The sequence below is a fragment of the Novosphingobium sp. DS6-6 genome (genome assembly GCF_057784975.1).
The window spans coordinates 54,797-168,841 of sequence record NZ_JBYNTS010000001.1 but is presented as its reverse complement, the minus strand read 5'-3'; the positions used below and the strand labels follow the sequence as shown (position 1 = coordinate 168,841).

The window sequence follows — 114,045 nt, the reverse complement described above, 5'->3', positions numbered from 1 at the left end:
AAGCGCTGCTGGCGCAGTTCCTGGCTTATGACGAGGAAGAATTCATCGGCCGGTGGCCGCGCGATGCCGCGAGCGTGGAGGTTGCGGCATGACGACACTTTCCACCCATGTGCTTGATACCACCACCGGCCGCCCGGCGCAGGGCCTGCGCATCATGCTGTGGTCTGCCGACAGTCTTCTGGCCGAAGGCGAAACCGATGCCGATGGCCGCCTGCGGGAATTTCCCCTTCTCTCTGCCGGCGCCTATACCTTGGCATTCCATGTCGCGGGCTATTTTCGCGAGCAAGGCCTGATCCTGCCCGATCCGCCATTCCTCGACGTGGTGCCGATCCATTTCGGAGTCGGGGCAGAAGGGCACTATCATGTGCCGCTGCTGGCCTCGCCCTATGCCTATTCCACCTATCGGGGCAGCTGACATGGCGCTGCGATTTGTCTGCGATGGCAGCTGGGTGGAACTGCACGATGTGGCACCAGGCGATACCGTGCTCGATTTTTTGCGCACCCGCGCAGGCAAGACAGGCACCAAGGAGGGCTGCGGCGAGGGGGATTGCGGTGCCTGCACCGTCCTGGTCGGCACGCCCGAGGCGGCCGGAGCGGGGCTGACGTGGCGGGCGGTCAATGCCTGCATCCAGTTCCTGCCGATGCTGCATGGCAAGGCTTTGCTGACCGTCGACGGCCTCGGCAACGCTCTCACGCCCTTGCAGCAGACCATGGCCTCAAACGGTTCCTCGCAATGCGGGTTCTGCACGCCCGGCTTCGTAATGTCGTTGCATGGGCGCACGATCGGCGCGGTCGGTTGCGATCTGCCGGTGGGTGAAGTGCTGGCCGGGAACCTTTGCCGCTGCACCGGTTATGGACCGATTCTGGAAGCGGGCACTCGCCCTGCCGCGCATGGCCATGACGATGGCGCGCTTGCCGCCATGCTGCGCGAAGGCATGGCTACAATGCCGGCATGCGGCAGTGCCGCTCTGCCAAATGGCACGACCGCGCGGTGGTTCATTCCCGACAATGCCGATGCCCTGGCAACCCTGCTGGCGCAGTATCCGGGCGCCCGGATCGTCGCGGGCGCGACCGACGTGGGACTGTGGACGACCAAGAAGCTGGTCGATCTGGATACCGTGATTTTCTTGGGCGACGTGCCCGAACTCGGCACGATCGCCGAAACGGATGGCGGCCTGCGGCTGGGCGGGGCAGCGCGCTATGCCGATGCCCATGCGGCGTTGAGCCGGCTGACCCCCGAACTGGGTGAACTGGTGCGCCGGCTGGGCGGGCTGCAGGTGCGCAACGCCGGCACGATCGGCGGGAACATCGCCAACGGATCGCCCATCGGCGATGGCCCGCCGGCGCTCATCGCGCTGGGGGCGCAGCTGACGCTCCGCTCGGTGCGCGGGCGGCGCACCATGCCCCTGGAGGATTTCTTCGTCGCTTATGGCCGGCAGGACCGCGCGCCCGACGAATTCGTGGAAAGTGTATTCGTGCCGCGCCCGGCGCTGCATGCCGTGGTGCATATCTCGAAGCTTTCGAAACGCTTCGACAGCGATATTTCCGCCGTTTGCGGCGCTTTCTGCCTGACGGTGGAGCAAGGACGGATCACGGCGGCGCGCGTGGCGTTCGGCGGCATGGCGGCAACCCCGCGCCGCGCGTCGCGCACCGAAGCCACGCTGACGGACGCGCCTTTCACCGCCGATACGATGGCGGCCGCGGCCGAAGCGATCCGTGCCGACTTCACCCCGCTCAGCGACGTGCGCGGCAGTGCTGCCTATCGCCTCGAAGCGGCAGGAAACCTGGTCTGGCGGATGTGGCACCAGGCGCAGGGCACGCCGGTGCGCGTGCAGGAGGTGGCCCATGAATGAAACCATCGCGCTCACCGCAAGCCGGCCGGCAGAGCCGGTGGTTGGTATCGGCCACCGGCACGAAAGCGCGCATCTGCACGTCACCGGCAGAGCGCGCTATATCGATGACGAGGCCGAGCCGCCGCACCTGCTGCACCTCGCCTTCGGCGTTTCGAGCAAGGCCCGCGCCCGCATCGTGGCGATGGACCTGGATGCCGTGCGCGCGGCGCCCGGCGTCGTGGGCGTCTATACCGCGGCCGACATTCCCGGCGCCAACGACGTTTCGCCCGTTGCCGGAGACGACAGACTGCTGGCCGAAGACGAGGTGGTCTGGCTGGGGCAGCCGGTGTTTCTGGTAGCCGCGACAAGCCGCCGCGCCGCTCGCCAGGCCGCGCGCCTTGGCCGCATCGATTATGCGGCGCAGGAACCGATCCTGACCATCGACCAGGCCCGCGCCGCGCAGAGCCTGATCGAGCCGGCGCAGCGCATGGCACGCGGCGATGCACTTGCCGCACTGGCCGCGGCCCCGCACCGGCTGTCGGGCCGGCTGGCCATGGGCGGGCAGGATCACTTCTATCTCGAAGGGCAGGTCGCGCTCGCCCGCCCGATGGAAGACGGGCAGATCCATGTGCTTTCGTCGACGCAGCACCCCAGCGAGGTGCAGCATCTGGTAGCGCACATGCTCAATCTTTCATCGGCCGACGTGACCGTGGAAGTGCGGCGCATGGGGGGCGCCTTTGGCGGCAAGGAAAGCCAGGCCGCGCTTTATGCCGCAGCCGCAGCGCTGGTGGCGCATCATACCGGCCGCCCTGCCAAGTTCCGGGCCGACCGGGACGACGACATGGTGCAGACCGGCAAGCGCCACGATTTCGAAGTGGATTACGACGTCGGCTTCGACGGGGAAGGCCGGGTCACGGGCCTGCGCCTGCGCCTTGCCTCGCGCTGCGGCGCGACAGTCGATCTCTCGCCGGCAATCAACGACCGGGCGATGTTCCATGCCGACAACAGCTATTTTCTGCCGGCGGTCGAGATCGTGTCGGAACGGCTGAAGACCAACACGGTATCGGCCACGGCTTTTCGCGGGTTCGGCGGGCCGCAGGGCATGCTCGCGATCGAGCGGGTGATGGATGCCATCGCCGGGCATCTGGGCCGTGATCCGCTGAGCGTGCGCGAGATCAACCTCTATGGCCCGGGGCGCGACGTCACGCCTTATGGCATGATCGTGGCCGACAACATCGCCCCCGATCTGGTTGCCCGGCTGCGCGCCGACGCCCGCTATGACGCGCGGCAGCAGGCCGTCGCGCGGTTCAATGCGAACAGCCCGATCCTGAAAAAAGGGCTGGCGCTCACCCCGGTGAAATTCGGCATCAGCTTTACCACCACGCATCTCAACCAGGCCGGTGCGCTGCTGCACGTCTATGCCGATGGATCGATCCAGATCAACCACGGCGGCACCGAGATGGGGCAGGGCCTCTATACCAAAGTGGCGCAAGTGGTGGCGCAGGCTTTCGGCGTGGCGCTGGGGCAGGTGCGGATCACCGCGACGCGTACCGACAAAGTGCCTAACACCTCGGCCACGGCGGCCTCTTCGGGAGCCGATCTGAACGGCATGGCCGCGCTGAACGCGGCGCAGACGATCCGCGCGCGCCTGGCTGATTTCTGCGCGCGCACCTTTGGCTGCAAGGCGCAGGACGTGGTGTTCGAAGGCGGCATGGTGCGCGCCGGGGAACAGGCCCTGCCCTGGCCGACGCTGTGCCGCCGCGCCCACATGGCGCGCATTTCGCTTTCGTCCACCGGATACTATGCCACGCCCGATCTGCATTACGACCGCGCGGCGCATCAGGGGCAGCCGTTCTATTACTTTGCCTATGGCGCGGCGCTGGCCGAAGTGGTGATCGATACGCTGACGGGCGAACATCGCGTCCTGGCGGCAGACATCCTGCACGATTGCGGCCGTTCGCTGAACCCGGCGATCGACAAGGGGCAGATCGAAGGCGGTTTTATCCAGGGGCAGGGCTGGCTGACCGGCGAGGAACTGGTGTGGGACGATGACGGCCGCCTGCTGACGCACGCGCCCTCGACCTACAAGATACCGACCGCCAACGATCGGCCCGCGCGTTTCAGCATCACTTTGTGGGACGGGCAGAACCACCGGCCCACGATCCATCGCTCCAAGGCGGTGGGAGAGCCTCCGTTCATGCTGGCGAATGCCGTGTTTTCGGCGCTTGGCGCGGCCATTGCCGCATGCAACCCGGCGGCAGGCTGGCCCAGGCTCGATGCCCCGGCCACGCCCGAACGGGTCATGGCCGCGCTGGCGCGGCAAACGGGCAAAGCGGCATGAGGTGGTGGGACGTGGCGCGCCGATGGGCGGGCGAGGAACCCCTGGCGATGCTATCGGTGCTGGCGTGCGAAGGGTCTGCGCCCCGCGGCCCGGGCACGCGCATGCTGGTGGGCGCCACGCGCACCTGGGGCACGATCGGCGGCGGCGCGCTGGAATTCCGTGCGGTGGAGCAGGCGCGTCGCGCGCTCGATCTGCCGCCCGGGGCCTGGCGCATCCAGGACTATCCGCTTGGTCCGCTGCTGGGCCAGTGCTGCGGCGGGCGGGTGCGCCTGCTGGTGGAGCATCTCGATCCGCAGAGCCTGGGCCCGTTGCAGGGTATGGACGACGATGCCCTGCTCGTCAGCCATCTTTCGCCCGCGCGGATCGACCGCCACTGGACGATGGAAGGGCAGCCCACCCCGCTTTCGGCCCGCGCCGCAAAGCCGGTGAGCGGCACCCGCATTGTCGAGGCAGTGGGGCAATGGTGCCGCCCGGTCTATCTGTTCGGCGCGGGGCACGTGGGCCAGGCCATTGCCCGGCACATGACGGGCCTGCCGCTGCGGCTGTGCTGGTTCGATACCCGGCCGATGTTCGCCAGCGTCGACGGGGTTACGATCGTTCCCGAGGATACCGTCACCGCTTGCGTCGCCGAAGCGCCGGCCGAAGCGGCGATCGTGATCCTTACTCACGATCACGCGCTGGACTACCGCCTGACGCACGCGGCGCTGCAACGACCAGAGAGTGGTTTCGTCGGCCTGATCGGATCGGCCACCAAGCGCGGGCGGTTCGTGTCGCGCCTGCGCGCAGAGGGCATCGATGCCGCGGTGCCAGGCCGTTTGACCTGCCCGATCGGCATGGCGGGCATCCCCGGCAAGGAACCCGATGTGATCGCCATTGCCGTGCTTGCCCAATTGCTCCAATTGCCGGTCGAAGTGGCTGGAAAGGAACAGAAAGTGGCGACCGTTGCCTGAGCTTCGCGCGTTTCGCGGGGAAATCCTGTCGGTTGGCGCAGATCCGCTGCACGCGGCAGATGCGGTTGCCTATCAGGCTGACGGGTTGCTTGTGGTGGAAAACGGGATCGTGGTTGCGCGCGGCGACTATGGCGCCCTGGCGCCGCTTTTCGCCGGTGTGCCGGTCGTCCCGCTCGCCGGGCTTGTCGTGCCCGGCTTCGTCGATGCCCATGTCCACTATCCGCAGATGGACCGTATCGCCTCGCATGGCGCGCAATTGCTCGACTGGCTGGAGCGGCACATCTTTCCGGCCGAAAAGGCCTTTGCCGATCGCCGCCATGCCGATGCCATCGCGCAGGCCTTCCTTGCCGAACTGCTGCGCCATGGCACCACGTCGGCACTCGTCTTTCCCACCGTGCACGACGTTTCGGTCGATGCGCTGTTCGACGCGGCACTGGCGCGGGGGATGCGCGTGGCGACCGGCAAAGTGCTGATGGACCTGGGGCCGGAGGGCCTGCGCGATACGGTTCATGCCGCACGCGCGGAAACCGAAGCGCTGATCGCGCGGTGGGCCGGGCGGGGGCGCCTGTCCTATGCCATCACCCCACGCTTCGCGCTGACCTCGTCCGACGCCCAGCTTGCGCTGGCCGGGGAATTGCTGGCGGCGCATCCCGATGTCTTGCTGCATACGCATCTGGCGGAAAACCGTCACGAATGCGACGCGGTCGCCGCCCGGTTTACCGATGCGACCGACTATCTCGATGTCTATGACCGTTTCGGGCTGGTCGGCGATCGCGCCGTCTTCGCTCATGGCATCCATCTGTCAGACCGCATGTGCGCGCGCTTGGGGCAAAGCGGGGCGGGGATCGCGGTCTGCCCGTCTTCGAACCTGTTTCTGGGTTCGGGGTTCTTCCATTTCGGCCAGGCGGATCGCCACGGCGTGAAACTGGGCCTTGGCACCGATATCGGCGCGGGTACCAGCTTTTCGATGCTGTTCACCCAGGGCCAGGCCTATCAGGCGGCGCTGGCACGGGAGGAGCGGCTCGATCCGTTTCGGGCGCTTTACTTCGCCACGGCAGGCAGTGCACGGCTTTTGCACATCGATGGCAAGGTGGGAGGGCTCGCGGTGGGGCAGGAGGCCGATTTCGCCGTTCTGAACGACGCCGCCACGCCTTTGCTGGCACGGCGCACCGCCGGGGCGAGCCTTGCCGAACGGCTGTTCGCCATGCAGATCCTGGGCGATGACAGAGTGGTTGCGCAAACCTGGGTCATGGGCGAATGCGCCTGGGACCGGCGATGGGAAGGAATGACAGGTGACTGATATCGAAGCCTTCGTGCGCGGCCTGCCCAAGGCGGAACTGCACCTGCATATCGAAGGCAGCCTCGAGCCGGAAATGATGTTTGCGCTTGCCCGGCGCAACGGCATTGCCCTCCCCTATCCCGGCGTCGAGGCGGTGCGGGCGGCCTATGCCTTTTCCAATCTTCAGGATTTCCTGGACATCTATTACGCCGGTGCCAGCGTGCTGCTGACGCGACAGGATTTTCACGATCTGGCCAGGGCCTATTTCGATCGCGCGGCCGCCGATGGCGTGCGCCATGCCGAAATCATGTTCGATCCGCAGACGCACACCGACCGGGGCGTGCCGTTTGCCGAGGTGATCGAAGGCCTGCTTTCGGCCATGGCCGAGGCAAAGGCACGCCATGGCATGACGAGCGCCCTGATCATGAGCTTCCTGCGCCACCTTTCGCAGGACGCGGCCTTTGCCACGCTGGCCATGGCCGAACCCTGGCTCGACCGCATTGCCGCGGTGGGCCTCGACTCATCGGAAGTGGGGCATCCGCCCGAAAAGTTTGCGCAGGTCTTCGCGGCCGCGGCAGCCAGGGGCCTGAAACGCGTGGCCCATGCCGGCGAGGAAGGCCCGCCCGCCTATGTCCACCAGGCGCTCGATCTCTTGCAGGTCGATCGCATCGACCATGGCAACCGCGCGCTTGAAGACGATGCGCTGGTGGCGCGCCTGGTGGCGCAGGGCATGACATTGACCGTGTGCCCGCTGTCGAATCACAAGCTCTGCGTGGTGGGCGACCTTGCCGACCATCCGATCGACCGCATGCTGGCACTGGGCCTTGCGGCAACGGTGAACTCCGACGATCCGGCCTATTTCGGTGGCTATATCGGCGACAACTATCTTGCGGTGGCGCAGGCGCGCGGGCTTTCGCGCGACATGCTGGCCCGGCTTGCCCGCAACAGCTTCACCGGATCGTTCCTGCCGGCGCCCGACATCGCCCGTCATCTGAAAGAAATCGAGGCCTTCGTCGCGGCGCGTTGAAAGCGCGCAAAACGCGCGAAATCAGCCCAGTCGCTCGGGCACTTCGTGGGCCTGGCCGGTCAGCACCTCGACCGTGGCGACCGCTTCCCAGGGGAACACGAACCAGCGCTTGTCGGTGGTGCGGTCGATCGTCTGCACGGCATAATCGACGCTTTCCTGCGAAACCGTGTTGTTGATCATGACGGCAAAGCGCAGATTGTCCTCGATGCTTTCGTGCGCGCGCAGCAGGCGGCGCACGGCAGCGATGGTGCGGCCGGAATCATTGATGTCGTCGATAATGAGGATACGCTGGCCCGCCTTGCTCATCGTTGCCAGCTTGACCAGCAGCTCGTCGGCAAAGCCGGGCACTTTGGCCGACTGATCGATGGACAGCATCGGCACATCGAGAATCTGGCTCATGTAGACCGCCGGCACCAGCCCGCCGCGCCCGATGCCCACTACGAAATCGGGCCGCCAGTCGCCGGTTCCGACGGTTTGCGACAAAGTGCGCACGATCGCCAGGAAATCGTCATAGGCGATGTAATCGAAAACCGGCTGGGTCATGGCGAAGATCCCCTCGAGGCCGTGCGAACCGGCTCTCCCTGATTCAGGAAAGCCGCCCTTACAGCCTTGCTCAGCCAGGGTCCATATAGTCGAGCGAGGCAAAACTCGTCTGGATTTCCTGAAGCACGACATCGGCGGCATAGGATGTGGCGCGCGAGGTGGCGGTACACAGGGCCAGGGTCATCGGCTTGAGCACGGGATCGGTAAGCGGCACGAACGCGAGCTGGCCCCCGCGCACCTCGTTGGCCACGTCGAGCGAGGTCAGAAGCCCGATCCCCACCCCTTCTAGCACGAGGGACGTGATCATCTGGATGTTGTCGGACGATGCCCTGCGCTCCAGCGGCATTTTCGACGTACCGGCCAGGACGTTGACCTGCTGCGCCACCGCGAGGGGGGCGGCAGGCAGGATCATCGGCATGCCCGCGCAGGCGGAAAACCGGGCAGAGCCGCGCGCGGCGAACGGATGGTCGGCCGGCACCACGAAACCCAGGCGGATGTTGGCATAGGCCAGAACGGTCAGATCGCGGAAAGTCTGCGGATCGAAGCAAATGCCGAAATCGACTTCGCCGCTGGCGATCGCGCCGCGGATATGCTCGTTCGCCATGACCCGTACATCGACGGAAATGCCCGGATAGCGGTTGTGGATCGCGCTGATCCTGGCGGGAATGTAACCCTTGGTCAGCGCGTCCATGATCGCCAGGGTTACATGCCCGCGTTTCAGTCCGCGCAAGTCCTCGATCTGGGCACGAACTTCGGCCAGCCCCTTCTGCCAGCGGGTGCCGGCGGCCATCACGATTTCTCCCGCCGCCGTCAGTCGCAGGCCGGTGGGCAGACGCTCGAACAGTTGCATGCCCAGTTCCGCCTCGGCATTCAGGATCTGACGATCGATCGCCGATGCCGACACGTTGAGCTCGTCGGCGGCTTTGCGGATCGAGCCCAATCGGCCCACGGTCATGAAATAGCGAAGGAAGCGGGAAAAGGCCGGCATGTGGGAGCTCTATTTTTTGCAACGCGCTGTCACATTCATTGTGATTGATTGCAACGCAGCAAGTCTTTTAGCAAGCGTCGGACACAGAATATCGACCAGGGACGCATTTTGGGGCGCATGACAGTGGCAGGGCCGGGCAATCAGCAAGAGGCCGTCGAACGGCTCTTTGCCATGCGCATCGCGCCCGGTTCGGCGTGTGCACATTTCGCGCGTGCACATGTCGCGCGGGCGGTTGCCGGCGCTTTTCCGGCGCGCGAACTGGCCTGCGCGCGCCGGTGATGAAGCATGCCGGCATCCTGTCAATCGTATGCGGGGCGGCTGTCGTCCTGGGCGCTGGCCCGGGCTTCAGCACGGCCCCAGCACAGGCCGCCACGGCCGATCCGGCGGCCGCACGCCAATCGGCAGTGGCGGCCATCATGGCAAAAGCGGCCCGCAATCCGGGCGAACTGCGCCTGTTCCTGCAGCGCATGCCGAAAGGCGCAGACCTTCACAACCACCTTGGCGGCGGGATTTATGCCGAAGACATGATCGGCTGGGCACGGGAGAAAGGCTTGTGCCTGGCGGCGGACGGTGACGGCTTTGCCAAGCCGCCGTGCCCGCCGGGGACCGATCTCGCCAGCATATCCCATGCGCAGCCGCATGCGTATGGCAAGCTGGTCGATAGCTTGTCGACACGGGGATGGCAGGCCGGGGTGGGGGCTGATGCTGTCAGCGGCCACGACCAGTTCTTTGCCACGTTCGAACGTTTCGGCCCGGCGCTCGATGGCCGCGAAGCCGATGCGATGATCGCGGCACGGCGTCTGGCCGCGGCAGACGGGCTGCTGTACCTGGAACTGGATCACAATCCGCCCGGCCTGCTGGAAGCGGCGCTTGCGGCGCCGGCGCTGCCGCTCGACATTGCCGGATTGCCCGGGTTCTTCACGCAGGAGGTGCCGCGTCTGCATGCCCTCGTGCCGACGCTGCGCGCGCAGATTGACAAGCAGGAGGCCGCCGCCGCCGCCGGCATGGCCTGCGGTACGGCCAAGGCCGAGCCGGCCTGCAGCGTGTCGGTACGCTATCTGGCCATGGCCCTGCGTGCCGTGCCGCCAGCCGCGGTGTTTCGCGCCCTGATCCTTGCATTCGCGTTGGCGGAGCAGGACCCGCGCTTTGTCGGCGTCAATATCGCCCAGCCCGAAGACTGGCCGGTCGCGCGGGCCGATTACGATCTGCACATGGCGATGTTCCGCTTTCTCGCCGGGCGCCATCCCAAGGTCGCCATGGCGATGCATGCGGGCGAACTGGCGTTCGGCCTCGTCCCGCCGGCTGATCTGCGCAATCATATCGCCAAGGCCGTGGATGCCGGCGCGCGGCGCATCGGCCATGGCGTCGATATCGCTTACGAAGACAATGGCCGGCAGACCATGGCACGCATGGCTCGCGATGGCATCGCCGTGGAAATCAACCTTACCAGCAACGCGGTGATCCTGGGCGTGAAAGGCGCGGATCACCCCCTGGCGCTCTATCGGCGCCATGGCGTGCCGGTGGTGCTCGCCACCGACGATCAGGGCGTGCTGCGCACCGACATGACCAACGAATTCCAGCGCGCGGTGCGGGAGCAGGGGCTCGGCTATGCCGATCTCAAGGCGATGGCCCGGGCCAGCCTGGAATACAGCTTCTTGCCGGATCGCAGCCTGTGGCGCGGCGGCCGGCCGGGAAACCCGGTGGCCCCCTGCGCACAGACGATCGACGCGGCATCGTGCCGCGCGTTCGTGGCCACCAGCGAAAAGGCGCGTCTGCAGGCGGAACTGGAACGGCGGCTGGCGCTGTTCGAGGAGGAAGAGATTGCCGCCGATCAACGGATGCAACGCAAGTCATAAAAACAAGGCCATGCCCGGGAGGGGCGCAAAGACAGGATCATCAGCAACGGACGGCACGCCTGGAAATAGGGTGGCCGATCATGGGGGTTACCGAAATGAACGATTTGGAAATCACGCCGCACCTGCCGCTTTCCCGGCGCGGCACCCGGCGCGCCATCATGGCGCTGGCGCTTCTGGCCGGCACCGCGCTTGCCCGTCCGGCGCTGGCCGATCAGGCCGAAACCGCACCCGCGCCTGAAAAGACCGACGATAAGGAAATCGTGGTCAGCGGTTCGCTCGGCGCCCTGCCGCTGAAGAACGTCGGCTCGATCTTCGGTTTCGACAAGACTCTTGTCGAAACGCCGCGCGCGGCCTCGACGGTCAGTTCCGAACAGCTCGAACGGTTCGGCATCACGCAGATCTACGATCTCGTCAGCCAGGTGCCCGGCACGTTCACCAACTCGTTCTTCGGCACCGGCGGCTCGCTCGACATTCGCGGGACGACCGGCGAAGTCTATTTCCGCGGCATGCTGCGCCTCGAAAACTCGGGCAACTATCCCACGCCGATCGCCGCGGCCGACCGCATCGACATCGTGCGCGGGCCGTCCTCGCCAATCTATGGCCCGTCGAAATCCGGCGGTTACATGAACTTCGTGCCGCGGACGGCGCGTGCGGCCAACGGCACTTATGCCGCCAGCCCGACCGGCTCAATCAGCTATGATACCGGCAGCTGGGCGCGCAGCGTGATCCGCGCCAACATCACCGGCCCCGGCAAGATCGGCGATCACGAATTCGGCTACAGCTTCTATGCCGAAAACGAGGATTCGGGCAGCTATTACCGCAACATCAACCCGCGCAACCTGATACTTTCGGCCGCATTCGACACCGACATCACCTCGAACCTGCGCACCGAATTCGGCGGCATGTATCAGAAGTTCCGCGGCCAGCAGAACAGCGGCTGGAACCGCGTGACGCAGGACCTGATCGACAACGGCACCTACATCACCGGCAGCGCCAGCAATTTCATCACGCAAGCCGATGGCAGCCGGGTCGATGTCACCACCGACGGCGTGCTCAGCCGCGAGGAAGCCCGCGCCGCGAACCGTGGCAACGGCCTTGCCAACTTCGGTTCCTTTGCCTGCGGCGGCGGCGTTGGCGCCGGGGGCTGGACGGACGCCTGCCTCCAGACCAACTATCCCGATTCGGCGCTGGTCAATCCCGGCACCACCAAGCTCAGCATGCGCGACACGCTGACCGGCCCCAACGACAAGCTGCACAACGATCAGAAAACGTTCTACTTCGACCTGATCTGGCAGGGCCCGGGCAAGCTGCAGGTCAAGAACCAGGTTTTCTACGACGGTACAAAGAACCTCAACGAAAACTATTACGGCTTCTCGCAGAAAATCGATTCGTACGTTCTGGAAGACAAGCTGACCGTTTCCGATACTTTCACCATGTCGGGCGTAAAACTGTCGTACCAGGGTGCCGCGTCGCTGCGTTACACGCACTTCGAGCATGGCGATGACTATGACGTTGAGCTTTGGAGCCGCCCCGACATCACCGTGGGCTATACGCCGGCATCCACGCGCCTGCTTTCGACCGACTGCGACTGCAATTATTCCAACTATACCGTCGGTCATTACTACGATTTCGGTCTGGCTGGCCTGGTCGATGCCGATTTTGACTTCGGCCTGAACATCGTTGCCGGCCTGCGCTGGGACAATGTTCGCGTCAAATCCACGCCCATCATCGAAAAGATGGACCCTCTGAACACCGCGGGTCTGACCGAACAGACGGGCACCGACAGTGGTCTCTCGTGGAACGGCAGCATCTCGTTCCGCACGCCGATCGGTCTCGTCCCGTATTTCACCGCATCGCGGCAGACCAACCTGGTAATCGGCCAAGGCGCGCAGATCCTGCCATCAGCGGTAGCCTCGCGCAGTTTCATGGCCGCCACGCGCCTTTACGAAGCGGGGATCAAGGGCGAGTTCCTCGACAAGCGGCTTTATACCGCCCTTTCGGTCTATCAGCAGGAACGGACCGATCTGCTGGTATCCGAAAGCGCGCTGACCAACCAGTCGATCCGCACCAAGGGCGTGGAAGCCGAGTTGCGCTGGGCGATCGATCGCCATGCGCTGGTCACTGCCAGCTATACCTATATCGACGTCGTCAATATTTCCGCGCTTGGCAGCGGCGGCTATTTCAACTTCTTCGGCATTGGCGACATGACCAATGTCAGCGATCCGTCGCTCTATCTGGGCGGTGCACAGTATGGCCTGCTGTTCCCCAGCAACAATGCGCAGGCACGCCGCCCCGGCATTCCGCACAACGTCGTTTCGGCCACCGGTACCTATGCGTTCGATAACGGCCTGGCGGTGAACGCCGACATCAGCCACGTCGATTCGGTCTATTCGGGCTACAGCCAAAAGGTGCGCCTGCCGGCCTATTGGCTGCTCAATGTCGGCGCTTCGTTCACCACCGGCCCGTGGGTGATCCGCGCGGTGGTCAAGAACGCCAACAACGCGCGCTACTTCCGCGCGGTGGGCCAGGATCTGTTCGGGGCAAACGTGGTTCTGCCGCAGCAGCCGCGCAGCCTGCAGGCCACGATCCAGTACCGGTTCTGATCTCTCCCTCCCCGGCAGGGCGGTGTTCGCCGCCCTGCCAAATTCCTGCCGATCGACAGTTTGACGGAAAACACCGATGCTCCACGTAAAGTTGGTGCGCGCCGCGGCGCTGGCGCTGGCCATGGTTCTGGGCGCAAGCGCGGCCTGCGCCAGTCCTGCACCGGCTCTTTCCCGCGGCGTGGCGCAGGCCCTGCGCTGCAAGCCCGGGGCGCCCTGCGCCGCGCGCATTCCGGTCAAAGTGGTGATCGTCACCATGTTCGAGATCGGCAATGACACGGACGACGTGCCGGGCGAATTCCAGTTCTGGCGCGAGCGGCGCAGGCTCGACCTGCGGATCCCGTTCCCGCAATCGCATCACGATCTCTATTATGATCCGCAAAGCCAGATCCTGGGCATGGTCACGGGCATGGGTTCGATCCGCTCGGCCACGGCCACGCTGGCTCTGGGGCTCGACCCGCGGTTCGACCTCAGCCGCGCCTATTGGCTGGTGGCGGGGATCGCCGGGGTCGATCCCCATCAGGCGACGATCGGGTCCGCCGTCTGGGCGCGCTATCTGGTCGATGGCGATCTGGCGCATGAAATCGATGCGCGCGAAATGCCGGCAGACTGGAAAACCGGCTATTTTCCGCTTCATGCCAATGGCCCGCACGACAAGCGCCCGCAACCGGGCGACGAGGGCGAGGTCTATGCGCTCAACCCCGCGCTGGCCGATTGGGCCTATCGCCTGACCCGGGACGTCCGGCTGCCCGACAGCCCCGATCTTGCCGCCGCGCGCGCGCCTTATGCCGGCATGGCCGAAGCGCAGAAGCCCCCGCGCGTGATGACCGGAGACAACCTTGCCGCCATGACGTTCTGGCATGGCGCCCTGCTTACCGACTGGGCACATGACTGGGTCGATTACTGGACGGGAGGAAAAGGCGTATTCGTCACCTCGGCCATGGAGGAAACCGGCACGTTCCAGTCGATCGAATATCTCGCGCGCATCGGCCGGGCCGATCGCAACCGGGTGATGGTGCTGCGCGGCGCATCGAACTTCACCATGCCTCCGCCTGGCGAGAAGGCGGCCGATTACCTGCTCAAGGAAAACCAGAATTATTCGGGCATGCGCGCCTCGCTCGAAGCGCTCTATGCCGTGGGATCGCGCGTGGTCGATGCGCTGCTCGCCGATTGGCCGCGCTATGCCAAGGCGCCGCCCCGGGCAGATCCGGCCAGATGAGCCCCACCGCATGAACGCCGGCGCCATCGTCCATGCCGATGTTCTGGCGACGATGGACGATGCGGGCACGGAAATTGCCGATGGCGCCCTGCTGTGGCGCAACGGGGTGATCGTTGCCTGCGGGACGACGGCCGATCTGGCCCCGCTGCTCGGCGGCATCGCAACGATCGATGCGCGGGGCTGCGTGGTCACGCCCGGCCTCGTCAACACGCATCACCATCTTTACCAATCGCTTACCCGGGCCGTGCCCGGCTGTCAGGACGCTTCGCTGTTCGGCTGGCTCAAGACGCTTTATCCGATCTGGGCGCGCTATACGCCCGATGATGTGTTTGCCGCCACGCAGCTCGGCCTTGCCGAACTCGCCCTTTCGGGCTGCACGCTGTCTTCCGACCATCTCTATCTCTTTCCCAACGGGGTGCGGCTGGAAGACACCATCGCCGCCGCGCAGGCCATCGGCATCCGCTTTCACCCCACGCGCGGGGCGATGAGCGTGGGCGAAAGCCTGGGCGGCCTGCCGCCCGACAGCGTTGTCGAAGCGGAAGACGTGATCCTGGATGACATGATCCGCGTGATCGACGCCTTTCACGACGGGGCCGAAGGCGCCATGGTGCGCGTCGGCGTCGCGCCATGTTCGCCCTTTTCCGTCAGCCGCGAACTGATGCGCGATGCCGCGCTCCTGGCGCGTGACAAGGGGGTGATGATGCACACCCACCTCGCCGAAGATGCCGACGACGTGCGCTACAGCCTGGCAAAATTCGGCTGCCGGCCCGGCGCATATGCGGAAAGCCTGGGATGGACCGGGCCGGATGTCTGGCATGCGCACTGCGTGCAGCTCGATGCGGCGGAAATCGCCCTGTTCGCGCGGACCCGCACCGGCGTTGCCCATTGCCCCTGTTCCAACTGCCGGCTGGGATCGGGCATAGCGCCGGTGCGCGCGATGCTCGATGCGGCCGTGCCGCTGGGCCTGGGCGTCGACGGTTCGGCATCGAGCGACAGTGGCCACCTCCTGGCCGAAGCACGACAGGCCATGCTGCTGCAACGCGTCAGCCATGGCGCCGGGGCGCTCAGCGCGCGCGAGGCCCTGCGCATGGCCACGCGCGGCGGCGCAGACGTTCTCGGCCGCCGCGATTGCGGCCGGCTGGAAGCGGGCAAGCGCGCGGACTTTGCCGTCTGGCCGGTAAGCGACGTGGCATCGACCGGCGCGTGGGACAAGCTCGCCGCCCTGGTGCTGGCCCCGCCGGCGGCCCCGCGCGACGTTTTCGTGGAAGGGCGTGCCGTGGTGCGCGATGGCGATCTGGCGCGGGTGGCGCGGCACGATGTGGTGGCCCGGGCGCAAGCGGCGCTCGCCCGCCTTATGGCATGAGCGAAAGGGCGGAAAGATTGGCAATGGCACCGGCGGCACTACCCGAACCCACTGAAACGTCGGCGGCCGGCAATGGCCCTACGGCCGCGCAACGCCGCGATCCGGCCTATGTGCCGCCGCTGCCCATGGCCGTGGCGCTGGGGCTTCAGCACGTGCTGGCGATGTTCGTGTCGAACATCACGCCGCCGATCATCGTGGCGGGCGCGGCCGGTTTCGGCTTCGGATCGGCCGATCCTTCGGCGCTGATCTACATGATCCAGGCGGCCATGCTGTTTGCCGGGGTCGCCACGCTGCTCCAGACCGTGGGCCTCGGCCCGATTGGCGCACGCTTGCCGCTGGTCCAGGGCACCAGCTTTGCTTTCATTTCCGTGATGGTTCCCATCGTCGCGGGCCGGGGTGTGGAAGGCATGGCCGCGCTCACCACCGCCGCTTTCCTCGCCGGGCTGCTGCATGCCGGGCTCAGCCGTCTGGTCGGGCCGATCCGCTTTGCCCTGCCGCCGCTGGTGACGGGCCTGGTCGTGCTGATGATCGGGCTCTCGCTGGTGCGCGTCGGCGTGGAATATGCCGCAGGCGGCGTCGTGCTGCGCGGCCAGCCGGCCTATGGCGCGCCGGCCAGCTGGTTTCTGGCGGGCGTGGTGGTCTGCGTCACGCTGGGCCTCAAGTTCTTCGGCCGCGGCGTTTTCTCCACGGCGGCGGTGCTGCTCGGCCTGCTTGCCGGCTATGGCGCGGCGCTCGCCATGGGCCGCGTTGATTTCGCCCCGGTGGGCCAGGCGGATTGGATCATGCTGCCGCGTTTCCTCGCGTTCGGCTGGGCGCTGTCCCCGTCCGCGATCCTCGGTTTCTGCCTGATCGGCTTCGTCTCCTCGATCGAATCGATCGGTGATGTGGAAGCGATCTGCGAAAACGGCGCCGGCCGCCGCGCCACCGATGGCGAAGTGATGGGCGCGGTCGCGGCCGATGGCGTAGGCACCGCGCTGGCGGCGCTGTTCGGCGCCATGCCCAATACCACGTTCAGCCAGAACGTGGGCCTCATTGCCATGTCCGGGCTGATGAGCCGCTTCGTCGTGAGCCTGGGCGCGGCATTCCTCGTCGTCTGCGGCCTTTTGCCCAAGATCGGCGCGGTGATCACCACCGTGCCCATCGAAGTGCTGGGCGGCGGTGTGATCGTAATGTTCGGCATGGTCGCCGCCTCGGCCCTGGCGATGCTGTCGGCCGTGGTATGGAACCAGCGCAACATGCTGATCGCCGGCACCGCGCTTTCGGTGGCCCTCGGCCTCCAGCTCGAACCCGAAGCGCTGAGCCACCTGCCGGAAACCGCCCGCATCCTGCTGTCGTCCGGCGTCATGCCCGTGGCGGTGATCGCGGTGGTGCTCAACCTGGTGCTGCCGGAGGAGGGGCGGGGTTGAGTGGGTGAGGCAGCGTGCCGCGCCGGCGGCAACTCACACTCACGGTGCGGCAGGTTAAGCTCGAAGCCTCTGGATCGTTAAAGGCATTGTCACCGTAATTCCTAACACGGCCAGCGCCTCGCGCCTACAGGTGCGGGGCGCTGCATAAACCATCATTGCCACACAGCGGAACCGATGGCATGTCGGCTGAATGGGGACGGCACACTTCCAAGCTAATCAGAGCGATGTTATCGCAGCCTACAAGCTAAACTTCCGTGCCACGTTAAAGTCTAAGCGGATCGCGCGGTCGTATATCGGAGGCTGTGCAGCACTTTCCGGTATTGCAGCTTTGGCTGCATGGGCTTGGAATCTGATGTCTGTGCCTCTCGCTGCGGCGGCAGGCGCTGCATATTGGATCGTTTTTCTATCTGCGATCCTGTTCTCGGCTTACTTGCGCCTGCCGCGTCAGGTAAAGCGCATCTTTCTTCAGCAAAAATCCTTGCATGAAGATACTACTATCGAATGGTCCGAAAGTGGCATATCTTTTCGCTCAGCCCGAGGATATTCCTCTTTCGAATGGTCCGATTTTGTTTTGGTGGTCATTGGGCGCGATGCGATAATTTTTCGTCAGAGCGATGCCCTTATGAACTTCGTTCCTGTTCGCGCTCTCACGCCCCAGCAAGTTTCTGACATATCCCACTATCACGCGAATTCGTAATGGGCTGGCGGAAGCGGTGGGATTCGAACCCACGGAGAGCTTGCACCCTCGCTGGTTTTCAAGACCAGTGCCTTAAACCACTCGGCCACACTTCCTTGTCACAGGGGCAGCCGATAGCGGGTGCGGGGCGGGGCGGGAAGGGGGTTTGCGCGCGGCGTGGCGTTAAAATGCGCGGCGCTGCGCTTTTTGCGGGGACGGGGCTTCGACTGGGCGCGGGGGTGTTCCATTGTTCGGCAAGGCGTGCAAGACAGCCTGCGATGCTGGCTTTGCTGAACCTTTTCCTCTCGCTTGTTAACCATCGCCGCCCAAGGACCGGGTCCCGGGTGGCCATGGCCGCGGCCCTTGTCCTTTGCGGCATGGCCGGGCCGGCCGTGGCACAGGGCGGCGAGGAAGCGGGATTTCAGGCCTATCTGCAATTGCTGGCGGCCAAGGCGCGTGGGCGCGGGGTGCGTGAGCAGACCATTGCCGGAGTGCTGCCCGGCCTGACGTTCAATTCCCGCGTCATTGCGCTCGATCGCAGCCAGCCGGGCGGCGGCCCTTCGGCCGGCCCGTCGACCGGGGTCATGGCATTCGAGCCCTATCGCCGCCGCCATGTCGATGCCGGGCGCATTGCCAGGGGGCGGCGGCTCTATGCCGAGTCCATGGACCAGATCGCCGCCGTTTCGCGCCGTTATGGCGTGCCCGGGCCGATCATTCTGGCCATCTGGGGCCACGAAAGCAATTTCGGCGCCTATACCGGCGATTTCGATCTGCCGCGCGCGCTGGCCTCGCTGGCATACGAGGGGCGGCGGCGCGATCTGTTCGCCGACGAGTTCATCGCCGTGCTCAAGATGATCGATCGCGGCGTGCCCCGGCAAAAGCTGGTGGGCAGCTGGGCCGGCGCCTTCGGCAATCCGCAGTTCCTGCCCAGCGTCTACCTGCGCGTGGCGCAGGATGCCGATGGCGATGGCCTGGCCGATATCTGGGCCAGCCGGGCCGATACGCTGGCCTCGATCGCCAACTATTTCCGCGATGCCGGCTGGCGCCCCGGCGAGCCCTGGGGCTTTGCCGTAACCACCCCGGCCGGGCTCGATCGCGCGGGGCTGGGCACCGCGTTGATTAGCCCGCGCTGCCCGCCGGTTTTTACCCGCCACAGCCGCTGGCGCACGGTGCGCGAATGGCGGGCCATGGGCCTTGTGCCGCAGGCCGGGTTCTGGCCCGCCGGCGACGACACGCTGGCAACGCTGCTCGAACCCGACGGGCCGGGGCGAACCGCTTATTTGCTAACCGGAAATTATAGGGTCATCCTCGATTACAACTGCTCCAACTTCTATGCCCTGTCCGTGGGATTGCTCGCCGATGAAATCAGCCGTTAGCCGCCTCTGCCTGGTCGCCGCATTTCCGGCGATGATGATGGCGCCCGCAACGCTGGCCGCGCGGGCCGTGCTGCCGCCGGTGGCGAGCGGGCCTGCGCAGGACTATCCGATGGTCCTGGGCGCGCCGTTCGCCGTCGATGGCGTCACCTATACGCCGGTCGACACGCTGAATTACGATGCGGTCGGCTATGCCGTTGCCGATGGCGATGGCGGCGGCGCGATCAGCGGATCGCATCGCACGCTGCCCTTGCCCAGCTATGCCGAAGTGACCGCGCTCGACAGCGGCCGCACCGTTCTCGTGCGGGTGGAGCGCCGTGGGCCGATGCAGGGCGACGGGCTGATCGCGCTCTCGGCCGGCGCCCTGGCGCAACTGGGGATTGCCGAGGGCCGCGCGGCTGTGCGCGTGCGCCGGGTCAACCCGCCCGAGGCAGAGCGCGCCTTGCTGCGTGGCGGCCAGCCGGCGCCCGCCCGCATGGATACGCCGCCGGGCCTGCTTATCGCGCTCAAGCGCAAGCTGGGCATCCTGCCGCCGGTCGATCCCAAGCCTGAAACCCTGTCGGCCGCGCTTGCCGGGACGAAGACGCCGGCGGCGGCGGCCATACCGCGGCCGATCGTGCGCAATACCACGCCAATGCCGGCGCCCACTCCACCGCCGCCCACCTTGGCACCTCCGCCTGCGCCTGTTTCGACGGCAACGCCGCCGCCGCCGCAGCCAAAGGCGGCCAGCTATGTTGTGCAGGTGGGTGCGTTTTCCACGCGTGCCAATGCCGAGAAGGCAGCACGCGCGGTAAACGGAACGGTGGCGCCCTCGGGCAAGTTCTTCCGCGTGCGCATCGCGGCCGGCTCGCAGGATGAAGCCAAGGCGGCGCTGGGCAAGGCCAGGCAGGCGGGCTATGCCGATGCCAGGGTCCAGCGTGCGCCTTAGGCGTGGGTCCGGTCCATTGCTGAAATCGGGGTTTTGCTTGCGCCGTCTGTTATCCGTTGCCCTTGCCGCCGCGGCGTTCGTGGCCGTGCCCGCCCAGGCTATCCGGTCTCCGCATGTCGTGGTTTCGGCCGATCCGGCCCGGCCGCCGGACGTGGTGGCGCCTATCGCACTGCTCATCGACGTCAATTCCGGCCGCGTCCTGTTCGAGCGACAGTCGCACCGCCGCTTCGTCCCGGCCTCGCTCACCAAGATCATGACCAGCTATGTCGCATTCGAACTGGCCGCGCAGGGCCGGCTGAAGCTTGACGCCAGCTTTCCCATGCGGCCCGAAACGTTCCGGCAATGGCACGGCGTGGGCAGCACGATGTTTCTGGAAAACAACAGCCAGACGCGCGTTGCCGATCTGCTGGAAGGGATCGTGACGGTATCGGCCAACGATGCCTGCGTCGTTCTGGCAGAAGGCGTGGCGGGCAGCGTTGCGGGCTTTACCGCGCTGATGAATGCCAAGGCCCGCAGCCTGGGCATGCGCGATACGCATTACAACACGCCCAACGGCTGGATGGACGAAGGCCGGACCTATGTTTCGGCGGCGGATCTCGCCACGCTCAGTACCGCCTTGATCACGCGCCATCCCGCATTCTACCGGCGCTTTTATGGCCACGAGACCATGATCTGGAACGGGATCGAACAGCGCAACCACAACCCCCTTTATGGCGCCGTGGCGGGCGCCGACGGGGTGAAGACCGGCTTTACCAACGAGGCAGGCTATGGCCTGGTCGGCTCGGCCCAGCGCGGTGGCCGGCGGCTCATGATGGTGATCGGGGGTTACGACAAGCCGCAGGATCGCGCCCGGGATGGTGCGGCGCTGATGGAATGGGGCTTTGCCGCCTTTGCCGAAACGCCGCTTTTCGCGGCTGGCGCCCCTGTCGGCAGCGCCCGCGTGCAGGGCGGCACGATGCCCAGTGTCGGCCTTGTCGCGCCGCGCGCGCTCGCCATGCTGCTGCCCCGTGGGCCGACCGTGCGGCCCGCGCTTTCCGTCCGTTACAAGGGCCCGCTGCGCGCGCCGATCGCCAAGGGGCAGGACGTGGCCGTGCTGATAGTGCGGGCGCCGGGCCAGCCCGAGGCGCGCCTGCCGCTTGCCGCGGCAGAGGCTGTCCCTGCCGGCGGAATGCTGGATCGCCTGGGCGACGGCTTTGCCGCGATGGTGGGGAAATGAGCGGGACTGTCACGCCTGGGCGCTTCGTGGTTTTCGAAGGGGGCGAAGGCGCCGGCAAATCGACGCAGGCGCGGCTGCTGGCAGAGGCACTGGCCACGCGCGGGATCGAGACGGTGCTGACGCGGGAACCTGGCGGAACGCCGGGCGCCGAGGCCATCCGCGCCCTGTTGCTGAGCACGCAAGGGGAAGGGTGGGGCGCCCGCGCCGAAGCGCTGCTGTTTGCCGCCGCGCGTGCCGATCACGTGGAGCGGCTGATCCGCCCGGCCCTGGCACGCGGTGCCTGGGTCGTGTGCGACCGTTTTCTCGATAGCAGCCGCGCCTATCAGGGTGGCGGAAACGGCTTGTCAGACAATGACGTGATCACCTTGCATCGCATCGGCAGCGAGGGGCTGCTGCCCGATTGCACGATCCTGCTCGATCTCCCCGCCGAGGCGGCAACGGCGCGTTGCGTCTTGCGCGATCAAGGTGTTGCCGATCGGATCGGCGGGCGCGATGCGGCCTATCATGCCCGCGTGGCGGCCGCTTTCGATGGGTTCGCTGCGGCCGAGCCGGACCGGTTCGTCCGTGTTTCCGCGCTGGGCACGCCCGAAGCGGTCGCCACCCGCATTCTTGCCGTGCTCGATCAACTGTTTCCCGCCGGATGCTGATCGGGCACGAACAGCCCTGGGCCACGTGGCGCGCGGCGATGGCCGGGCAGCGCATGCACCATGGCTGGCTGCTGGCGGGGCGGGAAGGGGTCGGCAAGGCCAGCTTTGCGCTGCAGGCCGCCGCCGAACTGGTGGCCCAAGCCGGCGTTCCTCAGCCGCCGGCCCGCCAGCATCCCGATATCCTGATGCTCGAACCGCTGCCGGTGAACGACGATGAAGCCAAGAAGCGCGACGAAGGGCGCCCCTATGCCCGCAAGCGCAATATCAACGTCGACCAGATCCGCGCGATGCTGCATCGCCTGCATACGCGGCCGACCTTGGGCGCCCGGCGCGCGGTGATCGTGAATGCAGCCGATCATCTGGAAAAAGGCGCAGTGAACGCTCTGCTCAAGGGGCTGGAAGAGCCGCCACAGGGCACGTTCTTCCTGCTGGTCGTGCATCAACCCGGTCGCTTGCTACCCACGGTCCGCTCGCGCTGCCAGGTCTTGCGGTTCCGCGCGCTGGAGGCGGAAGAAATGAACGAGGCCGTCTCATTATCCGCACCGGAACTTGATGCCGCGACGCGCGCTGCGGCCATTGCCGTGGCCCATGGCTCCCCAGGCGCGGCGCTGGCCTTTGCCGTGCACGATCTGGCGCGCCCACTGGCGCTGCTGCGGCGAATCCTGGGCGAAGGAGACCCCGATCTGTCCCTGCGCGCGGAACTCGCCGCCGCGCTGGGCGCTCGCCCCGATCGCGAGCGGCTGCTGGCCGCAATCGAGGCAGCGCGCACTGTGCTGGCCCAGGCCCTTCCCCAGGCCGGGCCGGACAACCGCCTGGGCCTGATCGTCGCACATCAGCGACTGGTGGAACTGGGGCGCGAGGTGCCGACTCACAACTTCGAGCCAGCCTTGCTGGTTATGGAAATCGGCGGGTTGCTGGCGCGCGCCGCGCGCTCTAGAGCGGGGGCGACCTCCCGCTGAAGGAAGCGAGCCTCGCCATGGGCGAACCCTATTATATTACCACGGCCATTTCCTATCCGAATGGCAAGCCGCATATCGGCCACGCTTATGAAGCGATTGCCGCCGACGTGATCGCCCGGTTCCACAAGGCAATGGGGCGCGATGTGCGGTTTCAGACCGGGACAGACGAACACGGCCTGAAAATGGCGCAGAAAGCGCGTGAACTGGGTCTGTCGCCGGCCGAGCTGAGCGAGCAGATGTCTCAACATTTCATTGATATGTGCGATGTGCTTAACGTCAACTATGATGTTTTTCTGCGCACGACCGAGCCGCGCCACCATGTCGCCAGCCAGGCGATCTGGCAACGGATGGAGGCCAATGGCGATCTCTATCTCGATCGCTACGAAGGCTGGTATTCGGTGCGGGACGAAGCCTATTACGACGAAAGCGAATTGATCGAGGGGGAAGGGGGCGCCAAGCTTTCGCCCCAGGGTACTCCGGTGGAATGGACAGTCGAGGAAAGCTGGTTCTTCCGCTTGTCGAAGTATCACGACAAGCTGCTTGCCCTCTATACCGCAAATCCCGATTTCATCCGGCCGGAAACGCGCCGCAACGAGATGATCGCGTTCGTGTCGCAAGGGTTGCGCGATCTTTCGGTCTCGCGCACCAGTTTCGACTGGGGCGTGAAAGTGCCGGGCAGCGACGATCACGTCATGTACGTGTGGGTCGATGCGCTGACCAACTATCTGACCGGGCTCGGCTGGCCAGAAGAAACCGATGCGTTTTCAAAATACTGGCCGGCAAACCTGCACTTGATCGGCAAGGACATCGTACGGTTTCACACTGTCTACTGGCCCGCCTTCCTGATGAGCGCCAACCTGCCGGTGCCGCACCAGGTCTTCGGCCATGGCTTCCTGCTGAACCGCGGACAGAAAGAGTCGAAGTCGCTCGGCAACGTGACTGATCCGGTAGCCCTGGCAGAACGTTTCGGCGTTGACGCGTTGCGCTATTTCCTCATGCGCGAAGTTGCGTTCGGCCAGGATGGTTCATGGTCACCCGAAGCGATCGTCATGCGTTGCAACGCTGAACTGGCCAATAGCTACGGCAATCTGGTGCAGCGGGTTTTGTCCATGATTTTTAAGAATATGGATGGAAAAATTGAAGCGTTTTCGACGGTAAAGGCCGATGACGAGTTGCTTGCCCTGGTGCGCGATGCCGCGTCGGTCGAATTGCCGCGCGCGTTTGCCGCGCTCAACTTCTCGGCCGGGATCGACGCCTGGATGCGCGCGGTCTTTGCCTGCAATGCCTATATCGACGAACAGGCGCCATGGACCTTGCGCAAGACCGATCCGGAACGCATGTGTGCCGTGCTGCTTACCTTGTTCATGGCCGTTCGCGATCTCACGATCGCCATTGCCCCGGTGGTCCCCTCCGCCGCCGGCAAGGTTCTCGATCAACTGGGCATTCCGGCAAACGAGCGTGGATATGCCGCGCTGAACCATGCGGACTGGTATCTGGAACGAGTCGCCATGGGAGAGGCGCTGGCCCAGCCCACGGGTGCGTTCCCGCGGCTGGAACTGCCTGCAGAGGAAAGCGCGGACGCCTGATGCTGATCGATTCCCACTGCCATCTGGTCTACGAGGGGCTTGTCGATCGCCAGGCCGAAGCCCTTCGTGCCGCGCGCGCAAGGGGGGTGGGAGGGTTCCTCAACATTTCGACCCGCCAGCGCGAATGGGACGCCGTGATCGCCGTGGCTCGTCGCGAGCCCGACGTATGGGCCAGCGTCGGCATCCATCCGCACGAGGCCGATGGCCATGCCGATCTGGGCGCCGCCGTTCTGGCCGGCGCTACGGGCGATCCGCGGGTTATCGGCATCGGTGAAACCGGGCTCGACTATTATTATGACCATTCCGATCGCCAGGTGCAGCAGAACCTGTTCCGCATGCACATCGGCGTGGCGCGCGAAACCGGATTGCCGGTGATCATCCATACGCGCGATGCCGAGGACGATACGCTGCGCATCCTGACAGAGGAAATGGAGAAGGGCGCTTTCCCCGGGTTGATCCATTGCTTCACCGCCAATGCCGAATTCGGCCGCGCAGTGTTGGATCTGGGCCTGAGCATATCCATTTCAGGCATCGTGACGTTCAGGAATGCCAAGGATTTGCAAGGTTTCGTTGCCACGATACCCGCTGATCGTCTGCTGGTGGAAACCGATGCGCCGTTCCTGGCGCCGGTTCCCCATCGGGGCAAGCCATGCGAGCCGGCGTTCGTTGCCGATACGGCCGCGTTCGTGGCGGCGCTGCGCGGCGTTTCCGCCGCTGATCTGGGCGCAGCGACAACGGACAATTTCTTCCGCCTCTTTGCCAAGGCACAGAGGCCACCGGCGTGAAGCTTGTAGTTCTTGGCTCCGGCACGTCGACCGGGGTCCCCCGCATCGGCAACGACTGGGGCGACTGTGACCCCGCCGAGCCGCGCAACCGCCGCACGCGGGTCGCTATCGTCGTGGAAGGCAGCGATGGCGCGCGTATCCTGGTCGATACGCCAACCGATCTGCGCCATCAGCTGCTGGCGACGGGGATCGACCGCATCGACGGCGTAGTGTGGACGCACGACCATGCCGATCACACCCACGGCATCGATGATCTGCGCCCGTTGCGCATGGGCCGTGGCGCGCCCATTCCCGCCTATGCGGCCGATGAAACCGTGCGCCGCCTGCGTCAGCGGTTCGGCTATGTCTTCGCAGGCCAGCATGGCTATCATACGATCTGCAATCTCGACAATCTCGACCGGGTGCGCATGATGGCCGGTATTGGCATCGATCATTGCCAGATGGCCCACGGGCCGGCGCAATCAACCGCGTTCCGGTTTACGCAGAGTGGTAAATCGATAGGATATGCCACTGATTTTTCAGAAATAAGTTCCGAGATGATCGATCTGTTCCATCGGGTCGACGTGCTGGTGGTGGACGCCTTGCGGCGCCAGCCACATCCGACACATGCTCATCTTGCCATGGCACTGGAACTGGTGGAGGCCTGTCGCGCGAGCCAGGCCGTGCTCACGCATCTCGACAAATCGATGGATTATCGCACGCTTTGCGCCGAAACGCCCGATCACGTCCAGCCGGGCTATGACGGGTTGGAGATCGTGCTGTGACAGGAACCATCGGCAAAAGGATCATCGGGAAAGGGTTCGTGGGATGACACCAGATCGTATCGTAGCACTGATCGCCTTGGCCATGGCGCTCGTTCTGGTTCTCCGCAACGGGGCGTTGCGCCGCACGGCGTGGCCGGCACGCGCACAGATGGCGTTGATATGGGGCGTGATTATCGTGGCAACGGCTGTGGCGTTCACCTGGATCGGCATGCACTGAACGGACATATGGACAGCCCATTTAACATAATACTTATTATCCATCATAAGGAGATCGGCAGGTGACGCAGCTTTCCCGGTCCGGGCCACCGCTTCCCCGCCTGCTGGCGATCATGGCCCGCCTGCGCGATTCCCAGGATGGCTGCGAATGGGATCTGGCGCAGGATTTCGCGTCGATCGCGCCTTACACGATCGAAGAAGCCTATGAAGTTGCCGATGCCATCGCACGTGGCGACATGGCAGCGCTGCGCGAGGAATTGGGCGATCTGCTGCTGCAAGTGGTGTTTCACAGTCGCATGGCGCAGGAAGCCGGTCACTTCGGCTTCGACGACGTGGCGGCCGGCATTGCCGACAAGATGGAAGCGCGCCATCCGCACATCTTCGGCGGCGATGACGAGCAAGGGCAGTCGCGCGAGGAACGCTGGGAAAACCGCAAGGCGGCCGAACGCGCAGCCAAGGGCGAGGAAAGCGCTATGGACGGCGTCGCGCTTGCCCTGCCAGCGCTGATGCGGGCGGAGAAGCTGCAGAAACGGGCCGGACGTGTCGGTTTCGATTGGCCCGATACCGCCGGGCCGCGCGCCAAGGTGATCGAAGAACTGGACGAACTGGCCGCCGCCGTATCCCCGGCGCAAAAGCTGGACGAAGCCGGCGATCTGCTGTTTGCCGCAGTCAATCTGGTGCGCGCGCATGGGGTGGCGCCCGAAGACGCGCTACGCCATGCCAATGCCAAGTTCGAGCGCCGCTTTCGCGCCATGGAAGCACGCGCGGCCGGCACGTTCGCGACGCTCGATCTCGCTGCTCAGGAAGCCTTGTGGCAGGCCGTCAAGGCCTCCGAGCATGGGGCCTCGGAGCATGGGGCCTTAGAGCATGGCGAAGCGGCCGATGTCGGCGGGGCTTAGCCGCACGGTCAGCCGCACGGTGGCATGATCGGCGCTTGGCCGTTCGTCCAGTACCTCGCCATGGGCGTGCAACCAGGCCAGGCGCTGCCCATCTTCGGTCGGTACTGACAATTCAAGCACTTGCGCCCCACCTGTAAGCAATGCGCTCAAGACGTCAAGCAAGGTTGCCGTGCCTTCGCCGGTGATCGCCGACAGTGGCACGATCCGGCGTTCGGGTGCGGCCTGGGCCAAGACCGCCGCGCGCACGTCCCGCTCGGGCGCGGTCAGCAGATCCCATTTGTTCCATGCTTCGACGATCGGGATCGTGCTGCCGCCTTCCCCGATCACGCCAAGATCCCCGAGGATTTCTTCAACTTCGATCTTTTGCTGGGCGCTGGCGGGATTGGCGATGTCGCGCACATGGACGATTACGTCGGCCGCCGTCACTTCCTCCAGCGTGGCGCGAAAAGCGGCGACCAGTTGCGTGGGCAGATCGGAAATGAAGCCGACCGTGTCCGACAGGATCGCCTTTTCCACACCGGGCAGGCGAATGGCGCGCATGGTGGGATCAAGCGTGGCGAACAACAGGTCCTCCGCCATCACCCCGGCCCCGGTCAACCGGTTGAACAGCGTGGATTTTCCCGCGTTTGTATAGCCCACCAGCGCAATAACCGGCCATGGCGCACGCTGGCGCCGTTCGCGGTGCAGGCCGCGCGTGCGGCGCACCTGTTCCAGCTCGCGGCGCAGCCGGGCCATGCGGTTGCGGATCATCCGCCGGTCGGCCTCGATCTGGGTTTCCCCAGGCCCGCCAAGAAACCCGAAGCCACCGCGCTGACGTTCGAGGTGAGTCCACGAACGCACCAGGCGCCCGGCCTGGTAGTCGAGATGAGCCAGTTCGACCTGAAGCCGCCCTTCGACCGTCGCCGCGCGCTCGCCGAAGATTTCGAGGATCAGGCCAGTGCGATCGATCACCTTGCGCTTGAGCTTGTCTTCCAGATTGCGCTGCTGGATCGCGGACAGCGCGCCGTCGACAATGACCAGTTCGGCTTCGTTCTGCGCGGCGCTTACCGCCAAACGTTCGATCTGCCCTTCCCCGAACAGCGTCCCGGGACGCACGGCGCGGATCGGCACGACGAATGCGTCGACCACATCGATGCCGATGGCGCGGGCAAGGCCCTGCCCTTCCTCCAGTCGCGCTTCGGCATCCTCGCCCAGGCCACCGCGCTGGCGAATATCCGGCAGGACGACGATGGCGCGCGCGCCGCGGGCAACCTCGCCTTCGATATCACCCGCATTGCGTCCGAATTCAAACGTGCTCAGTTCGCTTCGCCTTCCCAATCGCCCGTCAGGTCGACATGGCCGGCAGGCTGGATCGTCGAGACGGCATGCTTATAGGCAAGCTGCACATAGCCTTCTCGTTCCAGCAACATGCAGAAAAGATCGTAAGCGGCAACTTTGCCCTGAAGCATGACGCCGTTGACCAGGAACATGGTGACCTGCACGCCGGCGTCCCGCACGCTGGACAGGAAGACTTCCTGCAACAGCCGCTTTTTGGCGCCTTCTTCTCCACCGCTCTGGAAATGGGCCACCGAAAGCTGCTGGCCCGGCATGATCGTCGAAATGGCGTGCTTGTAAACCAGTTGCGATTGCCCGTCCCGACGCAGCAGGATCGAAAAGTTGTCGAACCAGGTGACGATGCCCTGCAGCTTGACCCCTTTTACCAGAAACATCGTCACGGGAATCTTGTTCTTGCGCAGGTGGTTGAGGAAAACGTCCTGCAGGTTCTGGCCCTTCACCGCGGCTGTGGCCGCGACGGGCGCCGGTGTCGGCACATCGGCTTCGGCTGACTCGGCCGCTTCGGCTTTCGTTCGAGGGCGGGCAGACAAGGTTTTTCCGGTCATTCGCGTGACTCCATCGTATTGGCGAGCCCCTTGGCGGAACTGCGCGATCTGGCCGGGAACATTGCGGTGCAAGATGACACCGCAATGGCCGCCGGCCGTATTAGACGCCTAGTTTATGGCGCGACGCGATTCCCGTAAACCGGGTTTTTTCGATTGGTCTTCGCTTATGCGAAAATCGCCCGTACCTGGATTATTCGTCCTCTTCCCCTTCCCGCCGCTCGGCCATGCCAAGCAACTTGAGTTTGCGGTGGAGAGCGGATCGCTCCATGCCGATAAAGCTGGCCGTCTTCGAAATATTGCCGGAAAAGCGCCGGATCTGGACTTTGAGGTACTCCCGCTCGAAATTCTCGCGCGCCTCGCGCAGCGGCACGCCCATCAGTGCCGATGTGCCGGTGTCCACGCCAAGGCGGGTCGATACGATCTCTGCTGGCAGCATGTCGGCCTCGATGCGCGCCAGGCGTTCCCGTGGCGTTAGAATGATCGTCCGCTCCACCACGTTGCGCAACTGGCGCACGTTGCCCGGCCAGTCATAGCTTTGCAGCGCGGCCAGTGCCTCGGGCGCGACGCCGGGGGGCGCAACGCCCTGCTCGCTGGCGTATCGGGCGAAAAAATGATCGACGAGCGCGGGAATGTCGTCGCGCCGGTCAGTCAATGGCGGAATGGCCACGGGCACTACGTTGAGGCGATAGAACAAGTCTTCACGAAAGCGCCGTTCGGCAATTTCACGCTCGAGCGGCCGTGACGAGGACGAGACTACACGCACGTCAACGCGGATCTGGCGATGCCCGCCCACGCGCACGAACGCTTGCTCGGTCAGCACGCGCAGGATTCGAGCCTGGCTCGATGGCGGCATGTCGGCCACTTCATCAAGGAAAAGCGTGCCGCCATCGGCCATTTCCAGCAACCCGGCGCGCACCAGTTTCCCGTCAGCCTCTTCGCCGAACAGCTCCTGTTCGAAGCGTTCGGGGGTAATGCGGGCCGAATTGACGGTGATGAACGCGTTCTGCGCGCGCGGGCTCCAACTGTGCAGCAGGCGCGCGGCGACTTCCTTGCCAGACCCGGCCGGCCCGGTAATCAGCAGGCGGCTGCCGGTGTTGGCCACGCGCTTGAGCGTGGCGCGCACGTGGTTGATCGCAGCGGAATTGCCGGTGAATTCCTCGGAAGCGACAAAGCCGTGGCGCAGGCGCTGGTTTTCGCGGCGGAGGCGTTCGGTTTCCGTGGCACGTTCAACCAGCAGCAGCAGGCGTTCGGCTTCGAACGGCTTTTCGAGGAAATCCATCGCGCCGCGGCTGATAGCGGAAACGGCGGTATCGATGTTGCCGTGTCCCGAAAAGATGATCACGGGCAGTTCGGGCTCGCGCTTCTTGATCTCGTCCAGCACTTCCAGCCCGTCCATCGGGCTGCCATGCAGCCAGACGTCGAGCAGCACGAGGCTGGGCCGCCGTTCGTCGACCGCGGCAAGCGCCGAGGTGCTGTCGGCGGCAAGCCGGCAGCCATAGCCTTCGTCGCTAAGCACACCCGCGACCAGTTCGCGAATGTCGCGTTCGTCGTCGACGATCAGGATATCGAGAGCCATGGAATGTTTGCGTCCTGTGGAAAAGTCTGTTGAAATCCTGTGTGCTGCCGGGGATCACTGCGGCACGGCCAGGGCGTTTTCGCCTGGCGGTGCAATGGCCCCGGTGGTCAGCGGCGGCTGGGCCAGCGGATCACGGGCAAAGCGCATGGTCACCCGCGTGCCCCCATCGGGTTCCGCAGCGAATGCCACGTCACCGCCATGTTCCTCGACGATCTTGTTCACGATCGCCAGGCCCAGTCCCGTGCCTTTTTCACGCGTTGTGACATATGGTTCGAGTATCCGCTCCCGTTCGACCGGCAAGCCGATGCCGTTATCGATCACCGTCACCGTCACGGCCGCCTCGTCGGCTGCCAGCGATACGGCCACGCGGCCGCGATAATCGATGTCGGACAGCCTGGCGCGCTGCTGCTCGATCGCTTCGACCGCGTTCTTGAGCACATTGGTCATCACCTGGCCGAACTGATGACGATCGCACTGAAAGGGCACGGCGGGCGCCGTGGCGGCAAAGCTGAACGTGATGTCGGCATGGGCCACTTCCTGCAGGAACAGCGCCTGGCGCACCAGGTCGCTGGCATCCTCGCTGCGGAAAACCGGTTTGGGCAGACGGGCGAACGACGAGAATTCGTCGACCATCTTGCGCAGGTCGCCCACCTGGCGGATGATCGTGGCCGTCAGTTCCTCGAACAATTCGGGATCGGTCAGGATCTGGCGGCGATAGCGCCGCTTGAGCCGCTCGGTGGCAAGCTGGATGGGCGTGAGCGGGTTCTTGATCTCGTGCGCGATGCGGCGGGCCACGTCGGACCAGGCGGCGCGGCGCTGGGTGATCAGCTGACGCGTGATGTCTTCGAAAGTGATCACATGCCCGTGGCGATCGGCCCGGGTCTTGACCGCCAGTGTCAGGAATTCGCCCTGCCGCGCATATTGGACGATGCCGCCGCTTTCGCCATCGGCCACGAGCTGGGCGATCTGGGGGGCGATCTCGGCCAGCGTGCGCCCGTCGGCCGAATTGCCGGGATCGTCGAGCAGCAACTTCTGCGCCGACGAGTTCATCAGCTGGATCGTGCCGTCCGGGCCGATGGAAATGATGCCGGCCGTGATCGATTCCAGCACCGTTTCGATGAACACGCGGCGCACGTCGAGTTGCGCATTGGCATTGACCAGCGCCTGTGTCTGACCTTCCAGCTGCGCGGTCATGCGGTTGAAAGCCCGGGTCAGCATGCCGACTTCGTCGATGTCCTTGCCCGGCGCCACGCGCATGGCGAAATTGCCGCTGCCCACGCTGCGCGCGGCCTTGACCAGCCCGATCAGCGGCGCCACCTGCCTGTCGGCAAAGCGCAGCGCCACCCACACCGCCAGCCCCACCAATGCCAGGCTGATGATGAACAGCGCGATATTGAAGCGCAACTGGATCGCGCGCGCGCTGCGGGTCAGCACATCGTAGGCACTGAGCACGCTTTTGGCGCGTTCGAACTGGCTGAGCGCCAGCCTGTCGGAATTGCGCGCGACATACAGATAGATGCCGCGCTGATGATCGATCGTGGTGACGGCTTCGATGCGTTCGGCCGAGGCCTTGACGACGACCTGTTCGCCCGCGTCGAGCTTGCGCAGTTCGTCGGGCGTGATGCGTTCGCGATCGTCCTTGACATTGGGATCGACAATGGCGGCGGTGCGCAAGGTGCCGTCGCGCGCGCGTTCGATGATCGCGCTTTCATCCATCTTGCGGCTATAGACTTGCCACGAATAGCCGGCGAGGAAATCCTGGCTGGTGATCGGGGCCTGGTCGAAATAGCCGCGCACGTCGCCGGCCATCGCCACGCTTTCACGGCCCACGTCGCGCAGCTTGTCGGCATAATAGCCCCGCGCCAGGCTGCTGGCATTCTCCAGCATCCCGCGGGAATCATTGGAAAACCAGAATTCGACGCCAGACTGGAACAGCAGCGAGGCAAAGATCACCACCAGCAGCGTCGGAATGGCGGCGATCAGCGAAAACAGCCAGACGAGGCGCACGTGCAGCCGCCCGCTGGTGCCCAGCCCGCTGCGTGCGGCACGGGCCAGGGCCAGGCGGCGGCCGGCAAGCACGATCAGCGCCATGGCCGGAACCAGCGATCCAATAAGCAGCACCGAGGTGAGACGCGCGGGCAACAGCTGGTTGGCGGCGCCATTGGCGCTGACCGTCTGCCACGAAACCGCCAGCATGGTGATCAGCGCGGTGCCGGCCGTCATTTCGAGCAGGAGAAACACGTTTGCGCGCCGCAAGGTCACCAGCAGCCGGCGCCACCAGCGCGGCAGTCGTTTGCTTGAACGTATTGCAGATGCGACCATCGTGGCGCCGTTACAACGCCGCTGTTGCAAGATTGCAAGTGCTTTTATCGTTCATCCTCGCGGCCCAGATCGGTCAACGGCTGCCCAGCGCGTCCTCCGGCGCGATCCCCAGATCGACCAGCCGCTTGCGCAAGGTATTGCGATTGATGCCCAGCATCTGCGCGGCGCGCAGCTGGTTGCCGCCGGTCTGCGCCAGGGCATACAGGAACAGCGGCCGTTCGAACGCAGCCAGCGCCACATCGTACAGCGTGCCGGCTTCGGGCCGGGCGCGCGCCAGGAACGTTTCGAGCGCCGCGGCAAAATCCGCAGGCGCCCCGGGAGCCACGGCATCCTCCGCCACCGCATCTTCCGTGGCGGCTCCACGCGTACCGTTGCCTTCGCTCGCCAGCAGCGGTTCGATCGTCGTCTCGTCAATCACTTCGTCGCGGCCGAGCAGTGCCAGGCGGAAAATGAAATTGCGCAATTCGCGTACGTTGCCGCGCCACGGCTGCTGCGCCAGAAGCGCGGCGCCCCCGGCCGAGAGCTGCCGGCGCGGAAGGCCTTCGGCGGCGGCGCGCGCCAGAAAATGGCGAGACAGCGCTTCCACGTCGCTGGCGCGGTGGCGCAGCGGCGGCAATTCGATCGGCACGACGGCCAGCCGGTAATAAAGATCTTCGCGGAACGTTCCGGCCGCGATCATGGGCACCAGATCGCGGTTGGTAGCGGCGATGATGCGGCAATCGAGCGCGATTTCCTCGGTCCCGCCGACACGGCGGATGCGGCCCGATTGCAAGGCGCGCAGCAGCCTGGTCTGCGCGTCTAGCGGCATGTCGCCGATTTCGTCAAGGAACAGGGTGCCGCGCGCGGCCTGTTCGAACTTGCCGATACGGCGCGCCACGGCGCCGGTGAATGCGCCCTTTTCGTGGCCGAAAAGCTCGCTTTCGATCAGATCATGCGGAATGGCGGCCGTATTGACCGCCACGAACGGCCCGTCGCGCCGGTTGCCGAGCTGGTGGATCGCTTCGGCCACGAGTTCCTTGCCGGTGCCGGATTCGCCCAGGATCAGGACCGTCAGATCGTTGCGCAGCACGCGCGTGATCATTCGATAGACCGCCTGCATGGCCGCGCTACGCCCGACGAGCGGCAGGCCCTGGCCCAGATCGTCTGCCGCATCGGGCAGCCCTGCCCCCTCGTTGGCCCCCAGCGCCTGGCGAACCGCACGCACCAGTTCTTCCAGATCGAACGGCTTGGGAAAATATTCGAACGCGCCGGTATCGCTTGCCCGCACCGCGGTATCGAGCGTGTTCTGGGCCGACAGGATGATGACCTGCATGCGCGGATAAGCCGCGCGGACCGGCGGCAGAGACTCGATCCCGTCACCGTCGGTGAGCATGACGTCGGTGAGCATCAGGTCGTAGGGCCTGGTGGCGAGCAGGCGATCGCGCTCGGCAATGCTGTCGCAGCGATCGACAGCGAGCCCCTCGGCCTCGAGCGCGGCGGTTATGACGATGGCGATCGAGGAATCGTCTTCGACCAGGAGGATGCTGTTCTTCACTGCGTCACCCGTTCTGCGCCGCGGCCGCCACGGGCAGGTGCAGCCGGAAATGGGTCCACCCGCCAAGCTCGTCGCGATCGTGGGTGATGCGCCCATTCATTTCGCGCACCAGTTTCTGCACCAGCGCCAGGCCCAGCCCCTGCCCGTTCTTCTTCGCCGTGACAAAGGGTTCGAAGATATGTTCGCGCAGTGCCGGATCGATGCCGGGGCCATTGTCGCTCACGCGTACTTCGATCGGCAGGCGCAGCGGCTTGCCGGCGCGGGAATGGACCTGGATGCCGCTGGCAAAGCGGGTCCGCACCACGATGCGGCGGTCGGGCTGCCCCTCGCACGCCTCGCGCGCGTTGGTCATCAGGTTGAGCAGCACCTGTACCAGCGCATCGGGGTTGGCCATGATGGAAGGCAATGAAGGATCGAACTCCTCGTGCACCGTCACGGCACCGGGATCGCTGGCAGCGATCACCGCCTCGGCGCGGCGCACCGCCTCGTGCAGATTGCAAGGCACCGCCGGTTCGCGAATGCGGCGCGAAAGCGACTGCATCTGATCGATCAACTTGGCGATGCGATCCACCTCGGCCATGATCAGCCCGGTCAGCGACCGATCGGCCTTGCCCAGCTTGCGATCGAGCAACTGGGCGGCACCGCGAATGCCGGCAAGGGGATTCTTGATTTCGTGTGCCAGGACTTCGGGTGCCCGCAAGGCCCCGTTCTCCCCGGTTCCCGTGCCCGGCACATCGTCGCTCAGGCCCTCGACGCCGCTCATTTCGTGCAGCACCAGCATCTGCCAGCCGGGATGTTGCAGCACAGGCGCGGTCATCACGTCCAGCGGGCGCATGCTTTTGCCGGCAAACCCCACCCGTACCCGCCGCGCGACCAGATGGGTTTCCGCGTCGGTCAGCCGGCTCATGATCAGGGGTTCCTCGAACACCAGCACTTCGGCCAGTGCCCGGCCGACCAGACGCCGCGCGCCCTGCCCCAGCAACTGTTCGGCGGCAGGATTGACGGCCGAGATCGTCATTTCGGGCGCCAGCAGCAGCACGGCCAGCGGAAAGCTGGCGATCATGCGCTTGGGATCGGGCCGCACCACGGCGTCGGCGCGGGCGCGGTCGGCCGCCTGGGTCATGCAGCCTCGGTCATGCCGCTTGGCGGTGATGCAGCGGCGCGTAGAACGCCTCGAGGCTGTCCAGCACCTGGCCCGCATCGTCGATGAAATTCACCCGGTTGCGGAACTCGGCCGATCCCGGCAGGCCCTTGGTGTACCAGCCCAGATGCTTGCGCGCCATGTTGACGCCGGTCACCGGGCCGTAATGGTCGAGCATGGCGCGATAGTGTTCCACGATCAGGCGGTACTGGTCCTCGATCGCCGGATCGGGCCGCATCTGGCCGGTTTGCAGCCAGTGCATCACCTGGCCCAGAAGCCATGGCCGTCCATAGGCGCCGCGCCCGATCATCACCCCGTCGGCCCCGCTCTGTGCCAGGGCCTGCGCCACCTCGTCGATCCCGCAGATGTCCCCGTTGACGATCACGGGGATCGACACCGCGTCCTTGACCTTGCGCACGAAGGCCCAATCCGCGGTCCCCTTGTACATCTGGTTGCGCGTGCGGCCATGAACGGTGATCATCCGCGCGCCGAGATCCTGGGCAATGCGTGCCAGTTCGGGCGCGTTGAGGCTGTCGTGGCACCAGCCCATCCGCATCTTGACAGTGACCGGCACTTTGACCGCCTTGACCGTCGCCTCGATCAGGCTGGCGGCGAGGGGTACGTCGCGCATCAGCGCCGATCCGGCATCGCCGTTGACTACCTTGCGCACCGGGCAGCCCATGTTGATATCGATGATCGCCGCGCCCCGGTCTTCGGAAAGTCTAGCCGCTTCGCCCATCTGTTCAGGGTCGCAGCCGACAAGCTGCATCGAAACGGGTTCTTCGCTGGGGTGCCAGGCCCACTTCTGGATGGACTGGCGGGTTTCGCGGATCGCCGCGGGGCTGGCGATCATTTCCGTCACGTTGAGGCCCGAGCCGAACCGCCGCACCATCAGGCGGAACGGCAGATCGGACACGCCCGTCATCGGCGCCAGAACCACCGGGCACCCGATACGCACGGGGCCCACGTCAAGCGGGGCGAGGACGGGTGGGACAGGAACCTGGGTCATGCGCGATCAAAATGCCTAAAAAACAGGCAGCGCCCTTAATCCAATATGACCCTGCGGGCAAGGCGCTTGCCGCCGCTTGGCTTCCCCTCGCCCTGCTGATAGAGGGCCAGCGCGCATGACCCCTCCCGCTTCCCCTTCCATCGCACCGGCACCAGGCGCCGTGGCCGCCATCGTGGTTGCCGCAGGCAAGGGCCTGCGCGCGGGTGGCACGCTGCCCAAGCAGTTTGCCCCGTGGCACGGCAAACCGCTGGTGCGCCACAGCGTGGAACGCCTGATCTCGGCCGGACTGGCGCCGGTGGTCGTGGCTATCCCGCCGGGGTTGGACGCCATGGCCACTGCGGCATTGGCAAACCTGCCCGGCGTGATCATCGTGCATGGCGGCGCCACCCGCCGGGAATCGGTCCTCCGCGCGCTTGAAGCACTCGATCATGCAACCCCGGCGCAAGTGCTCATCCATGATGCCGCCCGGCCCGATCTCCCCCGTCAGGTGATCGACGCCCTGCTGGCCGCGCTGGCCACCGCGCCGGGTGCCATCCCCGTCCTGCCGGTGGTCGACAGCGTGGTGCGCGGCGCCGGCGGCTGGCGGCAAGGCGCCGTTTCGCGCGAAGACCTTTATCGCGTGCAGACGCCCCAGGCGTTTCATTTTCACGCCATCCTTGCCGCGCACCGCGCCTGGCAGGGCGGCGCAGAAGCCGGCGACGATGCACAGGTGGCCGATGCCGCCGGCCTGCCCGTGGCGCTGGTTCCCGGTGACGAGGCCTTGCGCAAAGTCACGTTCGCCAGCGACCTGGAGACGGCCACGACGCCCGGACGCCTGCCCCGCACCGGCAGCGGTTTCGACGTCCACCGCCTTGTGGCGGGGGAAAACCTTTGGCTGTGTGGCGTGAAAATCGATCATGCCAAAGGGCTTGCCGGCCATAGCGATGCCGACGTGGCGATCCACGCGCTGGTCGATGCCCTGCTGGGCGCCATCGCGGCCGGTGACATCGGCGATCACTTTCCCCCATCCGATCCGCAATGGAAAGGCGCCGCGTCGGACCGGTTCCTGGCTCATGCCGCCGGGCTGGTGGCGCAAAGCGGCCATGCCATCGCAAATGTCGACGTGACGATCATCTGCGAAGCGCCCCGCATCGGCCCGCACAAGGCCGCCATGCGCGCGCGCCTGGCCGAAATCATGGGCATCGCGATCGACAGCGTCAGCGTCAAGGCGACCACGACAGAGCGACTGGGCACCACCGGCCGCGGCGAAGGGATTGCCGCCCAGGCCGTCGCCACCGTGGTGCCGCTGTGATCCGCGCCCTATCCGCCGCGCTCGCGCTGGCGGCGCTGGTGGCAGGGCAAACGGCCGGTGCCGCAGCCCCCGCCCCCTGCCTCGACACCGCCGATGTCGATGCGCTCGTCACGTATTCGCTGCCGTCGGCACTCGACAGCGCGATGGCCTATTGTGCGCCGCATCTTTCCGCCCAGGGCTATTTCGCGCGCGACGGGCAAGGCCTGGTCAAGCGCTATGCTACGGTCAAACCGGCGGCCTGGCCCCGCGCCAAGGCGGCCCTGGTGAAATTTGCGCAGGCCGACAAGGACCCGACCATTGCCCAGATGGCGCGCCTGCCCGACAAGGCGCTGCAACCCTTTGCCGATGGCATGCTGGGGCAGCTGGTCACCGAATCGCTCAAGCCCCGGCATTGCGCTCCGCTCGAACGGATGACGCAGCTTCTGGCGCCCCTGCCGCCCGACAGGACGGCAGGCCTTTTCACGTTCATCATTCGCATGATGGAAACGCCCTCGTCCAGGCCGGGCACCGCTCTGCGCAAGTCGCCCGGCCTGCCGCTATGCCCGGCAACGCCTTAACGAAAGCCCATTTGATGCCTTCCGAAACAGACAGCCTCCTTCCGCGCGACATCGTGGCGCTGGCCCGGCGCGTGATTGAAGAGAACGGCGCCGTGGGGCGGACCGTGGCACTTGCCGAAAGCTGCACCGGCGGGCTGGTGGCGGCCGCCCTTACCGAAATCGCCGGCAGTTCGGCCGTACTCGATCGGGGATTCGTCAGCTATTCGAACGAGGCGAAGCACGAGGTACTGGGCGTTTCGATGGACGTTATCGACGCCGTCGGTGCCGTTTCGGTGGCGACTGCCTGGTCGATGGCGCAAGGCGCGCTTGCCCGTTCGCGTGCCGATGTGGCCGTGGCGATCACCGGCATTGCCGGCCCCGACGGCGGATCGGAGCAAAAGCCGGTCGGCACAGTGATCTTTGCCCGCGCCGAGCGGGGGCAGAACCCGGAAGATATCATGGCCGAGACCCGGCTTTTCGACAATTGCCAGACCCGCAGCGCCGTGCGTCACCAGGCGACGCTGTGCGCGCTGGAATTGCTGCTGCCACCGCCTGTGCCCGATCTGCCCTGATCCGGCGCTAGACCAGGCTTTCCAGCCAGGGCACGATGTCGGCCTTGGCCCGCGCGGTATAGGCTTCCTTGCGGACTTTCTTTCTGATCGTGGGATCGACCGGCGGGAAAAGCCCGAAATTGACATTCATCGGCTGATAGGTCTCAACTTCAGCGTCACCGGTGATATGGCCCAGCAGCGCACCCAGAGCCGTGGTTGCGGGCGGCGCGGTCCAGCTACGCCCGGCCAGTTCGGTAGCCGCCATGAGTCCGGCCAGCAAACCGATCGACGCACTTTCGACATAGCCTTCGCAGCCGGTGATCTGCCCGGCAAAGCGGATGTGGGGCGCGGATCCAAGGCGCAATTGCCGATCGAGCAGCGTGGGCGCATGAATGAAGGTGTTGCGGTGCAGCCCGCCCAGCCGGGCGAATTCCGCCTTTTCGAGGCCGGGGATAGTGCGGAACAGGCGCACCTGTTCGGCATGCTTGAGCTTGGTCTGGAAGCCCACCATGTTCCACAGCGTACCCAGCTTGTTGTCCTGGCGCAGTTGCACCACGGCATAGGGCCAGCGGCCGGTGCGCGGATCGTCAAGGCCGACGGGCTTCATCGGGCCGAAGCGCAGCGTGTCTTCCCCGCGCTCCGCCATCACTTCGATCGGCATGCACCCGTCGAAATAGGGAGTATTGGCTTCCCATTGCTTGAACACGGTCTTTTCGCCGTCGAGCAGCCCCTGGCGAAAGGCCTGGTACTGCGCCTTGTCCATCGGGCAGTTGATGTAGTCCTTGCCAGTGCTTTCCGGGCCGGCGGCCTTGTCCCACCGGCTTGCCATCCAGCACACGTCCATATCGATCGAATCGCGATAGACGATCGGCGCGATGGCATCGAAGAAAGCGAGGCTCTCGGCACCCGTCGCCGCACCGATGCTGCCGGCCAGCGAGGCGGCCGTGAGCGGCCCGGTGGCGACGATCGCCAGGCCGTGGTCCGGCAGGCTGTCCACGCGCTCGCGCACCAGTTCCAGATTGGGCAATGCGCGCAAGGCCGTTTCGACGGCGGCCGAGAAGGCGTCGCGGTCCACCGCCAGTGCCGAACCTGCCGGCACGCGCGCCTTGTCGGCGGCGGCCATGATCAGACTGTCGCAGCGTCGCATTTCGTGATGCAGCAGGCCCACCGCGTTCTTGTCATCGTCGTCGGACCGGAACGAGTTGGAGCATACCAGTTCGGCAAGGCCATCGCCCTGGTGCACCGCCGTGGTTTCGCCGCTGCCGCGCATTTCCGAAAGCCGCACGCGAAAGCCGCGGCGCGCCAGTTGCCACGCGGCTTCGCTGCCGGCCATGCCGCCGCCGATCACATGGACCTGATGCGCCATGGCTCAATCGGCCCGGGGCAGGACCACGCTGCCATCGGGCATGCGCGCCAGCGGCGCCATCGCCACCACGGCCGCCAGCGGCAAGGGGGCATAAAGATGCGGAAACAGCGCACCGCCACGGGACTCTTCCCATTTCAGGTTTTCGCCAAAGCCGGACAGGTCGATCGTGGCGATGTGCAGGTCGCTCTGCCCGGCAAAATGCTTGTCCAGCGTTTCAGCAAGCTGATCGGCGGTGGACATGTGGATATAGCCATCGGCCAGATCCACCGGCGCACCGCCAAATGTCCCGCTTTCCAGCTCGGCCCGCTGCTCGGCGGTCAGCACCTTGTAAGCCAGGGGCGGCCTTTCGCTCATGCCTCGGGGCCGCTTTCGATTACGGCGTCCGCCTCGGTTTCGCCATCGCCGGCATCCGCTTCGGCCAGGCGCACCGCGCCCACCACGTGTTCGTCGGCCGACACGTTGAACAGCCGCACGCCGGCCGATCCGCGCCCGATCACGCGCAGCGAGGAAAGCGGCAGGCGGATCAGCTTGGCCTGGTCGGTCACCAGCATCAGCTGGTCTCCCTGCGTGGCGGGGAAGCTGGCGACGACCGGTCCGTTGCGGGCGATATTGTCGATATTGGTAATGCCCTGCCCGCCGCGGCCGGTGCGCCGGTATTCATAGGCCGAAGACAGCTTGCCATACCCGTTGGCGCAGACCGTCAGCACGAACTGCTCTTTGGCGGCAAGCTCCTGATAGCGATCCGCGCTCATCTGCGGTTCGCCTTCCTTTTCCGCCTTCCACGGGGCGAAGCGCAGGTAATCCTCGCGTTCGTCCTGGTCCCTGACCCCGGCACGGTGCAGGATCGATAGCGATATGACTTCGTCGCCGTCCTTGAGCGCCATGCCGCGCACGCCGGTCGAGGTGCGGCTCTGGAATTCGCGCACGTCGTCGGCCGGGAAACGGATGGCCTTGCCCTGGCGGCTGGCCAGAAGCACGTCATCCCCTTCCGACAGCAAAGCGACGCCGATCAGGCGATCTTCGGCATCGTCCTCGAACTTCATCGCATATTTGCCGTTCGAAGGGATGTTGGCAAAGGCGTCCATGGCATTGCGCCGCACGTTGCCCTTGGCGGTGGCGAACATCACGTTGAGCGCACCCCACGCGGTTTCGTCCTCGGGCAAGGGCAGCACGGCGGCAACGGTCTCGCCCTGGTCCAGCGCCGGCAGCAGGTTGACGACCGGGCGGCCGCGCGTGGCCGCGCCGCCTTCGGGAAGGCGCCAGACTTTCAGGCGATAGACCTTGCCCGCCGTGGAAAAGAACAGCACCGGCGTGTGCGTGCTCGCCACGAACATCGTCGCAACGGCATCCTCTTCCTTAGTAGCCATGCCCGAGCGGCCCTTGCCGCCCCGCGCCTGGGCCCGGAACGTGGAAAGCGGGGTGCGCTTGATGTAACCGTCGAGCGTGACGGTCACGACCATGTCCTCCCGTTCGATCAGGTCCTCATCGTCGATGCCGTCGGCGGCCGGCATGATCTGCGACAGGCGCGGCGTGGCATAGGCGGCTTTAACTTCCACCAGTTCCTCGCGCATCACGGCATAAAGCTTCTGCCGATCCGCCAGTACCGCAAGGTATTCGGTAATGGCCCTGGCAAGCTTCTCCAGCTCGTCCCCGATCTCGTCGCGCCCCAGTGCGGTCAGGCGGTGGAGGCGCAGATCGAGAATGGCGCGCACCTGCACGTCGGACAGGCGATAGCTGTCGCCGCCCGCCAGGGCATCTTCCTCGATCGCTTCGACTAGGCGGATGTAGGGCGCGATTTCCCCTATCGGCCATTCGCGCGCCAGCAGCGCCTCGCGCGCCAGGGCAGGATTGGCAGCGCCGCGGATGATCCGCACCACTTCATCGAGATTGGTGACCGCCACCACCAGGCCGAGCAGGATATGCGCGCGGTCCCGCGCCTTGCCCAGCTCGAACTTGGTGCGCCGGGTGATCACTTCCTCGCGGAAGCGCACGAAGCTCTCGATAATGTCCCTGAGCGTCAGGATTTCAGGCCGGCCACCGCGGATGGCCAGCATATTGGCCGGGAAGTTGGATTGCGCCGGCGTGTTCCGCCAAAGCTGGTTGAGCACCACTTCGGGCGAGGCGTCGCGCTTGAGATCGACCACCACCCGCACGCCTTCGCGGTTGGATTCGTCGCGAATGTCGGCAATGCCCTCGATCCGCTTGTCCTTGGCTGCTTCGGCGATCTTTTCGACCAGGTTGGACTTGCCGACCTGATAGGGGATGGACGTCAGCACGATCGAGCGGCGGCTGGCGTCGCGGCCGCGCCCTTCCTCCACTTCGTGCTGGCAGCGCATCATGATCGACCCGCGCCCTTCGGTATAGGCCTTGCGCGCGCCGGCCGCGCCAAGGATCAGCGGGGCGGTGGGAAAATCGGGGCCGGGAATGATCTGGATCAGTTCGTCGATCGAAATCAGCGGATTGTCCATATAGGCCAAGCATCCGTCGATGACCTCGCCCAGATTGTGCGGTGGGATGTTGGTGGCCATGCCCACCGCGATGCCGCCCGCGCCATTGACCAGAAGATTGGGAAAGCGCGCCGGCAGCACCTGCGGCTCGTGCTCCGCCCCATCGTAGTTGGGCTGGAAATCGACGGTGTCCTTGTCGATATCGGCCAGCAGCGACTCCGCCACTTTGGCAAGGCGCGCTTCGGTATAACGCATCGAGGCCGGCGGATCGGGGTCCATCGAACCGAAGTTGCCCTGCCCGTCGATCAGCGGCAGGCGCATCGACCAGTTCTGGGTCATCCGCGCCAGCGCGTCATAGATGGCCGCATCGCCATGGGGGTGATACTTGCCCATCGTATCGCCCACGATGCGCGCCGACTTGCGATAGGGCTTGCCTGGGGTGAAGCCGTTTTCGTGGCTGGTCCACAGGATGCGCCGGTGAACCGGCTTCAACCCGTCGCGCACATCGGGCAGCGCGCGGGCCACGATCACGCTCATCGCGTAATCGAGGTAGCTGGTCTTCATTTCATCGACGATGTCGATCCGCTGGAATTCGTGTTCCGGCGCGCCGGGAGTGGGATCGAGGGTCGGTGTTTCGTCGCTCACGATGGTGGCTTTGTCATTTCGTTGTCAGTAAAGCAAACGCCCTAGGCGCCTTGGCTGCAAAAGGCCAGCAAGCGGTATCGGTTCGCACCTGTGGCCGGGCAGTTTTCCACACATGCGACAGATTGCCTGCCCGCCGGGACGAACTGTCATTCAATAGTGGTTCACGGCGTGTCACTAACACACATCGAGTTGCCAAGGGCGCCAATCCGCGCCACTAGCGCAAGGGCTGACCAGAACAAGCGACGCGGTTGCGTATCCCGGCGCCAGACCAGCCGGTTCGGGGACGAACGCGTCGGGGTCGAAAGGAGAGAAAAGATGCGCGGTTCTTTGTGGAAATCGAATGTGGGCACGATTGCGCGCGCGGCCATGACCGTGGCGATGGCCGGTGGCCTCGCCCTGGGCGCATCGGTTGCCCCGGCAAGCGCCAAGGAAGCCAAGAAGGAAGAGGGCGGCGGCAATTCCAAGGAATTCGGCGCGGCTGCGGCGCCTTTCCAGAAATCGTTCAACGATTGGCAGGCCACGAAGGGCAAGGTTGCAGATGCCGAATACAAGGCCGGCGCGCAAAAACTCATCGGCGAACTCGGCCCCGTCGAAGCTGCCGTCAAGACCCCGCTGGATCGCCTGGTCCTCGGGCAGTGGCAGCAGATCCTGGGTGGCGCGGTCGGCGATGGCGCGCTTCAGCAGAAGGGCCTGCAGAACATGGCCGACAGCGGCCAGCTCGGCCCCGATAAAACGCCCACGGTTCAGTATTTCCTGGGCGCGGTCGCTTATCAGAACAAGGACTATGCCACCGCTACCAAGGCGCTCAAGGTTGCGGTCGACGCCAACTACAACGAAGACAACGCGGCCGAGGTGCTGGCCGATTCCTATGTGCAGCTCGGCCAGCCGGCACAGGCGCTCGATGCGCTCAAGGCGGCCGTCGCCACCCGCAAGGCGGCTGGCACCGCCGTGCCGGCAAGCTGGTACAAGCGCGGCCAGATCATCGCCTACAATGCCAAGCTCGGCCCCCAGGCGGTCGAATGGGGCATGATGGTGGTGACTGCCGATCCCAGCCCGATCAACTGGCTCGGCTTGGGGCAGTTGGCCCGCGAAGGCGGCCAGTTCGGCCGGGAGGAGTCGGTCGATCTTGGCCGCCTGTTCCAGCGCACCGGCGCGCTGAGCGTGGACAAGCAATATACCAGCCGCGAATATGTCGAATATATCCAGGCCGCCGATCCGCGGCGCCTGCCCGGCGAAGTGCAGAAGATCGCCGAGCAGGGCGTGGCGCAGGGCGCCCTTGCCACGTCCGACCCGTTCGTGGCCGACGCGCTCAGCCAGGCCAAGGCGCGCATTGCCGCCGGGGACAAGGCTTCGCTGACCGGCCTGGAACGCGACGCCGCCAAGACCGCGGACGGGAAGCTTTCGGCGGTGGCGGCCGACGTCTATCTCTCTTACGGAGAAGCGGCAAAGGCCGAGGCGCTCTACAAGACGGCGCTGAGCAAAGGCATCGCTGCCCAGGCCGACAAGGACCGCATCCAGACGCGCCTGGGCATCGCCCTGGTCGATCAGGGCAAGTACGACGAAGCCAAGGCCGCCTTCGCCACCGTCACCACCGGCCCGCGCGCGTCGCTGGCCCAGCTTTGGTCGCTTTACGCGACGACCAAGGGCGCGAAGTAACGCCATTGCGCCTGGCCGCATGAACGAAGGGCCGCTCCCGATCGCCGGGGGTGGCCCTTTCGTCAGCCCCGTTATCCCGCGGGCGAAAACATTCCACTTTCCTCGTCCAGCAAGTGCAAGATGCCGTCGGAAATGGCAAAGAACACGCCGCGCAGCGTGAGCGTGCCGGCGGCTTCCTTTTGCTGGACCCAGGGGAACGTGCGCAAGTTGGCGAGGCTGGCTTTCACGCTGGCCATTTCCATCGCCCGCTCGGCGGCCTGCCCGGTCATGCCGTAAGCTTCGACCACCGGCTTGCGCGCCTCGTCGAGCAAGGCGATCCAGTCGGCCACGAAGCCGCCCTCGCCCAGCCCGGCGCCGACCAGTTCCCGGGTCAGCGCCACCCGGCATCCGCTGCACATGCCGTGGCCCATGACGATCACTTCGCGCACTTTCAGCACCTGGACGGCAAATTCCAGCGCGGCGGAAACGCCATGATGGCCCGGCGCGTTTTCGAACGGCGGCACCATGGCCGCCACGTTGCGCACCACAAACATCTCGCCCGGGTCGGTATCGAAAACCTGGGCCGGATCGACGCGGCTGTCGGAGCAGGCGATGATCATCACCCGGGGCTTTTGCCCCTCGCGCAGATTGTCCCAGCGCGCACGGTGGGGCGTCCAGCTGGTATCCCGGAAACGGCGATAGCCGGCAATGAGCTGATCGAGCTCGGGCGAGGTCGCATGTACCATGGCCAAAGGGCATGCCGCGTTCGATTGCCACTTTCAAGTGCCGCAAGATGTCCCTATCTGCGCAAGGATGACCGACAGCGCCGCCCATCCCGAGCCCGTTCAGCCCCCGCGCACGCGCAAGCCCGACTGGATCCGCGTGAAGGCCCCCACCAGCAAGGGCTATGGCGAAACGCGCCAGTTGATGCGCGATCTCAAGCTCAATACGGTTTGCGAAGAAGCCGCCTGCCCCAACATCGGCGAATGCTGGACCAAAAAGCACGCCACCGTCATGATCCTGGGTGACGTGTGCACGCGCGCCTGCGCTTTCTGCAACGTCAAGACCGGCATGCCGCGGGCCGTCGATGCGGCAGAGCCAGGGCACGTTGCCGAAGCGGCCGCTCGCCTGGGGCTCGAGCACATCGTGATCACCTCGGTCGACCGTGACGATCTTCCCGACGGGGGCGCCAGCCAGTTCGTCAAAGTGATCAAGGCCCTGCGCGAACAGACCCCGCAGACCACAATCGAAATCCTCACGCCCGATTTCCGCAACAAGATGGACAGCGCGGTTGCCGCCATCGTGGAAGCCGGGCCGGACGTCTATAACCACAACCTTGAAACCGTGCCCCGGCTCTATCCCACGATCCGCCCCGGCGCGCGCTATTATGCTTCGCTCCGCCTGCTGGAACAGGTCAAGCGCCTCAATCCACTGATCTTCACCAAATCGGGGATCATGCTGGGCCTGGGCGAAGAACGGCTGGAAGTGCATCAGGTGATGGACGACATGCGTTCCGCCCAGATCGATTTTCTCACCATGGGCCAATACCTTCAGCCCACGCCCAAGCATGCCAGAGTGATGGAGTTCGTCACGCCCAAGGCTTTCGAAGCCTATGGCGCGATTGCCCGGGCCAAGGGTTTCCTCCAGGTGGCATCGAGCCCGCTTACCCGCTCGAGCTATCACGCCGGCGAGGATTTCGCGCAAATGCGCGCCACGCGCGAGGCACAACTGGCCAGGACGGCCGCCCCGCGTGCCACGGGGCGCACCGGGGCCTGAAATGCCGCGCATTGCCGAACAGCGGCGGCTGCAATGGTCGCCGGAACAGATGTACGATCTGGTAGCCGATGTGCGCCGCTACCCCGAGTTTCTGCCGTGGGTCGTGGCAACGCGGATCAAGTCTGACAGCGAGACGGAAATGGTTGCCGACATGCTCGTCGGCTTCAACGCGCTGCGCGAAAAGTTTACGTCCCGCGTGCGGAAAACGCCACCTGGCGGCAGCCGGATCGCACGGATCGAAGTGGATTATCTCGACGGGCCGATGAAAACGCTGGCCAATAGCTGGGCTTTTCGCCCGGGCGATGACGGCAACGGCTGCGTGATCGATTTCTGCGTGGAATTCAGTTTCCGCAACGCGCTGTTCGAAAAGCTGGCTGGCCAATATCTCGACCGCGCGTTCCGCAAGATGGTCAACGCGTTCGAAACCCGCGCGGCCCGGCTCTACGGTGCCGAGCCGGCCTGACCGGCCCGACAGAAATCCCCTTCCGCATTGGCAGAAGGGGATTTTCGATATGGCAACCCGCGATGAACGTCAGAACGCCTCTTCGGCGAAATCCATGACCGCCCCCTTGCCGGCCTTGATCGTCAGGAAGAGCGCGGCCGTTTGCGGCAGCAGCTTTTCATAGAAAAAGCGCGCCGTATCGATCTTGGCCTTATAAAACGCCGCTTCCTCGGTGCCTTCGGACAGGGCACGTGCGGCGATGCGGGCGCTTTTGGCAAAGCAATAGGCCATGGCCACCATGCCCATCAGGCGCAGGTAATCGGTAGCCGCAGCGCCGCCTTCCTCGGGGTCTTTCATCCCGCGCTCCGCAATTATCGCGGTCGCACCCTGCAGCGCTTCGAACGCGCGCTTCAGGCCGGCGACCATCGGGGCGATCGCCGGATCTTCCAGATTGGCTTCGATGAAATCGCTGATCGGATGGAACAGGCTGCGCAGATAGCGGCCGGTTTCCGCCGGCAGCTTGCGGCCGACGAGATCGAGCGCCTGGATGCCGTTGGTGCCTTCATAGAGCATGGCGATACGGGCATCGCGCATGTACTGTTCCACGCCGGATTCGCGGATGAAGCCGTGGCCGCCATAGCACTGCACGGCAAGGCTTGCGCTTTCCAGACCCAGGTCGGTGAACATGGCCTTGACCACCGGCGTCATCAGCGCGACGAAATCGGCCGCACGCTGTCGCTGCTCGGGTTCTGGGCTGTGGCTTGCCGCATCGAGCGCGCGCGCCACCCACACCGAAATGGCCCGGCACCCCTCGTTCCACGCCCGCATGGTCAGCAGCATGCGCCGCACATCGGGATGCACGATGATCGGGTCGGCCGCTTTGTCGGGATGCTTAGGCCCCGAAAGGGAGCGGCCCTGCAGGCGATCCTTGGCATACCAGACGGCTGACTGATAGGCCGCTTCGCCGATCCCCAGGCCCTGGATGCCCACGCCCACGCGCTCGGCGTTCATCATGGTGAACATCGCTTCCAGGCCGCGATGGGGTTTGCCCACCAGCCAGCCCTTGGCATTTTCGAACAGCATCTGGCAGGTGGCCGATGCCTTGATGCCCATCTTGTGCTCGATCGCCGTGCAGGTCACGCCATTGCGCACCGAGGGGTTGCCGGCGGCATCGGGCAGGTATTTCGGCACCAGGAACAGGCTGATGCCTTTGACGCCTTTGGGCGCGTCGGGCAGGCGGGCGAGCACCAGATGCACGATATTGCTGGAAAGATCGTGTTCGCCCGAGGAGATGAAAATCTTGGCGCCGGAAACGTCATAGCTGCCGTCTTCGGCCGGATCGGCCTTGGTCCGCAACAGGCCAAGATCGGTGCCGCAGTGCGCTTCCGTCAGGCACATGGTGCCCGTCCATTCACCGCTGACCATCTTGGGCAGATAGGCCTGCTTCAGCGTGTCGTCGGCATAGGCCGCCAGCGCCGCGATCGCGCCGTTGGTCAACCCGGGGTAGAGGCTGAACGAAACGTTGGTGGCGCAGATCATCTCTTCCACCAGCTTGCCCACCGCTTCGGGCGCGCCCTGGCCGCCCCATTCGGGGGGCAGCACCAGCGCGTTCCATCCACCCTCGGTAAAAGCGCGATAGGCTTCGGGAAAGCCCTTAGGCGTGCGCACTACGCCGTTTTCGAGCGTGCAGCCTTCTTCATCGCCCGTGCGGTTCAGAGGCAGCAGCACTTCCTCGCACACCTTGGCCGCTTCGGTCAGCACCGCTTCGGTCAGTTCGGGCGTGAAATCGGCAAAGGCGGGAATTTCGCCGAAGCCATCGTCGGTGTGCAACTCGTTCAGCGCGAAACGCATGTCCCGCAAGGGAGCTGTATAGATCTGCAAGGCAAATCTCCTCAATCAGTTGCGAAGCGGCTTGCCGGTCTTGAGCATATGCTCGATCCGGGCCTGGGTTGCGGAATTGCGCACCAGTTTGCCAAACACTTGGCGCTCGGTTGCCAGCAGGTCGTCTTCAGTCAAAGTATCCATCACGTCTGCGTCGCCGCCAGTCAAGATGCGCGCGAGGGCATCGAACACCACCTCGTCATACGCGGTGGCAAGGCCGCGGGCGCGGAAACCCTGCACGGCCAGTTCCAGCGCGACCTTGCCGGTCGCACCCGGCAGGCGGAAAGTCGGCGGCTCGGGCGCCTGATAGCCTTCCGCCAAGGCCAGCACGCGCGCCTTGGCATCGGCCAGAAGGCGATCGCGGTTCATCGTAATGCCATCGCCCGGACGCAGGAAACCTAGCTCCATCGCATGGGCGGCCGATTTCGAGACGGCGGCGGTCGATATGGTTTCGAAAACCTTGGCCACGGCCGGCAGCGGCCCTTTGGGCAGGGCCGGATCGTTGCGCCAGCGATCGAGCAGTTCGCCGTTGCCGCCCCAGCCCGGCACCAGGCCGACGCCGCATTCGACCAGGCCGATATAGCTTTCGGCATGGGCCTGAACCGCATCGCAATGCAACAGGACTTCGCAGCCCCCGCCCAGCGCCATGCCCGCCGGCGCACCCACCACCGGGAACGGCGCATACTTGAGCGCTTTCAAGGCCTGTTGCCCGCCGGCGACCAGTTTTTCGATCTGGCCCCATGCGGCGATGTTCATGGCGAACAGCGCCAGGCCCAGATTGGCGCCCGCGGAGAAGTTGCTGCCTTCGTTATAGATCACCAGGCCCTTGAACCGTGCGGCGACCAGCGGAATGGCCTCGCCGATCAGCTTCATCACTTCGGTATCGAGAGCATTCATCTTGCCGGTGAATTCGATCGCGGCAACGCCATCGCCCACGTCCCACAAGGCGGCCGATGCGGTCTTGAGCAAAGGCCTGGCGGAAAGCTTGATATCCTCGAGCAGCTCGACGCCGTCCGGGCGCAGCACGTCGTGATATTCGCCATCCAGGCCAAGCGCCTGGCGCCTGCCGCTCTCGATGCGATAGAACGGGCGGCCCGCTGCCTTTCCGACGATGGCCGGAACCGGCTTTCCTTCGGCGGCAAGCCGGTCCGCAAACCACGCCGTACCCAGCCTGTCGATCAGTTCGAAAGGCCCGTATTTCCAGTTGTAGCCCAGTTTCATCGCTGCATCGATGGCAACGATATCGTCCGAAGCCTGCGGCACCAGGCCGGCCGCATAGGACAGCGTCGGCCCCAGCACGGCCCAGGCATAAGCGCCGAGTTTGCCCGGCAGGCCGACCAGCGCCTTGAGATCCTTGAGCGCCGCCCCGGGGAGCGCGGGCGGCTTGGCTGCCGGGCGATATTCGCCGGTCGCCAGATCGATGGCTTCCTTGCGCTTTCCGGCTTCACGGTTGATGCGATAGAACCCGCCCTTGCCCTTGCGGCCGGTATAGCCCTCGGCAATCATCCGCGTCATCAGCGGATGATCGACGGCGATGGCGCAATAGGGATCGTCTGCCGGCAAAGTGCCTGTCAGGCTGACCTTGAGATGGGGCATCAGATCGATCCCCACCAGATCGACCAGGCCGAACACGCCGGTATTGGGGACCCCCATCGGCTTGCCCCCGACGGCATCGGCTTCCTCCACCGTCAGCCCCAGATCGAATGCCGCGTTGATCGCCTGCTGGATCCAGAACGTGCCCACGCGATTGGCGAGGAAACCCGGCGTATCCTTGGCGCGCACTACCGTCTTGCCCAGCGCGCGATCCGCAAAATCGCTGACTTTGGCTACCAGGGCCGGGTCGCTGGCCTGGCCGGCAACCACTTCGAGCAAACGCATGTAGCGCGGCGGATTGAAGAAATGGGTGATCAGGAAATCGTGCGCGAAACTTTCGCCGTGCCCGGCGACCAGCTGTTCGAGCGGGATCGTCGACGTGTTGGAGGAAACCGCCGTGCCGGGCCGACGCACGGCTTCCAGCTTCTCGTAAAGCGCATGCTTGAGATCGAGCCGCTCGATGATCGCTTCGATCACCCAGTCGCATTCGGCAACGCGGCCCAGATCGTCCTCGACATTGCCGACTTCGACCAGATTGACGGCACGCTTGCTCATGAACGCCGCCGGCTCTGCCTTGGCCAGGCGATCGAGCGCGCCCTGGGCCACCGCATTGCGGTCTGCCGGATCGCGCACGATGTCGAGCAGGAGCACGGGAACACCGGCGTTGGCCACTTGCGCGGCGATGCCGGCACCCATCGTGCCGGCACCGATCACGCAGACCTTGAGGATGGCATCGCTCATCAGATCGCCTCCAGAACCGTGGCGATGCCCTGCCCGCCGCCGATGCACTGGGTGGCCAGGGCATAACGGCCGCCCTCGCGCTGCAACAGGGCCGCGGCCTTGCCCACGATGCGTGCGCCGGTGGCGCCCAGCGGATGGCCCAGCGCAATGGCGCCGCCATCCAGATTGATCTTCGCCTGATCAAGGCCGAGATCGGCGATGCAGGCAAGCGCCTGGCTGGCAAAAGCCTCGTTGATTTCGATCACGTCGAGATCGGACGCGGAAATGCCGGCACGGGCCAATGCCTTGCGGCTGGATTCGACCGGGCCGATGCCCATGATTTCCGGCGCGCAGCCGGAAATGGCCATGGCCTTGATCCGCGCCACGATCGGCAGGTTGTGGGCGCGCGCATAGTCCTCGCTCGCGACGATCACGGCGCTGGCGCCGTCAGTCAGCGGCGAGGCCGTGCCGGCCGTTACGGTGCCGGTGGCGCTGAACGCGGGCTTGAGGCCGGCCAGCCCCTCGGCCGTCGTGCCGGGCCGCGGGCAGCCGTCGGTTTCGATCCGGCCGGCTTTGGTCTCGATGCCGATGATCTCGTCCTTCAGCTTGCCGGCCGCGATGGCCGCTGCCGCCTTGGCCTGGCTCGAAAGCGCAAAGCGTTCCTGCGTCTCGCGGGAAATGCCGTATCGGCTGGCAAGGTTTTCGGCCGTGTCGCCCATGCCGATATAAGCATGGCTCGCCCTGGCCAGTGCCGGATTGGGCAGCGGGTTGAAGCCCATCATCGGCACGCGGCTCATGGATTCGACACCCGCGGCGACGAACACCTCGCCCGCCCCGGCGGCAATCTGGCCCACTGCATAATGGATCGCACTCATCGAAGAGCCGCAGAACCGGTTGACCGTCATGCCGCCGACAGAACGGGGCAGACCGGCGATCATGCCGATCAGGCGCGCAACGTTGAAGCCCTGCTCGCCTTCGGGAAAAGCGCAGCCGACGATCAGATCCTCGATCGCGTCGACGGAAACGCCGGTCCTTTCGACCAGCCCCTTGACGACGGCGGCGGCCAGATCGTCGGGCCGCGTACGGGCAAGCGCGCCCTTGCCGGCAAGGTGGAACGGCGACCGGGCATATCCGGCGATGACCGCATTGGGCATGATTCTGGCATCCTCGTCAGGTGGTGCAACTGCCGTTCGCGTGTCCGATATCACGGATTCGCCAAGGCGCCACATTCGTCCGTAATGGTGCTCAAATTTCCCTATACGTCAACCAGAATCTGGGGCATGAAAGGAGTCGCAAACCGGCCAGCACAGCAAAGGCCGGATGGAACCGGACACCGAAACGCCCCAACTGCGTTTTCGGTCCTGCTTCCAGCTTATGGGTCGAGGATGAAAAGTGATGAAAGGTAAGCCGTTTCCGGCGAACGCCGTGCTGTCCCTGGTCGGGGCCGCGGTGGCGCTATGTGCCACCCCCGCATTCGCTGCTCCCGAACAGGCCATCGGCCGCTGGGCCACGCCATCGCAGCATGGCCTTGTCGAGATTGCCGCATGCGGCGCATCCATCTGCGGACGGTTGATCGATTCCGATCGCATCCGCGCCAATCCGGCCCTTGCCGATGGCAAAAATAAGAGCCCGGCCCTGCGCAATCGCCTGCTGAAAGGATTGACCATTCTGCAAGGTTTCACGCGCAGCGCCAGTGGCTGGGAAAACGGGTCTGTCTACAATCCCGAGGATGGCGGGACGTACAAGGGCACCATCACGATCACCGATGCCGATACGCTCAAGCTGAAAGGCTGCATCGTCTGGCCGCTGTGCAAAACGCAGACCTGGAAGCGGATACGCTGAAGCCGGCGCGAACGGATAACGATAAGTATACAAGTATAAAGGACGAGAGCGATGAACCTGAAATACCGCCGCGCGCTTGGCTGCGTGACGATCCTGGCGGGCACCACGGGCCTTGCAAGCCCGGCGCTTGCGGGTGGCTTTTATCTGCAGGACCAGTCGACCAAGGCCACCGGCCGCGCATACTCCGGCGAAGTGGCCGATACCGGCGCCGAAAGCCTGTGGTGGAACCCCGCCAGCATTGCCGGAATGACGGGCGGCCAGGCGATGGTCAGCGCCACCGGCATCATGCCTTCGGGCAATGTGACGGACAACGGCACCTCGATCAGACGGCCGGGGCAGCCCGCGGCCACCGCCGTGGGCGGCGACAGCCTGGCGCGCAATCCGATTCACAAGGGCGTGGTGCCGGCCTTTGCCATCGCCCATTCGCTCGGTCGCGACCTGGCGGTGGGCCTCGCGGTTACCGCACCCTATAATTTCACGACCGAATATGCAGGCAGCAGTTGGGCACGCTATACCGCGCTGACCACCCGCCTGCGCACGTTCGACATCCAGCCCTCGCTCGCGCTGCAACTGACGCCGGTGATCGCCATCGGCGGGGCTGTCAATATCGAACACGCCGATGCCACGCTGGGCAATGCCTTGCCCAACCTGTCGGCCGCGCTGCCCGATGGCCGTCAGGCCTTGACTGGCAAAGGCTGGGATCTGGGCTGGTCGGCCGGGGCGCAGTTCCGCGGCAAGGCCGTCACCGTCGGGCTCAGCTACAAATCGGCGATCCGGCACAAGCTGGACGGGAGCGTCACGATCGAAGGCCTGCTGGGGCCGCTGGCCGCCAACAACGGCAATATCGCCGCGCAGGCGCAGTTTTCGACGCCGTGGCAGCTGACGTTCGGCGGCCGCTGGAAAGTGAGCCGGGCCGTCACGCTCAACGCCCAGGCAACCCGGTTCGGCTGGTCGGAATTCGACGCCATCAGGCTGGGCAGCCCGCTCAACACCGCCATACCCGAACACTATCGCGATACCTGGGCATTGTCGGTGGGTTTCGACGCAGACCTTTCGCCCAGGTGGACGGTGCGTGGCGGCGTGCAGCGCGACGTTTCGCCCGTGCGTCCAACGGATCGCGATACCCGCGTGCCCGACAGCAACCGCTGGAATTTCGCCCTGGGCGCAACCCACGCACTGGGCAAGGCTGTCAAAATCGACGTTGCCGCCAACTATCTGACTTTGGCCGATGCCCCGATCAACCGCTCGACCGCTGCCTATGCCGGCACCGCCGCCCAGACGCCGGTTCTGGTCAACGGCACATTGAACAATGCCAATGTCGTCATATTCTCATTGGGAGCCCGCGTCGCGTTCTGATCGCCATGGTGCCGGCGCTCCCGACGGGGCTCCGGCGCTCCTTTCCCTCCTGTAGGACCCTGCCATGAGCATTGCCCCCCAGATCGAGGTGCCTTCTTCCCACCGCAGCACGGCCACCGCCGACTGGTCGCCCCCGGCCATGGTGCTGGGCGACTTCATCGACAACGCGGTGCGCCGCTATGGCGACAGCCCGGCCGTGGATTTCATGGGCCGCACCTGGACTTACCGCGCGCTCGGCGGCCTGGTGGATCGGGCCGCGCGGGGCTTTCAGAACATGGGCTTGCGCAAGGGTGATCGCGTGGCGCTGTGTCTGCCCAACACGCCCTATTACATCGTGCTCTATTTCGCCGCGCTCAAGATCGGTGCCGTGGTGGTCAACATCAACCCGCTCTACACCGAGACCGAGATGCGCCACCTGCTCACCGATAGCGGCGCACGCATCGTTGCCGTGCCAGATCTGCGCGACATTCATGGCAAAGTCCGCGCGGTTGCCGAAGATTGCCAGCTGAAAACCATTCTGGTCTGCCCGATGGCGGGCATCCTGCCGGCTATCAAGGCCTGGGGATGGCGTCTGTTCAAGCGCCGCGATCATGCTCGCCATGATCGCGATGCGCTGCACATGCGCTTTGCCGATCTGGTCACGACGGGCGAGCCGCCCAGCCCCGTGGCGCTCACGCCCGATGATCTTGCCGTGCTGCAATATACCGGCGGCACCACCGGTACCCCCAAGGGCGCCATGCTGACCCATCGCAATCTCACCGCCAATGCCCTGCAACAGCAGGCCCACATCCACGGCGATCTGCCTCTGCCACAGCGCACGCTGGCGATCCTGCCGTTCTTTCACGTTTTCGCGCTGACGGCGGTGCTGAACTTCTCGATCCTGGCCGGGGCGGAACTCGTGCTGATGCCGCGCTTCGAAATGGATGCGCTGCTGGCCACGATGAAGCGCAAGCCGCCCACGCTGTTTTTCGGCGTGCCCACGCTGTTCATCGCCATCAATGCACTCGACGATGCGAAAACGCCTGATCTTTCGGGCCTGCGGGCGTGCATTTCGGGCGGCGCGCCTCTGCCGCTGGAAGTGCGGCAGACGTTCGAACAGCGCACAGGCGCGCGCATCCACGAAGGCTATGGCCTGACCGAAGCATCGCCCATCGTCGCCTGCAATCCGATCGACGGGGAAATCCGGACCAACAGTTGCGGCCAGGCCTTTCCGGGCACCGTGATAGAAATCAGGGACCCGGACAACCCGCATACGCTTCTGCCGGTCGGCACCAATGGCGAAGTCTGCGTGCGCGGGCCGCAGGTCATGGCCGGTTATTGGCAGCGCAGCGAGGATACCGCGAATGTCTTTGTCGATGGCGCGCTGCGCACCGGCGACGTCGGGTATCTCGATGCGGACGGCTATCTCTACCTGGTCGATCGGCTCAAGGACGTTATCCTGAGCGGCGGATACAACGTCTACCCGCGCATGATCGAGGAGGCCGCCTATCTGCACCCGGCCATCGAGGAAGCGATCGCCATCGGCATTCCCGATGCCTATCGCGGGCAAAGCGCCAAGCTGTTCGTGAAGCTGCGGGACGGACAAAGCGTTACGCCCGAAGCGCTTCTCGCTTTCCTTGGCGAGCGCCTCAACAAGATCGAAGTGCCGCATGCTGTGGAAATCCGCGAGAGCCTGCCCAAGACCATGGTTGGCAAGCTTTCCAAAAAGGAGCTGGTGGCCGAAGAACGTGCCCGGTCCGAAGCCCGCCAGCCGCAGGACGCCTGACCGCGCGGTTGCAATCCGCGTGTCGCGGCGCGATAGATGCAAGCGAATTGGGGTGAATATTGGCCATCATGACCGAAATGCTGCCCGATGCGGCGGAACCGCCGGTGGAACCCGTGCCGCCCGCGCCAGAGGACGGACTTCAGGGAATTCAGGAAGTTGCCAAGCGCCTGGGGGTCACGCACCGCACTTTGCGGTTCTACGAGGATAAAGGCCTGATCGAGCCGGCGCGCGTTGGCAACACGCGGATCTATTCCTACCGCGAGGTGGCGCGGATGCAATTGATCCTGCGCGGCAAGCGCCTTGGCTTCTCGATCCGCGAGATCAAGGAGTTCCTCGATCTCTACGATGTCGATCCCACGCTTCTGGAACAGTTGCAGCATCTGGTGACACATATCCGCAGCCGGTTGCGCAAGCTGGAAAGCCAGCATAGCGCGCTGCTCAAGACCATGGCCGAGCTTCAGGGGATGGAAGCAGAAGCGCTCGACAAGATCGCGGAGCTTACCGCTTCGCCACCGGGCGAACCCGCCAGCTGAACATGCGCGCGGGCAGGATCTCTGCCGTACTGACGATCAGGATGCCCGCCAGGATCATCACCGTGCCGCCCAGGAAAGCGGCGCCGAGCCTGTCACCCAGCACGATCACGCCGGCCGTCACCCCGAACATCGGCGTCATGAAGCTGAGAATACCCAGCCGTGCCGCGCTGTAGCGACGCAGCAGGGCATACCACGCCAGGTAACTGCTGAATGCCACGACGATGACCTGGAATGCGAGGCTCGCCACCAGGCGCTGCGTGACGTCCACCGCCGTTTCGCCCAGCATGACCGCGGCAGGCGTGCAAAGCGCGAACGCCCCGGCCAACTGGTAGAACAGCGTGACCGAGGCCGGCGCGTTGGCCAGCGTCGAATTGCGCAGAACCAGCGTGGTGCAGGCCCAGCCGCACGCCGCACCCAGCGCCAGCGCGTCGCCCAGGCGTTCGTGCGGGTACCGTGCGCTGGCGCCGCCCCCGCTGAATGCCAGAACGATGCCGGCAAAAGCGACCGTGATGCCCAGCCATTGCCAGGGCCGCAGCCGCTCGTCGTGTCGCAACAGGCCAAGGCCCAGCGCCGCGCCGACCGGCGCCGTATAGAGAAAGATCGTCAGATGCGAGGCGCTGGTAAAGCGCAGCGCCTCGCCCGCCAGCAGGAATTCGCTGCCGAACAACAGGCCGATGGCGAGGCCGGGCAGCAGCGTGGCCCGGTTGATGGCGTGCCCTTCTGCCCGCCACAGCACCACCCCCAATGCGGCAAGCGCGGCCAGGCCCGAACGCAGGCCCATCTGCAACTGCGGGCTCATATCCGCGGCGACGAGTTTGATCGCCACTTGCTGCGATCCCCAGATCGCACAGAGGACGACCATGACGGCAACGACAAGGGCATCGACAGGCTTGCGATCGGTCACGGCAAGAATCCGGTGGTTTGGACGGGCAACAGCGCGGCCGCGGCCTAATCGAATACGCAGGCAAGGGCCAGCCCCGTCCCCGGCCCTGCTCGACGCCTGCCGGCGTCGGGGCAAATGTTTCGACATATTGCACTGGCGCTGGACGTGACGGGCCCCCCGCCTATAGTCTAACGGGTCATGACCATGATCGCTCGACCGCAAACGCGCCGTGACGCCGTTAGCCTCGCAGCCTGCAGCCGGGCCAGGGGCCGCCCACGCGCGTTCGATCCCGAAGCCGCCCTGGTCGCGGCGCTCGGGGTATTCTGGACGCGTGGTTATGATGGTGCCTCGCTATCCGATCTGACGGCGGCCATGGGGATCACGCGGCCCAGCCTCTATGCCTGTTTCGGCAACAAGGAAGCGTTGTTTCGCAAAGCCCTGGATCTCTACGAGCGAGACAAGCTGGCGTTCGTACAACGAGCCCTGGCGCAACCCACCGCCCGCGCGGTGATGAAAGCGCTGCTTGACGATGCACTGGCCATGCTGACGCGCCACGATCGCGCTCGCCCGTGTTTCGGCGTAATGAACGCGGTGGCTTCGACGACCTATGACGAATCGATGCGACACGAAGTGATTGCGCGCCGCGCCGCGCACGAGCAGGCAATTCTGGAACGGTTCGTGCGCGCGGAGGCCGAAGGGGATTTTCCCGGCCATAGTGCGCAAGCGCTGACCGCGCATTGCCTTTGCATCTTGAGCGGAATGAGCGTGCAAGCCAGTTCGGGCGCCGATGCGATCCGCCTGGAAACCATTGCCACGACGGCGCTGACATTGTGGCCGGGGCGATGACGGGTGCGCGCTTGTCCAATCGTTAATATATATGATATTGACGGAAAAGCCCTGTGTTTCTATACTAATCGGTATTGAAAGTCGCAGGGGGCCGACCGGCTCCTCCCCCCTTTGCCGGTTCCCCCTCCCCCTGGGCCCCTGGCGGCTTTCATCGTGCGGTGCGCTTTTGTGCGCCGGTCAAGAATTGCCGCACTGCGCCTTGTCCCTGGGCGCCGGCATGGCTTGGCACCGGTTTCGTCGAGGTGTGTTCGCACCGCGTTACGCGCAGCGACGAAACCGGTCTGTCCGCCGCGATCACACATGGCTGGTCGCGCACCCCACGTCCAATCGCGACACGATCGGCAACCTCCTGAAGACGATACCGTACCATTACGGTATTGGCATTGTAATCGCCCATCTAGACTCAAACAGTTCAAGGCTGAACGGATTGGCGCTTCGGGGCGGAGGTCGACGGATCCATTGTGACGCAACGAACCGTTCATATCGTCGATAGCGATGCGCTGCATCGTCGGGACATGGCGCTGCTGGTCCGGCAGCAAGGGTTCGATTGCCACCCCTTCACGCATCTTGCCGATCTTGCTGAAGCCTTGGACTATCTGCCTGCGGGTTGCGTGTTCGTGGCCTGGCGCGACAGCGCGGCGGTCGAGGGAACCGAGACGCGCGGCAGGTCAGGCAGGCCGGGCGAAACGCTCGATGCCACGATACGCACTATTCTGGCACGGCGTCCCGAAATGGCCGTGATCGTGATGGCGCTCGCGCCCACGATCGCGCAAGTCGTGCAAACCCTGCGCACTGGCGCGATCGATTTTCTCGAAGTCCCCGTCCAGCAGGATGTGCTGCGGCCTGTGCTTGAGCATGCATTTTCCATCCTGCCGGCCCGGGTAGCGAGGCAGCAGCGGGCGGGGCAGGCAAGCGCGGCAATCATGCAACTGACGCCGCGCGAACAGGACGTGCTGCGCGGCGTCGTCGCCGGCCTGACCAACCGGGCCATTGCCGAACGGCTGCACATCGGCGTGCGTACCGTGGAAATGCACCGTGGCAATATCATGCAGAAGTTGCAGATCGATAATCTGGCCGCGCTGATACGCCTGGCAATACTCACCGGGCTACTCGACCAAAGCCGCGATGCCACCTGAAAGCAAATCTTAACTTCAACGCCCGATGTTCAGTGCAACAGAAAGTAACGTTGCGCGGGAGGATACGGCCAGTGTCCAGCACGGTGTTTGGCTCAAATGCTGGCGGCGATACGGCGATCGGCGGCACCGCCCTCGCCGATCTTGTCTATGCCGAACTGGTTCGCGGGCTTTACGTTTCGCTGGTTCAGGCCGTCTACATGGCCATTATCTTCGCCGCCTATCTGGCCCTCATGCTCTATTACACAGCCGATGGGCCGATCGCGGTGCTGGGCGGACTGGCGATCATGGCCTGGGCCGCGCGCATCGTCATGGCCAAGGCATTGCGACACGACGCCCTCACGGCCCAGCTTGACCGGCGGGCCGCGGAACGGCTCGAGATCGCTTTTGCCGTTCCCTATGGCAGCTTTGCCGCGCTGCTCGGCATGATCGGCGGTCGGGTGCTGTCGCTGGACCAGGGCGATGCCCGCGCGCTGACAATCTGCGTGCTGGTGGGCTTTTGCGCGGGGATCGCGACGGGCGTCGGCACGCGGCCGCGGCTTGCCACGCTGTTCATGGCCCTGGCAATGTCGCCGACGCTGATGGGCGTGCTGGGCGAAGGACGCCCGCTCTCGATCGGCCTGGCGGTCATTGCCGCAACGTTCGTCATCGGGGGGCGCCAGTCGCTCAGGATGCGGCACGACATGGTAAGGGCCGAGATCGGCCACCGCCTCGTTTCGCTTTCTCTGGCCCGGCGCGATAGCCTTACCGCCCTGCCCAATCGCTTGGCGCTGGAAGAGCATTTCGAGGCCAATTCCGGCGTCATTTCAAACCACGGCCTGATTGCCGTGCACTATCTCGATCTCGACGGTTTCAAGCCGGTCAACGATGCCTATGGCCATGCCACGGGGGATCGCCTGCTGGAACAGGTGGCCCACCGCCTGCGCGGCGCCATCCGCAACGGCGACATCGTGGCACGCCTTGGCGGTGACGAGTTTGCCGTCGTGCAGTTCGGGCTGTCACGCGCGGAGGAATCCGCCTTGCTGGCCGAGCGGTTGCGGACGACCATCGCCCAGCCCTTCGATGTGGACGGCCAAGTGATCCGCATTTCGACCTGCGTGGGCACTGTGGTCAGCGACAAGCGCAGCGAGCCGCTCGACCGCCTGCTGAATGCCGCCGACGCGCGTCTCTATGAAGCCAAGCATGCGCGCGGCAAAGGGCCACGGCAGGTCGCCTGAACGCTGCCGGAAGCCGAATCCGGCAGCGATACGCGGGCCGGAGTCGCAACGGGCCTCGACAGTCATCGCTGCAACCAGGCCAGGCAGCGAGGTAATCCGGGCCTTTTTCATCTCTGCCTTGCAAAAAATCGTATCGTGACTGCCCTGCAGGGATCCCCCGACTTCGCTAGTGTTCCGCTTTCGCCGCACCTGCGCAATCACGGGATCCATCTCAACGCTCGGGGCACAGCCGGTGACCGGGCATGGCAAGAGCCGGCGTGCAGGTTCATCTTGGTCGCAAGGCTTTCAAGCGCATCGGCACAGCCCGGCCATATAGTTGATTCTTATGTTTTTTCGTAAATTTGTCACGCCGTAGCGTTCGGTTTGCCCTGCACTATCACGCGATCACCGCGTGCCTTTCAGGCGGGAACAGGGATGCGGCGGCCATATCAGGGCCATCAGCAGGGCGCGTGCCCGGCGGGCGATGGCGCGTGCTGCACCGCACCAAGGATCGTGGCAGAAATGCAAATATGGCGGGAGAAGCATCACCCCGCCAATCGCACCGGGCAAACGAATGGCCCCAAACCCGCGATTCTTCCGCTTTCCGCCGATTTACAGGGCGCAAATCAGGCGTTAGGCCCCACGCAGAATTTTGGAGAAACGCTACCATGAACACTACTGAACTTGTCGATGCCGTCGCCGCCAACCAGGGCGTTGCCAAGGCCGAAGTCCGCAAGACGGTCGACGCCGTTTTCGCCGCTATCGCCGAAGCCGCTGCCAAGGGCGAGGAAATCTCGCTGAATGCTTTCGGCAAGTTCAAAGTGAAGGACGTGCCGGCCCGCGAAGGCCGCAACCCGTCGACCGGCGAACCGATCAAGATTGCCGCATCGCGCAAGCTCAGCTTCGCGCCCGCCAAGGCGCTGAAGGACAAGCTGAACGGCTGATCCCTGCCGACGGCTTTTCCGAAGGAAAGGCGTTCCGTGGATTTCGAAGACCAGATGCGCCGCTATTTCGGGGTTACCGATCCTGGATCGATTACCCCGGCTGCGCTGGCTTCGGGCATGGAACGCCTTTCCGTCGATTTCGGCCTGGAACGCGATCCAGGCCGCCGCTTTGCCATCTGGGCGCTGATGCATATCCTGGGCAGTGCGCCCGATCTCGATGTGGCTTTTCCAGATCCGGCAGAACGGCATGCCGCCCGCAACTTCATGGACATGCTCGACCATGTCCAACAGGGCACGGGCCGGCCGGGCTGAGCCATCGGCGGCGCCCCGTGTTCCACAGTGCGATTCGATCAGAACATTCTGTGCTCTGCCCGCGCGATCAGGCGCCGCCGGGCTGCGTCACTCGAGGCCGGTCGGCATAGCGCCGCGCAAGCGTTGCGCAAACGAACAGCTGGATCTGGTGAAACAGCATTAGCGGCAGCACGATCAGGCTGACGGCGTGGCTGGCAAACAGGATGGTCGCCATGGGAATGCCGCTGGCCATGCTTTTCTTCGATCCGCAGAAAACGATGGTTATCTCGTCTTCGGTGGAAAAGCCCAGCTTGCGGCTGGCCAGTGTGGTCACGACCATGACCAGCGCCAGGATCACCCCATCCAGCACCAGAACGATCGCCAGATCCGCAGGTGCCAGGCGCGTCCACACGCCGGCGACCACCCCAGCGCTGAATGCGGCATAGACGACGAGCAGGATCGACCCGCGATCGACGTAGCTTACGACCGTCTTGTAGCGGGCCAGCCATTCCCCGATGAACGGCCGCACCGCCTGGCCGGCCAGGAACGGCAACAGGATCTGCAAGCTGATCGCTTCGAGTGAGCGGGCCGAAAAACCGCCACTGGCCGAAGCGGGGAGGAGCAGCGCCGTCAGAAGCGGCGTCAGCACGACACCCACGAGGTTGGATAAAGAGGCGCTGCACAGCGCGGCCGGCACGTTGCCACGGGCGATCGACGTGAACGCGATCGACGATTGCACGGTCGAGGGCAACACGCAGAGGAACAGGAGGCCAACCGCGATGTCGGGGGCGACGAAACCGCCGATGGCGCGGACCGCGCCCAGCCCGATCAAGGGAAACAGCACGAAAGTGCTGGCAAACACCAGCAACTGTAGCCGCCAGTGCGCCAATCCCTGCCACACGGCCTGCGGCGCCAGCCGCGCCCCATAGAGAAAGAACAGCAGGGCAACGGCGGCCGTCACTGCCGAATCGGCCACAGCGACGCCGCGGCCGCGTGCCGGAAACAGGGCCGCGATGATGATCGTGCCGATCAGCATCAGCAGATAGGGATCGATCAGCGTGCGCAACTTGCCCATATGGCACCTCGTGGCGGATAACGGTGCGGCCGCAGGTACGCGTTCGCCCTGCCCCGCACAATCACGTTCATCGCAAAGATGCACGCTGGCCAGCGCGGGCGCCAGCTTTACTCCGCCACATGTTCATGATGCCGGGACCAGGGCGCACGGGAAAGGTGCCGGGCCAGAAATTCGATCAGCACGCGCACCCGTGCCGGGCGTCGGCTGCCGGGCGGAGTGACGAGGTGCAGGGCAATGTCGGGCACGCGCCATTGGGGCATCACTTCGACAAGGCGGCCGGCGGCCAGATCGTTCCACACCATGAAATCCGGTTGCAGCGCCATTCCCAGCCCCGCCAGCAAAGCAGGCGCAAGCGCATCGGCATTGTTGGCGCCGATCCGGCTCTTGACGGTGACCACGTATTCGCCCTCGACCGCATGGTGGAAACGCCAGCAATCGGGCTGGTCCAGATTGGTATAGAGCAGCCCGACGTGGTCCGACAGCGCACGCGGGTGGGTCGGCACACCGTGCTGTGCCAGATAGGCCGGGGCCGCCACGAGCGGCCGGCGCACCGTGCACAGGCGCCGGGCGCGCAGCGAGGAATCGCTCAACCCGGCAATGCGCAGAACCACATCGTGCCCCCCGCCCACCACGTCGACACGCGCGTCTGACAGATCAAGATCAAGGCCAACGTGGGGATAGGCTTCGAGGAATTCCGGCAGCAGCGGCGCGACGTGGCGCAGGCCGAAACCCATCGGCACGGCAAGCCGCACCACACCGCGCGGCACATCGCCGTCCGCCCCGGCCTGCGCTTCTGCCGCCTCGCCGTCGGCCAGTATCCGCCGTGCCCGCTCGAGCACGCCGCGGCCCGTTTCGGTCAAGGCCAGGCGCCGGCTGGTGCGGTGAAGCAGCGGCACGCCCAGTCGGGCTTCCAGCCGGGTAACCGCTTTCGACACGGTGGGCTTGGACAGGCCAAGAGCGTCGGCGGCGCCGGCAAACGAGCCGGTGTCGACCACTTTGGCAAAGATCGCCCATGCCTCGAGATCGGGTAACGTCATTAATAAAATTCCTTCATCGATGACTTTCCATCATTGCCGTTTATTTGCAAGTCATGATGCCCTATTTCATGGGCCGAGAGCCAGGCCGGTCAGGCGCCGGCAGGCAACGGAGACGAGCCATGATCGAACTGCGCCCCTTTTCCAGCATCGGCCGGGCCAACCACGGCTGGCTGGACGCTGCCCACCATTTCTCTTTTGCGGATTATTACGATCCCGCCCGCATGGCCTGGGGCAACCTGCGCGTGTGGAACGACGATACGATCGCCGCCAAAAGCGGATTTCCGCCCCATCCCCATCGCGACATGGAAATCATCACCTATGTGCGCGAAGGCGCGATCACCCATCGCGACAACCTGGGCAACGAGGGCCGCACCGCCGCGGGCGACGTTCAGGTGATGAGTGCGGGCACGGGGATCACCCATGCCGAATACAATCTGGAAGACGAAACCACCCGCATTTTCCAGATCTGGATCATGCCCACGCGCCAGGGCGAAAAGCCCGGCTGGGGTGCCCGGCAGTTTCCCAAGGCCGAACGTGCCGGCGAACTGGTCATCCTGGCCAGCGGCTATGACCAGGACAAGGATGCCCTGCCCATCCGCACCGAGGCCCGCCTCGTGGCGGCGACGCTGAATGCAGGACAAAGCGTCGATTACGTGCTGGGCGCCGAGCGCAAGGGCTATCTGGTGCCCGCCACAGGCAGGATCGCCGTCAATGGCGTGGAGGCCAATGCGCGCGACGGGGTAGCCATCGCCGATACCGATACGATCACGATCAGCGCGCTGGAAGACAGCGAGATCGTCTTGGTCGACACGCTCTGATTTTCACCCCCTGGGCCGCCGTGCGCGGCCCCTCTCTTTCCCGCATCCGTTTTGCGAAAGGTTGTCCGATGTCCGATGCTGCCGCTCCCCCGCCCTATGCCACTGCCACCAGCACCGGCACCGGCACGTTTCAGGCCCGCCTCGCGATCGGCGGGCGCGAAAGCGATGAAGACATTCTGGCAGACGAACCGCAGGCGCTCGGCGGCCTCGGCACAGGCCCGACGCCGTACGATCTGCTTTGCGCGTCGCTGGCCACCTGCACCACGATGACGCTGCGCTTCTATGCGCAGCGCAAAGGCTGGCAGATCGGCGCGGTATCCACCCATGTGACGCATGCGCGCGTGCCGGGACAGGCGCCCGCCGATCGATTTCACCGCATCGTCACGCTCGATTCCGCACTTGATCCTGCCATTCGCAGCGAACTGCTATCGATCGCCAACCGCTGCCCGGTTCACAAGACGCTGACCCAGGGCGCGGCCGTGGAAACGGTTCTTGCCGACTGAACCCGCCAGTTTGCTCGAGGTGACTGCCATGCCTGACCATATCGCCGCTCGCCCGTCCGCGCTGTCGCGGCAGGACTGGCTCGCCGCCTGAGCGCCTACCGTCAGACGGGTAGCTGCGTGGTGGCCTTGATCCGCTTGAGCGCGAAATGCGAGGCGGACGTGGCCACCGCCGGATGGCGCAGCAGCCCGTGCATCAGGAAATGCTCGTACTGTGCCATGTCGCGCACGACGATCCGCAGTTGATAATCCCACTCACCCGACATGGACAGGCATTCGAGCACTTCGTCGCGGCTCATCACGAACTGTTCGAAACTGCCGCGCGCCTGGGCATCGTGGGCTTTCATCCGCACCTGGCACACGGCATCGAGCGCCAGGCCCAGCGCCGCCGGATCGAGCAGGCGCACCGCCGGCCCGATGATGCCCGCCTCTTCCAGCATTTTCAGCCGACGCCAGCACGACGCTGGCGAAGTGCCGACCTGCTCGGCCAGCGCCGCGTGGCTGAGATCGGCCTGACGCTGCACCGCCTGCAACAGGCGGCGATCGAGCGGATCGAGCGAAAGGGCAGACGGCATGATCAGTTCTCATGATGATAATGGCTGGAAGTGCAACGTTTATACGCCAGGCCGACGGATATGAAACGGCTGTTTCAATATCACGGTATTGACGCGGCGCTTTGAAACGACATCCACGCGATTATCGCGCAGATTGCGGTCATGGCCATGGAAACGAGTCTCACGCGGCCCGAAGGCACCGCGCCCGATTGGACCGTCCCGCAGGACTGGACGCGCTACACCGCGGCCGATCATGCCACCTGGGACACCTTGTTCGCGCGGCAGGTACGCCAGTTGCACGATCGCGCTGCGCCCGAATTTCTGGCGGGGCTCGACATGCTGCGCCTCTCACGGCCGGGCATCCCCGATTTTGCCGAGTTATCTGATCGGCTGCACCGCGCCACCGGCTGGCAGGTGGTGGCCGTGCCCGGCCTGGTGCCGGATGCGGTGTTTTTCGATCACCTCGCGCATCGCCGTTTCGTGGCCGGGCGCTTCATCCGCCGCCCGGATCAGCTCGATTATCTTTCCGAACCCGATGTGTTTCATGACGTTTTCGGGCATGCGCCGCTGCTCGCCGATCCGGTTTTCGCCGATTACATGCAAGCCTATGGCGAAGGCGGCTCGCGGGCGCAGGGGATGAATGCGCTCACCAACCTGGCGCGCCTCTACTGGTATACCGTGGAGTTCGGCCTGATCCGCACGGCAAAGGGCCTGCGGATCTACGGTGCCGGCATCGTTTCTTCGCATGGAGAAAGCCGTTTCGCGCTGGAGGATCCCTCTCCCAATCGCCTTGGCTTCGATCTCATGCGCCTGATGCGCACGGACTACCGCATCGATGCCTATCAGCAGAGCTATTTCGTGATCGACAGCTTTGACGACCTGCTGGATCAAACTCGCAACACCGATTTCGCGCCGCTCTATGCTGCGGTGGCCGATCAGCCCTCCCTTGCGCCCGATGCCGTGATCGCGCAGGATCGGGTCCTGCATCGCGGCACCCAGGCCTATGCGCGCCAGGCCGGCCTGCACAGCCCCGATCCAGGCTGAGCCACTCGGCAAGGCTATATCACCCATCGAGGATCATGCATGACAGGCCCCGTTCCGATCGCGCCCTTGAGCGAAACCGAACTCGCTCAGGAGCTTGCCGCCCTGCCCGAATGGCACCACGATCCCGCCAGGGGGGCGCTCTACCGGAAAATCGTCCGGCCCGATTTTCCAGCCGCTCTCGCATTCATGATGGAGGTAGGCTTTGCCGCCGAACGCATGGACCATCATCCGGAATGGAGCAACGTCTACAACCGGATCGACATCTGGCTCACGACCCACGATGCCGGCGGCATATCGCGCCGTGACGTGGCCCTCGCCAAGGTGATCGACGCCAAAGTGATCGACGCTCTAGCCTGAGCCGCGCCGTCACGCCGCGGGCGGGGGCAGGCGATGGGGATTGAGCAACGTGCCGAGAGTCGCCACTACCGTCTGTATGACATCGTCCGCATCCCGCTGCCCCGATGCGGCCTGCCACAAAGGCTGCTGACCGAAATAGATATTGCCGGCGCCGGCCAGAAACATCTGGAAGATCAAGGGGTCGAGCCCGCGGGGCGCAACGCCCAGATCGACGAGTTGCGCCCAATAACCGCGCAGCGTGTCGATATGCCGCTTAAGGTGCTTTTCCGCGATCCAGCGGGATCGCCAGGTATCCGCGCCACCTTCCAGCGCCGGTATCCGGGTATAGCCGGGAAATATCCGGCACGCTTGCAGGAAGGTGGCGAACAGTCGCTCGACGCTTGCCAGATCGGGTGACAGGCCGTCGGGAATGTGCGCGCGGAAATAGGCGTCGATATCGGCCCAGAGCCTGTCCACGACGAACTTCCACAACTCGTCCTTCGAGGTGAAGTAGTATCCCACCGTCGCTTTGGGAACCTTTGCCAACTTGGCGATGTCGCCGATCGATGCGCCTTCGAAACCGCGTTCGGTAAACAGTGTCAGCGCGGCATCGGCAATCGTCCCGCGTGCATCTTCATAGCGCGACGGCCGCCCCGCGCGACGGGCGGCGGTTCCGTTGTTGGGCAAGGCACTCATCGCCCGTGTCGTGGCACAAATCATCAGGCCATGCACTTTTTTCCTTGATCCATATCTGTACGATCGTGCAGATATGCTGGCCAGGCGATGCCGAGGAGTAACGGAATGACCGAGAATCAGAATGTTCTGACCGCCGGGGATACCAACCGGCCGTGGGCCGACCGGGCCTTGCCCGCCGCCGAGCGCGCGAAGCTGATGGTCGAGGCCATGACGCTCGACGAAAAGATCGGGTTGCTGCACGGCCAGTTCGGCGCCGTGGCTCCGCTGCCGCCGGGTGAGAAGCGCAAGTCCACCGGCCGCATCCCCGGTGTGGACCGCCTGGGCATCCCTGCGCTTTACGAAACGGATTCGACGCTGGGCGTTGCCAACATCACGATCCTGCGGCCCGACGATCATGCCACCGCGCTGCCCTCCGGCCCGGCCATCGCCGCCACGTTCGATCCGGCACTCGCTTTCGCGGGTGGCGCAGTCGCCGGGTCCGAAGCGCGCAGCAAAGGCTATCATATCATGCTCGGCGGCGGGGCCAATCTGATCCGCGACCCGTGGTGCGGCCGTTCGTTCGAATACTTCAGCGAAGACGTGCTGCTGACCGGCGAGATGGCCGGCGCCGCGATTGCCGGTGTCCAGTCGAACGCCATCGTCTGCACGACGAAGCATTTCGCGCTCAATGCCCAGGAAACCGGCCGCCATGTGGTCGACGCCAGGATCGACGATGCCGCCCTGCGCGAAAGCGATCTGCTGGCGTTCCAGATCACGCTCGAAAAGGGCAATCCCGGTTCGATCATGTGCGCCTACAACAAGGTCAACGGTTTCTACGCGTCGGAATCGTCCTACCTGCTGACGGACGTGCTCAAGCGGGAATGGGGATATACCGGCTGGGTCATGTCGGATTGGGGGGCCGTGCACTCGGTCAATGCCGCCGTGGCCGGGCTCGACCAGCAATCGGGCGCCGAACTCGATCGCGAAATCTATTTCGGGGAACCGCTCAAGGCCGCTGCCGAAACGGGCGAAGTGCCGATGGCCCGGGTGGATGACATGGTCCACCGCCTTCTGACCTCGCTGTTCGTGCATGGCGTGCTCGACAATCCGCCCGAACCGCGCGAGGACGAGATTGACTACGAGCGCAATGCCGACGTTGCCCAGCGCATCGCCGAGGCCGGCATCGTGCTGCTCAAGAACGACAACGGCGTTCTGCCGCTGTCCAGGGCCGCGCAGAAAATTCTCATCGTCGGCGCGCATGCCGATCTTGGCGTTCTTTCCGGTGCCGGCTCCTCGCAGGTGCGCAGCGTCGGCGGCAATGCGCTCGAGCTTGCGCCAGGGCCTGAATACAAGGGGATGTTCGCCGCGTTCCTCAAGCGCACCTACCATGCCTCCTCTCCGCTCGAAGAAATACGCGCCCTGGCACCGACCTGCGACGTTATCTACCTCGACGGATCGGACATCGCCGCCGCAGCCGCCGCCGCGCGCGAGGCCGATCTGGCGATCGTCTTTGCCGACGAATGGCGGACGGAAAACTGGGACCAGCACAGCCTCAATCTGAAAGCCGAGCAGGAAGCCCTGATTGTCGAGGTGTGCAAGGCGGCAAGTCGCTCCGTCGTCGTGCTCGAAACCGGCGGCGCGATCGTCATGCCCTGGGCGCCTCTTGCCGATGCGATCGTTGCCGCCTGGTATCCGGGCCAGCGCGGCGGCCGGGCGATCGCCCGCGTGCTGTTCGGCGATGTCAATCCGTCCGGGCGCCTGCCGGTCACGTTCCCGGCCAGCCCAGACCACGCACCCAGACCCACCCCGCCCGGCCTCGACAAGGTGCTGCAAGCCGAATACGACCAGGAGAACGCGCCGCCGGACCGGCCTTTCGTGATGGACATCAGCGGTGGGGTAGAGCCTTTTGCCGTCGATTACGAGGAAGGGGCGGATGTCGGCTACCGCTGGTATGCCCGTAACGACACCCCGCCGGCCTTTCCGTTCGGCTTCGGCCTGTCGTACACCACGTTCGCCTATGCCGATCTTTCGGTACAGTGGGAGGGAACGCAGCCGGTCGTCTCCTTTGCCGTGCGCAACACCGGCGCCGTGGCGGGCGCCGACGTTCCGCAGGCCTATGTTATCCCCGCCGGCGAAGCGCCGCGCCTCGTCGGGTTCAAGCGCGTCGAACTGGCGCCGGGGGCGCAGGTCCGCGTCACGCTCCGTCCCGATAGCCGGCTCTACAGCCGTTATGACACGGCCACGCGGGCCTGGGTCCTCCTGCCGCAGTGCACGGTGGCGGTCGGCAGCTCGGTAGCGAACCTCACGCTGAATGCAGCGCTCGACCTGCAGGCCTGAGCGGGCCGGCATATGACGGGCTGCGCGCATCGTGCTTGACAATGGACAAGCCGCGTGCGGCCTGCCGGCGCGTTATCCCGGCGCAGCATTTTTGACCGTGGAGTGCGATCGATGGAATTGGCCGGCAAGACAGTTCTGATCACGGGTGCCGCACGCGGAATCGGGGCGGCTTGCGCGGATCGATACCGGGCCGAGGGCGCCACTGTTTTCGCAACGGATATCCATCCGCGCGATGGCATTCAGGCCTTGGACGTTGGCGATCCCCATGCCTGGAACGCGCTGGTTGCGGCCTTGCCGCCGCTCGATATCGTCCATCTCAATGCCGGGGGCTTCCGCCCGGGCTATTCGCCGGTGGACGAACCCGCGCAGGTCCCCTTGACCGATATCGACGATGCCGCGTGGCGCAGCATCTTCCGCGTCAATGTCGATGGCGTCTTTTTCGGATTGCGCGCAGTGCTGCCCGGCATGGTGCAGCGGCGGCGTGGCGATGTCGTCATCACGGCATCGATGGCCGGCCTGATCCCTGCGCCGGGCGACATAGCCTACCCCGCTACCAAGCACGCCGTCATCGGCCTGATGCGAACCGTGGCGCAAGACGTGGGGGGTTTTGGCATTTCCGTTTCGGCGCTATGCCCGGCCACCGTCGATACCGACATGGTGCCCGACCCCGCCAAAGCGCTGGTGCGCGACATGGGCATGCCGCTCAGTTCGGTGGACAACGTGGTCGAGGCCGCCTTGCGCGCGTTGCGCGAGCGCCAGAACGGCACCTGCTGGACGGTCTGGGGCGATACCATCGCGGCCTACGAAGGACCTCAGCTGTTCGATCTGGTCGATTTCGGCTAGCCGCTGCCGCAGGGCTAGCGGAGCGGGGGTGCGGGCACGGGGAACCATCCGTGCTGTCCTTCGGTTTCCGCGACGGTGACCACCCGGCCGCGGGCAAGATGGATCGCCAGGCCCCCGGTCTGGCGCAGCAGGCGGCGATCGGCCTTGAGCCAGCGCGGGCGGCAACTGGTGGGCAGCGTGCGATCGGCAATGACGATATCGGCCTGCTGGCAGGCCAGGGCCAGTTCGCCGGCATCCACCAGATCGCGGCCGCGGCTCATCAACACGGCAAAGCGCCGCCCGCCCCGCATCAGCACGGCGCGGCAGAAATCGGCATTGCATTGCGCGCCGGGCCAGCTTTCCAGGGGGCGGGCCGCGCCTTCCAACCCGGCATTTTCAAGAAGCGTCGATGGGGTGTAATCGCTGCGGGTATCGCGCAGCATCAGCAGATCCGGCCCTTCCCCCGCGATGCCGACATGGTGCCCATCGCCTGTCACCAGCAAATCGGGCGCGGGCTGGACAAGCGCGAGCGCGGCGCCCAGGCCCACGGGGGCAAAGCCCCACAGGCGGACTTTGCCGGTCCATAATGCCAGCCACAGGAGGCCCGCCACCATAAGGCCGAACACCCAGCCCGGCATTCCCGGCAGCAGGGTGACCGCGCCGGGCTGCCCGGCTGTCGTATGCGCAAGCCACAGCAGCGCGTCGAGCGACTTGCCCACCGCCCACCAGGCCGGGGCGCCCCAACCCGCCAGGTCCAGGAACAGGGCGGCTGCGATGAGAGGCATGGTCAGGAACGTCGTCAGCGGAATGGCCACCACATTGGCCGCCGCGCCATAGATGCCGGCGCGGTGGAAATGAAACAGCGCCATGGGCATCAGCGCCAGTTCGATGACCAGGCCGGTGGCCAGCACCAGGGCAAGGTGGCGCAACAAACGTATCGGCCAGCCTTCGTGCGCACGGTGGGCTAGGAAACGCCGCACCGGTGCAGAACCATCGAACGCGATAATCGCGATCACCGAGCCGAAGCTCATCTGGAAGCTTGGCCCGGCCACCGCCTCGGGCCAGAACAGCATCACGAGGAACGCCGCCACCGCAAGCATGCGCAGCGACAAGGGATCGCGCCCCAACGCAAGGGCCAGCAGCACCAGCAGCGCACCCAGGCATGACCGGATCGTGGGCACTTCGGCCCCGGTCAACAGCGTATAGCCGATACCCGCCAGCGCGCCCATGGCTGCCGCTGCCAGCGGCACCCGCAGGCGCAGCGCCAGGAACGGCACGAGCGCGAGAAGCCGCGCGGTGATGAGATAGACCGCGCCCACAACCGCGCTCACATGCAGGCCGCTGATCGATAGGAGGTGCGTAAGCCCGGCATCTCGCATCGCATCTTCGTCGGCCGGCGCAATGCTGCCTCTGTCCCCGCTGGCAAAGGCCGCGGCAATGGCACCGGGCGAGCCGCCGAGTTGCGCCCGGATATGATCGGCAAGCCGCTGTCTTATGCCATCCAGCCGCGTGCCCGGAGGGGGGGGCGCCAGCACGGTGACCGGTCCCAGGCTGCTTCCCGTTGCCATGAGGCCGGAGAACCAGGCACTGCGAGCAAAATCGAAACTACCCGGCACCATCGGCGGGGCGGGCGGCATCAGCCGGGCGCGCAAAAGCACCCGCGCGCCATCGGCCAGCGCGGGACGGTCGTCGGCAAGGGGCACGTTGATCCGCACCTGCCCCGCCCGCCAATCGCCCGAAGGCAAAGCCACCCTGGTCGCCAGGGTGAGCCGCAACCGGCCTTGGGCCGCCTGTACCTGGCGATCGAGCACGGTTCCTTCGATCATGCTGATCGTGGGCCGGAGGATCGGCGGCGTGCCCAAAAGGGCAGACTTGGCCCAGATCGTTGCCAGGCCGGCAGCCGCCATCAGCCCGAGCGACAGGACGGCAAGGCGCAAATGGGCGAATCGTCCGTCGCCTCCCAGTGGCAGCACAAGCAGCAAAATGCCGCTCAACCCCGCCAGGAAGGCAAGCCAGTGCCATATCCCCGGCAGGACCACCCAGGCGCAGATTCCTGCGCCAAACGCAACGCTTAACCATGGGCCGCGCTCTGTTCCGCGGGCGTCGATCCATGCATTCGCATGCGCGAGCATGCTGGACAAATGCGCTGCTTTGGCCCAATGGCGCCCGAACCCGTGCGATCGTCCGCCAGGACCGGTTACCGACGGGGCGGCACCGGCATCCTCGCCTTGGGGCGCTGGCGCAGGTGATGGTGTCGCAGCAAGGCCGGCCATGCGCCGAATAGGAAGGAATGTGCCCTCGATGGCAAGCCAGACTGACACCGTTTCTGCAGGATCGGGCTTGGCCGGCCCCCTTCCCGCCGCGCGTGTTGTCACCCGCTTTGCCCCCTCGCCCACCGGCTATCTGCACATCGGCGGTGCGCGCACGGCATTGTTCAACTGGCTGTTCGCTCGCCACCATGGCGGCACTTATCTCCTGCGGATAGAGGATACCGATCGCGCACGTTCGACCGATGCCGCGATCGATGCGATTTTCGACGGGCTCGACTGGCTGGGCCTGGGTGGAGATGCCGAACCGGTTTTCCAGTTCGCGAGGTCCGAACGCCACGCCCGGGTCGCGCACCAGTTGCTCGACGCTGGCTATGCCTATCGCTGCTACCTGACGCCGGAAGAGCTTGCCGCGCGTCGCGCCAGAGCGCAGGAAGAGCGCCGCCCGTTCCGTATCGAAAGCGAATGGCGCGATGCCGATCCGGCCACCTGGCCCGAAGGCGAGCCTTACGTGATCCGCATCAAGGCGCCGCGCGAAGGCGAAACGGTGATCGAGGACCTGGTGCAAGGGCCGATCACCGTAAAGAACGCGGAGATCGACGATTACGTCATCCTGCGCGGCGACGGCACCCCAACCTATATGCTGGCCGTCGTGGTCGACGATCACGACATGGGCGTGACGCACGTGATCCGCGGCGACGATCATATCAACAACGCCTTTCGCCAGCTAGCGGTGATCCGCGCGATGGATGCCATCGAAAGCGGCTGGCCCGATCCGGTCTATGGCCATATCCCGTTGATCCACGGTGCCGACGGAGCCAAGCTGTCAAAGCGCCACGGTGCTCTGGGCGTCGATGCCTATCGCGACGAGATGGGCCTGCTGCCCGAAGCGGTGGTCAACTATCTGCTGCGTCTTGGCTGGGGCCATGGCGACGACGAGATCATCAGCCGCGAACAGGCGGTGGCGTGGTTCGATATCGCCGATGTCAACAAGGGCGCCGCGCGTTTCGATCTCAAGAAACTGCTCAATCTCAACGGGCATTATCTGCGCGAGGCTGACGACGCGCGCCTTGCCGATCTGGTGTCGCCGCGCCTTGCCGCGCTGGTCCCCGCGCATGACCGGGCCAAGCTGATCGAGGCGATGCCGGTGCTCAAGGTCCGGGCCGCCGATCTCAACGAGCTGGCAAAGGGTGCGGTGTTTCTCTTCGCCCGGCGGCCGCTTGCCCTCGACGAAAAGGCGCAGGGCATGCTCACCGCCGATGCGCGGGCGATGCTGACCGGCGTGATCGCGCGGCTGGAGAGTGCAAACGACTGGACAGCCGCCGCGCTGGAGGCCAATCTCAAGCAAATGGCCGAGGAGCTGGGAGTAGGACTGGGCAAGATCGCCCAGCCGTTGCGCGCGAGCCTGACCGGGCAAGCTACCTCACCCGGAATTTTCGATGTCCTGGTCCTCCTCGGCAAGGAAGAGGCCATGGCGCGTTTACGTGACCACGCCGCATGATCGCGCGGCAGAAAATGGCGTTTTTTGTACAGGAGAGCCTAGCGTGAGCGACAATCAGGCTACTTTGACCATCGACGGCAAGACCATCGATCTTCCGGTCAAGAGCGGTACTATCGGGCCGGACGTGATCGATATCCGTAAGCTTTATGGCCAAACGGGCAAGTTCACTTACGATCCGGGCTTCACCTCCACCGCCAGCTGCGACAGCGCGATCACCTATATCGATGGCGACGAAGGGGTCCTGCTGCATCGCGGTTATCCGATCGGGCAGTTGGCCGAACATTCCAGCTTCATGGAAGTGAGCTACCTGCTGCTGAACGGCGAGCTGCCCAGCGCCGAAGAGCTCGAAAGCTTCACGCGCACGATCACGCGCCACACCATGGTCCACGAACAGCTTTCCAGCTTCTATGGTGGCTTCCGCCGCGACGCGCACCCGATGGCGGTGATGTGCGGCGTGGTCGGCGCGCTTTCGGCATTCTATCACGATTCGACCGATATCGCCGATCCTCAGCACCGCACGATCAGTTCGCACCGGTTGATCGCCAAGATCCCCACGATCGCGGCCATGGCTTACAAGTATTCGGTCGGCCAGCCGTTCCTCTATCCGCGCAACGATCTGTCCTACACCGGCAATTTCCTGCGCATGACTTTCGGCGTGCCGGCCGAGGAATACGAAGTGATCCCCGAAGTCGAGCGGGCGATGGATCGCATCTTCATCCTGCATGCCGATCACGAACAGAACGCTTCGACGTCCACCGTGCGCCTTGCCGGTTCCTCGGGCGCCAATCCGTTTGCCTGCATTGCGGCGGGCATCGCCTGCCTGTGGGGCCCGGCCCATGGCGGCGCCAACGAAGCGGCGCTCAACATGCTGCGCGAGATCGGCACGCCCGACAAGATCCCGCATTATATCGAGCGCGCCAAGGACAAGAACGATCCGTTCCGCCTGATGGGCTTCGGCCACCGCGTCTACAAGAACTACGACCCCCGCGCCACGGTGATGCAGAAGACGGTGCGGGAAGTGTTCGACGCGCTCAAGGTCAACGATCCGCTGTTCGAAACCGCGCTGCGCCTCGAGGAAATCGCTCTCAACGATCCCTATTTCATCGAAAAGAAGCTGTTCCCGAACGTCGATTTCTATTCGGGGATCATTCTTTCGGCGATCGGGTTTCCCACCACCATGTTCACCGTGCTCTTCGCCCTGGCGCGCACGGTCGGCTGGGTAGCCCAGTGGAACGAGATGATCAGCGATCCCGGCCAGAAGATCGGCAGGCCGCGCCAGCTCTACACCGGCCCGACGCAGCGCGATTATGTGCCGATCGACAAGCGCTGAGCGGGAGATCGATCATGAACGGACGGGCGGCTTTGACAACGGTCCTGAGGATCATCGGCCTGGCCGCCTTTCTGATGGGCCTGCTGTGGATGGCGCAGGGCCTGGGGCTGGTGCATTGGCCGCGCGAAAGCTTCATGCTGGATCAGCGGCCCTGGGCCTGGCGGGGTGCCGCTCTGGCGCTTCTCGGGCTTTTCGCCCTGTGGCGCACTGGGCGTCGCCCTTGAACTTACGCAGTTGAACGCCGGCAAACGTCGCCACGCCACCTAGCGAGCGTTGACGATGCCCGCGTTGGGCAGATCGGCCGGCAAGGTCAGTACGAAGCGCGCACCCTCGCCCGGCGTGCTGGCAACCGTGAGATCGCCGGCCATGGCTCTGGCCAGGCGGCGGGAGATATAGAGGCCCAGGCCCGAACCACCATCGCCGCTGCGCCCCAGCCTCTCGAACTTTTCGAATACGCGCGCGGCCTGGTCCGCCGTCAATCCATCGCCGCTGTCCTCCACCGCGATCCATGCCATGGCGCCCTCGACCCCGCAGGTCAACGTCACCATGGCCTGGGCGGGGGTGTAGCGGATCGCGTTGCTCAGCAAGTTGAGCAGGACCTGCAGCACCCGGCGGAACTCGCCGATCGCCGGCGCATGGCAATCCTCGTCGGGCAGGGCCAGCACGATGCCCCGTTCCCGCGCGCGGACCGAGAGAATGCCGGCCGCGCGACGCGCGCAATCGGCCAGATCGAGATGATCGGGAACCGGGGCAAATCCGGGTGCTTCCAGCGCGTCAAGATCGGCAAGATCTTCCACGAGGCCCAGCAGATGGCGCCCGGCTTCGGCAATATCGGCCGCATAGTTGCCATAGGCATCGGCCAGGGGGCCGGCAAGACGGCTGCGGATCGTTTCGGCATTGGCGATGATCCGGCTGATCGGCTGGCGCAGGGCCGGCGCCAGATCACGGCCCAGCAGGCCGGTCCAGGGTGGCAGCGCGGCGTTTCCCGCATCGGGCGCTTCCGGCGCGTGGACGCCGGCCTGGGCAGGATCGGGCGGCAGGGCGATGATCGTTTCGGGCAGCAGCAGCAGATCGAACCCGCTGCCGGCGCGCGGCGACAGGCGCAGCCGCCAGCGCCGGGCCGATCCGGCAACGTCCACCACCATGTCGTCGAGCAAGCGCCAGTGCAGCCGTGCCGGATCGCCCAGGCCGAGCGAGAGGGCCGGGCACGATGTCCAGTGCCGGCCGATCGCGGCGGCAAGATCGCCTGCCAGATCGGCCAGATCGGGCGCCGCGAGATCGGCGGCAACGACTCGCTGCCGGCTGTCGAGCAGGATCTGCCCTTCGGCAAGATGCTGCCACAGCGCGGTCGTTTCGGCCGGTGGCAGATGTTCGTCGGGCATGGCGGCACGGCGCCAGTCCTGCAGCGCGATATCGACGCCGTCGTCGGCGGGGACGGCGCGCGCCTGGAACGCGATGGCAGAGGCTCCATCCAGCGCCACGACCGGGCGGGCCAGCGGCAGGCCTGCGGCCCGTGCCTGCCGCACCAGTGCCAGCAACGCGGGTACGGCCAGGAGCCCCGGCATGCAGCCGCCCGCGGCAACCTGCAACCGGGCAAGCGCTTCATCGGCAGCGATCAGCGTATCGGCGGCATCGCAACGGGCGCGGACAGGTTCGGCGGCGGTCAAGCTCAGGTGCCCAGGCCGGCTTGCGCCAGCAGCGCGGCGGCGGCTTCGGGCGGCATGGCGCCCAGGCTCGCAGGTACCAGGACTTCGGGATGGAATACCGCCACATGCCCGCGCGCGGTATCGCCGGGGAGGCCCGCGGCGCGCAGCACCAGTGCCAGCCGCGCCACATGCGAGGGCGCCATCAGCAGTGCGGCTTCCTCGCGCGGCGCACCCATTGCACGCGCCAGCGCCGTCAGGAACAGCGCCGGTCCGGCGTGCAGCGGATCGAGCGCCATGGCCGGATCGGGCAATGCATCCACCAGCCGGCGCAGCAGGGCCAGCCGGCCACGCTCTGGATCGAAGCGCAGGCGCAATGAGCGTTCGGCGATGATCGCCCGGCTTTGCGCCTCGGGATCGTCGTGCGTGCCGGCGTGAAGCGTGCCCAGCGCGATGCGCAGCAGGTCTTGCGGCAATTCGCCCAGCGGAAGCTGCATCCGCCGCTGGGCCTGGCAGAACCGCGCCTGCGCCACGGTCACGGCCTCGGCAAGCACGGCGGCGGCCTGGTCTTCGCCAGCCAGCAGGTGTTCCGCCAGCGCCGGAGCGACCATGTCGACCCCGTGATCGCGTTCCAGGGCGCAGGCCAGCTGCCATTCCAGCGCCTGGCCATGAATCGCCGCCAGGAACGCGCCATTGGCGCAAAGCAGATCGGAAAAGCCGGCCAAGACCGCAATTTCGGGCATGGCGTCCTCGAGCGCACCGCCAGCGTGGGCCAGCGCCGCCGCAAGCTGCCGCGCCACGTCTTCGATCATGCCGCGCACATGGGCGATCACCCCGTCACCGAACAGGGCGCGCCCTTCCCCCGTCACCAGATGACGCAGGATCGGCGCCGCGCTGTCGAGCGCGGTCGCCGCGCGCGACAGGCCCGCCGTGAACCAGGCATCGTCGTGCAAAGGCAGGTGCGCGAATTGCTCCATGGCCTCAAGCTCTAGGTTCCAGTGGTTAGCAAGCGGTTAGGAACCAGCCGGTGCGCCCGCGCCAGGGCAGTGACAAGCAGCATCACGACAATCACCCGCAGCCCCGATTCCAGCGGTACGAAGAGCCCCACGACGATCAGCGCCAGCGCCACCAGCAGCCGATCGCAAAGCCAGGCCGTCCAGCGGAAATCGCGCAGCACCACGGGAAAGAGCCAGAGGATCAGGACCAGGACCAGAGGCGGAAACCACGCCACCTGCGAGTCCCCCCCGCCGCTTTCCCGCCAGGCGCAGGCCGCGACCAGCGCCCCGTCGAGCAAAGGGTCCAGCAGCGCGCCGCCGCGCAGCCGGCCGGACGGCTCGATCAGTGAATCCCGCTCAACCCGGGCCAGCAGGCGGGCCGTCTGGAGAATCACCCAACCCGTGCCGAGCAGGGCGAAGGCCAGCCCCGCCCGCCCCCACCAGGCCGCGCCCAGGGCCAGAAGGACGAGCAACAGCGCCGCCAGCGTGACGACCCAGGGCCGCGTGCGCGCATGCAGCAGGGCCGGCCCGACGCGGCGGACGGCCTGGACGGCCAGCCATTCGCCCGGCGAACGCACGTGATCCGCTGCGGTGTGCTGGGCCAGCCAGTCGTTTTCGGCGGCATGGGCATCCTGTTCGGTGCGAACCAGGCGCCACCGGCCGTTGTCGAGCAGGGCCTGCGGCACCGCGCGCAAGGGCAGGCGCGCCTGCGTCGCCAGGCGCAGCAGGGCCGCCCCCGGGTTCCATTCGGGCGGCAGATCGCCCAGCCCGGCCACCACCCGTCCGGGTATGCGCATCGCCCCGGCCCATGCATGGTTGATATCGATGCGCTCGAAACCGGCCGCCATCCCCGCTTCCACCGGCAAGGCAAGCACGCCCGGTGCTTCGTCGAGAATGCGCCGCGCATCCTCGGGCATGGCGAGCAGGCCTTCGGCAAAGGCGATCAGTTCATCTTCGGCGGAAACCAGCGGAACCAGCGCCCGCGCCGCGGTGACGATATGAAAGCGTGCGCCCCGCTGTTCGGCCACATGCTGGATTTCGACGATTTCGGCAGACAGCATTTCCGCGTGGACGACGATTCGCGTGGCCCCCAGCGCCAGTGCCAGCCCCAGTTGATGGCGGGCGATGGAATGGCCGGCGATCGGCAGAAAACCGGGGTTTCCGCCCGTCTGACCCGCCATTTCGCCCGCCGGATCCACGGGCACCTGTTCCATCAACGATATGAGCGCGACCCGCAAGTGAACATCTCCTGACCGGGGCCATGGTAGGGCGGCAACCCCGCCGTGCCAAGCGCCCGTCAGGACGCCCGGCCCGGCCCGGTGCCGCGCAATCCCGGGAATGGTCCTCGACCGGTCACACCGCCGGCTCCGGCCCCGCGCGAAAATCGTCGAGCCAGGCGGCAATGCGGCGCAGCACGGCCGGATCGCCGGGCGCCCCCGCCAGCGCCTGTTCGGCCAGCGCCATCAACCCCTGCGCATGGAACGAGGCCGCCAGTCCTTTGAGGCGCATGCCCGCCATCGACCAGTTTCCATCGCAGCGCGACCGGCGCATGAGATCAAGCTGACGCTCGGCGCTGTCGAGAAAGGCACTGCGCAGTTCGGCAAAGAGCGTGGGATCACTGCCGGCCACGGCCGCCAGTTGCGCATCGATCGGATCGCCAAGGTAAGCCATGGCACCTTACTGGCGCATAAGGACTTAAGGCGGGTTTAAACCGGGCCGTTCCGTGATACAAAGCTGTCATGAACGGGGGACCACGGATTATTCCGATCGAAGCCGACCAGCCGGACACCGGCGGGGCAGGCCTGGCGCTGAATCGCGAAAACGCAGAGGTTTCCTTGTCGTTACCCGAGTTTGCGCCGGAAATCGAAGATCGCTTCGACGATGCGGAAGCAGTTGCACCGGCAAGCTGGCCCCTGGCCCTGGCCGGGACGCTGGTCGTTGCATGGACGGCGTTTTTCGTCTGGGCGACGTTGCCCGGTCTTGTCGCCGTGCGCAGTCCGGCCGCCTGGGCCGCCGCCACGGGGCAATGGGCCGCCCCGGTGCTGGTGGTGCTGGTAACGCTGCTGATCGTGCTGCGTGGCAGCGGGCGCGAAGCCCGCCGCTTTGCCAGCATTGCCAGCGGTCTTTCGCGGCAATCGGCGATGCTTCACGGGCGGCTCGGCGCGATCAATACCGAGCTTGCCCTGGCGCGCGATTTCATTGCCGCCCAGGCGCGCGATCTCGATGCGCTGGGGCGCGTGGCGGCCGACCGGCTTTCCACCCATGCCGAAAGCCTGCGTGGGCTGATCCATGAAAACGGCGCGCAGGTGAACGCCATTGCCGATGTTTCGGCCAATGCACTCGACAACATGGACAAGCTGCGCAGCCAGCTGCCGGTTATCGCCAACAGCGCCAAGGACGTGACCAATTCCATCGCCAATGCCGGGCGCAATGCGCATCTGCAATTGGAAGACATGGTGGCCGGGTTCCAGCGCCTCAACGAATTCGGCCTGGCGAGCGAACGGCAGGTCAGCGCCGTGCGCGAACAGGTGCAGGCGGCGCTTGGCGTACTCAACGCCGCCGCGACGGACCTGGCCCGCCAGACAGAAGCCCGTTTCGACGCCTTGCGTGACGAGGTGGACGATCATCGCGCCGCGCTCGATGCCGAAGAGCATGCCGCGCTGGCCGCGATCCGCGCCCGGTCACAAGCTCTTTCCGCAGCGCTGGAGGAACAGCGCCATGCCCTGGCCGATACCGAAAGCCAGAGCCTGGCAGCGCTGGAACAACGGCTCGGCACTTTGAAAGAGGCCAGCCTTGCCCTGGGTACTGCCGTGGCGGAACAGGAAAACGCCGCGCTGGCAAGCTGGCAGGCGCGTAGCGAGGCGCAGATGCGGTCCCTGCGTGCGGCGCTCGATGCACTTTCCGCCGGGCAGGACAGCAGCCAGGCGCAGGCCCAGGCGCAGCTCGCCCGCTTTGCCGAAGAAAGCCGCACGCTGTTTGCCGCGCTCGACGCAGAAGCCCGGGAAATCGACGCTGCGGTGGCCGAACGCCGCGCCGCACTGGTGGCCGGTGCCGACGAGCAACGTGAAACCCTGGCCCGCCGCATGGTCGAAATCGACCGTGCCATTGCCGAACGCCGCACCGCGCTTGCCGCTGCCGCGTCCGAAGCGACCGAAACCCTGGCGCACAAGCTGGCCGATCTCGATCGTGCGCTCGATACCCAGCGCAGTCGCCAGCAGGATGAAGCGCGCCGCCTTGTCGCCCAGTGCGACAGCGCCGCAAGCCGCGCGGCGGAATTGGCCGAAACCCTGGCCGCATCGGCCGGCACCGGCGAAAGGACGGCGCAGGCGGTCGATCGTGCGCTTGCGCTACTGCGCAGCCGGCTTGCGGAAACCGGCCTCGAACTGGCTGCACAGGACGATCACATCGCCCGCACAACCGACGCGGCCGTGCGTCTGCTCGAACTGATCCAGGCGGCCGGGCAGCACAGCCGCGACGCGTTGCCAGAAGTCCTGCGGGCCAGCCAGGCCGGACTGATCCGGCTGGATCAACAGATCGCCGCTCTGCATGCGGAGCTTGCCGAAGTAGGCACGAAAGGCACCGATCTGTCCGTCACCGTGCAGGGTACCACCGCCGAAATTGCCGAGGCACTCGCCCATATGGCCCGCTTGCACCAATCCTTTGCGGAACAGGCAGCGGCCGAGCTGGCCCAGCTCGCCGCAGTGCGGGTCACACTGGAAACCGCGCGGGCCGAGGCCGAGGCACTTTCCGGCGATATCACCGGTACGATGGCGATGGCGATCGACCGCCTGGACACGGCGGCCCGCGCGGCCGGGGAAACCATCGGCGGCACGCTGCAGCAGGAAATCGAAACACTGGCCGCGCGCGTAGGCGAAGAGGGCAATGCCGCGATTGCCCGCGTATTGCAGGGGCGCGGGGCGGAACTGGTCGCCCGGCTGGAACAGGCGATCGACAGTGCCGCCGCCGCCAGCCGCGACAGCGCAACGCAGATCCGCGATCAACTGGCCAAAGTCGACGAGCTTGCCGCCAATCTTGAAAATCGCGTCGCCCGCGCCCGCGAACGCGCGGAAGAGCAGATCGACAACGATTTCGCCCGCCGCGCGGCGTTGATCACCGAATCGCTCAATTCAGCCGCGATCGATATTGCCCAGGCGCTTTCGGTGGATGTGTCTGAAACGGCGTGGGCATCCTATCTGCGGGGCGACCGGGGCATTTTCACCCGGCGTGCGGTCAGCCTGCTGGACAGTGCCGACGCCAAGGCCGTGCAGCAACACTATGCCAGCGATGCCGAATTCCGCAGCCACGTGAACCGCTATATCCACGATTTCGAAGGCATGTTGCGTCAGCTGCTGTCGACACGCGATGGCAACGCGCTTGGCGTTACGCTGCTTTCGTCCGACATGGGCAAGCTTTACGTGGCGCTGGCGCAGGGTATCGAGCGGCTGCGGGCCTGATCCGCATCGTTCGAGGCTGAATCCCCGTCATCCGGGCCAGGGCACAAGCGCTGTGCAAACGCGCGCAGATCCTGCGCAAACCGCATGCGCTCCGCTTCTTGCGCAGCGCCATCCAGCCGCAACAGATAGCTGGGATGGCACGTCAACCAGATTTCCGCATCCTCCTGCTGCATCAGGAAACCACGTTCCCGCTGCACGCTGGCGGTACGGCCGATGAGCCCGCGGGCGGCGCTGGCGCCCAGCGCGAGGATAAGGCGCGGGCGCACCAGTTCGCGCTCCCGGTCCAGCCACCAGCGGCACCGGTCGATCTCCCCGGCGTTCGGGCTTTGATGCAGGCGCCGCTTGCCACTGCCGGGTGGGGCCGGCTGGTGCTTGAAATGCTTGACCGCGTTGGTCAGCCAGCCCCGTGCCGGGTCGATCCCGGCCTTGCGCAGATGATCGCGCAAAAGCTGCCCGGCGGGGCCGACGAACGGCTGTCCGTTGTGCTCTTCGGTATCGCCCGGCTGCTCTCCCACGATCATGAACGGCAGGCGGCGCGTGCCTTCGCCGGCAACAGCGCGGGTGCCGTTGCAGCCGATCGCGCAGGCGCGGCAGGCCGCGATCCCCTGTTCCAGATCGGCAAGGGTTGCCGGCGGCGGCCCGAAATCCTGGCGCGACTGTTCCACCATGGCCGCCTCGCGCGCCTGCGCCCCGGCGATCAATTCGGGTATCAACGCCGTTTCCGGCATGTTCTTCCAGTACTTGCGCGGCATTTCCTTGAGCATTGCGCCTACTTTGAGCCGCGCGGGATTGAAAATAGACGCGTAATACCTGCGCCATAGCGCTTCCAGCGGATCGCCCGCGGGCGCATCGAGCCGCGTGGCCGGCGGCCCTTCCTCCAGCACGTCTCCGTTCCAGTGCAGCGTGCCGGCGGGCGTCAGGATCGACCAGCGCATCGTGGAAAAGCGACGCACGAAAAAACCGGCATTGGCGCGCAGGATGTGATGATCGGGTTCGAACCAGGCGATATAGCGTTCGCTGCCGTCATCGTCTTCGACGCTGCGAAAGCGGACGAACGCGCGCATCTTGTGGATGTCGCGCCGCACCGGGCGGGCCAGCCGGTCCAGCCGCTGGATGAGCGGATCGGCCACGTCGTCGGCAAGGCGGGGCCGATCCTGCAGCCGCCACAGCAGGCGATAGGCCAGATCGAAGCGCGCCGGATCCCGGTGCAGCAAGGCCATGCGGACCAGGGCCAGAAACGTCTTGCTGGCGCGGACCGCCGCCACCCCGGGGCGCGGTGGCGGGATCTCCGAAACGCCTGAGGCGAAAAGGTCCCGCGTCCCCTCCCCCGCGACGTCCCACACGAGGTCGTCCGGCGCTATGCCCGCCAGAACCAGGCCGCGTGCCGCATTGCGCCATGCCTCCACCTCATCGGGCGCCGGCAGGCATACGCGCAGGCTCATGCACCGAACAGTTCGAGCTGCCTGGACTTGGCCGGCGGCGCCAGCTGCGCGCGCAGGTCTGCGCGGTCGATCAGGACGGTTGGCCGCCAGTCGGCCGTCACGATGAACGGCCGCACCTTGGCAAGCGACACGGTCAGCCGGCCGACGTCTTCCAGGCGCAACCGCCGCTGCCGCCGCGCCGCCAGCACGGCATTTACCGCGCGCACGCCCAGCCCCGGCACGCGCAACAAGGCCTCACGCCCGGCGCGGTTCACATCCACCGGGAAAGCATCGCGAAAGCGGAGCGCCCAGGCCAGCTTGGGATCGATGTCGAGCGGCAGCATGCCGGCCGGGTCGGCCGCCTGCTGCACCTCCTGCGCGGAAAAACCATAGAACCGCATCAGCCAGTCCGATTGATAGAGCCGGTGTTCGCGCATCAGCGGCGGGCGCCGCAGCGGCAGCACCGCGCTGGCATCGGGGATCGGGCTGAAAGCCGAATAATAGACCCGGCGCAGGGAAAACCGGCTGTAAAGAGCGGCCGAGCGACCGACGATATCGGCATCGCTGGCTTGATCGGCGCCCACGATCATCTGCGTCGATTGGCCGGCCGGGGCAAAGCGCGGGGCATGGCGGAAACGCCGGCGGGCATCCTTTGCCTCGACGATCGCGCTGCCGATCCTGGCCATCGCGCTTTCGATCACCGGCGTGGACTTATCGGGGGCGAGCCGCGCCAGACCCCGTTCGGTCGGCAGTTCCACATTGATAGACACGCGATCGGCATAGAGCCCGGCGCGCCCCACCAGCTCGGCATCGGCCTCGGGAATGGTCTTGAGATGGATATAGCCGCGAAATTGATGCTCTTCGCGCAGGATGCGGGCCGCCTCGATCATCTGTTCCATCGTGTGGTTCGATGACCGCACGATCCCCGAGGACAGGAACAGCCCTTCGATATAATTGCGCCGGTAGAACGCCATCGTCAGGTCGGCCACTTCCTGGGGCGTGAAACGCGCACGGCGAACGTTGGAGCTCTTGCGGTTGACGCAATAGTGGCAATCGAAAATGCAGTGGTTCGTCAGCAGGATCTTGAGCAGCGAAATGCATCGTCCATCGGGGGCATAGGCATGGCAGATGCCCATGCCTTCGGTCGAACCCAGGCCCTTGCCGCCGGCGCTGTTGCGCTTGACCGTGCCTGACGAAGCACAGCTGGCATCGTATTTGGCCGCATCGGCCAGAATGCCCAGCCGTTCCATTACCGAAGCTTGCGTCATATGTTCTATATACGTTCCAACCAGCCGAAATGCCAGCGGCATTTTGGGCAGAGGGGCGGAACGGAGAGGCCCTGACGCAGGTTATAGGCGCGGAGGGGCAGACTTTTGCGGAGTTATCCGACGATGCCCATGATCGAGACGCGCGACGGCACCAGGCTCTATGCCAAATCCTGGGGCAGGGGGCCGACAGTCGTGCTGATTCACGGCTGGCCGCTGAATGCCGATAGCTGGGATCCCGTCATGCTGGCCCTCGCCCAGGCTGGCTATCGCGCCATCGCCTATGACCGGCGCGGGTTCGGGCGATCGGACCAGCCCGGCCACGGCTATGACTATGACACGTTCGCCGATGATCTGGCCGATGTTCTGGGGGCGACGAGTGCGCTTCCCGGCGCTGCGCTGGTCGGCTTTTCGATGGGCGGGGGCGAAGTGGCCCGCTATCTTTCCCGCCACGGCACCGACGGCATTGCGCGCGTGGCCCTGGTATCTTCGGTGGTGCCCGGCATGGCCCAGAGCGACGACAACCCTGACGGCGTCCCTGCGGAGACATTTGCCCAGATAACCGAAGGCCTGTTGGCCGACAGGGGCAAGTTCATGGGGCCGTTCTTCAAGGAAGTCTACGGCGTGGGCCTGCTGGCGCAACCGGTCAGCGACGAGCAACTGCGGCTGTCGTGGGCACAGGCGATGCAGGCCGGCCTGCTGCCGACCCTCGCGGCGGCAGAGGCATTTGCCACGACCGATTTTCGCGACGATCTGCCCAGCTTTACCATTCCCACGCTGATCGTCCACGGCACGGCCGACAAGACCGTGCCGCTCGATGCGACGGCGCGGGCCGTGGCACGCGCGGTGCCCCATGCCACGCTGCTGGAATATTCCGGCGCGCCGCATGGGCTTTTCGCTTCGGCAAAGGAGCGTCTGATTGCCGATCTCACCGATTTTCTGGCGGGGCGCCGGCCCGAGGATCGCCAGGCCGGGATCGATACGCTGACCCCCGAGCTGCTGATCGCTTCACCCCCGGTGTAACGCCTGCGCCATTTTACCCAAGGAGAGAGACCATGCATTATGACCAAGGCAGCCCTTCGGAACTGAAGGAAAAATTCTGGAAAGCGCTGGACCATTCGCCGTTCGTGATGCTGCAGCTCGATGCCGACCCAGACAGCGCGGCGCCGATGACGGCGCAGTTGGACAAGGACGCCGACCACGCCATCTGGTTCTTCACGTCGCGCGACAACCGCTTTGCCGTCCAGGGCCCGGCGACGGCGACCTTTTCCTCGAAAGGGCACGATCTGTTCGCCCGTTTTTCCGGCGTGCTGATCGAAGAGACCGACCGCGCGGTGCTGGACGCGCAGTGGAACAACACGGTGGAAGCGTGGTATCCGGGCGGCAAGACCGATCCCAACCTGCTGTTCCTGCGCCTGGACCTTGGCGATGCGGCCATCTGGTCGGGCGAAGTGGGCGTGGTCGGCGCCGTGAAGATGGCGCTTGGCCTGCCGGTGGGCGACAGCCTCAAGGGAGGATATGCCGAAACCACCCTGTAAATGGAACGGAAGCGTTCAATTAAACAAAAGCCGCCGTTTCCGACAAAGGAAACGGCGGCTTTTTCCAGGGCAATGAACAAGCCGTCTCAGATGATCGGCGGCACCGGGCCCGGCGGCAGGTCGCTGTCGGTTTCGTGGACTTCGACCAGGCCGCGACCCACGTGGCTGCGCTGGCGGCTATAGGCGTAATAGACAATGAGCCCCACGACCGCCCAGCCGATGAAAAGCTGGATCGTAGCGGCCGACAAGCTGGCGAACAGATAGATGCAGCCCGCGATCGAAACGGGCGCGACAATGCTGACAGCCGGCGTGCGGAACGGACGCTTGCGCGAAGGGTCGGTGCGACGAAGGACGAGGACGGCGATCGAAACCGCGCCGAAAGCAAACAGGGTTCCCGAGTTGGAAACGTCGGCCAGCAGGCCCACCGGAAAGAACGCTGCGAACAGGGCAACGAACACGCCTGTCAGCAAAGTGATGACATGCGGGGTGTGGAAGCGCGGATGAACCTTTGAGAAAAATTCCGGCAGAAGTCCGTCGCGGCTCATCACGAAGAAAATGCGGGTCTGGCCGAACATCATCATCAGGATGACGGAAGGCAGCGCCAGGATGGCGGCCAATCCCACCAGCCAGCCGATGAACGGATGGCCGATTGAACGCAGTGTCCAGGCCAGCGCCTCTTTGGAGCATACCACGGCATTCTCGCCGATCGATTTGCAAGTCTGCGACAACGCGGCCGAACCGGGCGAAAGTGCCTCGTGACCCGCGCCATAAACCGGCTGCGCACCGACGGTGCCGATCACCCCGGCGGCCACCAGCATGTAGAACACGGTGCAGATCGCCAGGCTGCCGATCAGGCCGATCGGCATGTTGCGCTGGGGATTCTTGGTTTCCTCGGCCGCGGTGGAAACCGCATCGAAGCCCACGTAAGCAAAGAAAATCGAGGCTGCCGCGCCCGAAATGCCGGCGAAGCCGAGCGGCGCGAAAGGCTGGAAATTGCCCGCCTTCAGCATCGGCAAGGTAAGCCCGATGAACAGCAGAAGCGCAGCGATCTTGATCGCCACCAGCACGGCGTTGACCGTGGCGCTTTCCTTCGTGCCCAGAATGAGCAAGGCCGTGATCATGATGGCGATCGCCATGGCCGGGAGATTGATAAGGCCACCATCGAACGGTCCACGCACGAATTCCAGCGGCACCGTTATGTGCAGGCTGTTTTGCACGAAGCCGATCATGTAGCCGGACCAGCCGACCGATACGGCACCCGCGGCGATCGCATATTCCAGGATCAAGGCCCAGCCGACCATCCAGGCGACCAGTTCGCCCATGACGGCGTAGCTATAGGTATAGGCCGAACCCGAAACCGGGACCATCGAGGCCATTTCCGCATAGCAAAGCGCGGCGACCGCGCAGACGAAACCGGCAATGATGAAGCTGACCATCATGCCGGGGCCGGCCTTCTGCGCCGCTTCGGCCGTCAGCACGAAAATGCCGGTGCCGATCACGGCGCCGACACCAAGCATGGTCAACTGAAACGCACCGAGCGAGCGATGCAGCGATTTCTTTTCGGCGGTCGCCAGAATAGCGTCGAGTGGTTTGACGCGTCCAAACATCGCAATCTCCTGCCTTGGGCCGGTACAGCGGGACCCCAACGCCAAAACGTTGCACCGGTGACCAGGTCTTGGGCGTCGACGCTAGCGGCAAGGCAGGTCTTGTCAAAGGACCTTTTTGCACAAGGCGGCGCATTCGATCCGTCCGCCGGGGGTTTTCCACATGCTTTGGGCTGAATGCAGGCCAGGCGCAGGCAAAGGCGGCAGCGGGCCGGTTTGCATGGCCGCCCAGGTTAAAGCACCTGATCGCGCGCAGCGAGCGCCCGGGCCATCGCCTGCGCTTCGAAGCTGCGCCCCTCTGCCGCCCAGGCCGCGGCAAGCAGGCGCATGGCAACCAGGCTTGCCGGATTTTGTGCAAGATAGCGCGCGGTCATGGCGTCGGCCTCGTGCCGGCGGCCCGCCGCGCGCAGGGCGGCATCCATGCGGCGCAGGACGGGTTCGTTGAACCGGATCGCCGCGGCTGCGTCGTACTGAACCAGAGCGCCTCTGGCATCGCCCGCCATCATCCGCACATCGCCGGCCAGAAGCCAGGCTTCCGCCGCGCCGGGGTTGGCCGCGCGCAGCCTGTCGGCCACCCCGCGCGCGCGATCGTACTGCCGCGCGGCAAGCAATCCCCTGACATAGGGCACGGCCGACGTGGCGAAATTGGGACCGTCCTGATAGCGCAGCGCGAGGGCGCCAAGCGGCAGATCAGACGGCATCGCGGCAAAGGCTGTGGCAGGCGCTGGCGCAGCCCGGCCGACCAGATCCCGCGCGCGCTGCGGCTGGCCCAGCCGCTGCCACGCCTGCGCCACCACCGTGCGCAGATAGGGCGTTGCAGACGGCTGGCGCGCCAGGCTGCCCCACCGCGCGACGACCTGGCGGTCATCCCCCTCACTGGCAATGGCCCGCGCCAGCAATTGCTGGGCTTGCAGATTATCGGGCTGAAGCCGCACCAGGCGGGCGAAAAGGCCGGCGGCCACGCCGACGTTGCCGGCCCGATATTCCAGCACGCCGCCCAGCAGCATGGCCGCGGGCATGTCGCGCAGCGCCGTGCCCGTGCGCTGCAGGATCGATCGCGCCAGATCGCCCTGCCCGCCCCGCGCGGCGAGCACGGCTTGAAGATAAAGCGCGCGGACATTGCCCGGGTCCACTTCGGCCAGGCGGCGCACCACGGTCAGCATGGCCCGGGCCTGGCCCATGTCGCCCAGCGTGGCGGCGTATTCGGCCAGCAGATCGGGATCGCGAGGGTGAAGCCGAAGGCCCTGTTCGAACCAGGGCAGCGACGCGCGCAGGCCGAATTGCTCGCGCACCAGCAGGCCGCGCAGCGTCAGAGCGCGGGCACTTTGCGGCGCGAGGGCCACCGCGCGGGTCGCAGCCGCGATGGCCTGCGCCTGTTCGCCGCCGGCAAAGCGCAGGCGCGCGATCGACACCCACAGATCCGCATCGGCCGGCGTCAGGCGCAACGCCTGATCGAATGCCCGCCCCGCGTCGGGCAGGCGCCTTTCGGCAAGCGCCAGCTCGCCGCGCATGCGCCAGCCGAACGCGGCCGTATCGGGCGTGAAACCCGCCGGCTCATCGAGCAGCGCATGGGCATCGGCCCTGGCCCCCCGCGCCAGCAAAGCAGCGGCAAGATCGGCCCGCAGGGCATCGGCCGGCGCACCGCGGCGCAGGGCATCGCGCAGCGCGACTTCGGCAGAGATCGGATCGCGCCGGGCAAGCGCCGCGCGGGCGCCGGCCCGCACGCTGTCGAGCGGTGGCGCATCGGCGGCGGCCGGCAGGCCGGACGTCGCGACGAGCGCCAGAACGCCGACCAAGGCCGCACCGTGCTGCCGCACGCGCCGACGCCGGGGATCAGTTTTGCATGTCATACTGCTTGAGCAGGTCATAGAGCGTGGGCCGGCTGATACCGAGCAGCCGCGCCGTGCTGGAAATGTTGCCTTCGCTGCGCGCCAGCGCGTGGCGGATGGCCTTGCGATCGGCCGCCTCGCGCACGGCTTTCAGATTGAGCGGGTTTTCCGCCCCGGCATCGCCCGATGGAAGATCGAGATCGGCCGCGGCGACCAGCCGGCCATCGGCCATGATCACCGCGCGCTTTACCCGGTTTTCCAGCTCGCGCACGTTGCCGGGCCAGCCCCAGCTGTCGATCGCCGCCAGGGCATCGGGCGCAAAGCCTTTCACCGCCGGGTTCATCTGCGCGGCAAAGCGGGTGAGAAAGGCCTTGGCCAGCAGCGTCGCATCGCCTGGCCGTTCGGCAAGGCTCGGGATCCTGATAACGATTTCGGCCAGGCGATACCACAGGTCTTCGCGAAAGCGCCCGTCGGCAATCATCGCTTCCAGGTTCTGGTGCGTGGCGCAGACGATGCGCGTGTCGACCGCAATGGAGCGGCGGCCGCCGATCCGCTCGATCGTGCGTTCCTGCAGAAAGCGCAACAGCTTGACCTGAAGCTGAAGCGGGATGTCGCCCACTTCGTCGAGAAACAGGGTGCCGCCGTCGGCTTGCTCGATCTTGCCTTCGGTGGTCTTGACGGCGCCGGTGAAAGCGCCCTTTTCATGGCCGAACAGTTCGCTTTCCAGCAGATTTTCCGGAATTGCCGCGCAGTTGATGGCGATGAAGGCGCCATTGGCCCGGCCCGATGCCTCGTGCAGGCCGCGCGCCAGCAGTTCCTTGCCCGTGCCGCTGGCGCCCAGCAGCATGACCGAGACGTTGGTATTGGCCACGCGCTCGATCGTGCGGGCCACTTTCACCATTTCCGGCGCGGCGGTGATCATCCGGCCCAGCACGCGGTTGTCGGCCGGGGCGCGGGTGGCGAGCGCACGGTTTTCCGCTTCAAGGCGGTGGAGATGCAAGGCCCGGCGCACGATCAGGCCCAGCGCATCGATATCGACCGGTTTGGGATAGAAATCATAGGCGCCCTGCGCCACCGCGCGCAAAGCGGATTCGCGCGCGCCGTGTCCCGACGCGACGATCACTTTGGTATCCGGCTTGATCGCCATGATCTCGTCCAGCACGGCGAAGCCTTCGCTCACGCCGTCGGGATCGGGCGGCAGGCCCAGATCGAGCGTTACGACGGGCGGCTCTTCGGCGCGCAACAACGTCAACGCGGCGGCGCGATCACCGGCGATGAATACTTCGAAATCGTCATAGGCCCATTTCAGCTGTGCCTGAAGGCCGGGATCGTCTTCCACGATGAGCAGCTTGGGCAAAGGCCTGGAACGGGCATCGGTCATCGTGCAATTTCCTGCTGGGAATCCGAATGGGCAAAGGTGGCGGTGCTGGCCAGCGGCAGCCGTACCGAAAAGCGGCTGCCCAGCCCTTCACGGCTTTCCACGTCGAGCCGTCCGCGCATGGCACGCACCAGTTCGCGCGCCTCGAACGCGCCGATGCCAAAGCCGCCCGGCTTGGTGGAGACGAAGGGCTTGAACAGGCCGCCCTGGACGAATTCTGCGCTCATGCCGCTGCCGCTATCGATCACGTCGATGCAGCCATGAAGCCCCTCTTGGCGCACCTGCACCACCGCCGCGCCACCTGGCCGGCTGGCATCGATAGCGTTTTGCACCAGATGGGTCAGCACCTGATCGAGCGTTTCGCGGTGGGCCATTACCACGCACGGTTCGCCCGGTGCCGCGACCACCTGCGCACCGGCAACGCCATGGGGCCAGCGCGCGGCCAGCGCCTGGGCCACAGCGAGGGCATCGACCGGGGCCAGTTGGTCGACATTGCCCGCCCCATAGCGCGAGAGGCGGGCAATCAGTGCGTTGAGCTTGTCCGCCGAATTGCCGAGCGTCACCAGCATGTCCTTGCGGAACTCGGGATTGTCGGCGTGCCGCTCTGCATTGCGGGCCAGCAGGCCAAGCTGGCTGGCCAGGTTCTTGATATCGTGCATGACGAACGCGATGCGGCGGTTGAACTCGTCGAACCGGCTGGCTTCGAGCAGGGCGATCTGGCCGTTGCTTTCGGCGATATAGCTTGCCAGCTGGTGGCCAACCACGCGCAGGAGATCGAAGTCTTCCCAATCGAGCTTGCGCGCCAGCGCCGGCCGGCCGAGCATGACCAGGCCCACCAATCGGTCGAAATGAAGCAGGGGAACGAGAGCCCAGATGGCGTCTTCCGCAATCATCCAGCGGGGAGTGACCTGCGCCTCGCCCTGGTGATCCACGCCGCTCCGCACTTCGTCGAGATCGACGATGAAACCGCACTTTTCGAAAAACGCCGCGTCGGCCGCGCTCATGGCGTGGGCAGGCACATCGAGCGTGGGCCACTGCCAGCGCGCCGCCAGTACCAGTTCGCCGCTGTCGCACGGAACGAGCAAGGCGCCACGCGCGCTGTCGGTGATATCGGCCAGGGCCTGAACGACGCGCGCATGCAGCGGCACGGCATCATCGGCCGCGCCGGCCCCCTTGGCGCCGCCCCGGCCGATCGTGTTGGTAAAGCGCAGCCATTCCGCCCGGTAATCGTAACGATGCTGGAAAAAGTGCTTGGACACCATGACGTTGAGCCAGCCACGCAGCCGCCCCGCGGGCATCAGGGCCAAGATCAGCACCGTGCTGGCAAAGGCAAAGCCAAGCTGGGTGAGCATCGTGGCGCTGCCACCCAGCCAGGCAACCGATTGCGCCACACCCACCATGACCAGCATGTAGCCACCGATCACCAGCAGCGAGAGCGACTGGAACGCCACGACTCGCGAGGGTGAAAAGCGCCCGGCGGCACGTTCGCGCGCCGCGCCGATGGCCAGAAGGACGATGCCGATCAAGGCGGCCATGGCGCGCAGACCTACCAGCTCGGCCGGCACGCCGCGCACCAGATAGGCGATCGTGTAGAAATTGAGATCGTAACCCCAGATCAGCGCCAGCGCGGCGCATGTCCACCGTACGGCCGCGCGCTGGGCAGTCATCGCCCCGGCATAGAGATTGTGCACCAGCACCAAAGCGCCGGTCACCATCAGCAGACGCAGCATGACCGAAATCTGGAAGATCATCTCCACCGCCGGCGCGATGGCCTCGTAGCGCCAGTTGAGCGCCATCAGCACCAGTTGCAGCAATTCGACGATGGCCAGCACCACCAGCACGGGCCGCACCGGTGCCACCGATTCATGCCGCCCGTCTCGCGCGAACAGGCGATAGACGACCAGCAGCCAGGAAAGATTGCGCACGACGTCGCCCAGCAACGGCAGGGGATGCAACGGGCCGAACGCCGCTTCCAGCAGTGCCCAGACCGCGCTGACCAGCACGGCACCGATGGCCACGCGGCTGACAGGCCGGCCGCGCCGCTGCCGCTCGATCTGCCACATGCCCAGAACGAGAGCACCGAAAGCGGCCGCCGCAAAGATCCATTGGCCCAATCCCATGGATGATCCGACAGACGCGGCAGGGGCATGCATGGCCATCGGCCTCAGCGGGCGCCTTCGTGCCAGAGAACGACACGCAAGGTCTGCAGCAGGATCAGAAGATCGAGAAACGGCGTATAATTCTTGGCGTAATAAAGATCGTATTCGAGCTTGTGGCGCGCGTCCTCGATCGAGGCGCCATAGGGATAGTTGATCTGCGCCCAGCCGGTTATGCCCGGCTTCACCATATGGCGTTCGGCATAATAGGGCAGGTGCTGTTCGAGATCGAACACGAATTCGGGCCGCTCGGGACGCGGGCCGACAAAGCTCATCTGGCCTTTCAGAACCGTCCAGGTCTGCGGCAGCTCGTCGATGCGCAGCTTGCGGATCAGGCGGCCGATGCGCGTGACGCGGGGGTCGTTCTTGGTCGCCCACTGCGCGCCGGCGGCCTCGGCATCGATGCGCATCGAGCGCAGCTTGATCAGATTGAACGTCTCTCCGTAAAGTCCGACGCGGGTTTGCCGGAAGAACGCCGGGCCTTTACTGTCGAGCTTGACCAGGATCGCGAACAGCAGGATGACTGGTGCCGTCAGCAGCAGCAACAGCAGGCTGGCACATATGTCGAACAGGCGCTTGACCGCGCCCGACAGCATCCGGCCCGACGAGAAGCCATCGGAAAAGATCAGCCAGCTGGGATTGACCGTGTCGAGATCGACGCGCCCGGTTTCGCGTTCGACGAAGGTGGAAAAATCGTTGACGTGCACGCCGGTGGTCTTGATGCGCAGCAGATCCTTGAGCGGCAGCGCGTTGCGGCGTTCCTCGAGCGCCAGGACCACCTCGCTCACGCCCAGGTTTTCGACAAAGCGCGTGAGGTTGGGCAATGCATCGCGGCTGATCGCTTCTTCGACCACCGGCGTCTGCGTTTTCATCGCCACGTAGCCGACAATGACGAAGCCGGCCTCGGGCCGCTCGCCCAGCTTGCGCAGCCTGGCGGCCCGGTGCCCGGCGCCCAGGACCAGCACGCGGCGACGAAAGGCGGCGGTGCCCAGAAAACCGCCCAGCACCAGCCGCACGCCCACCAGGAAGACGAGCGAGAAGACCATCGCGTAGAACAGGTTTGACCGCCACAGCGTGCGCCCGGGGATCATGAAATAGACCACCGATACCGCGATGATGCCCAGGCTGACCGCCACCATCAGCCGCGCCGTGGCATAGCGGATCGAGCGCAGCGCATCGGAACCATAGACGCCTACGGCGACCATGGCGGTATGCACGACGCCGGCATAGGCCAGCAGCGGCCAGATGCGATCGCCGGGATAGCCGACATCGATGCCGATCTGGTGCGCGCGCACTGTCCAGCCCAGTTCGCCGGCAAGCATCAGCAGCCAGAAATCGATGATCCCCAGCAGGAAAACGGCATTGGGGATATAGTGTTTGAACAGGCGGATCATCGGGCCAGGGTCATCCCGCTAGGCGCTTCAAGGCTTTTGTCGACAACGGCATAGCGGCCCTTGCGTAAATTGTCGGTAAACTTGACACGTCAAGGTTAATGGCGTCGGGCCGTCTTACATCCTTTCCGGAAATCCCCCGTCCCTGCCGGCTTTCATCCCTACTGGCTTCGTCCCTACTGGCCGTGCGCGTCAATCCCTGCCATGCATGCGTCCATGCGGCAGAAAGAACTGCGACTAGCCCTAGTATCCACCGGCGGCATCAGCCTGGCGGTCTACATGCACGGGGTCACCAAGGAATTATGGCATCTTTCGCGCGCCAGTCGCGCCGTTCATGCCAAACCCGCCACCGCCCCGGCGCTTCTTCCCGGGATCGCGCCGCTGCCGGGCATCGAAGATGTGTGGGTACGCCTGCTGCACACGATAGAAGCCGAGCGCGATCTGCGCCTGCGCGTGCTGGTCGACATTCTTTCGGGGGCGAGCGCCGGAGGGATCAATGCCGTCTTCCTGGCCCAGGCCCTGGCCACGGGGCAGAGCCTGGAGCCTCTCACCCGGCTGTGGCTGACCCGGGCGGACAGCGACGTGCTGCTCGATCCCGATGCCCGGCCATGGGGCCGCTTTGCCAAGTTCTGGGCCCAGCCGCTGGTATGGGCCGTACTGCGCTGGCCGGCCCTGCGCCCCTCGGGCAGCGAGCTGGCGCGGCAGGTAGCGGCCGAAACCCGCCTGTCGAATATCGGCGGCGAAGTGCGGCGCAAGGTTTCGCGCCTGATCCGCGCGCGCTGGTTCGCCCCGCCGTTCAGCGGCATCGGCTTTTCGCGCCTGCTTGCCGAGGCGCTGGACGCCATGGCGCGCAGCGGCAATGCCGCTCCGCTCCTGCCGCCGGGCCACCCCATCGACCTGATGGTAACGGCCACCGATTTTGCCGGGCACCCCGCCCCCTTGCGTCTCAACAGCCCACCGTTGGTGGAAGAGAACGAGCACCGCCTGGCCATCGGGTTTCGCGCCGAGGCGCGCGCCCATACCGGCGAGGCGCTGGCACCGTTGCCCGAACTGGTGATGGCAGCGCGCGCGACGGCCAGCTTTCCGGGCGCCTTTCCGCCGCTGACCGTGGCCGAGATCGACCGGCTGGTGACCGAACGCGCCGAACCCTGGCCCGGCCGTTCGGCTTTTCTGCAACGGATCATGCCGCAGCGCTGGCGAAGGGGCACGCTGGACCAGGCCGCGCTGGTGGACGGCGCGGTGCTGGTGAACCGCCCGTTTGCCCCGGCCGTGGCCGCGCTGTCCCGCCGCCCGTCGCGGCGCGAGGTCGACCGGCGCTTCGTCTATCTCGACCCGGCGCCACGTACGCCGGCAGAAGGACCGCGCCCGGCCGCACCGGTGGGCTTTCTTGCCGCCATTTTCGGTGCGCTGTCCACTATCCCGCGCGAACAGCCGATCCGCGACAACCTGGAAGCGCTTGAGCGGCAATCGCGCGACCGGCTGCGGCTGCGGGCGATCGTCGATGCGCTCGAGCCGGAGATCGAAGAGACCGTGGCGCGCCTGTTCGGCCATACGCTGTTCTTTGACAGGCCCAGTCCGAAGCGGCTGATCGCCTGGCGCGCCCGGGCACAGCAGGCCGCCGCGCAGCAGGCCGGCTATGCCTTTCACGGCTATGCCCAGGTCAAGCTGGCCGGCATTGTCGACGATCTGGCCGACGTGATCGCCCAGGCCCTGCCGGCCGACGACAACCAGGGCGTGGAAGAGGTGCTATGGCGGCATCTGGCCCGCCAGGGACTGGATAACCTGAGCGCGCCGGGCGGTGGCGCCACGACGCAGGCCATCGCCTTTTTCCGCGCGCATGACCTGGGCTTTCGCGTCCGCCGTCTCAAGCTGCTGGCTCGCCGGCTGACGGCCGATTGGGACGAGGCGGCGCAGATCGATCCGGCCGCGCGCGAGGCGACGCGCGACGTGATCTATCGCGCGCAGGGATTGTATCAGGCGCGGGCCAGCCTGCCGGGGCTCGGCCCCGGCTTTGCCGCCAGCGCCGCCGTGGTGCGCGAAGACCCTGGCGCGGTGCTTTCCGCGATCGCCGCGCGGCGCGATCTGGCACGGCTGGACGATGAAGTGGACGGGCTGTTCGTGCACGCCTTGTCGGCCATGGGCAAACCCCTGCGCCGCCGCTTCCTGCACGCCTATCTCGGCTTCCCGTTCTATGATGTGGCCACGCTGCCCCTGTTCCAGGGCGATGGCCTGGGCGAGTTCGACCCGGTCAAAGTGGATCGCATTTCGCCCGAAGACGCCACCGCGATCCGTGGCGGCGGCACGCGGGCCTGCCTCAAGGGCATCGCCTTCACGCACTTCGGTGCGTTTTTCAGCCGCGCCTGGCGGGAAAACGATTATCTGTGGGGCCGGCTGAACGGGGCGGAGCGGTTGATCGACATGATATGCTCATCGCTCGACACCCCGCTCGACCCGGCTCTGGCGGAAGATTTCAAACGCGATGCGTTCCTGGCCATTCTGGACGAGGAAGCGCCGCACCTGACGGCCGATCCCGATCTGGTGACCGGCCTGAAAGCCGAAGTGAATGCGCGCTTTGCAAGGCCGGATGCCCCCGGCTTTCCCCGTTCCCCCTCGTTTTCGTCCCGGAAGGAAGCCGCGCCGGAGGATTGAGGCAAAGCGCCAGGCCGCCTATTCGGTCAAATCGGTCCAGGCATCCTTGATCCGCTCGAAAAAGCCCTTGGATTGCGGGCACTCCTCGCCGGTTTCGGTGGCCTGGAATTCCCGCAGCAATTCACGCTGGCGGGCCGAAAGCTTGGTGGGCGTTTCGACCTGTATTTCCACCACGAGATCGCCCGTGCCGCGCCCCTGCAACACGGGCATGCCGGCGCCGCGCTTGCGCAATTGCTTGCCCGACTGGATGCCGGCGGGGATCTCGATGGTGTGACGGCTGCCATCGAGGCCTGGAATCTGGATTTCCCCGCCCAGCGCCGCCGTGGTGAAACTGATCGGGGCTCGGGTCAGCAATGTCGTGCCGTCGCGTTCGAACATCCGGTGACGGGCGATATGCAGGAAAATGTACAGATCGCCCGGCGGGGCGCCGTTCGGGCCGGCTTCGCCCTTGCCGGCAAGGCGGATGCGCGTGCCGGTATCGACGCCCGCGGGAATGTCAACGGCCAGAGTCTGGGGCAGATCGACGCGTCCTTCGCCACGGCAATGGCGGCAGGGCTTTTCGATCACCTCGCCGCGCCCGTGGCAATTGGGGCAGGCGCGTTCGACCATGAAGAAGCCCTGCTGCGCGCGTACCTTGCCATGCCCGCCGCACAGGTTGCAGCGCCGTGCCGAAGTGCCCGGCGTGGCGCCCGAACCGTTGCAGGGCTCGCACGTCTGCGACACTTCGACCGTGATTTCGGCTGTCTTGCCATGGAACGCCTCTTCAAGCGTTACTTCCATGTCATAGCGCAGATCGGCGCCACGCCGACCCTGCTGCCTGCCGCCACCGCCGAAAGCACCGCCAAAGATCGTTTCGAATATATCGCCGATGTCGCTGAATTCGCTGCCGGAAAATCCACCACCGGGCCCGCCCTGCTGAAACGCGGCATGGCCATAGCGATCATAGGCCGCCCGCTTTTGCGGGTCGGAGAGGCAGGCATAAGCCTCGTTGATCTGCTTGAACCGGGCTTCGGAGTCGCGGCACCCCGGGTTCTTGTCGGGGTGGTATTTCATCGCCAGCTTGCGGAACGCGGATTTGATGACCTTGTCGTCGGCCGTCCGTTCCACTTCCAGCAATTCGTAATAATCGGCTTCAACTGCCATAAGAAAGCCCTCGCCCCGCGAGGGGAGAGGGCCTGGGCGAATGCCATGAAAAGGCGTTCCTGGTCCCCTCTCCCCTTCCCCCGCCACAATGCGCGACAAGGGAGGGGATCATGTTGCAGATCAAGCCTTGGTGTCGTCCACTTCCGAAAACTCGGCGTCGACAACGCCATCGTCCTTGGGCGCCTCGGCCCCGGGCGAGGCCGCGCCGGCCTGTTCCTTTTCGTAGATCGCCTGGCCCAGCTTCATCGCCTTTTCGGTCAGCGCCTGGGTCTTGGCATTCATATCGTCGACATTGCCGCTTTCGATCGCGGTCCTGGCCTCGGCCAGCGCCGCCTCGATCTCGGCCTTGAGGCCCGCGTCCACCTTGTCGCCATGCTCTTCAAGCTGCCGCTCGGTGGCATGTACCAGGCTTTCGGCATTGTTCTTGGCCTCGGCAGCCTCGCGGCGCTTCTTGTCCTCGGCCGCGAACTTTTCGGCATCGCGAACCATCTGGTCGATATCGGCATCCGACAGGCCGCCCGAGGCCTGGATGCGGATCTGCTGTTCCTTGCCGGTGCCCTTGTCCTTGGCCGAAACGTTGACGATGCCGTTGGCGTCGATATCGAACGTCACTTCGATCTGCGGCACGCCGCGCCGCGCGGGCGGAATGCCGACCAGATCGAACTGGCCGAGCAGCTTGTTGTCCTGCGCCATTTCGCGCTCGCCCTGGAACACCCGGATCGTCACGGCCTGCTGGTTGTCTTCCGCGGTGGAATAGACCTGGCTCTTCTTGGTGGGGATCGTGGTGTTGCGGTCGATCATCTTGGTCATGATGCCGCCCAGCGTTTCGATGCCCAGCGAAAGCGGCGTCACGTCGAGCAGCAGCACGTCCTTGACATCGCCCTGCAGGACGCCGGCCTGGATCGCAGCCCCCATGGCCACGACTTCGTCAGGGTTCACGCCGGTGTGCGGATCCTTGCCGAAAAAGTCCTTCACCACTTCGCGCACGCGGGGCATGCGGGTCATGCCGCCCACGAGCACCACGTCGTCAACGTCCTTGGCCGAAAGGCCGGCGTCGGCCAGCGCCTTGCGGCAGGGCTCGAGCGTGCGGTCGATCAGCTTGGCCACCAGGCGTTCCAGATCGGCGCGGCTGATCGTTTCCACCAGATGCAACGGCGTGGTGCTGCCGCCTTCCATGCGGGCGGTGATGAACGGAAGGTTGATTTCGGTGGTCTGGGCCGAGGACAACTCGATCTTGGCCTTTTCCGCCGCTTCCTTGAGGCGCTGGAGCGCAAGCTTGTCGCCGCGCAGATCCAGGCCTTCCTTGCTTTTGAACTTGTCCGCCAGATATTCGACCAGCGCCGTATCGAAATCTTCGCCGCCCAGGAACGTATCGCCATTGGTCGACTTCACTTCGAAAACGCCATCGCCGATTTCGAGGATGGAGATGTCGAAGGTACCACCGCCGAGATCGTAGACGGCAATGGTCTTGCCGTCCTGCTTGTCGAGGCCATAGGCCAGCGCTGCCGCGGTCGGCTCGTTGATGATGCGCAGCACTTCAAGGCCGGCGATCTGCCCGGCATCCTTGGTCGCCTGGCGTTGCGCGTCGTTGAAATAGGCCGGCACGGTGATGACCGCCTGAGTCACGGTCTCGCCGAGATAGCTTTCGGCGGTTTCCTTCATCTTCTGCAAGGTGAAGGCCGAGATCTGCGAAGGGCTGTAGTCCTGCCCGCCTGCGCTTACCCAGGCGTCGCCGTTCTTGCCCTTGGTGATCGTGTAGGGCACCAGTTGGGTGTCCTTCTGGGTCAGCGGATCGTCGAAACGACGGCCGATCAGACGCTTGACCGCAAAGATCGTATTGTCGGGATTGGTCACGGCCTGGCGCTTGGCGGGCTGACCGATCAGCCGCTCGCCATCCTTGGTAAAGGCCACGATCGAAGGCGTCGTGCGGGCGCCTTCCGAATTTTCGATGACCTTGGGCGTGCCGCCGTCCATCACGGCGACGCAGCTGTTGGTCGTGCCAAGATCGATACCGATAACTTTAGCCATGTTTCCCCATATCCTTCGCGTGTTGACACCGCTAAACCGGGCGTCCCCCATGTGGGCAGGCACCACCTTGGCGGCTCGTTACGGGCGGGATATAGGTGCGCTTGCGCTTGGCACAAGCCCCGCGCATGCTATGGCTCCGCCAGATTTTCTCGCCGCTTTGAATAAGGATGGCCTCGTATGCGCGCACCCGTTCCAGCCGGATCGACCATGTTCGCCATTGCCTTGTTTTCGGCAGTGGCAGGGTGCGGCAAACCTGCCCCCGACGGCGGCCCGAGCGCGACGGCAAGCCTTGACGCCACCCCTGAAAACGCGCCGGGGACGACGTTGACCGACGCCGTGGTGCAACTGCCCGCCGTGGCCGGCAATCCGGGCGCGGCCTATTTCACCGTGGCCCAGGGCAGCGGCCCGATGCGCCACCTGGTTGCGGTGCATGTAGATGGCGCAGAGCGCGCCGAAATGCATCAGAACACGATGAAGGACGGCATGATGCAGATGACACCGTTGATGCAGGTGCCGCTGGAATCGGGCAGGAGCGTGGAATTCAAGCCTGGCGGCAATCATGTCATGCTGTTCGACCTGGCACCGACGCTGAAAGCCGGCGGGGTGGCGGAATTGACCATCACGCTCGACAATGGCGACAAGGCTACCGTCAAGGCCAAAGTCGTGGCACCGGGTGCCAGTGCTGTCGATAGCGCCCCGGCAACTGAGCATCATGGCGAGCATCACGGCGAGCATGAGATGGAGGGGATGTAGCGCCCGGTCGCGGTAGCGACGACCGGATCATGAGAACCGCCCGCCCTCTATCCGTTGGCGAAGTGGAACTGGCCCGCAGCATCTATGGCGACGCGATCGCCTGGCCGCGGGTGACGCTGCGGCGCCGGCGCTGGTGGCCGTTGCAGCCGGCAAATGTGGTCATGGCCCCGATGGGGCACATTCATTTCCATCCCCGCGCCGATTGCTGGTCCGACGATTTCTCGCAAGCCGGCCTGTCGTTGCAGGGGCTGTTTATTCACGAGCTGTGCCACGTGTGGCAATGGCAGCATGGCGTTTTCCTGCCACTGCGCCGCCATCCGTTCTGCCGCTATGGCTATGTGCTGGCGCCCGGCAGGCCCTTTGCCCGCTATGGCCTGGAACAGCAGGCCGAGATTGTCCGTCACGCGTTCCTGTTGCAGCGGGGTGCGCACCTGCCCGACAAGCCGCCGCTGGCAGCCTATCGGGCCGTGCTGCCGTTCGATCAGCAGGCGCGGTAACGGCGCCCGTCGGCATCGCGGCGCCAGCAGTCCTTGTCGACCTGCGAACCGGCCACTGCGCCAACCGCCCCGCCGATGACGGCCCCGGTGCCGACATTGCCGCCGGAAATGCCTGCCACCGCAGCGCCGACGCCGGCCCCGGCCAGGCCTCCCTCGCCCGCATAGTTGCGCGCGCAGCCGCCGAGGGAAAGCGCCGCCAGAACCATCGACGCAGGAATCAGAAGCTTCCTGTTCATCAGAGATTCTCCATCTGCCTCCCGTCGTCACGAACGGTTTACGATGGAGCGCCCAGGTTGGTTCCAGGCGATGACGGAACCCGAAGCCGCGGTCGGAGTTTCAGTCGGGCTTCTTGGCGACGACCACCATCGCGGGGCGTAGCAGCCGGTCCTTGATGGTGTAGCCGGCCTGCAGCTCCTGAATTACCGTGCCGGGCTCGTGCTCGGCCGAGGGCACTTCCATCATCGCCTGATGGTGATGCGGATCGAGCGGCAATCCCCTGGCGGCGATGCGCGCGATACCGTGGTTGCCGAAGACCTTCTCGATCTCGCGGCCGGTGGCTTCTAGGCCGGTGACCAGGCTCTTGAATTTCTCGTCGTCGCGCAGGTCGGCCGGAATGGTTTCGAGCGCGCGGGCGAGATTATCGGCCACCGACAGGATATCGCGGGCAAAAGCGGTGGCGGCATAGGCGCGCGCATCGGCGATATCCTTCTCAAGACGCCGCCGCACGTTCTGCGTTTCCGCCTTGGCATAGAGCACATCCTGGCGGGCCGCTTCCAGCGAATCGCGCAGCGCGGCAAGTTCGCTTGCCGGATCGTCGGCCGGGGCTGCGCCGGATTCCTTCAAATCCTCGGGCACGCCAGCCAGTTCGGCTTCCATTTCAGGGTCATGGGGGCGCGTCTCGTTATCCGTCATTTGCGTGAAAATCCGTCTTGTGCGATGAGCTTGCCCAGTGACTGGGCGGTGAAATCCACCATGGGGACGACGCGCGCATAATTCAACCGCGTTGGCCCTATCACGCCGACCACGCCGACCACGCGCCCTTCCCCGTCACGCCAGGGCGAAGCGATGACCGACGAGCCCGACAGCGAGAACAGGCGGTTTTCGCTGCCGATGAAAATACGCGTGGCCTGCGCCTCGCGCGCGGCGTCGAGCACGCCGGCGATCGCTTCGGCGCTTTCCAGTTCGTCAAGCAGCAGACGCACGCGCTCGATGTCGCCAAGCGCGGTTTCGTCCAGCAGGTTGGCCTGTCCGCGCACGACCAGCACCGGCCGCTGCGCCGCGTCCATCGTCCATACAACGAGGCCGCGCTGCACGAGATCGGCACTCGCCGCATCGAGCGCGCTGCGCCCGCCGGCGATTTCGCCGCGAATGACGGCAACGGCTTCGCTCAGGGTGCGGCCGGCAAGCCGCGCGGTGAGATAGTTGGACGCCTGTTCCAGCACGAACGCAGGCGTCGGCGCGGGCAGATCGATCAGCCGGTTCTCGATCCCGCCGTCTTCCGCCACCAGCACGGCCAGTGCGCGCGCGGGCGCCAGCGGCACGAACGACAGTTGCACCAGCCGCGGCTCGCGGCGGGGCACCATGATCACGCCGGCCCCGGCCGATAGCTCCGACAGCGCCGTCGTCGCCGCGGCCAGCGCCGCCTCGATCGTGCCGCCGGTGGCAAGGCCGCGCTCGATCTGCGCGCGTTCGGCCTGCGTGGGTTCGGCCACCTGCATGATGCCGTCTACGAACAGGCGCAGGCCCATTTCGGTGGGCATGCGGCCCGCGCTGGTATGAGGTGCGGCCAGCAGCCCGGCGTCCTGCAACTCCTGCAGGACCGAACGGATCGAAGCCGGCGACAGGTTGACCCCGCCGGTACCCGCAAGAGTCTTCGACCCGACTGGCTGGCCCGAGGCGATATAGCCTTCCACCACGAGGCGGAAAATGTCGCGGGCGCGGTTGGACAGTTCGGTGAGGGTGGGGCCGTTCATACCATGCCCATATGTAGGCCCCCTGGCGGCAGGCTCAAGGGATTTGCTTGCGGCTGGGCGCGCAATCGGCCAAGGCGGCGGGCGCATTCAACAGCCCAGATCAAGGAACCGTTCACCATGCGCCCTTCCGGCCGCTCCCCCGATCAGATGCGGGCCATCGCGATCGAAACCCATTTCACCAAGCACGCCGAAGGCTCGGTGCTGATCGGGTTCGGTGACACCAAGGTACTGGTGACGGCATCTGTTGAGGAACGTGTACCGCCGTTCCTGCGCGGCAAGGGCGAGGGCTGGGTGACGGCGGAATATTCGATGCTGCCCCGCGCCACCCACACCCGCGGGAGCCGCGAGGCGGCGAAAGGCAGGCAATCGGGCCGCACTCAGGAAATCCAGCGGCTGATCGGCCGCTCGTTGCGCGCGGTCACCGACCTCAAGAAACTGGGCGAGCGGCAGATCACGCTGGATTGCGACGTGATCCAGGCCGATGGCGGCACACGCACCGCGGCGATTTCCGGCGCATGGGTGGCGCTGCGCCTGGCCGTTCAGAAGCTGCTCGATGCCGGGGCACTGCACGACGATCCGCTGACCCGCAAAGTGGCGGCGATTTCCTGCGGCATCGTCAAGGGCACGCCGGTGCTCGATCTCGATTACGTGGAAGACAGTTCGGCCGATGCCGATGCCAATTTCGTGCTGATCGAAGGGGGCCACATCGCCGAAGTCCAGGCGACGGCCGAAGGCGCGACCTATGACGAGGAAAGCCTGCTGCGCCTGCTCCGTCTGGCGCGTCTGGGCTGCGCGGACATATTCGCGGCACAGGAACAGGCCGTTGCCCGGTGATACGCAGGCTGCGCCCAAGCAAGCTGGTCATCGCCACGCACAACCGGGGCAAGCTGGCCGAAATGCAGGCCCTGCTGTCACCCTATGGCATGACATGCATATCGGCCGGCGAGCTGGGCCTGCCCGAGCCGGATGAAGACGGCACGACTTTTGCCGAGAACGCGCTGCTCAAGGCGCATGCCGCCGCGCGCGCCGCCAACCTGCCTGCGCTATCGGACGATTCCGGGCTGAGCGTTGCCGCGCTGGGTGGCGCGCCGGGGGTCTACACAGCCGATTGGGCGCAGGCCGGCCCGCGCGAGGGCGGCCCGGGGCGCGACTGGTATCTGGCCATGGGCAAAGTGGAAGGCAAGCTCGCCCAGCTCGGCCCCGATACGCCGCGCGACGCCTGGTTCACGTCGATGCTGGCGCTGGCCTGGCCCGATGGCGAGGCGCAGACCTACGAGGGACGGATCGACGGCACTTTGACCTGGCCACCGCGCGGCACGGCAGGTTTCGGCTATGACCCGGTGTTCGTGCCGAACGGCGAAACGCGCACTTTCGCGGAACTCGACCCGGCCGAAAAGAACGCCATGAGCCACCGCGCGCGAGCTTTTGCCAAGCTGGTCGCCGCGCAGTTTACGGCGTAGTCTGCGGCGATGCCGCCGCTCGCGCTCTATATCCACTGGCCGTTCTGCCTGGCCAAATGCCCCTATTGCGATTTCAACAGCCACGTTCGCGCGCAGCATGACATGGTCGCGTGGGAAGCGGCACTGCTGGCCGACATGGCGCACGAAGCGGCGCTGCTGCCCGGGCGCGCGCTAACCTCCATCTTCTTCGGCGGCGGTACGCCCTCGTTGATGCCGCCGGCGCTGGTGGCGCGGCTGATCGCGGCAGCGGGGCGGCACTGGCATCTAGCCGACACGATCGAGATAACACTCGAGGCAAATCCGTCTTCCGTCGAGGCCGCCAATTTCGCGGCCTTGGCCGATGCGGGCATCAACCGTGTCTCGCTCGGGCTTCAGGCGCTGGATGACGAGACGCTGCACTTTCTCGGCCGGCTGCACGACAGCGCCGAGGGGCTGGCCGCACTGGCCATCGCCCAGCGCCATTTCGCGCGGGTGACATTCGACCTTATCTATGCACGGCCCGGCCAGACGCCGGACACCTGGCGAGCCGAACTGGCCCGCGCCCTGGCGCTCGGAACCGGGCATCTTTCGCTTTACCAGCTGACGATCGAGCCGGGCACCCGCTTTGCCACGCTGGTGCGCGAAGGGCGGTTTACCCCGCTCGACAACGATGCCGCCGCCGATCTCTTTGCTCTGACGCGCGAGATGACAGGCACTGCCGGCCTGCCCGCCTATGAAATCAGCAACCACGCCCGCCCTGGCGAGGAAAGCCGCCACAACCTGACGTACTGGCGCTATGGCGACTATGCGGGGATCGGACCGGGCGCCCACGGGCGACGGCTGGAAACGGCCACGGTGCGGCACAAGAAACCGGAGAACTATCTGCGTGCCGTGGCCGAACAGGGGCATGGCCTGGTGGAACAACGCCGGCTTGGCCGCGCCGAACAGGCCAGCGAAGCACTGCTGATGGGCCTGCGCCTGAACGAAGGCGTGGACGTGACAGCCCTGGCGGCGCGGTTCGGCCTTGGCGAAGCGGGGTTGATCGATCCCGCCAAGCGCGCCTTTTACCATCGCGCCGGCCTGCTGCGCGAGGATGGCCCGCGCCTGATCGTGACGGAGGCAGGCATGCTCCTGCTCGATGCACTGCTGGGCGAGCTTGTACCGGCGACGCTGGTGGCCTGAACGCGATGGACCGGGCCGACCTGCTGATTGCCTGGCACGATCACCTGGCACTGAGCCTGCGTCGATCGCCCCATACCGTGCGCGCCTATCACCGGACGGCGCGGCGCCTGCTCGATGCTTTGCCGCCAGGGCAGGATTGGGCAAGCCTTGCCCGGCTGGACTTGCCGCGCCTGCGCCAGCATCTGGCCGACCGGCGTGCCGAGGGGCTGGTCAACACCTCGGCCGCGCGCGAACTTTCGGCGCTCAAGGCCTTTCTGGCCTTTGCCCGCAAGCAGGCCGGTCTACCCGAGGCTGCCGCGCTAAGCCTGCGCGGACCGCGGGTCAAGAAAGGGCTGCCGCGCCCCGTTTCGGCGGATGACGCCATGGCGCTGGCAGAAACCGTTTCCGATGCGGCCGCGCCGTGGATCGCCGCGCGTGATCGAGCGGTGCTTCTGCTGCTTTACGGCGCGGGGCTGCGCATCGCCGAGGCGCTGGCCCTGCCGGCCGGCGTGCTGCCGCTGGGCGAGCGGCTGACGATCACCGGCAAGGGCGGGCGGCAGCGCGTGATCGTGCTGTTGCCCGCCGTGCGCGAGGCGGTTGCCGATTATGCCGCGCGCGTGCCCTGGCCGCTCCCGCGCGAAGAACCGCTGTTCCGGGGCGCCCGGGGCGGCCCGCTTTCGCCGGGCATGGTTCAGCGCGCCATGGCCAGCGCCCGCATTGCCATGGGTCTGCCGGCCACGGCCACGCCCCACGCGCTGCGCCACAGCTTTGCCACTCACCTGCTTGGCGCGGGGGCAGACCTGCGCAGTCTGCAGGAACTGCTGGGCCACGCCAGCCTGTCGTCGACGCAGATCTACACGCGGGTAGACGCGGCAACGCTGCTTGACGCCTATCGCCGGGCGCATCCGCGGGAACGGGAAAAGTGAACGCCCGGACCTGCCGGCCCGTCATTTCGCCCGGGGCAGGCGCAGCGTGGTGAGCAGTCCGCCCAGGTCTTCGCTTTCGCCCAGGCTGACAGCCCCGCCGTATATCTCCGCTACGTCGCGCACAATGGCAAGGCCCAGGCCCGTGCCCGGCTTGCCGGTATCGAGCCGGGCACCGCGATCGAAAATGCGCTCGCGCGCGGCCTCGGGAATGCCCATGCCATCGTCTTCGACCCAGATGTCGCAGAAGCGAGCGTCGCCGGGCAAAGCGTCGATCGTGATGAACACCGATCCCCCCCCGTATTTCGCCGCGTTTTCGATCAGGTTGCCCAGTATCTCGTCCAGATCCTGGCGCTCGATCGCCACGCTGGCCTCGCGGTTGCCGTCGAGATCGAAGCGAACCTCGGGGTAAAGCCGGGTAACGGCGCGCACCACGGCATCGGTGCTTTCCCACACCATGGCGCGGGAAAGGCCCGTGGCCCGACGGCCCACGGCGCGGGCGCGGGCAAGATGGTGATCGACCTGGCGGCGCATCACGGTCGCTTCGCGGATCACCGTGTCCGAAAGATCGGACGCGTGGGCCGTGGCGGCATTCATCACCACCGTAAGCGGGGTTTTCAGGGCATGGGCCAGGTTGCCCGCATGGGTCCGCGCTTCTTCCGCCTGTTTTTCGGAATGAGCGAGCAGCAGATTGATTTCTTCGACCAGTGGCTGGACTTCCAGGGGCAGCGGTTCGTTGACGCGGGCCGCGCCGCCTTCGCGCATGGCGGCAATCGCGCGGCGCACGCGACGCAAGGGGCCAAGCCCGTAATAAGTCTGCAGACCCGCCATGATGAACAGGCCCATGCCCAGCGCCAGGAACGACCATACCAGAATGGAGCGGATGCGGCTGATCTGGGCGTCAAGCTCGCCCCGGCTGGCGGCGACGGAAAACTGCCACAGGGTATTGCTGCCCGGCAGGATCACCGAGCGTTCGATCATGCGCAGTCGCTCATTATCGCCGAACTGCGTGGAATCATAGGCATGCGGCGTGGTATCGACGTGATCGCCCCTAAGCTTGAGCGTTCTGTCCCACAACGAGCGCGACGGAAAATCCTCGTGACCCTGGCCCGATATCTGCCAGTAGAGACCACTGTTGGGTTCGAGAAACCGCTGGTCCCCCAAGGGGCGATTGAAGAAGATTTCCCCGTCAGGGCCGATTTCGGCCGAAGCCACCATGGCGGTGAGCATATAACCCAGCTGATCGTCAAAATTGCGGGTGACCAGGCCGGTCAGCGTGCGGTCAAGCGCGATACCCCCGCCCAGCAGCAGCACGGTGACCCAGGCGAAGGCGATCAGCAGCATGCGCCGCGAAAGCGAGCCGGTATGCTGTCGCCCGCCCGCCGTGGCAGCGGCGGCTTCGGCGCGGTGGCGCCCGAAGCCCAGCCGCAGCAGGAGGCGGGCCAGTCTTTTCACCCCCCTACCCGCGAACGGCGGCCGGATCGTCGAGACTGTAGCCAAGGCCCCGGATCGTGGTGATCACATCGGCGCCCAATTTCTTGCGTATCCGCGTGACGAACACTTCGATCGTGTTGGAATCGCGGTCGAAATCCTGATCGTAGATATGTTCGATCAGTTCGGTGCGGCTGACCACCTTGCCCTTGTGATGCAAAAGGTAGGAGAGAAGCTTGTATTCCTGCGCCGTGAGCTTGACCGGCTCGCCCTTGAGCGTCACTCGCCCCGAGCGGGTATCGAGGCGCACATCGCCCGCGATCAGTTCGGATGATGAATTGCCCGAAGCGCGGCGGATCAAAGCGCGCAGCCGGGCGATCAGCTCTTCGGTCTGGAACGGCTTGGCAAGGTAATCGTCGGCACCGGCATCGAGACCGGCAACCTTGTCCGACCAGCTATCGCGCGCGGTCAGGACCAGCACGGGAAACTTGCGGCCTTCCTTGCGCCACATGCCGAGCACGGTCAGCCCGTCTATCTCGGGCAGGCCAAGATCGAGGATTACCGCATCATAGTCCTCCGTCGAGCCCATGAAATGGCCATCTTCGCCATCGGTGGACAGATCCACGGCATAGCCGTTCTGTTCCAGCGTGGATTTTAGCTGCCGCCCCAGCGTGGGTTCGTCCTCGACGATCAGGATACGCATGGCAATTGGCCCCTTCTCATACGGCCCGCACCCCGGGCGGCGCGCATTCTCCGTTAGTGGTGGCTAGATGGCGGCAGGAACATGAACGGTCAAGAAACGGTTCCCGATCCACCGGCTTTCCGCGCCTTTCAGTCTGATTCGCCCAGAACCTGGCCGGTGCGTCCATCGACATCGACGAAGACCACGCGTCCTTCGCGAATGAACTTGAGGCGATAGGCGCGCGCCTGCGGTACGTATTCCGGTCCGAGATACTGGGCGCCGCGCATCGTGGGCAGCACCCGCGCCTCGATCTCGCGCAGCGAGCGAACGTGGCCCGCCGCCAGATCATGACGGGCCCGATCCTGTTCGTTACGAATCTGCGCGGTCACCGGCTGAGCCACGGCAACGATGGTCAACAGGCCGGCAACGGCGAGGAGCTTGCGACGAAACATCATGTCATCTTGCCTGTAACAATCGCATTGAACAAGTTGTGAATAGCACCGTTCCATCATGTTCAGGTGGACCTGGCGAACAGTGGCGGCTAAGCGCGCGGCATGGCAGCACCGATCCTGAGCTGGGAGGGGCTGGGCCTGCACCAGGGCACCGGCTGGCTTTTCCAAAATCTTGATATCCAGATCACGCCGCGTGACCGGCTTGCCCTGATCGGCCGCAACGGCGCGGGCAAAAGCACCCTGCTGAAATTGATCGCCGGCACGATCGAGGCCGACAAGGGCAAGCGTTCGGTGCAGCCCGGCGCGCGGGTCGTCACGCTGGAACAGGACCCGTTCTTCACCGGCTTTGCCACGTTGCGCGATTTCGCGCTGCACGGGGCCGATGCCCCGGCGCCTTATGCGGTGGAAGCGATCGCCGATCAGCTGGGCATCGACCTTGGGCGGGGGGCGGAAAACGCTTCTGGCGGAGAAAGGCGCCGTGCCGCGCTTGCCCGTGCCCTGGCGCAGGACCCCGACGTGCTGCTGCTGGACGAGCCGACCAATCATCTCGATCTCGCCGCCATCGAATGGCTGGAAGACTGGCTTTCGCGCTTCAATGGCGCTTTCGTGGTGATCAGCCACGATCGTACGTTCCTGACGCGGCTGACCCGGGCCACGCTATGGCTCGACAGAGGCAGCCTGCGCCGCAAGGACGTGGGCTTTGGCGGCTATGATGCCTGGATGGAACAGGTCCATGCCGAGGAAGCGCGCGCGGCAGACAAGCTGGACGCCAAGCTCAAGATCGAGGAACACTGGCTGCAACGCGGGGTGACCGCCCGGCGCAAGCGCAATATGGGCCGGCTGGAAAAGCTGCACGAAATGCGCGCGCAGCGTGCCGCGATGACCGGGCCGCAGGGCGCCGCGAAACTGGCCATCGCCAGCGACGACAGCAAGACCAAGTCGGTGATCGTGGCCGAACACGTCACCAAGCGCTTTGGCGAGCGCACGATCGTGCGCGACTTTTCGCTGCGAATCCAGCGCGGCGACCGAATCGGCCTGGTCGGCGCCAATGGAGCGGGCAAGACGACCTTGCTGAAAATGCTGACCGGCGAACTGGCACCCGACGAAGGCACGGTGACCCTGGCCAAGACGCTGAGCGGCGTGACGATCGACCAGCAACGCAGCCTGATGGCGCCCGACAAGCGCGTGCGCGACGTGTTGGCCGAAGGCGGCGACTGGATCGACGTGCGGGGGACGCGCAAGCACATCCAGGGCTATCTCAAGGATTTCCTGTTCGATCCGGGCCTAGTCGAAGCGCGGGTGGGCACGCTTTCGGGCGGCGAACGTTCGCGCCTGTTGCTGGCGCGCGAATTCGCCCGCCTGTCCAACCTGCTCGTGCTGGACGAGCCGACCAACGATCTCGACCTGGAAACGCTGGACTTGCTGCAGGAAGTGATCGCCGATTACGACGGTACGGTATTGATCGTCAGCCACGACCGCGATTTCCTGGACCGCACTGTCAATATCACCCTCGGCATGGACGGTTCCGGCAAAGTCGATATCGTCGTGGGCGGCTATGCCGACTGGGAAGCCCAGCGCAAGGCACGGCTGGCGGCCCAGCCCAGGGTAGGACCCGGCAAGCCGGCCGAAACCGCCCCGCCCGCACCCCCGCCGCCGCCGCGCAAGGCCAAGCTGAGCTACAAGGACCAGCGCGATTACGAACTGCTGCCCCGGCGGATCGAGGACCTGGACGCGGCGATCGCCCGCGACGAGGCCGCGCTGGCCGATCCGACGCTTTACAATCGCGATCCCGGCCGCTTTGCCGCGCTGACCGAGGCCGTGACCAAGGCCCGGGCCGAAAAGGAAGCAGCCGAAGAACGCTGGCTGGAACTGGCCGAGCAGATCGAAGGAGTCTGAAACCGCGGGCGAGGTGCCGGGCGCCCGTGGCCGGGTCCCGGCACCATCGCTTTCACGCGCTGCGCAGGCGTTCGGCGATGCGCTCGTCGATCCGCGCTTCAAGCAGGGAAAGCGGCATTGCACCTTCCTGCAGAACGGCGTGGAACCAAGGCAGGCTGAACTTGTCACCCAGCGCGGCCTGCGCTTTCTTGCGGTTGGCAAGCCAGGCCGTATGCCCGATCTTGTAGCTGCAGGCCTGGCCGATCATCGTGCAGTAACGCTCGATCTCGCGCTGGCTGCGCGCCGGGGTGAAGCCGGTCTTTTCCACCATGTAGGCCGTCGCTTTTTCGCGGCTCCAGCGATAGTGGTGAATGCCGGTGTCCACCACCAGGCGAACCGCGCGGAACAGGAACGACTGGAGATAGCCGGCCCGTTCGATCCCCTGATAGCCGCCAAGTTCGTCGGCCAGTTGCTCGGCATAA

Annotated in this window: 101 protein-coding genes, 1 tRNA gene and 2 pseudogenes (2 of these 104 only partly in view); 61 read left to right on the top strand and 43 right to left on the bottom strand. The window is 65.6% G+C overall.

Going from position 1 to position 114,045, the window contains the following annotated elements:
- The 7 genes in view from AC3EDY_RS00800 to AC3EDY_RS00770 are tightly spaced (at most 1 nt apart) and all read left to right on the top strand, a layout consistent with a single transcriptional unit that may run on beyond the window.
- Nucleotides 1-92: the 3' portion of an NAD(P)-binding domain-containing protein gene (locus tag AC3EDY_RS00800; RefSeq protein ID WP_488570546.1), read on the top strand. It extends 1,363 nt beyond the left edge of the window; only the last 92 of its 1,455 coding nucleotides appear in the window; its start codon lies beyond the left edge, outside the window; the stop codon is at nt 90-92.
- Nucleotides 89-415 (top strand): hydroxyisourate hydrolase, encoded by a 327-nt coding sequence (uraH, locus tag AC3EDY_RS00795; RefSeq protein ID WP_488570545.1) that lies wholly within the window; start codon nt 89-91, stop codon nt 413-415. Before AC3EDY_RS00800 ends, uraH begins: the two co-directional genes overlap by 4 nt.
- A gap of 1 nt (nt 416) precedes the next feature.
- On the top strand, nt 417-1,853 hold the full coding sequence (xdhA, locus tag AC3EDY_RS00790; protein WP_488570544.1) for a xanthine dehydrogenase small subunit: 1,437 nt from the start codon (nt 417-419) through the stop codon (nt 1,851-1,853).
- Nucleotides 1,846-4,173 (top strand): xanthine dehydrogenase molybdopterin binding subunit, encoded by a 2,328-nt coding sequence (gene xdhB / locus AC3EDY_RS00785; protein WP_488570543.1) that lies wholly within the window; start codon nt 1,846-1,848, stop codon nt 4,171-4,173. Before xdhA ends, xdhB begins: the two co-directional genes overlap by 8 nt.
- A complete protein-coding gene (gene xdhC / locus AC3EDY_RS00780; protein WP_488570542.1) occupies nt 4,170-5,123 on the top strand; it encodes a xanthine dehydrogenase accessory protein XdhC in 954 nt (317 codons plus the stop codon). Before xdhB ends, xdhC begins: the two co-directional genes overlap by 4 nt.
- Nucleotides 5,116-6,423 (top strand): guanine deaminase, encoded by a 1,308-nt coding sequence (gene guaD, locus AC3EDY_RS00775; RefSeq protein WP_488570541.1) that lies wholly within the window; start codon nt 5,116-5,118, stop codon nt 6,421-6,423. The genes xdhC and guaD overlap by 8 nt, the downstream gene beginning before the upstream one ends.
- Nucleotides 6,416-7,429 carry an adenosine deaminase gene (locus AC3EDY_RS00770; RefSeq protein ID WP_488570540.1) on the top strand — a complete coding sequence of 338 codons (1,014 nt, stop codon included), beginning with the start codon at nt 6,416-6,418 and terminating at the stop codon, nt 7,427-7,429. Before guaD ends, AC3EDY_RS00770 begins: the two co-directional genes overlap by 8 nt.
- 21 nt (nt 7,430-7,450) lie before the next feature.
- On the opposite strand, the gene AC3EDY_RS00765 is transcribed toward AC3EDY_RS00770, so the two are convergent.
- Entirely contained in the window at nt 7,451-7,972 is a 522-nt protein-coding gene (locus AC3EDY_RS00765; RefSeq protein WP_488570539.1) for a phosphoribosyltransferase, read from the bottom strand.
- A 70-nt stretch (nt 7,973-8,042) separates the two neighbouring features.
- Nucleotides 8,043-8,960 (bottom strand): LysR family transcriptional regulator, encoded by a 918-nt coding sequence (locus tag AC3EDY_RS00760; RefSeq protein WP_488570538.1) that lies wholly within the window; start codon nt 8,958-8,960, stop codon nt 8,043-8,045.
- Between the two features lie 117 nt (nt 8,961-9,077).
- Between AC3EDY_RS00760 and AC3EDY_RS00755 the strand changes: the two genes are divergently transcribed.
- The 7 genes from AC3EDY_RS00755 (at nt 9,078) to AC3EDY_RS00725 (ending at nt 18,101) form a co-directional block, all read left to right on the top strand.
- Nucleotides 9,078-9,239: a hypothetical protein gene (locus tag AC3EDY_RS00755; protein WP_488570537.1), complete on the top strand. Its 162-nt coding sequence runs from the start codon at nt 9,078-9,080 to the stop codon at nt 9,237-9,239.
- Nucleotides 9,239-10,816: an adenosine deaminase family protein gene (locus AC3EDY_RS00750; protein WP_488570536.1), complete on the top strand. Its 1,578-nt coding sequence runs from the start codon at nt 9,239-9,241 to the stop codon at nt 10,814-10,816. Before AC3EDY_RS00755 ends, AC3EDY_RS00750 begins: the two co-directional genes overlap by 1 nt.
- Before the next feature lie 95 nt (nt 10,817-10,911).
- Entirely contained in the window at nt 10,912-13,419 is a 2,508-nt protein-coding gene (locus AC3EDY_RS00745; RefSeq protein WP_488570535.1) for a TonB-dependent siderophore receptor, read from the top strand.
- 76 nt (nt 13,420-13,495) lie between these two features.
- Nucleotides 13,496-14,635, top strand: a complete 1,140-nt coding sequence (locus tag AC3EDY_RS00740) for a purine nucleoside permease (RefSeq protein ID WP_488570534.1) — start codon at nt 13,496-13,498, stop codon at nt 14,633-14,635.
- 10 nt (nt 14,636-14,645) lie between these two features.
- A complete protein-coding gene (locus AC3EDY_RS00735; RefSeq protein ID WP_488570533.1) occupies nt 14,646-15,998 on the top strand; it encodes an 8-oxoguanine deaminase in 1,353 nt (450 codons plus the stop codon).
- Nucleotides 15,995-17,404: a nucleobase:cation symporter-2 family protein gene (locus AC3EDY_RS00730; RefSeq protein WP_488570532.1), complete on the top strand. Its 1,410-nt coding sequence runs from the start codon at nt 15,995-15,997 to the stop codon at nt 17,402-17,404. The genes AC3EDY_RS00735 and AC3EDY_RS00730 overlap by 4 nt, the downstream gene beginning before the upstream one ends.
- A 190-nt stretch (nt 17,405-17,594) precedes the next feature.
- Nucleotides 17,595-18,101, top strand: coding sequence for a YcxB family protein (locus AC3EDY_RS00725; RefSeq protein ID WP_488570531.1), 507 nt, complete (start codon nt 17,595-17,597; stop codon nt 18,099-18,101).
- 5 nt (nt 18,102-18,106) lie between these two features.
- Here AC3EDY_RS00725 and AC3EDY_RS00720 read toward each other — a convergent pair.
- A tRNA-Ser gene (locus AC3EDY_RS00720) sits at nt 18,107-18,196 on the bottom strand.
- 234 nt (nt 18,197-18,430) lie between these two features.
- Here AC3EDY_RS00720 and AC3EDY_RS00715 point away from each other — a divergent pair.
- From AC3EDY_RS00715 to mazG, 10 genes are all read left to right on the top strand, one after another.
- On the top strand, nt 18,431-19,456 hold the full coding sequence (locus AC3EDY_RS00715) for a lytic murein transglycosylase (protein WP_488570835.1): 1,026 nt from the start codon (nt 18,431-18,433) through the stop codon (nt 19,454-19,456).
- Nucleotides 19,440-20,381, top strand: coding sequence for an SPOR domain-containing protein (locus AC3EDY_RS00710; protein WP_488570530.1), 942 nt, complete (start codon nt 19,440-19,442; stop codon nt 20,379-20,381). Before AC3EDY_RS00715 ends, AC3EDY_RS00710 begins: the two co-directional genes overlap by 17 nt.
- A 37-nt stretch (nt 20,382-20,418) precedes the next feature.
- On the top strand, nt 20,419-21,597 hold the full coding sequence (locus AC3EDY_RS00705; protein WP_488570529.1) for a D-alanyl-D-alanine carboxypeptidase family protein: 1,179 nt from the start codon (nt 20,419-20,421) through the stop codon (nt 21,595-21,597).
- Nucleotides 21,594-22,244, top strand: coding sequence for a dTMP kinase (gene tmk, locus AC3EDY_RS00700; protein WP_488570528.1), 651 nt, complete (start codon nt 21,594-21,596; stop codon nt 22,242-22,244). The genes AC3EDY_RS00705 and tmk overlap by 4 nt, the downstream gene beginning before the upstream one ends.
- On the top strand, nt 22,238-23,203 hold the full coding sequence (locus AC3EDY_RS00695) for a DNA polymerase III subunit delta' (protein ID WP_488570527.1): 966 nt from the start codon (nt 22,238-22,240) through the stop codon (nt 23,201-23,203). The genes tmk and AC3EDY_RS00695 overlap by 7 nt, the downstream gene beginning before the upstream one ends.
- Before the next feature lie 17 nt (nt 23,204-23,220).
- Nucleotides 23,221-24,789: a methionine--tRNA ligase gene (metG, locus tag AC3EDY_RS00690; RefSeq protein ID WP_488570526.1), complete on the top strand. Its 1,569-nt coding sequence runs from the start codon at nt 23,221-23,223 to the stop codon at nt 24,787-24,789.
- Nucleotides 24,789-25,574 (top strand): TatD family hydrolase, encoded by a 786-nt coding sequence (locus AC3EDY_RS00685; RefSeq protein WP_488570525.1) that lies wholly within the window; start codon nt 24,789-24,791, stop codon nt 25,572-25,574. The genes metG and AC3EDY_RS00685 overlap by 1 nt, the downstream gene beginning before the upstream one ends.
- On the top strand, nt 25,571-26,338 hold the full coding sequence (locus AC3EDY_RS00680; RefSeq protein ID WP_488570524.1) for an MBL fold metallo-hydrolase: 768 nt from the start codon (nt 25,571-25,573) through the stop codon (nt 26,336-26,338). Before AC3EDY_RS00685 ends, AC3EDY_RS00680 begins: the two co-directional genes overlap by 4 nt.
- 43 nt (nt 26,339-26,381) lie before the next feature.
- Nucleotides 26,382-26,555, top strand: a complete 174-nt coding sequence (locus tag AC3EDY_RS00675) for a hypothetical protein (protein WP_488570523.1) — start codon at nt 26,382-26,384, stop codon at nt 26,553-26,555.
- A 61-nt stretch (nt 26,556-26,616) separates the two neighbouring features.
- Nucleotides 26,617-27,453: a nucleoside triphosphate pyrophosphohydrolase gene (gene mazG / locus AC3EDY_RS00670; protein WP_488570522.1), complete on the top strand. Its 837-nt coding sequence runs from the start codon at nt 26,617-26,619 to the stop codon at nt 27,451-27,453.
- On the opposite strand, the gene hflX is transcribed toward mazG, so the two are convergent.
- From hflX to dusB, 7 genes are all read right to left on the bottom strand, one after another.
- Nucleotides 27,415-28,752, bottom strand: coding sequence for a GTPase HflX (gene hflX / locus AC3EDY_RS00665; RefSeq protein ID WP_488570834.1), 1,338 nt, complete (start codon nt 28,750-28,752; stop codon nt 27,415-27,417). The genes mazG and hflX overlap by 39 nt on opposite strands.
- The gene (gene hfq, locus AC3EDY_RS00660; RefSeq protein ID WP_488570521.1) at nt 28,749-29,333 is read right to left on the bottom strand and encodes an RNA chaperone Hfq; all 585 of its coding nucleotides are present in this window, start codon (nt 29,331-29,333) and stop codon (nt 28,749-28,751) included. The genes hflX and hfq overlap by 4 nt, the downstream gene beginning before the upstream one ends.
- Before the next feature lie 190 nt (nt 29,334-29,523).
- On the bottom strand, nt 29,524-30,909 hold the full coding sequence (ntrX, locus tag AC3EDY_RS00655) for a nitrogen assimilation response regulator NtrX (protein WP_488570520.1): 1,386 nt from the start codon (nt 30,907-30,909) through the stop codon (nt 29,524-29,526).
- A 54-nt stretch (nt 30,910-30,963) separates the two neighbouring features.
- The gene (locus AC3EDY_RS00650; protein ID WP_488570519.1) at nt 30,964-33,231 is read right to left on the bottom strand and encodes a sensor histidine kinase; all 2,268 of its coding nucleotides are present in this window, start codon (nt 33,229-33,231) and stop codon (nt 30,964-30,966) included.
- A gap of 73 nt (nt 33,232-33,304) precedes the next feature.
- A complete protein-coding gene (locus AC3EDY_RS00645) occupies nt 33,305-34,765 on the bottom strand; it encodes a sigma-54-dependent transcriptional regulator (protein WP_488570518.1) in 1,461 nt (486 codons plus the stop codon).
- Between the two features lie 4 nt (nt 34,766-34,769).
- Nucleotides 34,770-35,888 (bottom strand): two-component system sensor histidine kinase NtrB, encoded by a 1,119-nt coding sequence (locus AC3EDY_RS00640; RefSeq protein WP_488570517.1) that lies wholly within the window; start codon nt 35,886-35,888, stop codon nt 34,770-34,772.
- Nucleotides 35,889-35,898: 10 nt separating this feature from the next.
- Nucleotides 35,899-36,915, bottom strand: a complete 1,017-nt coding sequence (dusB, locus tag AC3EDY_RS00635) for a tRNA dihydrouridine synthase DusB (RefSeq protein WP_488570516.1) — start codon at nt 36,913-36,915, stop codon at nt 35,899-35,901.
- Between the two features lie 115 nt (nt 36,916-37,030).
- On the opposite strand from dusB, the gene AC3EDY_RS00630 reads away from it, so the two are divergent.
- The 3 genes from AC3EDY_RS00630 to AC3EDY_RS00620 are packed head-to-tail and all read left to right on the top strand — an operon-like array spanning nt 37,031 to nt 39,314.
- Nucleotides 37,031-38,206, top strand: a complete 1,176-nt coding sequence (locus AC3EDY_RS00630) for a bifunctional 2-C-methyl-D-erythritol 4-phosphate cytidylyltransferase/2-C-methyl-D-erythritol 2,4-cyclodiphosphate synthase (protein ID WP_488570515.1) — start codon at nt 37,031-37,033, stop codon at nt 38,204-38,206.
- Nucleotides 38,203-38,763 carry a hypothetical protein gene (locus AC3EDY_RS00625; RefSeq protein ID WP_488570514.1) on the top strand — a complete coding sequence of 187 codons (561 nt, stop codon included), beginning with the start codon at nt 38,203-38,205 and terminating at the stop codon, nt 38,761-38,763. Before AC3EDY_RS00630 ends, AC3EDY_RS00625 begins: the two co-directional genes overlap by 4 nt.
- Before the next feature lie 14 nt (nt 38,764-38,777).
- On the top strand, nt 38,778-39,314 hold the full coding sequence (locus tag AC3EDY_RS00620) for a CinA family protein (RefSeq protein WP_488570513.1): 537 nt from the start codon (nt 38,778-38,780) through the stop codon (nt 39,312-39,314).
- A 7-nt stretch (nt 39,315-39,321) separates the two neighbouring features.
- Here AC3EDY_RS00620 and trmFO read toward each other — a convergent pair whose 3' ends face one another.
- The 3 genes from trmFO to gyrA are packed head-to-tail and all read right to left on the bottom strand — an operon-like array spanning nt 39,322 to nt 43,751.
- Nucleotides 39,322-40,659, bottom strand: coding sequence for a methylenetetrahydrofolate--tRNA-(uracil(54)-C(5))-methyltransferase (FADH(2)-oxidizing) TrmFO (trmFO, locus tag AC3EDY_RS00615; RefSeq protein ID WP_488570512.1), 1,338 nt, complete (start codon nt 40,657-40,659; stop codon nt 39,322-39,324).
- Nucleotides 40,660-40,662: 3 nt separating this feature from the next.
- Entirely contained in the window at nt 40,663-41,013 is a 351-nt protein-coding gene (locus AC3EDY_RS00610) for a DUF952 domain-containing protein (RefSeq protein ID WP_488570511.1), read from the bottom strand.
- On the bottom strand, nt 41,010-43,751 hold the full coding sequence (gene gyrA / locus AC3EDY_RS00605) for a DNA gyrase subunit A (protein WP_488570510.1): 2,742 nt from the start codon (nt 43,749-43,751) through the stop codon (nt 41,010-41,012). Before gyrA ends, AC3EDY_RS00610 begins: the two co-directional genes overlap by 4 nt.
- 315 nt (nt 43,752-44,066) lie before the next feature.
- On the opposite strand from gyrA, the gene AC3EDY_RS00600 reads away from it, so the two are divergent.
- Nucleotides 44,067-45,407: a tetratricopeptide repeat protein gene (locus AC3EDY_RS00600; RefSeq protein WP_488570509.1), complete on the top strand. Its 1,341-nt coding sequence runs from the start codon at nt 44,067-44,069 to the stop codon at nt 45,405-45,407.
- 71 nt (nt 45,408-45,478) lie between these two features.
- On the opposite strand, the gene AC3EDY_RS00595 is transcribed toward AC3EDY_RS00600, so the two are convergent.
- Nucleotides 45,479-46,132, bottom strand: a complete 654-nt coding sequence (locus AC3EDY_RS00595) for a carbonic anhydrase (protein ID WP_488570508.1) — start codon at nt 46,130-46,132, stop codon at nt 45,479-45,481.
- A gap of 67 nt (nt 46,133-46,199) precedes the next feature.
- On the opposite strand from AC3EDY_RS00595, the gene lipA reads away from it, so the two are divergent.
- Both lipA and AC3EDY_RS00585 read left to right on the top strand, forming a co-directional pair.
- Entirely contained in the window at nt 46,200-47,162 is a 963-nt protein-coding gene (lipA, locus tag AC3EDY_RS00590; protein WP_488570507.1) for a lipoyl synthase, read from the top strand.
- A gap of 1 nt (nt 47,163) precedes the next feature.
- Entirely contained in the window at nt 47,164-47,625 is a 462-nt protein-coding gene (locus AC3EDY_RS00585; protein ID WP_488570506.1) for a type II toxin-antitoxin system RatA family toxin, read from the top strand.
- A 69-nt stretch (nt 47,626-47,694) separates the two neighbouring features.
- On the opposite strand, the gene AC3EDY_RS00580 is transcribed toward AC3EDY_RS00585, so the two are convergent.
- The 3 genes from AC3EDY_RS00580 to AC3EDY_RS00570 are packed head-to-tail and all read right to left on the bottom strand — an operon-like array spanning nt 47,695 to nt 52,952.
- Nucleotides 47,695-49,485: an acyl-CoA dehydrogenase C-terminal domain-containing protein gene (locus AC3EDY_RS00580; protein ID WP_488570505.1), complete on the bottom strand. Its 1,791-nt coding sequence runs from the start codon at nt 49,483-49,485 to the stop codon at nt 47,695-47,697.
- Between the two features lie 15 nt (nt 49,486-49,500).
- Complete coding sequence (locus AC3EDY_RS00575) at nt 49,501-51,819, bottom strand: 3-hydroxyacyl-CoA dehydrogenase/enoyl-CoA hydratase family protein (protein ID WP_488570504.1); 2,319 nt, start codon at nt 51,817-51,819, stop codon at nt 49,501-49,503.
- Nucleotides 51,819-52,952: a thiolase family protein gene (locus tag AC3EDY_RS00570; RefSeq protein WP_488570503.1), complete on the bottom strand. Its 1,134-nt coding sequence runs from the start codon at nt 52,950-52,952 to the stop codon at nt 51,819-51,821. Before AC3EDY_RS00570 ends, AC3EDY_RS00575 begins: the two co-directional genes overlap by 1 nt.
- Nucleotides 52,953-53,193: 241 nt before the next feature.
- On the opposite strand from AC3EDY_RS00570, the gene AC3EDY_RS00565 reads away from it, so the two are divergent.
- The 4 genes from AC3EDY_RS00565 (at nt 53,194) to AC3EDY_RS00550 (ending at nt 57,294) form a co-directional block, all read left to right on the top strand.
- The gene (locus tag AC3EDY_RS00565; RefSeq protein WP_488570502.1) at nt 53,194-53,640 is read left to right on the top strand and encodes a DUF2147 domain-containing protein; all 447 of its coding nucleotides are present in this window, start codon (nt 53,194-53,196) and stop codon (nt 53,638-53,640) included.
- Nucleotides 53,641-53,691: 51 nt separating this feature from the next.
- The gene (locus AC3EDY_RS00560) at nt 53,692-54,996 is read left to right on the top strand and encodes an OmpP1/FadL family transporter (protein WP_488570501.1); all 1,305 of its coding nucleotides are present in this window, start codon (nt 53,692-53,694) and stop codon (nt 54,994-54,996) included.
- A gap of 64 nt (nt 54,997-55,060) precedes the next feature.
- Nucleotides 55,061-56,761, top strand: coding sequence for a long-chain-fatty-acid--CoA ligase (locus AC3EDY_RS00555; protein WP_488570500.1), 1,701 nt, complete (start codon nt 55,061-55,063; stop codon nt 56,759-56,761).
- A gap of 77 nt (nt 56,762-56,838) precedes the next feature.
- Complete coding sequence (locus AC3EDY_RS00550; protein ID WP_488570833.1) at nt 56,839-57,294, top strand: MerR family transcriptional regulator; 456 nt, start codon at nt 56,839-56,841, stop codon at nt 57,292-57,294.
- Here AC3EDY_RS00550 and AC3EDY_RS00545 read toward each other — a convergent pair.
- On the bottom strand, nt 57,260-58,198 hold the full coding sequence (locus tag AC3EDY_RS00545; protein WP_488570499.1) for a DMT family transporter: 939 nt from the start codon (nt 58,196-58,198) through the stop codon (nt 57,260-57,262). The two genes, AC3EDY_RS00550 and AC3EDY_RS00545, sit on opposite strands and share 35 nt — an antisense overlap.
- A gap of 177 nt (nt 58,199-58,375) precedes the next feature.
- Here AC3EDY_RS00545 and AC3EDY_RS00540 point away from each other — a divergent pair, with 177 nt between their 5' ends.
- The 5 genes from AC3EDY_RS00540 to AC3EDY_RS00520 all read left to right on the top strand — a co-directional run bounded on the left by AC3EDY_RS00540 (nt 58,376) and on the right by AC3EDY_RS00520 (nt 62,608).
- Nucleotides 58,376-59,023 carry a TetR/AcrR family transcriptional regulator gene (locus AC3EDY_RS00540; RefSeq protein ID WP_488570498.1) on the top strand — a complete coding sequence of 216 codons (648 nt, stop codon included), beginning with the start codon at nt 58,376-58,378 and terminating at the stop codon, nt 59,021-59,023.
- Between the two features lie 461 nt (nt 59,024-59,484).
- Entirely contained in the window at nt 59,485-60,159 is a 675-nt protein-coding gene (locus AC3EDY_RS00535) for a response regulator transcription factor (protein WP_488570497.1), read from the top strand.
- Between the two features lie 71 nt (nt 60,160-60,230).
- Entirely contained in the window at nt 60,231-61,373 is a 1,143-nt protein-coding gene (locus AC3EDY_RS00530) for a diguanylate cyclase domain-containing protein (RefSeq protein ID WP_488570496.1), read from the top strand.
- Between the two features lie 509 nt (nt 61,374-61,882).
- The gene (locus tag AC3EDY_RS00525; protein ID WP_488570832.1) at nt 61,883-62,296 is read left to right on the top strand and encodes an HU family DNA-binding protein; all 414 of its coding nucleotides are present in this window, start codon (nt 61,883-61,885) and stop codon (nt 62,294-62,296) included.
- Nucleotides 62,297-62,332: 36 nt separating this feature from the next.
- Nucleotides 62,333-62,608 (top strand): hypothetical protein, encoded by a 276-nt coding sequence (locus AC3EDY_RS00520; RefSeq protein WP_488570495.1) that lies wholly within the window; start codon nt 62,333-62,335, stop codon nt 62,606-62,608.
- A gap of 67 nt (nt 62,609-62,675) precedes the next feature.
- Here the strand turns inward: AC3EDY_RS00520 and AC3EDY_RS00515 are convergent, their stop codons facing one another.
- Both AC3EDY_RS00515 and AC3EDY_RS00510 read right to left on the bottom strand, forming a co-directional pair.
- The gene (locus AC3EDY_RS00515; protein WP_488570494.1) at nt 62,676-63,662 is read right to left on the bottom strand and encodes a bile acid:sodium symporter family protein; all 987 of its coding nucleotides are present in this window, start codon (nt 63,660-63,662) and stop codon (nt 62,676-62,678) included.
- A gap of 107 nt (nt 63,663-63,769) precedes the next feature.
- On the bottom strand, nt 63,770-64,699 hold the full coding sequence (locus AC3EDY_RS00510; RefSeq protein WP_488570493.1) for a LysR family transcriptional regulator: 930 nt from the start codon (nt 64,697-64,699) through the stop codon (nt 63,770-63,772).
- Nucleotides 64,700-64,818: 119 nt separating this feature from the next.
- Between AC3EDY_RS00510 and AC3EDY_RS00505 the strand changes: the two genes are divergently transcribed.
- Entirely contained in the window at nt 64,819-65,517 is a 699-nt protein-coding gene (locus tag AC3EDY_RS00505; protein ID WP_488570492.1) for a pirin family protein, read from the top strand.
- Between the two features lie 68 nt (nt 65,518-65,585).
- Nucleotides 65,586-66,020, top strand: a complete 435-nt coding sequence (locus tag AC3EDY_RS00500; protein ID WP_488570491.1) for an OsmC family protein — start codon at nt 65,586-65,588, stop codon at nt 66,018-66,020.
- A gap of 101 nt (nt 66,021-66,121) precedes the next feature.
- Here the strand turns inward: AC3EDY_RS00500 and AC3EDY_RS00495 are convergent, their stop codons facing one another.
- Complete coding sequence (locus tag AC3EDY_RS00495; RefSeq protein WP_488570490.1) at nt 66,122-66,592, bottom strand: Lrp/AsnC family transcriptional regulator; 471 nt, start codon at nt 66,590-66,592, stop codon at nt 66,122-66,124.
- Between the two features lie 147 nt (nt 66,593-66,739).
- On the opposite strand from AC3EDY_RS00495, the gene phhA reads away from it, so the two are divergent.
- Both phhA and AC3EDY_RS00485 read left to right on the top strand, forming a co-directional pair.
- On the top strand, nt 66,740-67,615 hold the full coding sequence (gene phhA, locus AC3EDY_RS00490; protein ID WP_488570831.1) for a phenylalanine 4-monooxygenase: 876 nt from the start codon (nt 66,740-66,742) through the stop codon (nt 67,613-67,615).
- A 39-nt stretch (nt 67,616-67,654) separates the two neighbouring features.
- Complete coding sequence (locus AC3EDY_RS00485; protein WP_488570489.1) at nt 67,655-67,972, top strand: 4a-hydroxytetrahydrobiopterin dehydratase; 318 nt, start codon at nt 67,655-67,657, stop codon at nt 67,970-67,972.
- 9 nt (nt 67,973-67,981) lie between these two features.
- Here AC3EDY_RS00485 and AC3EDY_RS00480 read toward each other — a convergent pair whose 3' ends face one another.
- Nucleotides 67,982-68,671, bottom strand: coding sequence for a TetR/AcrR family transcriptional regulator (locus AC3EDY_RS00480; protein ID WP_488570488.1), 690 nt, complete (start codon nt 68,669-68,671; stop codon nt 67,982-67,984).
- Between the two features lie 81 nt (nt 68,672-68,752).
- Between AC3EDY_RS00480 and AC3EDY_RS00475 the strand changes: the two genes are divergently transcribed.
- Both AC3EDY_RS00475 and AC3EDY_RS00470 read left to right on the top strand, forming a co-directional pair.
- A complete protein-coding gene (locus AC3EDY_RS00475) occupies nt 68,753-70,963 on the top strand; it encodes a beta-glucosidase family protein (RefSeq protein ID WP_488570487.1) in 2,211 nt (736 codons plus the stop codon).
- Nucleotides 70,964-71,074: 111 nt separating this feature from the next.
- Nucleotides 71,075-71,806: an SDR family oxidoreductase gene (locus tag AC3EDY_RS00470; RefSeq protein ID WP_488570486.1), complete on the top strand. Its 732-nt coding sequence runs from the start codon at nt 71,075-71,077 to the stop codon at nt 71,804-71,806.
- Nucleotides 71,807-71,820: 14 nt separating this feature from the next.
- Here the strand turns inward: AC3EDY_RS00470 and AC3EDY_RS00465 are convergent, their stop codons facing one another.
- A complete protein-coding gene (locus AC3EDY_RS00465) occupies nt 71,821-73,917 on the bottom strand; it encodes a ComEC/Rec2 family competence protein (protein WP_488570485.1) in 2,097 nt (698 codons plus the stop codon).
- A gap of 169 nt (nt 73,918-74,086) precedes the next feature.
- Between AC3EDY_RS00465 and gltX the strand changes: the two genes are divergently transcribed.
- Genes gltX through AC3EDY_RS00450 form a run of 3 tightly spaced genes read left to right on the top strand, consistent with a single transcriptional unit; the run spans nt 74,087 to nt 77,107 of the window.
- Nucleotides 74,087-75,553: a glutamate--tRNA ligase gene (gene gltX / locus AC3EDY_RS00460; protein ID WP_488570484.1), complete on the top strand. Its 1,467-nt coding sequence runs from the start codon at nt 74,087-74,089 to the stop codon at nt 75,551-75,553.
- A gap of 43 nt (nt 75,554-75,596) precedes the next feature.
- Nucleotides 75,597-76,883 carry a citrate synthase gene (locus AC3EDY_RS00455; protein ID WP_488570483.1) on the top strand — a complete coding sequence of 429 codons (1,287 nt, stop codon included), beginning with the start codon at nt 75,597-75,599 and terminating at the stop codon, nt 76,881-76,883.
- A gap of 14 nt (nt 76,884-76,897) precedes the next feature.
- On the top strand, nt 76,898-77,107 hold the full coding sequence (locus tag AC3EDY_RS00450) for a hypothetical protein (protein WP_488570482.1): 210 nt from the start codon (nt 76,898-76,900) through the stop codon (nt 77,105-77,107).
- 39 nt (nt 77,108-77,146) lie between these two features.
- On the opposite strand, the gene AC3EDY_RS00445 is transcribed toward AC3EDY_RS00450, so the two are convergent.
- From AC3EDY_RS00445 to AC3EDY_RS00430, 4 genes are all read right to left on the bottom strand, one after another.
- The gene (locus AC3EDY_RS00445; protein ID WP_488570481.1) at nt 77,147-78,550 is read right to left on the bottom strand and encodes a sensor histidine kinase; all 1,404 of its coding nucleotides are present in this window, start codon (nt 78,548-78,550) and stop codon (nt 77,147-77,149) included.
- Between the two features lie 2 nt (nt 78,551-78,552).
- The gene (locus AC3EDY_RS00440; protein WP_488570480.1) at nt 78,553-79,503 is read right to left on the bottom strand and encodes a hypothetical protein; all 951 of its coding nucleotides are present in this window, start codon (nt 79,501-79,503) and stop codon (nt 78,553-78,555) included.
- Between the two features lie 11 nt (nt 79,504-79,514).
- Nucleotides 79,515-80,735: a hypothetical protein gene (locus tag AC3EDY_RS00435; protein WP_488570479.1), complete on the bottom strand. Its 1,221-nt coding sequence runs from the start codon at nt 80,733-80,735 to the stop codon at nt 79,515-79,517.
- 139 nt (nt 80,736-80,874) lie between these two features.
- Nucleotides 80,875-81,192 (bottom strand): Hpt domain-containing protein, encoded by a 318-nt coding sequence (locus AC3EDY_RS00430; protein WP_488570478.1) that lies wholly within the window; start codon nt 81,190-81,192, stop codon nt 80,875-80,877.
- A 68-nt stretch (nt 81,193-81,260) separates the two neighbouring features.
- Between AC3EDY_RS00430 and AC3EDY_RS00425 the strand changes: the two genes are divergently transcribed.
- Nucleotides 81,261-83,975, top strand: a complete 2,715-nt coding sequence (locus tag AC3EDY_RS00425; protein ID WP_488570477.1) for a coiled-coil domain-containing protein — start codon at nt 81,261-81,263, stop codon at nt 83,973-83,975.
- Here AC3EDY_RS00425 and AC3EDY_RS00420 read toward each other — a convergent pair.
- A complete protein-coding gene (locus tag AC3EDY_RS00420; protein WP_488570476.1) occupies nt 83,933-85,417 on the bottom strand; it encodes a UdgX family uracil-DNA binding protein in 1,485 nt (494 codons plus the stop codon). The genes AC3EDY_RS00425 and AC3EDY_RS00420 overlap by 43 nt on opposite strands.
- Entirely contained in the window at nt 85,414-86,664 is a 1,251-nt protein-coding gene (locus tag AC3EDY_RS00415; RefSeq protein WP_488570475.1) for a putative DNA modification/repair radical SAM protein, read from the bottom strand. Before AC3EDY_RS00415 ends, AC3EDY_RS00420 begins: the two co-directional genes overlap by 4 nt.
- A 123-nt stretch (nt 86,665-86,787) precedes the next feature.
- Here AC3EDY_RS00415 and AC3EDY_RS00410 point away from each other — a divergent pair, with 123 nt between their 5' ends.
- Nucleotides 86,788-87,684, top strand: a complete 897-nt coding sequence (locus tag AC3EDY_RS00410; RefSeq protein WP_488570474.1) for an alpha/beta fold hydrolase — start codon at nt 86,788-86,790, stop codon at nt 87,682-87,684.
- A gap of 32 nt (nt 87,685-87,716) precedes the next feature.
- Complete coding sequence (locus AC3EDY_RS00405; RefSeq protein WP_488570473.1) at nt 87,717-88,199, top strand: pyridoxamine 5'-phosphate oxidase family protein; 483 nt, start codon at nt 87,717-87,719, stop codon at nt 88,197-88,199.
- A gap of 86 nt (nt 88,200-88,285) precedes the next feature.
- Here the strand turns inward: AC3EDY_RS00405 and AC3EDY_RS00400 are convergent, their stop codons facing one another.
- The 5 genes from AC3EDY_RS00400 to AC3EDY_RS00380 form a co-directional block, all read right to left on the bottom strand.
- Nucleotides 88,286-89,806, bottom strand: coding sequence for an amino acid permease (locus tag AC3EDY_RS00400; RefSeq protein WP_488570472.1), 1,521 nt, complete (start codon nt 89,804-89,806; stop codon nt 88,286-88,288).
- Nucleotides 89,807-90,036: 230 nt separating this feature from the next.
- Nucleotides 90,037-91,620, bottom strand: coding sequence for a tetratricopeptide repeat protein (locus AC3EDY_RS00395; RefSeq protein WP_488570471.1), 1,584 nt, complete (start codon nt 91,618-91,620; stop codon nt 90,037-90,039).
- Between the two features lie 16 nt (nt 91,621-91,636).
- Complete coding sequence (prsR, locus tag AC3EDY_RS00390; RefSeq protein WP_488570470.1) at nt 91,637-93,013, bottom strand: PEP-CTERM-box response regulator transcription factor; 1,377 nt, start codon at nt 93,011-93,013, stop codon at nt 91,637-91,639.
- Nucleotides 93,010-95,130 carry an XrtA/PEP-CTERM system histidine kinase PrsK gene (gene prsK / locus AC3EDY_RS00385; RefSeq protein ID WP_488570469.1) on the bottom strand — a complete coding sequence of 707 codons (2,121 nt, stop codon included), beginning with the start codon at nt 95,128-95,130 and terminating at the stop codon, nt 93,010-93,012. The genes prsR and prsK overlap by 4 nt, the downstream gene beginning before the upstream one ends.
- A gap of 44 nt (nt 95,131-95,174) precedes the next feature.
- Nucleotides 95,175-96,560 carry a TIGR03013 family XrtA/PEP-CTERM system glycosyltransferase gene (locus AC3EDY_RS00380; protein ID WP_488570468.1) on the bottom strand — a complete coding sequence of 462 codons (1,386 nt, stop codon included), beginning with the start codon at nt 96,558-96,560 and terminating at the stop codon, nt 95,175-95,177.
- A 213-nt stretch (nt 96,561-96,773) separates the two neighbouring features.
- Between AC3EDY_RS00380 and AC3EDY_RS00375 the strand changes: the two genes are divergently transcribed.
- Complete coding sequence (locus AC3EDY_RS00375) at nt 96,774-99,206, top strand: patatin-like protein (RefSeq protein ID WP_488570467.1); 2,433 nt, start codon at nt 96,774-96,776, stop codon at nt 99,204-99,206.
- 18 nt (nt 99,207-99,224) lie between these two features.
- Here AC3EDY_RS00375 and dnaJ read toward each other — a convergent pair whose 3' ends face one another.
- The gene (dnaJ, locus tag AC3EDY_RS00370) at nt 99,225-100,349 is read right to left on the bottom strand and encodes a molecular chaperone DnaJ (RefSeq protein ID WP_488570466.1); all 1,125 of its coding nucleotides are present in this window, start codon (nt 100,347-100,349) and stop codon (nt 99,225-99,227) included.
- A 120-nt stretch (nt 100,350-100,469) separates the two neighbouring features.
- Nucleotides 100,470-102,377 carry a molecular chaperone DnaK gene (dnaK, locus tag AC3EDY_RS00365; RefSeq protein WP_488570465.1) on the bottom strand — a complete coding sequence of 636 codons (1,908 nt, stop codon included), beginning with the start codon at nt 102,375-102,377 and terminating at the stop codon, nt 100,470-100,472.
- A 177-nt stretch (nt 102,378-102,554) separates the two neighbouring features.
- Between dnaK and AC3EDY_RS00360 the strand changes: the two genes are divergently transcribed.
- Entirely contained in the window at nt 102,555-103,130 is a 576-nt protein-coding gene (locus tag AC3EDY_RS00360) for a copper chaperone PCu(A)C (protein WP_488570464.1), read from the top strand.
- A 29-nt stretch (nt 103,131-103,159) separates the two neighbouring features.
- Entirely contained in the window at nt 103,160-103,627 is a 468-nt protein-coding gene (locus tag AC3EDY_RS00355) for a vgr related protein (protein ID WP_488570463.1), read from the top strand.
- Here AC3EDY_RS00355 and AC3EDY_RS00350 read toward each other — a convergent pair.
- The 3 genes from AC3EDY_RS00350 to hrcA all read right to left on the bottom strand — a co-directional run bounded on the left by AC3EDY_RS00350 (nt 103,612) and on the right by hrcA (nt 105,600).
- Complete coding sequence (locus AC3EDY_RS00350) at nt 103,612-103,863, bottom strand: YMGG-like glycine zipper-containing protein (protein ID WP_488570462.1); 252 nt, start codon at nt 103,861-103,863, stop codon at nt 103,612-103,614. The two genes, AC3EDY_RS00355 and AC3EDY_RS00350, sit on opposite strands and share 16 nt — an antisense overlap.
- Nucleotides 103,864-103,963: 100 nt before the next feature.
- Nucleotides 103,964-104,539, bottom strand: a complete 576-nt coding sequence (gene grpE / locus AC3EDY_RS00345; protein WP_488570461.1) for a nucleotide exchange factor GrpE — start codon at nt 104,537-104,539, stop codon at nt 103,964-103,966.
- On the bottom strand, nt 104,536-105,600 hold the full coding sequence (gene hrcA / locus AC3EDY_RS00340; RefSeq protein ID WP_488570460.1) for a heat-inducible transcriptional repressor HrcA: 1,065 nt from the start codon (nt 105,598-105,600) through the stop codon (nt 104,536-104,538). The genes grpE and hrcA overlap by 4 nt, the downstream gene beginning before the upstream one ends.
- 117 nt (nt 105,601-105,717) lie before the next feature.
- Between hrcA and rph the strand changes: the two genes are divergently transcribed.
- From rph to AC3EDY_RS00320, 4 genes are read left to right on the top strand one after another with little or no spacing between them, the layout of a single operon-like run.
- The gene (rph, locus tag AC3EDY_RS00335; protein WP_488570459.1) at nt 105,718-106,434 is read left to right on the top strand and encodes a ribonuclease PH; all 717 of its coding nucleotides are present in this window, start codon (nt 105,718-105,720) and stop codon (nt 106,432-106,434) included.
- Nucleotides 106,434-107,060 carry an RdgB/HAM1 family non-canonical purine NTP pyrophosphatase gene (rdgB, locus tag AC3EDY_RS00330; RefSeq protein WP_488570830.1) on the top strand — a complete coding sequence of 209 codons (627 nt, stop codon included), beginning with the start codon at nt 106,434-106,436 and terminating at the stop codon, nt 107,058-107,060. Before rph ends, rdgB begins: the two co-directional genes overlap by 1 nt.
- 9 nt (nt 107,061-107,069) lie before the next feature.
- A complete protein-coding gene (hemW, locus tag AC3EDY_RS00325) occupies nt 107,070-108,221 on the top strand; it encodes a radical SAM family heme chaperone HemW (RefSeq protein WP_488570458.1) in 1,152 nt (383 codons plus the stop codon).
- Nucleotides 108,222-108,226: 5 nt separating this feature from the next.
- On the top strand, nt 108,227-109,126 hold the full coding sequence (locus AC3EDY_RS00320; protein WP_488570457.1) for a tyrosine recombinase XerC: 900 nt from the start codon (nt 108,227-108,229) through the stop codon (nt 109,124-109,126).
- A gap of 21 nt (nt 109,127-109,147) precedes the next feature.
- On the opposite strand, the gene AC3EDY_RS00315 is transcribed toward AC3EDY_RS00320, so the two are convergent.
- The 3 genes from AC3EDY_RS00315 to AC3EDY_RS00305 form a co-directional block, all read right to left on the bottom strand.
- Complete coding sequence (locus tag AC3EDY_RS00315; RefSeq protein ID WP_488570829.1) at nt 109,148-110,467, bottom strand: ATP-binding protein; 1,320 nt, start codon at nt 110,465-110,467, stop codon at nt 109,148-109,150.
- 115 nt (nt 110,468-110,582) lie between these two features.
- On the bottom strand, nt 110,583-111,257 hold the full coding sequence (locus tag AC3EDY_RS00310; protein WP_488570456.1) for a response regulator transcription factor: 675 nt from the start codon (nt 111,255-111,257) through the stop codon (nt 110,583-110,585).
- Between the two features lie 128 nt (nt 111,258-111,385).
- Complete coding sequence (locus AC3EDY_RS00305; protein WP_488570455.1) at nt 111,386-111,691, bottom strand: PepSY domain-containing protein; 306 nt, start codon at nt 111,689-111,691, stop codon at nt 111,386-111,388.
- A 99-nt stretch (nt 111,692-111,790) separates the two neighbouring features.
- Between AC3EDY_RS00305 and AC3EDY_RS00300 the strand changes: the two are divergent.
- The 3 genes and pseudogenes from AC3EDY_RS00300 to AC3EDY_RS00290 all read left to right on the top strand — a co-directional run.
- Nucleotides 111,791-112,243, top strand: a pseudogene (locus AC3EDY_RS00300) (ATP-binding cassette domain-containing protein); the annotation flags it as partial.
- Between the two features lie 456 nt (nt 112,244-112,699).
- Nucleotides 112,700-113,023, top strand: a pseudogene (locus tag AC3EDY_RS00295) (ATP-binding cassette domain-containing protein); the annotation flags it as partial.
- A gap of 180 nt (nt 113,024-113,203) precedes the next feature.
- Nucleotides 113,204-113,584: a hypothetical protein gene (locus AC3EDY_RS00290; protein WP_488570828.1), complete on the top strand. Its 381-nt coding sequence runs from the start codon at nt 113,204-113,206 to the stop codon at nt 113,582-113,584.
- Between the two features lie 52 nt (nt 113,585-113,636).
- On the opposite strand, the gene AC3EDY_RS00285 is transcribed toward AC3EDY_RS00290, so the two are convergent.
- Nucleotides 113,637-114,045 carry the 3' portion of a DUF885 domain-containing protein gene (locus tag AC3EDY_RS00285; RefSeq protein WP_488570454.1) on the bottom strand. The gene runs 1,406 nt beyond the window's last position, so 409 of the gene's 1,815 nt are visible here — the last part of the coding sequence; the start codon falls outside the window, past its right edge — the gene reads right to left on this strand; it ends in the stop codon at nt 113,637-113,639.

What these genes read in the sequence shown, in the direction of transcription:
- AC3EDY_RS00355 (WP_488570463.1), top strand. Translation starts at nt 103,160, where the DNA reads ATGAGAACCGCCCGCCCTCTATCCGTTGGCGAAGTGGAACTGGCCCGC.
- AC3EDY_RS00610 (WP_488570511.1), bottom strand. Translation starts at nt 41,013, where the DNA reads ATGAGCGAAAGGCCGCCCCTGGCTTACAAGGTGCTGACCGCCGAGCAG.
- AC3EDY_RS00425 (WP_488570477.1), top strand. Translation starts at nt 81,261, where the DNA reads ATGAACGGGGGACCACGGATTATTCCGATCGAAGCCGACCAGCCGGAC.
- AC3EDY_RS00640 (WP_488570517.1), bottom strand. Translation starts at nt 35,888, where the DNA reads ATGACCCAGGCGGCCGACCGCGCCCGCGCCGACGCCGTGGTGCGGCCC.
- rph (WP_488570459.1), top strand. Translation starts at nt 105,718, where the DNA reads ATGCGCCCTTCCGGCCGCTCCCCCGATCAGATGCGGGCCATCGCGATC.
- phhA (WP_488570831.1), top strand. Translation starts at nt 66,740, where the DNA reads ATGGAAACGAGTCTCACGCGGCCCGAAGGCACCGCGCCCGATTGGACC.
- AC3EDY_RS00350 (WP_488570462.1), bottom strand. Translation starts at nt 103,863, where the DNA reads ATGAACAGGAAGCTTCTGATTCCTGCGTCGATGGTTCTGGCGGCGCTT.
- AC3EDY_RS00465 (WP_488570485.1), bottom strand. Translation starts at nt 73,917, where the DNA reads ATGCTCGCGCATGCGAATGCATGGATCGACGCCCGCGGAACAGAGCGC.
- AC3EDY_RS00375 (WP_488570467.1), top strand. Translation starts at nt 96,774, where the DNA reads ATGCGGCAGAAAGAACTGCGACTAGCCCTAGTATCCACCGGCGGCATC.
- AC3EDY_RS00715 (WP_488570835.1), top strand. Translation starts at nt 18,431, where the DNA reads ATGGCCGCGGCCCTTGTCCTTTGCGGCATGGCCGGGCCGGCCGTGGCA.
- hfq (WP_488570521.1), bottom strand. Translation starts at nt 29,333, where the DNA reads ATGACCGGAAAAACCTTGTCTGCCCGCCCTCGAACGAAAGCCGAAGCG.
- AC3EDY_RS00480 (WP_488570488.1), bottom strand. Translation starts at nt 68,671, where the DNA reads ATGATTTGTGCCACGACACGGGCGATGAGTGCCTTGCCCAACAACGGA.
- AC3EDY_RS00415 (WP_488570475.1), bottom strand. Translation starts at nt 86,664, where the DNA reads ATGACGCAAGCTTCGGTAATGGAACGGCTGGGCATTCTGGCCGATGCG.
- AC3EDY_RS00730 (WP_488570532.1), top strand. Translation starts at nt 15,995, where the DNA reads ATGAGCGAAAGGGCGGAAAGATTGGCAATGGCACCGGCGGCACTACCC.
- AC3EDY_RS00585 (WP_488570506.1), top strand. Translation starts at nt 47,164, where the DNA reads ATGCCGCGCATTGCCGAACAGCGGCGGCTGCAATGGTCGCCGGAACAG.
- AC3EDY_RS00745 (WP_488570535.1), top strand. Translation starts at nt 10,912, where the DNA reads ATGAACGATTTGGAAATCACGCCGCACCTGCCGCTTTCCCGGCGCGGC.
- AC3EDY_RS00630 (WP_488570515.1), top strand. Translation starts at nt 37,031, where the DNA reads ATGACCCCTCCCGCTTCCCCTTCCATCGCACCGGCACCAGGCGCCGTG.
- AC3EDY_RS00750 (WP_488570536.1), top strand. Translation starts at nt 9,239, where the DNA reads ATGAAGCATGCCGGCATCCTGTCAATCGTATGCGGGGCGGCTGTCGTC.
- AC3EDY_RS00495 (WP_488570490.1), bottom strand. Translation starts at nt 66,592, where the DNA reads ATGCCGTCTGCCCTTTCGCTCGATCCGCTCGATCGCCGCCTGTTGCAG.
- AC3EDY_RS00620 (WP_488570513.1), top strand. Translation starts at nt 38,778, where the DNA reads ATGCCTTCCGAAACAGACAGCCTCCTTCCGCGCGACATCGTGGCGCTG.
- grpE (WP_488570461.1), bottom strand. Translation starts at nt 104,539, where the DNA reads ATGACGGATAACGAGACGCGCCCCCATGACCCTGAAATGGAAGCCGAA.
- gltX (WP_488570484.1), top strand. Translation starts at nt 74,087, where the DNA reads ATGGCAAGCCAGACTGACACCGTTTCTGCAGGATCGGGCTTGGCCGGC.
- AC3EDY_RS00575 (WP_488570504.1), bottom strand. Translation starts at nt 51,819, where the DNA reads ATGAGCGATGCCATCCTCAAGGTCTGCGTGATCGGTGCCGGCACGATG.
- tmk (WP_488570528.1), top strand. Translation starts at nt 21,594, where the DNA reads ATGAGCGGGACTGTCACGCCTGGGCGCTTCGTGGTTTTCGAAGGGGGC.
- AC3EDY_RS00475 (WP_488570487.1), top strand. Translation starts at nt 68,753, where the DNA reads ATGACCGAGAATCAGAATGTTCTGACCGCCGGGGATACCAACCGGCCG.
- AC3EDY_RS00650 (WP_488570519.1), bottom strand. Translation starts at nt 33,231, where the DNA reads ATGGTCGCATCTGCAATACGTTCAAGCAAACGACTGCCGCGCTGGTGG.
- AC3EDY_RS00570 (WP_488570503.1), bottom strand. Translation starts at nt 52,952, where the DNA reads ATGCCCAATGCGGTCATCGCCGGATATGCCCGGTCGCCGTTCCACCTT.
- uraH (WP_488570545.1), top strand. Translation starts at nt 89, where the DNA reads ATGACGACACTTTCCACCCATGTGCTTGATACCACCACCGGCCGCCCG.
- AC3EDY_RS00525 (WP_488570832.1), top strand. Translation starts at nt 61,883, where the DNA reads ATGGCGGGAGAAGCATCACCCCGCCAATCGCACCGGGCAAACGAATGG.
- AC3EDY_RS00675 (WP_488570523.1), top strand. Translation starts at nt 26,382, where the DNA reads ATGACACCAGATCGTATCGTAGCACTGATCGCCTTGGCCATGGCGCTC.
- AC3EDY_RS00755 (WP_488570537.1), top strand. Translation starts at nt 9,078, where the DNA reads ATGACAGTGGCAGGGCCGGGCAATCAGCAAGAGGCCGTCGAACGGCTC.
- AC3EDY_RS00600 (WP_488570509.1), top strand. Translation starts at nt 44,067, where the DNA reads ATGCGCGGTTCTTTGTGGAAATCGAATGTGGGCACGATTGCGCGCGCG.
- AC3EDY_RS00560 (WP_488570501.1), top strand. Translation starts at nt 53,692, where the DNA reads ATGAACCTGAAATACCGCCGCGCGCTTGGCTGCGTGACGATCCTGGCG.
- AC3EDY_RS00595 (WP_488570508.1), bottom strand. Translation starts at nt 46,132, where the DNA reads ATGGTACATGCGACCTCGCCCGAGCTCGATCAGCTCATTGCCGGCTAT.
- AC3EDY_RS00290 (WP_488570828.1), top strand. Translation starts at nt 113,204, where the DNA reads ATGGACGGTTCCGGCAAAGTCGATATCGTCGTGGGCGGCTATGCCGAC.
- dusB (WP_488570516.1), bottom strand. Translation starts at nt 36,915, where the DNA reads ATGACCCAGGTTCCTGTCCCACCCGTCCTCGCCCCGCTTGACGTGGGC.
- AC3EDY_RS00510 (WP_488570493.1), bottom strand. Translation starts at nt 64,699, where the DNA reads ATGACGTTACCCGATCTCGAGGCATGGGCGATCTTTGCCAAAGTGGTC.
- trmFO (WP_488570512.1), bottom strand. Translation starts at nt 40,659, where the DNA reads ATGGCGCATCAGGTCCATGTGATCGGCGGCGGCATGGCCGGCAGCGAA.
- AC3EDY_RS00760 (WP_488570538.1), bottom strand. Translation starts at nt 8,960, where the DNA reads ATGCCGGCCTTTTCCCGCTTCCTTCGCTATTTCATGACCGTGGGCCGA.
- AC3EDY_RS00435 (WP_488570479.1), bottom strand. Translation starts at nt 80,735, where the DNA reads ATGGAACAGGTGCCCGTGGATCCGGCGGGCGAAATGGCGGGTCAGACG.
- AC3EDY_RS00735 (WP_488570533.1), top strand. Translation starts at nt 14,646, where the DNA reads ATGAACGCCGGCGCCATCGTCCATGCCGATGTTCTGGCGACGATGGAC.
- AC3EDY_RS00765 (WP_488570539.1), bottom strand. Translation starts at nt 7,972, where the DNA reads ATGACCCAGCCGGTTTTCGATTACATCGCCTATGACGATTTCCTGGCG.
- AC3EDY_RS00515 (WP_488570494.1), bottom strand. Translation starts at nt 63,662, where the DNA reads ATGGGCAAGTTGCGCACGCTGATCGATCCCTATCTGCTGATGCTGATC.
- AC3EDY_RS00740 (WP_488570534.1), top strand. Translation starts at nt 13,496, where the DNA reads ATGCTCCACGTAAAGTTGGTGCGCGCCGCGGCGCTGGCGCTGGCCATG.
- AC3EDY_RS00470 (WP_488570486.1), top strand. Translation starts at nt 71,075, where the DNA reads ATGGAATTGGCCGGCAAGACAGTTCTGATCACGGGTGCCGCACGCGGA.
- AC3EDY_RS00550 (WP_488570833.1), top strand. Translation starts at nt 56,839, where the DNA reads ATGCTGCCCGATGCGGCGGAACCGCCGGTGGAACCCGTGCCGCCCGCG.
- prsR (WP_488570470.1), bottom strand. Translation starts at nt 93,013, where the DNA reads ATGACCGATGCCCGTTCCAGGCCTTTGCCCAAGCTGCTCATCGTGGAA.
- AC3EDY_RS00725 (WP_488570531.1), top strand. Translation starts at nt 17,595, where the DNA reads ATGGGGACGGCACACTTCCAAGCTAATCAGAGCGATGTTATCGCAGCC.
- AC3EDY_RS00380 (WP_488570468.1), bottom strand. Translation starts at nt 96,560, where the DNA reads ATGATCCGCCTGTTCAAACACTATATCCCCAATGCCGTTTTCCTGCTG.
- AC3EDY_RS00420 (WP_488570476.1), bottom strand. Translation starts at nt 85,417, where the DNA reads ATGAGCCTGCGCGTATGCCTGCCGGCGCCCGATGAGGTGGAGGCATGG.
- dnaJ (WP_488570466.1), bottom strand. Translation starts at nt 100,349, where the DNA reads ATGGCAGTTGAAGCCGATTATTACGAATTGCTGGAAGTGGAACGGACG.
- AC3EDY_RS00695 (WP_488570527.1), top strand. Translation starts at nt 22,238, where the DNA reads ATGCTGATCGGGCACGAACAGCCCTGGGCCACGTGGCGCGCGGCGATG.
- prsK (WP_488570469.1), bottom strand. Translation starts at nt 95,130, where the DNA reads ATGGGATTGGGCCAATGGATCTTTGCGGCGGCCGCTTTCGGTGCTCTC.
- AC3EDY_RS00315 (WP_488570829.1), bottom strand. Translation starts at nt 110,467, where the DNA reads ATGCTGCTGATCGCCTTCGCCTGGGTCACCGTGCTGCTGCTGGGCGGG.
- AC3EDY_RS00540 (WP_488570498.1), top strand. Translation starts at nt 58,376, where the DNA reads ATGACCATGATCGCTCGACCGCAAACGCGCCGTGACGCCGTTAGCCTC.
- xdhB (WP_488570543.1), top strand. Translation starts at nt 1,846, where the DNA reads ATGAATGAAACCATCGCGCTCACCGCAAGCCGGCCGGCAGAGCCGGTG.
- AC3EDY_RS00305 (WP_488570455.1), bottom strand. Translation starts at nt 111,691, where the DNA reads ATGATGTTTCGTCGCAAGCTCCTCGCCGTTGCCGGCCTGTTGACCATC.
- AC3EDY_RS00505 (WP_488570492.1), top strand. Translation starts at nt 64,819, where the DNA reads ATGATCGAACTGCGCCCCTTTTCCAGCATCGGCCGGGCCAACCACGGC.
- AC3EDY_RS00565 (WP_488570502.1), top strand. Translation starts at nt 53,194, where the DNA reads ATGAAAGGTAAGCCGTTTCCGGCGAACGCCGTGCTGTCCCTGGTCGGG.
- AC3EDY_RS00500 (WP_488570491.1), top strand. Translation starts at nt 65,586, where the DNA reads ATGTCCGATGCTGCCGCTCCCCCGCCCTATGCCACTGCCACCAGCACC.
- dnaK (WP_488570465.1), bottom strand. Translation starts at nt 102,377, where the DNA reads ATGGCTAAAGTTATCGGTATCGATCTTGGCACGACCAACAGCTGCGTC.
- lipA (WP_488570507.1), top strand. Translation starts at nt 46,200, where the DNA reads ATGACCGACAGCGCCGCCCATCCCGAGCCCGTTCAGCCCCCGCGCACG.
- AC3EDY_RS00485 (WP_488570489.1), top strand. Translation starts at nt 67,655, where the DNA reads ATGACAGGCCCCGTTCCGATCGCGCCCTTGAGCGAAACCGAACTCGCT.
- AC3EDY_RS00710 (WP_488570530.1), top strand. Translation starts at nt 19,440, where the DNA reads ATGAAATCAGCCGTTAGCCGCCTCTGCCTGGTCGCCGCATTTCCGGCG.
- AC3EDY_RS00685 (WP_488570525.1), top strand. Translation starts at nt 24,789, where the DNA reads ATGCTGATCGATTCCCACTGCCATCTGGTCTACGAGGGGCTTGTCGAT.
- hemW (WP_488570458.1), top strand. Translation starts at nt 107,070, where the DNA reads ATGCCGCCGCTCGCGCTCTATATCCACTGGCCGTTCTGCCTGGCCAAA.
- AC3EDY_RS00430 (WP_488570478.1), bottom strand. Translation starts at nt 81,192, where the DNA reads ATGGCTTACCTTGGCGATCCGATCGATGCGCAACTGGCGGCCGTGGCC.
- AC3EDY_RS00405 (WP_488570473.1), top strand. Translation starts at nt 87,717, where the DNA reads ATGCATTATGACCAAGGCAGCCCTTCGGAACTGAAGGAAAAATTCTGG.
- AC3EDY_RS00555 (WP_488570500.1), top strand. Translation starts at nt 55,061, where the DNA reads ATGAGCATTGCCCCCCAGATCGAGGTGCCTTCTTCCCACCGCAGCACG.
- AC3EDY_RS00410 (WP_488570474.1), top strand. Translation starts at nt 86,788, where the DNA reads ATGCCCATGATCGAGACGCGCGACGGCACCAGGCTCTATGCCAAATCC.
- AC3EDY_RS00450 (WP_488570482.1), top strand. Translation starts at nt 76,898, where the DNA reads ATGAACGGACGGGCGGCTTTGACAACGGTCCTGAGGATCATCGGCCTG.
- AC3EDY_RS00320 (WP_488570457.1), top strand. Translation starts at nt 108,227, where the DNA reads ATGGACCGGGCCGACCTGCTGATTGCCTGGCACGATCACCTGGCACTG.
- xdhC (WP_488570542.1), top strand. Translation starts at nt 4,170, where the DNA reads ATGAGGTGGTGGGACGTGGCGCGCCGATGGGCGGGCGAGGAACCCCTG.
- AC3EDY_RS00310 (WP_488570456.1), bottom strand. Translation starts at nt 111,257, where the DNA reads ATGCGTATCCTGATCGTCGAGGACGAACCCACGCTGGGGCGGCAGCTA.
- metG (WP_488570526.1), top strand. Translation starts at nt 23,221, where the DNA reads ATGGGCGAACCCTATTATATTACCACGGCCATTTCCTATCCGAATGGC.
- xdhA (WP_488570544.1), top strand. Translation starts at nt 417, where the DNA reads ATGGCGCTGCGATTTGTCTGCGATGGCAGCTGGGTGGAACTGCACGAT.
- AC3EDY_RS00440 (WP_488570480.1), bottom strand. Translation starts at nt 79,503, where the DNA reads ATGGAGCAATTCGCGCACCTGCCTTTGCACGACGATGCCTGGTTCACG.
- AC3EDY_RS00360 (WP_488570464.1), top strand. Translation starts at nt 102,555, where the DNA reads ATGCGCGCACCCGTTCCAGCCGGATCGACCATGTTCGCCATTGCCTTG.
- AC3EDY_RS00400 (WP_488570472.1), bottom strand. Translation starts at nt 89,806, where the DNA reads ATGTTTGGACGCGTCAAACCACTCGACGCTATTCTGGCGACCGCCGAA.
- ntrX (WP_488570520.1), bottom strand. Translation starts at nt 30,909, where the DNA reads ATGGCTCTCGATATCCTGATCGTCGACGACGAACGCGACATTCGCGAA.
- hrcA (WP_488570460.1), bottom strand. Translation starts at nt 105,600, where the DNA reads ATGAACGGCCCCACCCTCACCGAACTGTCCAACCGCGCCCGCGACATT.